Annotated in this window: 97 protein-coding genes and 3 pseudogenes (1 of these 100 running past the window's edge); 49 read left to right on the top strand and 51 right to left on the bottom strand. The window is 73.9% G+C overall.

From position 1 onward, the window contains the following. The 4 genes from ABD223_RS28290 to ABD223_RS28275 form a co-directional block, all read right to left on the bottom strand. Nucleotides 1–1,076 carry the 5' end (the start) of an ATP-binding cassette domain-containing protein gene (locus ABD223_RS28290; RefSeq protein ID WP_344039616.1) on the bottom strand. Its footprint begins 1,318 nt before the window's first position, so 1,076 of the gene's 2,394 nt are visible here — the first part of the coding sequence; the start codon lies at nt 1,074–1,076; its stop codon lies beyond the left edge, outside the window. A 102-nt stretch (nt 1,077–1,178) separates the two neighbouring features. Beyond that, entirely contained in the window at nt 1,179–2,003 is an 825-nt protein-coding gene (locus tag ABD223_RS28285) for a hypothetical protein (protein ID WP_344039615.1), read from the bottom strand. A gap of 5 nt (nt 2,004–2,008) precedes the next feature. After that, nucleotides 2,009–2,623 carry a hypothetical protein gene (locus ABD223_RS28280; protein ID WP_344039614.1) on the bottom strand — a complete coding sequence of 205 codons (615 nt, stop codon included), beginning with the start codon at nt 2,621–2,623 and terminating at the stop codon, nt 2,009–2,011. Between the two features lie 298 nt (nt 2,624–2,921). Next, on the bottom strand, nt 2,922–3,635 hold the full coding sequence (locus ABD223_RS28275; protein ID WP_344039613.1) for a GntR family transcriptional regulator: 714 nt from the start codon (nt 3,633–3,635) through the stop codon (nt 2,922–2,924). Nucleotides 3,636–3,719: 84 nt separating this feature from the next. On the opposite strand from ABD223_RS28275, the gene manD reads away from it, so the two are divergent. From manD to ABD223_RS28235, 8 genes are all read left to right on the top strand, one after another. Continuing rightward, entirely contained in the window at nt 3,720–4,928 is a 1,209-nt protein-coding gene (gene manD, locus ABD223_RS28270) for a D-mannonate dehydratase ManD (RefSeq protein ID WP_344039612.1), read from the top strand. Continuing rightward, entirely contained in the window at nt 4,925–6,364 is a 1,440-nt protein-coding gene (locus tag ABD223_RS28265; protein WP_344039611.1) for a mannitol dehydrogenase family protein, read from the top strand. Before manD ends, ABD223_RS28265 begins: the two co-directional genes overlap by 4 nt. 37 nt (nt 6,365–6,401) lie before the next feature. Continuing rightward, a complete protein-coding gene (locus ABD223_RS28260) occupies nt 6,402–7,763 on the top strand; it encodes an MFS transporter (RefSeq protein WP_344039610.1) in 1,362 nt (453 codons plus the stop codon). Further along, the gene (locus ABD223_RS28255) at nt 7,760–8,782 is read left to right on the top strand and encodes an L-idonate 5-dehydrogenase (RefSeq protein ID WP_344039609.1); all 1,023 of its coding nucleotides are present in this window, start codon (nt 7,760–7,762) and stop codon (nt 8,780–8,782) included. The genes ABD223_RS28260 and ABD223_RS28255 overlap by 4 nt, the downstream gene beginning before the upstream one ends. Nucleotides 8,783–8,808: 26 nt before the next feature. Next, the gene (locus tag ABD223_RS28250) at nt 8,809–9,144 is read left to right on the top strand and encodes a carbohydrate kinase family protein (protein ID WP_380647139.1); all 336 of its coding nucleotides are present in this window, start codon (nt 8,809–8,811) and stop codon (nt 9,142–9,144) included. 173 nt (nt 9,145–9,317) lie between these two features. Next, nucleotides 9,318–9,920: a DinB family protein gene (locus ABD223_RS28245; RefSeq protein ID WP_344039607.1), complete on the top strand. Its 603-nt coding sequence runs from the start codon at nt 9,318–9,320 to the stop codon at nt 9,918–9,920. A gap of 103 nt (nt 9,921–10,023) precedes the next feature. Continuing rightward, nucleotides 10,024–11,115, top strand: coding sequence for a winged helix DNA-binding domain-containing protein (locus ABD223_RS28240; RefSeq protein WP_344039606.1), 1,092 nt, complete (start codon nt 10,024–10,026; stop codon nt 11,113–11,115). A 113-nt stretch (nt 11,116–11,228) separates the two neighbouring features. Then, nucleotides 11,229–11,414 carry a hypothetical protein gene (locus ABD223_RS28235; protein WP_344039605.1) on the top strand — a complete coding sequence of 62 codons (186 nt, stop codon included), beginning with the start codon at nt 11,229–11,231 and terminating at the stop codon, nt 11,412–11,414. Between the two features lie 177 nt (nt 11,415–11,591). Here the strand turns inward: ABD223_RS28235 and ligA are convergent, their stop codons facing one another. The 3 genes from ligA to ABD223_RS28220 form a co-directional block, all read right to left on the bottom strand. Then, nucleotides 11,592–13,583: an NAD-dependent DNA ligase LigA gene (ligA, locus tag ABD223_RS28230; RefSeq protein ID WP_344039604.1), complete on the bottom strand. Its 1,992-nt coding sequence runs from the start codon at nt 13,581–13,583 to the stop codon at nt 11,592–11,594. Nucleotides 13,584–13,717: 134 nt separating this feature from the next. Further along, entirely contained in the window at nt 13,718–15,379 is a 1,662-nt protein-coding gene (locus ABD223_RS28225; RefSeq protein ID WP_344039603.1) for a peroxidase family protein, read from the bottom strand. Between the two features lie 201 nt (nt 15,380–15,580). Then, nucleotides 15,581–16,171, bottom strand: a complete 591-nt coding sequence (locus tag ABD223_RS28220; RefSeq protein ID WP_344039602.1) for a TetR/AcrR family transcriptional regulator — start codon at nt 16,169–16,171, stop codon at nt 15,581–15,583. Between the two features lie 67 nt (nt 16,172–16,238). Between ABD223_RS28220 and ABD223_RS28215 the strand changes: the two genes are divergently transcribed. The 3 genes from ABD223_RS28215 to ABD223_RS28205 all read left to right on the top strand — a co-directional run bounded on the left by ABD223_RS28215 (nt 16,239) and on the right by ABD223_RS28205 (nt 21,241). Beyond that, nucleotides 16,239–17,273, top strand: coding sequence for an aldo/keto reductase (locus tag ABD223_RS28215; RefSeq protein ID WP_344039601.1), 1,035 nt, complete (start codon nt 16,239–16,241; stop codon nt 17,271–17,273). Between the two features lie 208 nt (nt 17,274–17,481). Further along, complete coding sequence (locus tag ABD223_RS28210) at nt 17,482–19,854, top strand: N,N-dimethylformamidase beta subunit family domain-containing protein (RefSeq protein ID WP_344039600.1); 2,373 nt, start codon at nt 17,482–17,484, stop codon at nt 19,852–19,854. Between the two features lie 100 nt (nt 19,855–19,954). Continuing rightward, on the top strand, nt 19,955–21,241 hold the full coding sequence (locus tag ABD223_RS28205) for a M14 family zinc carboxypeptidase (RefSeq protein ID WP_344039599.1): 1,287 nt from the start codon (nt 19,955–19,957) through the stop codon (nt 21,239–21,241). 87 nt (nt 21,242–21,328) lie between these two features. On the opposite strand, the gene ABD223_RS28200 is transcribed toward ABD223_RS28205, so the two are convergent. Further along, nucleotides 21,329–21,916, bottom strand: a complete 588-nt coding sequence (locus ABD223_RS28200; protein WP_344039598.1) for an LURP-one-related family protein — start codon at nt 21,914–21,916, stop codon at nt 21,329–21,331. A 130-nt stretch (nt 21,917–22,046) separates the two neighbouring features. Between ABD223_RS28200 and ABD223_RS28195 the strand changes: the two genes are divergently transcribed. The 6 genes from ABD223_RS28195 (at nt 22,047) to ABD223_RS28170 (ending at nt 26,098) form a co-directional block, all read left to right on the top strand. Continuing rightward, nucleotides 22,047–22,526, top strand: coding sequence for a DUF2975 domain-containing protein (locus ABD223_RS28195; RefSeq protein ID WP_344039597.1), 480 nt, complete (start codon nt 22,047–22,049; stop codon nt 22,524–22,526). Next, a complete protein-coding gene (locus ABD223_RS28190) occupies nt 22,526–22,786 on the top strand; it encodes a helix-turn-helix domain-containing protein (RefSeq protein WP_344039596.1) in 261 nt (86 codons plus the stop codon). The genes ABD223_RS28195 and ABD223_RS28190 overlap by 1 nt, the downstream gene beginning before the upstream one ends. Beyond that, the gene (locus ABD223_RS28185) at nt 22,783–23,715 is read left to right on the top strand and encodes an ABC transporter ATP-binding protein (RefSeq protein WP_344039595.1); all 933 of its coding nucleotides are present in this window, start codon (nt 22,783–22,785) and stop codon (nt 23,713–23,715) included. Before ABD223_RS28190 ends, ABD223_RS28185 begins: the two co-directional genes overlap by 4 nt. Beyond that, a complete protein-coding gene (locus ABD223_RS28180; RefSeq protein WP_344039594.1) occupies nt 23,712–24,494 on the top strand; it encodes a hypothetical protein in 783 nt (260 codons plus the stop codon). The genes ABD223_RS28185 and ABD223_RS28180 overlap by 4 nt, the downstream gene beginning before the upstream one ends. Nucleotides 24,495–24,593: 99 nt before the next feature. Next, nucleotides 24,594–25,649, top strand: a complete 1,056-nt coding sequence (locus tag ABD223_RS28175; protein ID WP_344039593.1) for a hypothetical protein — start codon at nt 24,594–24,596, stop codon at nt 25,647–25,649. Between the two features lie 143 nt (nt 25,650–25,792). After that, on the top strand, nt 25,793–26,098 hold the full coding sequence (locus ABD223_RS28170) for a hypothetical protein (protein ID WP_344039592.1): 306 nt from the start codon (nt 25,793–25,795) through the stop codon (nt 26,096–26,098). Here the strand turns inward: ABD223_RS28170 and ABD223_RS28165 are convergent. Genes ABD223_RS28165 through ABD223_RS28120 form a run of 10 tightly spaced genes read right to left on the bottom strand, consistent with a single transcriptional unit; the run spans nt 26,095 to nt 36,329 of the window. Continuing rightward, complete coding sequence (locus ABD223_RS28165) at nt 26,095–27,900, bottom strand: carbamoyltransferase family protein (RefSeq protein WP_344039591.1); 1,806 nt, start codon at nt 27,898–27,900, stop codon at nt 26,095–26,097. The genes ABD223_RS28170 and ABD223_RS28165 overlap by 4 nt on opposite strands. Then, complete coding sequence (locus tag ABD223_RS28160; protein ID WP_344039590.1) at nt 27,897–28,175, bottom strand: hypothetical protein; 279 nt, start codon at nt 28,173–28,175, stop codon at nt 27,897–27,899. Before ABD223_RS28160 ends, ABD223_RS28165 begins: the two co-directional genes overlap by 4 nt. Beyond that, nucleotides 28,172–28,546, bottom strand: coding sequence for a holo-ACP synthase (locus ABD223_RS28155; RefSeq protein ID WP_344039589.1), 375 nt, complete (start codon nt 28,544–28,546; stop codon nt 28,172–28,174). The genes ABD223_RS28160 and ABD223_RS28155 overlap by 4 nt, the downstream gene beginning before the upstream one ends. Next, nucleotides 28,543–29,859 carry an MATE family efflux transporter gene (locus ABD223_RS28150; protein WP_344039588.1) on the bottom strand — a complete coding sequence of 439 codons (1,317 nt, stop codon included), beginning with the start codon at nt 29,857–29,859 and terminating at the stop codon, nt 28,543–28,545. The genes ABD223_RS28155 and ABD223_RS28150 overlap by 4 nt, the downstream gene beginning before the upstream one ends. Further along, nucleotides 29,856–31,016, bottom strand: a complete 1,161-nt coding sequence (locus ABD223_RS28145) for an acyl-CoA dehydrogenase family protein (protein WP_344039587.1) — start codon at nt 31,014–31,016, stop codon at nt 29,856–29,858. The genes ABD223_RS28150 and ABD223_RS28145 overlap by 4 nt, the downstream gene beginning before the upstream one ends. Further along, nucleotides 31,009–31,653: a hypothetical protein gene (locus ABD223_RS28140; RefSeq protein ID WP_344039586.1), complete on the bottom strand. Its 645-nt coding sequence runs from the start codon at nt 31,651–31,653 to the stop codon at nt 31,009–31,011. The genes ABD223_RS28145 and ABD223_RS28140 overlap by 8 nt, the downstream gene beginning before the upstream one ends. Beyond that, nucleotides 31,650–32,456 carry a hypothetical protein gene (locus tag ABD223_RS28135; protein WP_344039585.1) on the bottom strand — a complete coding sequence of 269 codons (807 nt, stop codon included), beginning with the start codon at nt 32,454–32,456 and terminating at the stop codon, nt 31,650–31,652. Before ABD223_RS28135 ends, ABD223_RS28140 begins: the two co-directional genes overlap by 4 nt. Nucleotides 32,457–32,480: 24 nt before the next feature. Next, nucleotides 32,481–34,034: a phosphopantetheine-binding protein gene (locus tag ABD223_RS28130; RefSeq protein WP_344039584.1), complete on the bottom strand. Its 1,554-nt coding sequence runs from the start codon at nt 34,032–34,034 to the stop codon at nt 32,481–32,483. Then, nucleotides 34,031–35,401, bottom strand: coding sequence for a preATP grasp domain-containing protein (locus ABD223_RS28125; RefSeq protein ID WP_344039583.1), 1,371 nt, complete (start codon nt 35,399–35,401; stop codon nt 34,031–34,033). Before ABD223_RS28125 ends, ABD223_RS28130 begins: the two co-directional genes overlap by 4 nt. 7 nt (nt 35,402–35,408) lie before the next feature. After that, on the bottom strand, nt 35,409–36,329 hold the full coding sequence (locus ABD223_RS28120) for a 3-oxoacyl-ACP synthase III family protein (RefSeq protein ID WP_344039582.1): 921 nt from the start codon (nt 36,327–36,329) through the stop codon (nt 35,409–35,411). Between the two features lie 529 nt (nt 36,330–36,858). Between ABD223_RS28120 and ABD223_RS28115 the strand changes: the two genes are divergently transcribed. The 6 genes from ABD223_RS28115 (at nt 36,859) to ABD223_RS28090 (ending at nt 45,448) form a co-directional block, all read left to right on the top strand. After that, on the top strand, nt 36,859–38,556 hold the full coding sequence (locus tag ABD223_RS28115; protein WP_344039581.1) for a hypothetical protein: 1,698 nt from the start codon (nt 36,859–36,861) through the stop codon (nt 38,554–38,556). Nucleotides 38,557–38,727: 171 nt separating this feature from the next. Then, a complete protein-coding gene (locus tag ABD223_RS28110) occupies nt 38,728–39,279 on the top strand; it encodes an EF-hand domain-containing protein (RefSeq protein WP_344039580.1) in 552 nt (183 codons plus the stop codon). Nucleotides 39,280–39,520: 241 nt separating this feature from the next. Next, nucleotides 39,521–40,411, top strand: a complete 891-nt coding sequence (locus tag ABD223_RS28105; protein ID WP_344039579.1) for a trypsin-like serine peptidase — start codon at nt 39,521–39,523, stop codon at nt 40,409–40,411. A gap of 230 nt (nt 40,412–40,641) precedes the next feature. Continuing rightward, nucleotides 40,642–42,186 carry a polyprenol phosphomannose-dependent alpha 1,6 mannosyltransferase MptB gene (gene mptB, locus ABD223_RS28100; protein ID WP_344039578.1) on the top strand — a complete coding sequence of 515 codons (1,545 nt, stop codon included), beginning with the start codon at nt 40,642–40,644 and terminating at the stop codon, nt 42,184–42,186. Continuing rightward, nucleotides 42,179–43,663 (top strand): apolipoprotein N-acyltransferase, encoded by a 1,485-nt coding sequence (lnt, locus tag ABD223_RS28095; protein WP_344039577.1) that lies wholly within the window; start codon nt 42,179–42,181, stop codon nt 43,661–43,663. Before mptB ends, lnt begins: the two co-directional genes overlap by 8 nt. Nucleotides 43,664–43,741: 78 nt before the next feature. Beyond that, nucleotides 43,742–45,448 (top strand): glycoside hydrolase family 13 protein, encoded by a 1,707-nt coding sequence (locus ABD223_RS28090; RefSeq protein WP_344039576.1) that lies wholly within the window; start codon nt 43,742–43,744, stop codon nt 45,446–45,448. 10 nt (nt 45,449–45,458) lie between these two features. Here ABD223_RS28090 and ABD223_RS28085 read toward each other — a convergent pair whose 3' ends face one another. Beyond that, nucleotides 45,459–46,487, bottom strand: coding sequence for a LacI family DNA-binding transcriptional regulator (locus ABD223_RS28085; RefSeq protein ID WP_344039575.1), 1,029 nt, complete (start codon nt 46,485–46,487; stop codon nt 45,459–45,461). A gap of 174 nt (nt 46,488–46,661) precedes the next feature. On the opposite strand from ABD223_RS28085, the gene ABD223_RS28080 reads away from it, so the two are divergent. From ABD223_RS28080 to ABD223_RS28060, 5 genes are read left to right on the top strand one after another with little or no spacing between them, the layout of a single operon-like run. Continuing rightward, nucleotides 46,662–48,290, top strand: a complete 1,629-nt coding sequence (locus ABD223_RS28080; RefSeq protein WP_344039670.1) for a glycoside hydrolase family 13 protein — start codon at nt 46,662–46,664, stop codon at nt 48,288–48,290. A gap of 20 nt (nt 48,291–48,310) precedes the next feature. After that, entirely contained in the window at nt 48,311–49,708 is a 1,398-nt protein-coding gene (locus ABD223_RS28075) for an ABC transporter substrate-binding protein (RefSeq protein ID WP_344039574.1), read from the top strand. A gap of 3 nt (nt 49,709–49,711) precedes the next feature. Continuing rightward, complete coding sequence (locus ABD223_RS28070) at nt 49,712–50,668, top strand: carbohydrate ABC transporter permease (protein WP_344039573.1); 957 nt, start codon at nt 49,712–49,714, stop codon at nt 50,666–50,668. After that, nucleotides 50,665–51,525, top strand: coding sequence for a carbohydrate ABC transporter permease (locus tag ABD223_RS28065; protein ID WP_344039572.1), 861 nt, complete (start codon nt 50,665–50,667; stop codon nt 51,523–51,525). Before ABD223_RS28070 ends, ABD223_RS28065 begins: the two co-directional genes overlap by 4 nt. A gap of 46 nt (nt 51,526–51,571) precedes the next feature. Further along, nucleotides 51,572–54,142 carry a CBM35 domain-containing protein gene (locus tag ABD223_RS28060; protein WP_344039571.1) on the top strand — a complete coding sequence of 857 codons (2,571 nt, stop codon included), beginning with the start codon at nt 51,572–51,574 and terminating at the stop codon, nt 54,140–54,142. A 48-nt stretch (nt 54,143–54,190) separates the two neighbouring features. Here the strand turns inward: ABD223_RS28060 and ABD223_RS28055 are convergent, their stop codons facing one another. Genes ABD223_RS28055 through ABD223_RS28045 form a run of 3 tightly spaced genes read right to left on the bottom strand, consistent with a single transcriptional unit; the run spans nt 54,191 to nt 57,749 of the window. Further along, nucleotides 54,191–56,308, bottom strand: a complete 2,118-nt coding sequence (locus ABD223_RS28055) for a CotH kinase family protein (protein ID WP_344039570.1) — start codon at nt 56,306–56,308, stop codon at nt 54,191–54,193. Then, nucleotides 56,299–57,150 (bottom strand): polyphosphate polymerase domain-containing protein, encoded by an 852-nt coding sequence (locus ABD223_RS28050; RefSeq protein WP_344039569.1) that lies wholly within the window; start codon nt 57,148–57,150, stop codon nt 56,299–56,301. The genes ABD223_RS28055 and ABD223_RS28050 overlap by 10 nt, the downstream gene beginning before the upstream one ends. After that, a complete protein-coding gene (locus ABD223_RS28045) occupies nt 57,147–57,749 on the bottom strand; it encodes a DUF4956 domain-containing protein (RefSeq protein WP_344039568.1) in 603 nt (200 codons plus the stop codon). Before ABD223_RS28045 ends, ABD223_RS28050 begins: the two co-directional genes overlap by 4 nt. 438 nt (nt 57,750–58,187) lie before the next feature. On the opposite strand from ABD223_RS28045, the gene ABD223_RS28040 reads away from it, so the two are divergent. After that, a complete protein-coding gene (locus ABD223_RS28040; RefSeq protein ID WP_344039567.1) occupies nt 58,188–59,819 on the top strand; it encodes a sensor histidine kinase in 1,632 nt (543 codons plus the stop codon). A 69-nt stretch (nt 59,820–59,888) separates the two neighbouring features. On the opposite strand, the gene ABD223_RS28035 is transcribed toward ABD223_RS28040, so the two are convergent. Further along, nucleotides 59,889–61,241, bottom strand: a complete 1,353-nt coding sequence (locus ABD223_RS28035; protein WP_344039566.1) for an MFS transporter — start codon at nt 61,239–61,241, stop codon at nt 59,889–59,891. Between the two features lie 44 nt (nt 61,242–61,285). Here ABD223_RS28035 and ABD223_RS28030 point away from each other — a divergent pair. Then, nucleotides 61,286–61,639: pseudogene (locus ABD223_RS28030) on the top strand (ArsR/SmtB family transcription factor); the annotation flags it as partial. Between the two features lie 54 nt (nt 61,640–61,693). Here the strand turns inward: ABD223_RS28030 and chrA are convergent. Beyond that, nucleotides 61,694–63,061, bottom strand: a complete 1,368-nt coding sequence (gene chrA, locus ABD223_RS28025; RefSeq protein ID WP_344039565.1) for a chromate efflux transporter — start codon at nt 63,059–63,061, stop codon at nt 61,694–61,696. A 320-nt stretch (nt 63,062–63,381) separates the two neighbouring features. Between chrA and ABD223_RS28020 the strand changes: the two are divergent. Together ABD223_RS28020 and ABD223_RS28015 are read left to right on the top strand one after the other, a co-directional pair. Next, a pseudogene (locus tag ABD223_RS28020) lies at nt 63,382–63,681 on the top strand (MFS transporter); the annotation flags it as partial. A 73-nt stretch (nt 63,682–63,754) separates the two neighbouring features. Then, complete coding sequence (locus ABD223_RS28015) at nt 63,755–64,813, top strand: pyridoxal phosphate-dependent aminotransferase (protein ID WP_344039564.1); 1,059 nt, start codon at nt 63,755–63,757, stop codon at nt 64,811–64,813. A gap of 6 nt (nt 64,814–64,819) precedes the next feature. On the opposite strand, the gene ABD223_RS28010 is transcribed toward ABD223_RS28015, so the two are convergent. From ABD223_RS28010 to ABD223_RS27995, 4 genes are all read right to left on the bottom strand, one after another. Further along, nucleotides 64,820–65,494 carry a hypothetical protein gene (locus ABD223_RS28010; protein ID WP_344039563.1) on the bottom strand — a complete coding sequence of 225 codons (675 nt, stop codon included), beginning with the start codon at nt 65,492–65,494 and terminating at the stop codon, nt 64,820–64,822. 173 nt (nt 65,495–65,667) lie between these two features. After that, entirely contained in the window at nt 65,668–66,516 is an 849-nt protein-coding gene (locus tag ABD223_RS28005) for a class I SAM-dependent methyltransferase (RefSeq protein ID WP_344039562.1), read from the bottom strand. Between the two features lie 73 nt (nt 66,517–66,589). Next, on the bottom strand, nt 66,590–68,071 hold the full coding sequence (locus tag ABD223_RS28000) for a carboxylesterase/lipase family protein (RefSeq protein WP_344039561.1): 1,482 nt from the start codon (nt 68,069–68,071) through the stop codon (nt 66,590–66,592). Nucleotides 68,072–68,194: 123 nt separating this feature from the next. Beyond that, nucleotides 68,195–68,809 (bottom strand): TetR/AcrR family transcriptional regulator, encoded by a 615-nt coding sequence (locus ABD223_RS27995; RefSeq protein WP_344039560.1) that lies wholly within the window; start codon nt 68,807–68,809, stop codon nt 68,195–68,197. A gap of 77 nt (nt 68,810–68,886) precedes the next feature. Between ABD223_RS27995 and ABD223_RS27990 the strand changes: the two genes are divergently transcribed. Beyond that, on the top strand, nt 68,887–69,246 hold the full coding sequence (locus tag ABD223_RS27990; protein ID WP_344039559.1) for a GatB/YqeY domain-containing protein: 360 nt from the start codon (nt 68,887–68,889) through the stop codon (nt 69,244–69,246). A gap of 19 nt (nt 69,247–69,265) precedes the next feature. On the opposite strand, the gene ABD223_RS27985 is transcribed toward ABD223_RS27990, so the two are convergent. After that, nucleotides 69,266–70,648: a serine hydrolase domain-containing protein gene (locus ABD223_RS27985; RefSeq protein ID WP_344039558.1), complete on the bottom strand. Its 1,383-nt coding sequence runs from the start codon at nt 70,646–70,648 to the stop codon at nt 69,266–69,268. A 110-nt stretch (nt 70,649–70,758) separates the two neighbouring features. Here ABD223_RS27985 and ABD223_RS27980 point away from each other — a divergent pair, with 110 nt between their 5' ends. Continuing rightward, nucleotides 70,759–71,451, top strand: a complete 693-nt coding sequence (locus ABD223_RS27980; RefSeq protein ID WP_344039557.1) for a TetR/AcrR family transcriptional regulator C-terminal domain-containing protein — start codon at nt 70,759–70,761, stop codon at nt 71,449–71,451. A gap of 71 nt (nt 71,452–71,522) precedes the next feature. On the opposite strand, the gene ABD223_RS27975 is transcribed toward ABD223_RS27980, so the two are convergent. Genes ABD223_RS27975 through rhaI form a run of 3 tightly spaced genes read right to left on the bottom strand, consistent with a single transcriptional unit; the run spans nt 71,523 to nt 76,190 of the window. Then, nucleotides 71,523–72,968: a rhamnulokinase gene (locus ABD223_RS27975; RefSeq protein ID WP_344039556.1), complete on the bottom strand. Its 1,446-nt coding sequence runs from the start codon at nt 72,966–72,968 to the stop codon at nt 71,523–71,525. Next, a complete protein-coding gene (locus ABD223_RS27970; RefSeq protein ID WP_344039555.1) occupies nt 72,965–75,004 on the bottom strand; it encodes a bifunctional aldolase/short-chain dehydrogenase in 2,040 nt (679 codons plus the stop codon). The genes ABD223_RS27975 and ABD223_RS27970 overlap by 4 nt, the downstream gene beginning before the upstream one ends. A gap of 25 nt (nt 75,005–75,029) precedes the next feature. Next, on the bottom strand, nt 75,030–76,190 hold the full coding sequence (rhaI, locus tag ABD223_RS27965; protein WP_344039554.1) for an L-rhamnose isomerase: 1,161 nt from the start codon (nt 76,188–76,190) through the stop codon (nt 75,030–75,032). A 209-nt stretch (nt 76,191–76,399) separates the two neighbouring features. Here rhaI and ABD223_RS27960 point away from each other — a divergent pair, with 209 nt between their 5' ends. Beyond that, nucleotides 76,400–77,410 (top strand): LacI family DNA-binding transcriptional regulator, encoded by a 1,011-nt coding sequence (locus tag ABD223_RS27960; protein ID WP_344039669.1) that lies wholly within the window; start codon nt 76,400–76,402, stop codon nt 77,408–77,410. Between the two features lie 67 nt (nt 77,411–77,477). Here the strand turns inward: ABD223_RS27960 and rhaS are convergent, their stop codons facing one another. From rhaS to ABD223_RS27940, 4 genes are read right to left on the bottom strand one after another with little or no spacing between them, the layout of a single operon-like run. Then, nucleotides 77,478–78,557, bottom strand: coding sequence for a rhamnose ABC transporter substrate-binding protein (gene rhaS / locus ABD223_RS27955; RefSeq protein ID WP_344039553.1), 1,080 nt, complete (start codon nt 78,555–78,557; stop codon nt 77,478–77,480). A 31-nt stretch (nt 78,558–78,588) separates the two neighbouring features. Then, nucleotides 78,589–79,590, bottom strand: a complete 1,002-nt coding sequence (locus ABD223_RS27950) for an ABC transporter permease (RefSeq protein ID WP_344039552.1) — start codon at nt 79,588–79,590, stop codon at nt 78,589–78,591. Further along, on the bottom strand, nt 79,580–80,587 hold the full coding sequence (locus ABD223_RS27945; RefSeq protein WP_344039668.1) for an ABC transporter permease: 1,008 nt from the start codon (nt 80,585–80,587) through the stop codon (nt 79,580–79,582). Before ABD223_RS27945 ends, ABD223_RS27950 begins: the two co-directional genes overlap by 11 nt. Nucleotides 80,588–80,646: 59 nt before the next feature. Beyond that, complete coding sequence (locus tag ABD223_RS27940; protein WP_344039551.1) at nt 80,647–82,161, bottom strand: sugar ABC transporter ATP-binding protein; 1,515 nt, start codon at nt 82,159–82,161, stop codon at nt 80,647–80,649. 374 nt (nt 82,162–82,535) lie between these two features. Between ABD223_RS27940 and ABD223_RS27935 the strand changes: the two genes are divergently transcribed. Beyond that, nucleotides 82,536–83,735, top strand: coding sequence for a GDSL-type esterase/lipase family protein (locus ABD223_RS27935; RefSeq protein WP_344039550.1), 1,200 nt, complete (start codon nt 82,536–82,538; stop codon nt 83,733–83,735). 67 nt (nt 83,736–83,802) lie between these two features. Beyond that, on the top strand, nt 83,803–84,705 hold the full coding sequence (locus ABD223_RS27930) for an SGNH/GDSL hydrolase family protein (protein WP_344039549.1): 903 nt from the start codon (nt 83,803–83,805) through the stop codon (nt 84,703–84,705). Nucleotides 84,706–84,730: 25 nt separating this feature from the next. On the opposite strand, the gene ABD223_RS27925 is transcribed toward ABD223_RS27930, so the two are convergent. Next, complete coding sequence (locus ABD223_RS27925) at nt 84,731–85,510, bottom strand: TetR/AcrR family transcriptional regulator C-terminal domain-containing protein (protein ID WP_344039548.1); 780 nt, start codon at nt 85,508–85,510, stop codon at nt 84,731–84,733. A gap of 138 nt (nt 85,511–85,648) precedes the next feature. Between ABD223_RS27925 and ABD223_RS27920 the strand changes: the two are divergent. Next, nucleotides 85,649–85,963: pseudogene (locus tag ABD223_RS27920) on the top strand (ATP-binding cassette domain-containing protein); the annotation flags it as partial. Between the two features lie 24 nt (nt 85,964–85,987). Here ABD223_RS27920 and ABD223_RS27915 read toward each other — a convergent pair. From ABD223_RS27915 to ABD223_RS27875, 9 genes are all read right to left on the bottom strand, one after another. Further along, a complete protein-coding gene (locus tag ABD223_RS27915; protein WP_344039547.1) occupies nt 85,988–86,416 on the bottom strand; it encodes an STAS domain-containing protein in 429 nt (142 codons plus the stop codon). 139 nt (nt 86,417–86,555) lie between these two features. Beyond that, complete coding sequence (locus tag ABD223_RS27910) at nt 86,556–87,500, bottom strand: anti-sigma factor RsbA family regulatory protein (RefSeq protein ID WP_344039546.1); 945 nt, start codon at nt 87,498–87,500, stop codon at nt 86,556–86,558. After that, entirely contained in the window at nt 87,497–88,336 is an 840-nt protein-coding gene (locus tag ABD223_RS27905) for an MEDS domain-containing protein (RefSeq protein WP_344039545.1), read from the bottom strand. The genes ABD223_RS27910 and ABD223_RS27905 overlap by 4 nt, the downstream gene beginning before the upstream one ends. 137 nt (nt 88,337–88,473) lie before the next feature. Continuing rightward, a complete protein-coding gene (locus ABD223_RS27900) occupies nt 88,474–89,409 on the bottom strand; it encodes a sulfite exporter TauE/SafE family protein (RefSeq protein ID WP_344039544.1) in 936 nt (311 codons plus the stop codon). 248 nt (nt 89,410–89,657) lie between these two features. After that, complete coding sequence (locus tag ABD223_RS27895; RefSeq protein WP_344039543.1) at nt 89,658–92,111, bottom strand: discoidin domain-containing protein; 2,454 nt, start codon at nt 92,109–92,111, stop codon at nt 89,658–89,660. A 148-nt stretch (nt 92,112–92,259) separates the two neighbouring features. After that, nucleotides 92,260–93,759, bottom strand: coding sequence for an arabinosylfuranosidase ArfA (arfA, locus tag ABD223_RS27890; RefSeq protein WP_344039542.1), 1,500 nt, complete (start codon nt 93,757–93,759; stop codon nt 92,260–92,262). A 32-nt stretch (nt 93,760–93,791) separates the two neighbouring features. Then, nucleotides 93,792–94,679, bottom strand: coding sequence for a carbohydrate ABC transporter permease (locus tag ABD223_RS27885; protein WP_344039541.1), 888 nt, complete (start codon nt 94,677–94,679; stop codon nt 93,792–93,794). Beyond that, entirely contained in the window at nt 94,676–95,626 is a 951-nt protein-coding gene (locus ABD223_RS27880) for a carbohydrate ABC transporter permease (protein WP_344039540.1), read from the bottom strand. The genes ABD223_RS27885 and ABD223_RS27880 overlap by 4 nt, the downstream gene beginning before the upstream one ends. 20 nt (nt 95,627–95,646) lie before the next feature. Continuing rightward, a complete protein-coding gene (locus ABD223_RS27875; protein WP_344039539.1) occupies nt 95,647–96,975 on the bottom strand; it encodes an ABC transporter substrate-binding protein in 1,329 nt (442 codons plus the stop codon). Nucleotides 96,976–97,346: 371 nt separating this feature from the next. On the opposite strand from ABD223_RS27875, the gene ABD223_RS27870 reads away from it, so the two are divergent. Beyond that, complete coding sequence (locus ABD223_RS27870; protein ID WP_344039538.1) at nt 97,347–98,378, top strand: LacI family DNA-binding transcriptional regulator; 1,032 nt, start codon at nt 97,347–97,349, stop codon at nt 98,376–98,378. Nucleotides 98,379–98,557: 179 nt separating this feature from the next. After that, nucleotides 98,558–99,544, top strand: a complete 987-nt coding sequence (locus tag ABD223_RS27865) for a cellulase family glycosylhydrolase (protein WP_344039537.1) — start codon at nt 98,558–98,560, stop codon at nt 99,542–99,544. Here the strand turns inward: ABD223_RS27865 and ABD223_RS27860 are convergent. Together ABD223_RS27860 and ABD223_RS27855 are read right to left on the bottom strand one after the other, a co-directional pair. Next, entirely contained in the window at nt 99,538–100,863 is a 1,326-nt protein-coding gene (locus ABD223_RS27860) for an acyltransferase family protein (RefSeq protein WP_344039536.1), read from the bottom strand. The two genes, ABD223_RS27865 and ABD223_RS27860, sit on opposite strands and share 7 nt — an antisense overlap. 126 nt (nt 100,864–100,989) lie before the next feature. Then, the gene (locus tag ABD223_RS27855; protein WP_344039535.1) at nt 100,990–102,447 is read right to left on the bottom strand and encodes a DHA2 family efflux MFS transporter permease subunit; all 1,458 of its coding nucleotides are present in this window, start codon (nt 102,445–102,447) and stop codon (nt 100,990–100,992) included. Nucleotides 102,448–102,713: 266 nt separating this feature from the next. Here ABD223_RS27855 and ABD223_RS27850 point away from each other — a divergent pair, with 266 nt between their 5' ends. Continuing rightward, nucleotides 102,714–102,944: a hypothetical protein gene (locus ABD223_RS27850; RefSeq protein WP_344039534.1), complete on the top strand. Its 231-nt coding sequence runs from the start codon at nt 102,714–102,716 to the stop codon at nt 102,942–102,944. A gap of 93 nt (nt 102,945–103,037) precedes the next feature. Then, nucleotides 103,038–104,198: a hypothetical protein gene (locus tag ABD223_RS27845; protein ID WP_344039533.1), complete on the top strand. Its 1,161-nt coding sequence runs from the start codon at nt 103,038–103,040 to the stop codon at nt 104,196–104,198. A gap of 55 nt (nt 104,199–104,253) precedes the next feature. Here ABD223_RS27845 and ABD223_RS27840 read toward each other — a convergent pair whose 3' ends face one another. After that, nucleotides 104,254–104,733 (bottom strand): Lrp/AsnC family transcriptional regulator, encoded by a 480-nt coding sequence (locus ABD223_RS27840; protein ID WP_344039532.1) that lies wholly within the window; start codon nt 104,731–104,733, stop codon nt 104,254–104,256. A gap of 241 nt (nt 104,734–104,974) precedes the next feature. Here ABD223_RS27840 and ABD223_RS27835 point away from each other — a divergent pair, with 241 nt between their 5' ends. The 6 genes from ABD223_RS27835 to ABD223_RS27810 are packed head-to-tail and all read left to right on the top strand — an operon-like array spanning nt 104,975 to nt 111,269. Further along, nucleotides 104,975–105,829 carry a TauD/TfdA family dioxygenase gene (locus ABD223_RS27835; protein WP_344039531.1) on the top strand — a complete coding sequence of 285 codons (855 nt, stop codon included), beginning with the start codon at nt 104,975–104,977 and terminating at the stop codon, nt 105,827–105,829. Beyond that, on the top strand, nt 105,826–106,914 hold the full coding sequence (locus ABD223_RS27830; protein WP_344039530.1) for an alpha-hydroxy acid oxidase: 1,089 nt from the start codon (nt 105,826–105,828) through the stop codon (nt 106,912–106,914). The genes ABD223_RS27835 and ABD223_RS27830 overlap by 4 nt, the downstream gene beginning before the upstream one ends. Before the next feature lie 23 nt (nt 106,915–106,937). Then, nucleotides 106,938–108,035: an aminotransferase-like domain-containing protein gene (locus tag ABD223_RS27825; protein WP_344039529.1), complete on the top strand. Its 1,098-nt coding sequence runs from the start codon at nt 106,938–106,940 to the stop codon at nt 108,033–108,035. After that, a complete protein-coding gene (locus ABD223_RS27820; RefSeq protein ID WP_344039528.1) occupies nt 108,032–109,222 on the top strand; it encodes a DMT family transporter in 1,191 nt (396 codons plus the stop codon). The genes ABD223_RS27825 and ABD223_RS27820 overlap by 4 nt, the downstream gene beginning before the upstream one ends. Continuing rightward, nucleotides 109,219–110,469 (top strand): ATP-grasp domain-containing protein, encoded by a 1,251-nt coding sequence (locus ABD223_RS27815; protein ID WP_344039527.1) that lies wholly within the window; start codon nt 109,219–109,221, stop codon nt 110,467–110,469. Before ABD223_RS27820 ends, ABD223_RS27815 begins: the two co-directional genes overlap by 4 nt. A gap of 32 nt (nt 110,470–110,501) precedes the next feature. Next, nucleotides 110,502–111,269, top strand: coding sequence for an AfsR/SARP family transcriptional regulator (locus ABD223_RS27810; protein ID WP_344039526.1), 768 nt, complete (start codon nt 110,502–110,504; stop codon nt 111,267–111,269). 221 nt (nt 111,270–111,490) lie between these two features. On the opposite strand, the gene ABD223_RS27805 is transcribed toward ABD223_RS27810, so the two are convergent. Together ABD223_RS27805 and ABD223_RS27800 are read right to left on the bottom strand one after the other, a co-directional pair. Continuing rightward, the gene (locus ABD223_RS27805) at nt 111,491–113,686 is read right to left on the bottom strand and encodes an MMPL family transporter (RefSeq protein ID WP_344039525.1); all 2,196 of its coding nucleotides are present in this window, start codon (nt 113,684–113,686) and stop codon (nt 111,491–111,493) included. Between the two features lie 6 nt (nt 113,687–113,692). Beyond that, the gene (locus ABD223_RS27800) at nt 113,693–114,307 is read right to left on the bottom strand and encodes a TetR/AcrR family transcriptional regulator (protein ID WP_344039524.1); all 615 of its coding nucleotides are present in this window, start codon (nt 114,305–114,307) and stop codon (nt 113,693–113,695) included. A gap of 158 nt (nt 114,308–114,465) precedes the next feature. On the opposite strand from ABD223_RS27800, the gene ABD223_RS27795 reads away from it, so the two are divergent. Beyond that, on the top strand, nt 114,466–115,343 hold an 878-nt coding region (locus ABD223_RS27795; RefSeq protein WP_344039523.1), incomplete at its 3' end, for a serine/threonine-protein kinase.

Raw genomic sequence — 115,343 nt, 5'->3', positions numbered from 1 at the left:
GAGTCGAGGGTGCGCCCCAGGGTGGCGAGCAGCGGCGCGACCGACGGCTCGTCCAGGCCGCGGATCCACCGGGCCAGGTCGCTGATCTGCATCCGGCAGGCGTCGGCGATGGAGATCTCGCCGATCCGCGAGGAGCGGGCCTGCTCGTTGAGCCGGGTGCCGTCGCACTCCGGGCAGGTGGCGAAGGTGACCGCCCGGTCGACGAACGCCCGGACGTGCGGCTGCATCGACTCGCGGTCCTTGGACAGGAACGACTTCTGGATCTTGGGGATCAGCCCCTCGTAGGTGAGGTTGACGCCCTCCACCTTCACCTTGACCGGCTCGTGGTGGAGGAAGTCCCGCATCTCCTTCTTCGTGAACTCGCGGATCGGCTTGTTCGGGTCCAGTAGGCCCGACTCGGCGTAGGTCCGCACCGTCCACCAGCTGTCCGACTTCCAGCCCGGGATGGTGAACGCGCCCTCGGCGATCGACTTGGAGTCGTCGTAGAGCTGGGCGAGGTCGATGTCGGAGACGGCGCCCCGGCCCTCGCAGCGCGTGCACATGCCGCCGAGCCGGTTGAAGGTCGCCTTCACGGCCTTGGTGCCCGCGCCGCGCTCGACGGTGATCGCGCCGCTGGCCCGGACCGTGGCCACGTTGAAGGAGAACGCGTTGGGCGAGCCGATGTGCGGCTGCCCGAGCCGGCTGAACAGGATGCGCAGCATCGCGTTGGCGTCGGTGGCGGTGCCCACGGTGGAGCGGGGGTCGCCGCCCAGCCGCTGCTGGTCGATGACGATCGCGGTCGTCAGCCCTTCGAGCACGTCGACGTCGGGCCGCGCCGGCGTCGGCATGAAGCCCTGCACGAAGGCGCTGTAGGTCTCGTTGATCATCCGCTGCGACTCCGCGGCGATCGTGCCGAACACCAGGGAGCTCTTGCCCGAGCCCGAGACGCCGGTGAACACCGTCAGCCTGCGCTTGGGGATCTCGACGCTGATGTCCTTGAGGTTGTTCACGCGCGCGCCGTGCACGCGGATCAGTTCGTGGCTGTCGGCGACGTGCGGCGCGGGCGACTGCGCGTTCGTCCTGGTGGCCGTGCTCATCGGTGTCTCCATCTGTCGGGCGGGGTCGCCTGCGGGCATCGCCCGGGTCGGGGTCTCAGCGTTGCTCCTGGGTGCGCGAGAGGGGAAGCCCGCCCGCGCGCGTCACGCTAGGCGCGGGTCGGGGCCGGTGCTTCTCGATTCCTGACCGATCCGCGGCGGGGCGCCGAGGCGGCCGTCCGCCACGGCGCGTTCCAGGACCGGCAAGGCGGTGGTGGCGCCGGAGACCTCCAACGCCAGCGCGAGCAGGCGCTCGGGGTCCTCGTCCGGGCGAGCGCCGGCCACGCCGGCCACGACGACGTCGAAGGACTCACCGTCGACCAGGCCGAGGTGGGGGGTGCGGACCGGGTTGCCCCGGGCGTCCACCTGCGCCGACGAGGTGACCGAGACCAGCGAGTCGTAGCGGAAGTACCCGCGCTGCTCGGTGGTCACCTCGCCGCTGACCAGGTCCAGGCCGGCCCGGACCATCCGCATCCCGTACCTGGTCAGCCTCAGCACGAGGACGGAGTACGCCGAGTAGCGCGGCGGGCCGTGGGGCACGCGGGCGGCTCGGGCGCCCTCCGCGGGGTGGAGGAGCACGACGGTCCCGCTCGCCTGGCCGCCCGGCTCGTCGCGCGCGGCGCGGTGGAACCGGGACAGCAGCTCCCGGGTCTCCGCCTCGCTCGTGGTGGGCACCGTCCGCGTCGCCGCCGGGTCCACCGCGGCCGAGGCGAACTCCCAGATCAGGTCGATCAACCCGACCGAGGAGCCCAGCGCCGGGTCGGGGAGGAAGGGGTGGAACCAGCGGTGCAGGCCCGGCGCTTCGAGGTCCCAGTCCACGACCAGCACGCGCAGGCCGTTGGCGGCCGGCACCCAGGCGGTGTTGGCCAGGCTCATCGAACGGCCGGTGCCGCCCTGGTAGGAGTAGGAGGTGACGATCCGGCCGGGCACCGCGCTCACCCCTCCGGGCCGGTCAGGACGGGGCGGGTGGCGCGACCGCCGTTGACGCGGCGGTTGACCGCGGCCCGGTTGACCAGGCGGGCCCGGATGTCGACCAGCAGCTGGACCAGGACGTCCTCGAACTCCTCGACGGTGTGCAGGTGCTGCCGGAAACCGCGCGCGTCGCCCTCCACCCGGTTGCCCGGGCAGGCTTCGCGCAGCAGCACCGGGTCCGGGCACCCGGGGCGGAACGGGCTCCAGTCCTCCCAGGTCGGGCCGTAGGCGTCCAGCACGTCCCGCACGGCGCCTTCGAGCAGGGGCGGCGTCGGGTCGCCCGCGGCGACCACCTCCCGCGCGAACCTGAGGAGGAAGTCCTGGTAGCGGCTCTCGTTGTCCTTCAGCTCCATGAAGTAGCGGAGGCCGTGGCGCCGGTAGTCGTCGTCGAACTCGTCCCGGGTGTCGTGCAGGTGCGCGGTCGTCGGCGGCTGGTGGGGCGGGATGCACCAGACGGGCAGGATGCGGGCCGGCGACTTCCCGGTCCGGCGGCGGTGCAGCTCCAGCCTGCGCTGGAAGAGGCGCCACTCCTGCCCGGACACCTCGCTCTTGGAGCAGGAGGGCGAGTAGAGCGGCACGAACACCCCGGCAGGCGCCGATGGCGTCCGCGATCGCCGCGGCCCACGCCGTCCCGGTGGGCTGGTCGACGTCGAGGAACCCCGCCGTCCCCTCCTCCTCGTGCCGCAGGCCGGCGGCGACCACGACCTCGTCGCCCAGGTCGTCGAAGAACCGTCGGACCAGCCGGTCACCGCTGTCCAGCCGGGCGTGGCCCAGGAAGAAGAAGTGCCCCACGCTCACCTTCGCAAGGAGGTCGCCGGCCCCGATGGTACGAGACGCGGCGCGCATCGCGGGCGCGATCCGGTGATCGGCCGGCGGTCACTCCCACACGACGACGTTGCGCCGGGTCGGCAGGGACGCGGAGTTGGACGAGAACAGCTCCGGCGACCGGGCGCGGATGCGCTCCACGTCCTCGAACACCGCCCGCAGGTGGGCCCGCATGGCCTGGCGGGCGAGGGCGGTGTCGCCCTCGCGCACCGCCCGCAGGATCTCCACGTGCTGGCCGGCGAACTCGACGGGCGACGGCGCGTCGTACAGGCCGAGCCGCCGGGCCCGGTCCAGGTGGCCCTTGGCGGCCACGACGGTGGTCCACGCGTCGGCGTGGCCGCTCAGGCGCAGCAGGCCGTGGTGGAACGCCTCGTCGAGCGCGAAGAACTCCTCGCGGTCGATGTCGGGTCGCCGCTGCCGCGCCAGGTTGTCCTCCAGCTCGGCCACCAGGTCCGGGTCCAGCTCGGCGGGCAGGTCCTCCAGCGAGGCCAGCTCGACCGCCTCGCGCAGGAACTGGGCGTCGGCGACCTTCTGCGGGTCCACCCGGGACACGAACGACCCCACCTGGGGGAAGACCTGCACCAGGCCCTCCTCGGACAGCAGGATGAGGCTCTCCCGCACCGGGGTGCGGCTCACGCCGAGCGCGGCGGCCAGCTCGTTCTCCGACAGCGCGGAGCCGGGCGGCAGCTCCATGGTCAGGACCTTGCGCCGGAGCGTCTCGTAGACCGCGCGGCGGTTGGACTTCTTCCCGTCAGCTCTGACCACGAGGCCCATCATAGAGTCCTTGACAGGCTGACCGACGAGTACTTGTATACAAGTACCGGTCCGCCAGTGTTGAGGAGTCCGCCAGTGAGCACGATCGAGCGCGCCGAGGTCCTCGTCGCCTCACCCGGCCGCAACTTCGTCACCCTCCGGATCACCACGTCCGACGGGGTGACCGGCCTGGGCGACGCCACGCTCAACGGCCGCGAGCTGGCCGTCGCGTCCTACCTGCGCGACCACGTCGTGCCGCTGCTCATCGGCCGCGACCCGGCCCGCGTCGAGGACACCTGGCAGTACCTCTACCGGGGCGCCTACTGGCGGCGCGGCCCCGTCACCATGACCGCCATCGCCGCCGTCGACACCGCCCTGTGGGACATCAAGGGCAAGGTCGCGGGCCTGCCCGTCTACCAGCTGCTCGGCGGGCGCTCCCGCGACGGCGTCATGGTGTACGCGCACGCCAGCGGCAACGACACCGCCGAGCTGCTCGACGACGTCGCCCGCTTCCTCGACGAGGGCTACCTGGCCGTGCGCGCCCAGGCGGCCGTGCCCGAGGTCGGCGGCACCTACGGCGTGCGCAAGGGCAAGGTCTACGAGCCCGCCGCGTCCGCGCTGCCCGACGAGCAGCCGTGGAGCACCGAGGCCTACCTGGACTTCGCGCCGACCTACCTCGCCGCGGTCCGCGAGCGGTTCGGGTTCGGCTTCCACCTGCTGCACGACGTGCACCACCGGCTGAGCCCGATCGAGGCCGCCAGGTTCGGCAAGGCCGTCGAGGACCTGCGGCTGTTCTGGATGGAGGACCCGACGCCGGCGGAGAACCAGGAGGCGTTCCGCCTCATCCGGCAGCACACCACCACGCCCATCGCCGTGGGGGAGAACCTCAGCTCCATCTGGGACGTGCAGCACCTGATCACCGAGCAGCTGATCGACTACGTGCGGACCACCGTCGTGCACGCGGGCGGCATCACGCACCTGCGCCGGATCTTCGACCTCGCCGCGCTCTACCAGGTGCGCACCGGGTCCCACGGCGCGGGCGACCTGTCACCGGTCAGCATGGCCGCCGCGGTCCACGTCGACCTGGCGGTGCCGAACTTCGGCATCCAGGAGCACATGGGCCACGTCGACGGCGTGGACGAGGTGTTCCGCACCGGCGTCCGGTTCGCCGACGGGATGCTGCACCCCTCCGAGGAACCGGGGCTCGGCGTCGAGTACGACGACGAGGCCGCGGCCGGGTTCCCCTACGAGCCCCGCTACCTGCCCGTGGCCCGCCGCCTCGACGGCTCGGTCCACGACTGGTGACCGCCGTGGACCGGCTCACCGGCGCCACCGCCGCGCGCCTGCCCGCGGCCCTGCGGCCCGCCGTGGACCCGCGCGACCTCGAAGCGAGGGTCGTGCACCTCGGGTTGGGCGCGTTCCACCGGGCCCACCAGGCCGTCTACACCGAGAACGCGGCCGCCCGGACCGGCGAGCCGTGGGGCATCGCCGCCGTCGCCTCGAACTCCCGGCACGTCGTGACCGCCCTGCGCGAGCAGGACCGGCTGTACTCGGTGACCGACCGCGAACCCGGCGGCCCGCGCGTGCGCGTCGTCGGCTCCCTCGTACGCGCCCTGCACGGCGGTGACGACGCCGACGAGGTGACCGCGCTGCTCGCGGCGCCCACGACGACGGTCGTGACCCTGACGGTCACCGAGAAGGCCTACCACCGCCGACCTGGCACGACCGGGCTGGACACCGCCGCGCCCGCCATCGCCGCCGACCTCGCCGCCGACCGGCCCGCCACCGCCGTCGGCCGCCTGGCGCACGGCCTCGCCGCCCGCGCCCGCGCCGGCGGCGCGCCGATCTCCGTGGTGTCGTGCGACAACACCGCGGGCAACGGCGACGTGCTGCGCGGCGTGGTCCGCGGTTACGTCGAGGCCTCGCCGTGGCCGGACCGGGACCGCGTGCTGCGCTGGCTGGACGAGTCGGCCGCGTTCCCGTCCACCGTGGTGGACCGCATCGTCCCGGCCACCTCGGACGCCGACGAGCGCGTCGCCGCCGACGCGCTGGGCCTGCGCGACGCGGCGGCCGTGGCCGGCGAGCCCTACCGCCAGTGGGTGCTCCAGGACCGCTTCGCCGCCGCCCGGCCGGCGTGGGAGCGCGACGGCGCGCTGCTGGTCGCCGACGTCGCCCCCTACCAGCTGACCAAGCTGCGGCTGCTCAACGGCTGCCACTCCGCCCTGGCCTACCTCGGCGCGGCGGCGGGCTGCGCCACCGTCCGCGAGGTCCTGCACACCCGGTGGGGCGAGCGGTTCGTGCGGGCGTTCGGCGCCGAGGTCGCGGCCACGCTGCCGCCCGGCGGCCCGGAGCCGACCGCCTACGTCGACGAGCTGGTGCGCCGCTTCGGCAACCCGGCCATGCGCCACGAGCTGCGGCAGATCGGCTCGGACGGCTCGCTGAAGGTCCCCGAGCGCTGGTTCGACCCGCTGCGCGCCCTCGACCGCGCCCCGCTGCTGGAACTGGCCCTCGCCGGCTGGGTCGCCTCGACCCGGCCCGGCGACGACGGACCGGCGACCGGCGCCACCGACCCCCTCGCGGACCGGCTGGCCGGCCCGTGGCACGACCGGCTCGCACCGGCCGACCTCGTCGGGGCGCTGCTGCGCCTGGTCGGCGCGCCCGACCTGGCCGACCGCGCGGACCTCACCTCCTCGGTCGCCGCCCACCTGCCCGCGCTGCGCGCCGGCCGCATCGAGTTCTGACCGCACCCCACCGCCCACCCCAGCAACGGAGCACAGGATGACGGGCACCCCCACCACGGCGCCACGCCCGGCGAACCGCACCACCCGCGACCTCACCCGGGCCGCCGTGTCCGGCTGGCTGGGCACGGCCATGGAGTTCATGGACTTCCAGCTCTACTCGCTGGCCGCCGCGATCGTCTTCAACAAGATCTTCTTCCCGGACGTCAGCCCCGCGATCGGCCTGATCGCCGCCATGGCCACCTACGGCGTCGGCTACGTGGCCCGCCTGGTGGGCGCGGTCTACTTCGGCCGGATGGGCGACCGCATCGGCCGCAAGAAGGTCCTGTTCATCACCATCGCCCTCATGGGCGCGTCCACCACGCTCATCGGCGCGCTGCCCACCTACCAGACCGTCGGCATCCTCGCGCCGATCATGCTGGTGGTGCTGCGCCTGGTCCAGGGCTTCGGCGCGGGCGCGGAGATCGCGGGCGCCACCGTCATGCTCGCCGAGTACGCGCCGGTCCGCCGCCGCGGCCTCGTCGCCTCGCTGGTGTCGCTGGGCACCAACTCCGGCACGCTCGCCGCGTCCGGCCTGTGGGCGGTGCTCATCGCGGTGCTGTCCGAGGAGCAGCTGGTCTCCTGGGGCTGGCGGCTGCCGTTCCTGCTCAGCTTCGTGCTGATGGTCTTCGCGGTGTGGATGCGCCGCAACCTCAAGGAGAGCCCCGTCTTCGAGGAGCGCGCGGACGTCGTGGACGGCGTGGCGCTGTCCCGCGAGGAGGTCGCGAAGAGCAACACCCTCGAAGCGGGCCTCAAGCAGCGCAAGGGCAAGGCTTTCTTCCTCGCCCTCGGCCTGCGGTTCGGGCAGGCGGGCAACTCCGGCCTGGTGCAGACGTTCCTCGTCGGCTACACCGCCGGCACGCTGCTGATCGACCGCACCGTGCCCACCTCGGCCATCGTCTACGGCTCGATCCTCGGCTTCGCCACCGTGCCGCTGGTGGGCCTGCTCGGCGACCGCTTCGGCCGCCGGCCCGTCTACCTCGCGCTGACCGCCGCCTCGATCGCCTTCGCCTTCCCCATGATGCTGATGATCACCAGCGGCAGCACCGTCGCCGTCGTGGTCGCCATGGTCCTCGGCCTCAACCTCTCCGTGCTGGGCCTGTTCTCCCTGGAGAGCGTCGCCATGGCCGAGCTGTTCGGCGCGCGCAACCGCTTCACCCAGCTCGCCCTGGCCAAGGAGGTCGGCGGCATCCTCGCCACCGCCATCGGCCCCGTGCTGGCAGCCACGCTGACCGCCGTGACCGGCCACTGGTGGCCCATCGCCGCGATGCTCATGGCCTACTCGCTCATCACGCTCGTCGCCACCCTGCTCTCGCCCGAGACGCGGGGCCGCGACCTGGTCCGGTTGGAGGACGCCGCATGAGGGCGCTCGTCGTGCACGGCCCGGGAGACGTGCGGGTGGACGAACGCCCGGACCCGGTCGCGGGACCCGGCCAGGTGCTCGTCGCCGTCGAGTGGGGCGGCGTCTGCGGGTCGGACCTCGCCTACTGGAGGCACGGCGCGTCCGGCACCGCCGTGCTGCGCCGGCCGCTGGTCCTCGGCCACGAGGTCGCCGGTCGCGTCGCCGCCCTCGGCCCCGGCGTCACCGGGGTCGAACCCGGAACCCCCGTGACCGTCCACCCCGCCACGCCGGAGGGCGACCTGCCCGAGCGCCTGGCCGGGCGGGACAACCTCAACACCCGCGTCCGCTACCTCGGTTCCGCCGCGTTCGACCCGCACACCGACGGCGGTTTCGCCGACCTCGTCGCGGTGCGCGCCGACCAGGTCCGCGTGCTGCCCGCCGGCGTCGGCACCCGCCTGGGCGCGCTCGCCGAACCCCTGGCGGTCGCGCTGCACGCCGTGCGCCGCGCGGGCGAGGTGGCCGGCCGCACCGTGCTGGTCAACGGCGCGGGCCCGATCGGCTGCCTCGTCGTCGCGGCGGCCAGGTCGGCGGGCGCGGCGCGGGTCGTGGTGGCCGACATCGCGCCCGAACCCCTCGCGGTGGCCCGCGCGCTGGGCGCGGACGAGGCGCGCGACCTCGGCTCGGGCGACGCGCTGCCCGAGGACGTCGAGGTGGTGTTCGAGGCCTCCGGCGTCCCCGCCGCGCTCGGACCGGTCCTGCGCGCCACCGCCCGCGGCGGCACGCTGGTGCAGGTGGGCAACCTGCCCGGCGGCTCGGCGCGGGCCGTGCTGGGCGACCTGGTCACCCGCGAGATCACCTGGGTCGGCTCCTACCGGTTCGTCGACGAGGTCACCGACGCCGTCCGCGCGCTGGGCGCCGGCCTCGACCTGGCGCCGCTCGTCAGCGGCGAGTTCGACCTGGCCGACGGCGTGGCCGCCCTCGAACGCGCGGCCGGCCCCGGCGGCGGCAAGGTGCTGATCAGGCTGGGTGGCGCGGCGTGAGCGGCGTGATCACCCCGGGCGAGACCATGGCGCTGCTGACCGTGCCCGCCTCCGGCCGGGGCGCGGCGCGGGCCGTGCCGGGCATCGGGGGAGCGGAGTCCAACGTCGCCATCGCCCTGGCCCGCCACGCGGGTCGCACCCGGCACGCGCCGACCAGGCCCGCGCGGGTGGTGGACGCGGTCGGGGCGGGTGACGCCTTCGCCGGCGGCTACCTGTCCGAGCTGGTCGCCGGCGCGGACGTCGAGCGGTGCCTGCGGACCGGCAACGCGCTGGGCGGCTTCGTGGTCGGGGCGACCGGCGACTGGGAGGGGCTGCCCACCCGGGCCGACCTCGCCGCGCCCGAGGCGGAGGTGGTCCGGTGAAGCCGCTGGTCGTGGGTGGTCCGACGAGGCCGCAGCTGTCGGGCGGTCCGGTGAAGCCGTTGCTCCCGGTGGTGGTCCTCGACCGCGCCGACGACGCCGGGCCGTCACCGCTCGGGCCGCCACGTTCCTCAAAGAGGACACGAACTGACCGCTTTACCTGCGACCGTGGTCCCGTGCCGAACACCGTGACCACCACGTCCACCACGTCCACCACGTCCACCGCGATCCCGGACGCCGAGCGCGCCGACCTGCTCTCCGCGCTCGCGGCCGCGCGATCCGCCTTGATCAAGACCACCGAAGGGCTCAGCGACGAGCAGGCCGGCGAACGGCCCACGGTCAGCGCGCTGTGCCTCGGCGGGCTGGTCAAGCACGTCACATCCGTGGAGGAGTCGTGGCTGCGGTTCGCGGCAGAGGGGCCGCGGGGGATGAACTTCGACCTGCCCGACGGAGTCACCTGGGACGACATCATGGCCGGCACCGCGCGCGAGGTCCCGCAATGGATGGTCGACCACCAGGCGGAGTTCCGGCTCCGGCCCGGCGAGGCGCTGTCCGGGATCCTCGCCCGCTACGAGCAGGTCGCCGCCCGCAGCGAGGAAATCATCGCCTCCCTGCCCGACCTGTCGACGACGTACCTCCTGCCGGACGCGCCCTGGCAGGAGCCGGGGACGTCGCACAGCGTGCGCTGGGCGCTGGTGCACGTCATCACCGAGACCGCGCACCACGCCGGGCACGCGAAGGCCCTGCGCGAGGCCCTCGACGGGCGGAGGTCGGGCTGAGCGGCGCGGAGAGCGGGAGGGAACGCCTCACCGTGAGGGCGAACGAACCGGGGTGGCCCGGGAACACCGACCACGGGAACACCGACCACGGGGGTGCGAACCGGTGACGGTCCTGGACAGCCGGGCGCTCAACCGCGCGACCCTCGCCCGGCAGCTGCTGCTCGACCGCGCCGACCTGCCGGTCGTCGACGCCGTCGCGCACCTGTGCGGACTCCAGGCGCAGGAACCGCAGGAGCCGTTCACCGGGCTCTGGTCGCGGCTCCGCGCCTTCGACCCGGCCGCGCTCGACGACCTGCTGACCGGCAGGCGCGTGGTGCGGACCCACCTCATGCGCCGCACCGTCCACCTCGTCACCGCCGAGGACGTCCTGGCGTGGCGGGCGCGCCACGACACCATGCTGCGCCAACGGGTGCTCGGCACCTACCGCGACGAGCTGGCCGGGGTGGACCTCGACGAGCTGGCGGCGGCGGGCCGGGCGGTGATGGCGGACGGCGAACCCCGCTCCGCGGCCGAACTCGTGCGCGCGGTCGCCGCGCGCCGGCCCGCGTCGGGACCGCGGGCGCTGGGGGAGATGCTGGTCGCCGCCCTCATCCCGGTGGTGCAGCTGCCGCCGCGCGGGCTGTGGCGGGCGAAGGCGGGTGTCCGCACCGTGCCGCTCTCCTCGTGGCTGGGGCGCGAGGTCGACCCGCCGGCCCCCGACGGCTCGGACCCGGTCGGCCGCGCGCTGGTGCGGCGCTACCTGGCCGCGTTCGGCCCCGCCGCGACGGCCGACCTGCGCGCGTGGAGCGGGCTGACCGGCCTGCCGGCGGCGGTGGCCGCGGTGCGGGAGGAGCTGGTCTCCTTCCGCGACGAGCGCGGCCGGGAACTGCTGGACCTGCCCGACGCCCCGCGCCCCGACCCCGACACGCCCGCGCCGGTGCGGTTCCTGCCCGCGTTCGACAACGCGATCCTCGGCTACCACGACCGCGGCCGGATCATCGACGACGCCGACCGGGGCCTGTCGGTCGCCGGCGCGCGCGTCGTCCTGGTCGACGGACGGGTCGCCGCGACCTGGACCACCGAGGCGGGCGCGGTGGTCGTCACGCCGCTGCGCGGCCTGTCGGGCGATGACCGCGACGCCGTCGTCGAGGAGGGCCGGGCACTCGCGCTGTTCCTGTCCGACAACGACAGCGACGGCGTCCGGGTCGCGCCGTGAGCCGGCGCCGGTGCATCGGGTCCCGATCGACCGCCGTTCCGGCGCCCCCGCTCTGCCAGACTGGACGGACTTCGCGCTCACCAGGCGATTCATCGGATCGAGGAGGAAGCGCCATGACAAGGATCCTGCGAACGCTGCCGGTTCTCGCGCTCGCGCTCGGCGCGGTCGCGCTCGCCGCGCCCGCCACCGCGACGGCGGCTCCGGCCGGGGCCGCGTCGACGGACGGCTTCACGTGGAGCAACGGGTTCACGTGGAGCAACGGCCACGTCGGGACGAACGGCTACACCTGGAGCAACTGACCCGGTGATCGGCCCGGCGGCCACGCGGATCCGCGTGGCCGCCGGGCCGGGCGGGGCCGACCACGACCGACCGGTGGGCGCACCCGCGCCCACCGACCCCCGATCGACCGGGGATCGTGAGGCCCGACTGGGATCGCGAAGCTCGACTGGCCAGGACCGCGAAGCCCGGCCGGAGCGCTAGGCGATCCCGGCCGCGATGAGCTGCTTCCAGATCTCGCCCTGGTCCACGACCTCGACCCCGAGCTTCTCGGCCTTCGCGGTCTTGTTCGCGCCCACGTCGGCCCCGGTGATCAGGTAGTCGGTGTTCGCGGAGACCGAGGACGCGGTGGTCGCGCCCGCCTTCTGGCACAGCCGCTGGAAGGTGGGGCGGGGCACCTTCTCGCCGGAGCGCGGGTCGCTGATCGAGCCCGTGACCACCACGGTCTTGCCGGCCAGCGGCGCGTCCGAGGCGACGACGGGCGGCAGGTCCTCCTCCCGCACGTCCAGGGAGACGCCGGCCCGCCGCAGCCGGTCCAGCTCGGGGCGCAGCCGGGTGAGGTGCTCGATCAGGGAGGCGGCGACCTTCGGGCCGATGTCCTCGACGGCCACGAGGCGTTCCTCGCCCGCGTCGGCGACCTCCTCCAGCGAGCCGAACCCGGCGCGGCACAGCCGGGCCGCCGTGCCCTCCGACGCCATCGGGATCGCGAACCCGATCAGCGCCCGGCGCAGGCCGACGGCGCGGCCGGCGGCGATCGAGTCGATCATGCGCGTGGCCGAGGTCTCGCCGATCCGCTCGAACTCCAGGAGTTGTTCCCGGGTCAGGGAGTAGAAGTCCGACGGGTTCTCCAGCAGCCCGGCTTCGGCGAGGCGTTCGATCCACACCGGACCGACGGCCTCGATGTCCGCCGCCGCCCGCGACGCCCAGTGCACCAGCCGGCGCACGGTCTGCGCCGGGCAGGCCACGTTGGTGCAGAACAGCTCGCGGCTGTTGCCCTGCTCGGTCAGCCCGTGCCCGCACGACGGGCACGCCGCCGGCGGCACGATCTCCCGCTCCTCGCCGGTGCGCTTGGACTCGTCCAGCACGCCCGCCACGAACGGGATCACGTCGCCGGCCCGGCGGACCAGCACGGTGTCGCCGATCCTGATGCCGCGCGCCCGGATCACCTCCTGGTTGGCCAGCGTCGCGCGGGTCACCGTGGTGCCGCCGACGAACACCGGCTCCAGGTGCGCGACCGGGGCGATCTTGCCCGTCTTGCCGACGTCCCAGACCACATCGGACAGCACGGTGGTCTTCTCCTCGGCGGCGAACTTGTAGGCCAGCGCGCCGCGCGGCGAGTTCGACCGCGTCCCGGCGGCCGCGTAGGCGTCCCGGTTGGCCAGCCGCAGCACCGCGCCGTCGAGGTCGTAGTCCAGGTCGTTGCGCCGCGCCTCGATCCCGCCGATCACCTCCTGCGCCGCCGCCGGGGTGTCGCAGTGCCGCATGTCGGCGACGTCGAACCCGAGCGCGCGCAGGCCCTGCTCCAGGTCGGCCGCCGCGCCGCCCTCGGAGGTGTCCAGGTCGAAGGCGAAGAACTGGAGCCGCCGACCGGCGACCGTGGCCGGGTCCTTGGCCCGCAACGTGCCCGCGGCCGCGTTGCGCGGGTTGATCAGCGGCTTGTCCGGGTGCGCGGTGTTGTAGGCGGCGAAGGTGGACCGCAGCATCACCGCCTCGCCGCGCACCTCCACCCGGCCCGGCGCGTCGACCCGGTCGGGCACGCCGTCCGCCAGCGCCCGCACCAGCGGCGTCACGTCGTCGCCCGTGGAACCGTCCCCGCGGGTGACCGCCCGCGCCAGCCGCCCGCCCTCGTAGACCAGCGACAGCGACAGCCCGTCCAGCTTCGGCATCACCACCACCGGCTGGCCGGGGAAGCGGCCGAAGAACGCCTCCACCTGCTCGGGCCTGGTCGCCTTCTCCAGCGACAGCATCGGGCGCGAGTGCCGGACCGGCGCGTGCAGCACCGCGGGCGCGCCCACCTGCTCCAGCGGGTTGGGGTCGGGAGCCAGCCCCGGGTTCGCCTCGATCAGCCCACGCAGCTCGTCCTCGATCGCGTCGTACTCGGCGTCCGCCACCAGTGGCGAACCCCGGTAGTACGCGTCGCGCAGCACCACGACCTGGTCGGCAAGTTCCCGGATCCGTTCCTCAACGTCCACGGCGCGCACGCTACCGGCAACCACCGACAAGGACGTGAGGCCGCCGGCGGACCGCACCCGTCCGGGTGCGCCGCCCTCCCGGGCCGCGCCGCGCCGGGGGTGCGCGGCACGTGCGCCGCGCACCCCCGGGACCGTCAGTCGCCCAACGGGTTGAGCAGGTCCGCCTTGCCCTCGAAGGCGAAGAGCAGGAGGTCCGTCATGCGGAACGTCCGCCGGTCGGGACCGAGCACGGGCCGCCACGACGGCTCGCGCACGATCGACGTCCGGCTGCCCTCCATCGCCCGGTGGAACACCTCGGCGACGACCCGGCCGCCGACCGGCCCGAGCCGGCCGCCGTTGAACTCCGCCTCCCGCAGGGCGTAGAACCACAGCGGGGTCGCGGCGGCGACCGCGGCCCTCTGCTCGTCGGTGAGCTGGTCCAGGGACGCGCCCCCGTTCCCGACCAGGACCTGCTCCTCGGTCAACGGGTCGACGCACAGCAGCTCCGCCATCTGCTGCCCGCTCGCCAGCCGGACCATGCCCGCCCGCGTGAGGTTGCGGAAGGCCAGGTTGCGCTGGACGTCGTCGACCGGCGCGCCGCGACCGCCGAAGGTGCCCGCCGGCAGCTGGTCCAGCGGGTCCACCAGCAGGGAGTCGATCCGCATGGCCGCGTTGCCGCCGCCCGCGGGCGGCGCCAGGTCCGGCCGGTCGACCTCGGCGAAGTCGTACAGCCTGCGGAAGTCGGCGATCCAGTTGGTGGGCAGCGCGTCGACGCTCTCGTGGTGCGGGTCGTCCAGGTCCGCCAGCGACGACCCGCCGTCGAAGTTGCCGGAGGTGCCGCTGAACGCGAACAGGAGGAACAGCGTCCCCGGGATGCCGGTGCCCGTGTTGAACACCCGGTTCCACTCGTACTCCGACCGGATCATGCTGTGGCCCAACCGGTACGCGGCCACCGCGAACTCCAGCGGCATCGTCGGGTGCGGCCCCACCGGCCTGCCGCGGCGGGGCGCCTCGAAGAACCGCCTGCCGTTGGTGAACACGTCGTCCACGATCGCGGGGTCCACGACGCGGGGCAGGAAGTCGTGGCGCAGCAACCACTGGTAGTGCCGCACCACCTGGCCGCGCGCCGCCTCGAACAGCCGCCTGCCGGTCAGGCCGCGCAGCGCCAGCTCGTCGACGACCTGGTTGTGGAACCTGATGAACGCCAGGTGCGTCTGCGCCACGGCCAGGTTCTCGTCGTTGCGCGGGTCCGGGATCAGCGGGCGCCTGCGCTCCTCCTCGGTCAGGCCGGTCTGCCCGAACCGCGGCAGGTCGAAGCCCTCCATCGGCAGGGTGACCTGCTGGTCGCCGGGCGGGCCGCTCGCGGGCGACGTCGTGCCGACCTTCAGCTTGACCCGGTCGGCGGCGTAGTACACCCGGTCCGCGTGGTCGTCCGGACCGCGCCCGTAGAGCGAGTCGAGGTCCAGGGCCGGCGAGCGGCCCTGCACCAGCTCGTCCAGGGTCACGTCCTCGCCCAGCTGCGTTTCGGTCCGGTCCATGGTCAGGTCGTGGTCGACGAACTGGCCGAGGTAGGTGAAACCCGCCGGGACCGGCGGGTCCGCGGACTCCGGCTGCGCGCCCGCCGCGGTCATCGCGTCGGCCAGCGCCACCCTGGTCCCCTCGTCGAGCTGCGCGCCCTCCGGCCCCAACCGGGAGAACCGGAACCGGCGCAGTTCCTCGACCGCGGCCGGTCGGCGCGTGAGCGCGTTGCCGTCGCGGTCGAATTCGATCACCCCTTCGCCGACGACGAAGAAGCTGTTGCGGCCGTGCTGTTTCATAGACCCCCCCGAGTCCGTGAGAAGTGCTCCCGTTCAAGGCGGGAGCAGGGCGGTCACGCCCCCTGCGGACGCCCTTGTCCCAACATGTACCAGCAAATGGCGGTTGCGCGCAGGGAGACGGGAATTTCGGCGCGCTTTCCAGTCCACGTCACGGGGTGTTCCCCGGCTTTTTTGTCCCGTGTTCTGTCCCTGGTGCGATTCTCACGGACGTACGTACACGCCCGCGCGGGCGGCGACCGCGGCAGCTTCGGCGGCCTGGTCGGCCAGTGCTCCGTCCAGGCCTCCCGTGGTGAGGAGGTGGTAGTAGAGCGGCGCGGAGACGGCCCGGATCACCGCGTGGGCGTCCGTGCCCGGCGGCGCCTCGCCCCGCGCGACGGCCTGCTCCACGCACGGCGCCCACTCGGCCACGCGGGTGGCGTAGAAGCCGTGCAGGGCGGTGGCGGCCTGGCCGTCGCAGGTGGCGGCGGCGATGACCGACTGGAACAGCGAGCCCTGCCGGGGGTCGGTGAGCGTGCGGTGGACGAGCCGGGCGTTGGCCCTCAGGTCCTCCAGCAGGTCGCCGGTGTCGGTGCGCGGCGAGGACTGCTCGGCCATGTCGAGCAGCAGGTCGGCCACGAGCGCGGTCGGGGTGCCCCAGCGCCGGTACACCGTGGTCTTGCCGACGTCCGCGCGGCGGGCGACGTCGGCCAGGTCGAGGTGGGCGAACCCCTGCTCGGCCAGGACGTCCCCGGTGGCCCGGAGCACCTGCGCCCGCACCCGGGCGGACCGCCCGCCCGGTCGTGCCTGGGTCATAACGGGACTCCAGTTCCTTTAGTGTGCTACGTTAACGGCACCACAGTACCTTTAATGAGGAGGCGTCATGGAACACCGACGGCTGGGGGCCTCCGGGCTCCAGGTGCCCGTGCTCAGTCTCGGCGCGGGCACCTTCGGCGGGCGCGGCCCGCTGTTCGGCGCGTGGGGCGACACCGACGTGGCGGAGGCGCGCGAGCTGGTCGACCTCTGCCTCGACGCGGGGGTGACCCTGTTCGACACCGCCGACGTGTACTCCGATGGCGCGTCGGAGGAGGTGCTCGGCGCGGCGATCAGGGGACGCCGGGACCGGGTGCTCCTGTCCACGAAGGCGACCCTGCCCACCGGCGACGGGCCCAACGACGCGGGCTCGTCGCGGTCCCGGCTGATCAAGGCGTGCGAGGACGCGTTGCGCCGCCTCGGCACCGACCACGTCGACCTGTTCCAGCTGCACGCGTTCGACGCGGGCACGCCCGTCGAGGAGGTCCTGGACGCGCTCCACGGCCTGGTCCGGGCGGGCAAGGTCCGCTACCTCGGCGTGTCCAACTTCTCCGGCTGGCAGCTGATGAAGTCGTTGGCGGTCGCGGAGCGGCGCCACCACCCGCGCTACGTCGCCCACCAGGTCTACTACTCCCTCGTCGGCCGCGACTACGAGTGGGAGCTGATGCCGCTCGGGCACGACCAGGGCGTCGGCGCCCTCGTGTGGAGCCCGCTCGGCTGGGGGCGGCTCACCGGCGAGGTGCGCCGCGGGCGACCGCTGCCCGCGCGGAGCCGCCTGCACGCCACCGCCGACCACGGCCCGCCCGTGGACCAGGAGCTGCTGTACGACGTGGTCGACGCGCTCGTCGAGATCGCGGCGGAGACCGGCCGGACCGTGCCGCAGGTCGCCCTCAACTGGCTGCTCACCCGGCCGACCGTCGCCTCGGTCATCATCGGCGCGCGCAACGGCGCGCAGCTGCGCGACAACCTCGGCGCGGTCGGCTGGGAACTCGGCCCGGACCAGCTCGCCACCCTCGACGCGGTGAGCGCGCGAACCGCTCCCTATCCCTATTTCCCCTATCAGCGCCAGGAGGGGTTCGCCCGGGTCAACCCGAGCCTGGTCTGACCGCCGAAATAGGGTCGATGCGCTGTTCGGCACAGCAACGACGTCCGGTCGCGGTGCGGTGGACGAGGCGAACGGGCGGAGCTGTTCAAGGCGGGTAACGGGCGATGTCCCCCGCTCGACTCCCGTGGTGGCGAATTCCCGCCGAAGACGACGGCGCTCGAATCGTGAACCACCGGTGGCGTCAGAGGGGTGGCCTGTCTTGGCGACGATGAAGTTGTTGCGCCTGTTCGTCGTGCTGGTGTCGACGGCGGGGTTGGTGGTGGCGGTCAACGGCGTCGTGCCGCGGTTCGCCGCGGCCGCGCCGTGCGACGCGCCGGTGGTGAACCGGGTGGCGTGCGAGAACACCAGACCGGGGACCGACGACTGGCAGGTGGTCTACCGGGACCCGTCGATCGTGGGGTACTCGACCGACATCAGCGCGGCGCCCGGCGGCCGGGTCGACTTCAAGGTGCTCACCGGCGCCTCCTCCTACCGCCTGGACGTCCACCGCCTGGGCTACTACGCGGGCAAGGGCGCGCGGCTCGTCGGGTCGGTGTCGCGGAACTCCGCGCAGCAGCAGCCCGCCTGCCTGCGCCAGGCCGTGACGGCGTTGATCGACTGCGGCAACTGGGACGTGTCGTTGAGCTGGGACGTGCCCGCGGACGCCGTGTCCGGCGTGTACTACGCGCGGATGCGCCGCGACGACACCGGCGCGGAGAACGAGATCGCGTTCGTGGTGCGCGACGACAGCAGCACCTCGAAGGTCCTGTTCCAGACCTCGGACGCCACGTGGGTGGCCTACAACCGCTACGGCGGCAACAGCCTCTACTTCGGCGACGGCCCCGGTGCGGGTGGCCAGGCGTACGAGGTGAGCTACAACCGGCCCTACACCGGCGGCGACGGCGAGGAGAACTTCATCTTCAACGCCGAGTACCCGATGCTGCGGTTCCTGGAGCGCAACGGCTACGACGTCAGCTACACCACCGACGTGGACTCGGCCCGCCGCGGTCACCTGATCAGGAACCACCGGGTGTTCATGGCGGTGGGACACGACGAGTACTGGTCCGACGAGCAGCGGGCGAACGTGGAGGCCGCCCGTGACGCCGGTGTGCACCTGGCGTTCCTGACCGCCAACGAGGTCTTCTGGAAGACCCGGTGGGAACCCTCCATCGACGGCTCCGGCACGAACTGGCGCACGGTGGCCTGCTTCAAGGAGACCAAGAACGGTCAGGACGACGGGTCGGACGACTGGACCGGCACCTGGCGCGACCCGCGCCACAGCCCGCCGCAGGACGGCGGCCGCCCGGAGAACGCGTTGCTGGGCAACATCTTCACCGTCAACGGCCGCCGCGAGGACTCCCTCCGGGTGCCCGCCGCCTACGGCAGGATGCGCCTCTGGCGGCACACCTCGTTGCAGTCCATGGCCGCCGGCGCCACCTACACCTTCCGGCCCGGCACCCTCGGCTACGAGTGGAACACGGTCCCGGACAACGGGCGCCAGCCGCCGGGCGTGGCGCGGATGTCGCGGACCACGGTCCAGCTCAACGGCCCCTACGTGCTGAAGAACTGGGGTGACGCGTACGGCTCCGGCACCGAGACGCACGCGATCACCTACTACCGGCACCCCAGCGGCTCGCTGGTGTTCGGCGCGGGCACCGTCCAGTGGTCCTGGGGCCTGGACGACGAGCACGCCTACCGGACCACCACCCCCACCTCGGACTCGCGGATGCAGCAGGCCACGGTCAACTTCCTGGCCGACATGGGTGTGTCCGCGACCACGCTCCAGCCCGACCTGGTCCAGGCGACCGCCACCGCCGACGCGCAGCCGCCGGTGGTCGCCTTCACCACCGCGCCCGCCCGGGCCGAGGTCGGCGCGCAGTACGCGTTCTCGGGCACCGTGTCCGACGCGGCCGGCCAGGTGAGCGGCGTCGAGGTGTCCACCGACGGCGGCGCCCGCTGGCGCCCGGCGAACTGGCAGGCGGGCCAGGGCACGTGGAGCCACGCCTACACGCCGACGGCCTCCGGGCAGGCGCAGTTGCGGGTGCGCGCGGTGGACGACTCGTTGAACCTGTCCACCCCGGTGGCCACCTCGGTCGCGGTGGAGCCGCGGTCGTGCCCGTGCGGCCTGTGGACGACGGCCGACACGCCGGCCAACCCCGACAACGCGGACGGCACGCCGCTGGAGCTGGGCGTGAAGTGGCGCGCGCCGAGCGCGGGCGAGGTGCGCGGCGTCCGGTTCTACAAGGGGGCCGGCAACACCGGCACGCACACCGGCTCGCTGTGGTCGGCCTCCGGGCAGCGGCTCGCCACCGGCACGTTCACCGGCGAGACCGCGAGCGGCTGGCAGTCGCTGACCTTCGCCGCGCCCGTGGCGGTCGCCGCCGACACCACCTACGTGGTCTCCTACTACTCGCCCGGCGGCCGGTACGCGATGAACGCGGAGTACTTCAGCCGTGAGTCCCGGCACCTGGAACCGCTGACCGGCCTCCGGTCCGGGGTGGACGGGCCCAACGGCACGTACCGCCTGGGCGCGGGCTTCCCCGACCGGAGCCACGCCGACAGCAACTACTGGGTCGACGTGCGGTGGTCGCCCGCGCCGTGACCCGCTCGGGCGAACCGGACGAGTTGCCCATTCCATTCGTTAACACAACTAATTAGTATCGACGCGCATGGTCCCTGTCACACACCGTGAGGAGCCGTCCGTGCCCGTACGCCGACGATCCGCCGCGCTGATCGCGTTCAGCACCCTGACCCTGCTCGGCTCCACCCTGTCCGCCCTGCCGGCCCACGCCGCGCAGGACCAGGTCATGCTCGCCACCACGTGCAGCGAGGCGCCCCGCGACCTGCCCGTCAACCAGTTCACCGACCACCGCGAGCTCGGCGTCGAGCTGGACCGCATCGAGCGCGCCGCCGACGGCCGGGTCGAGGTGGAGCAGCTCGGCCACAGCAACCGGGGCCGGGCGATCTGGTCGGCCAGGGTCGGGACCGGTCGCAAGGCCGTGCTGCTGACCAGCGAGATCCACGGCAACGAGAAGACCGGGACGGACGCGCTGCTCCAGCTGCTCGACTGGGTCGGCACCAGCGAGAGCGCGAAGGCCCGGCGCTGGCGCGACGAGCTGACCATCGTCGCCATCCCCAAGATGAACCCGGACGGCGCCGAGCTGGACCGCCGCGGCAACGACATGACCTGGCAGGAGGTGACCGCGCGGTTCCCGCAGCTGCGCGGCAGCCAACCCGCGTGGAACTACTACACCCGATCGCTCCAGGGTGACGACTACGCGGCGCGGCCCGGGTTCGACATCAACCGCGACTACCACCCGGACCTGGACTACGTGCCGCGCGCGCAGGACTTCCCGGGCACCTCCGCGCAGACCGGCTGGTACCTCTCGCCGGAGACGCGGGCCGTCCGGGACGTCTACCGCGGGCTCACCGCCGAGTTCGGCGAGGTGGACACCTACGTCGACCTGCACCACCAGGGCGCCTGCTACGTGATGCCCGACGAGCCGGACGAGTTCGTCACGCTGTCCATCTCGGGCAGGTTCGTCGACGACCCGGCGACCACGCCGGGCTTCGAGGAGTACGCCGACCGGTACGACCTGGACTACTCGAAGCGGCTCAACGTCGCGGTGAACAACGCCCTCCAGGCCGCGGCGGCCAACCGGCCGGCCTTCGGCAATGTCACGCTCTACCCGCAGGACACCAACCTGCCGGGCACCGGGCTCGGCTCGTTCGCGCTCAACGGCAGCGGCGCGGTGCTGTTCGAGGTCCGCGGCCAGACCCAGACGCTGGGCCAGCAGCACCGGGCCATGCTCACCCGCAGCGTCTACATCGGACTGGACGGGATGCTGTCGAGCATCGCCAGCGGCCAGGTGGACCGGCTCGACCCGGCCGACTACGACCGGATCCCGCCGCGGGGCCCGAACATCGGCACCTCCGCCGAGGACGCCGAGCGCGGTGCGGACCCGCGCCGCGACGTGCTGGAGAACTGACCGGCGTGAGCCGAACGGGCCCCGGGGGAGCACCCCCGGGGCCCGTTCGCCTGTCAGGGCGGGAGCGCCTACCGGGACCGGTGGCGCCTACCGGGACTGGAGCGCGTCCACCGCGACGGCCTGCGCGATCACCACGCGCCGGTCGACCTGCGGGTCCTCGATCCGGATCAGGTAGTGGTCGCGGACCCAGGTCTTCTTGTCCACGCTGAACACCGGTCGGCCGTCGCGGGCGAAGTCGAAGTGGTAGCGGAACGGGAACGGGATGCCGTTGACCAGCGGGAGCACGCCCCACAGGCGGCGCAGGATCGCCAGGCCCGCGTTGCGCTCGCTGCCCGTGGCCACCGGCGCGCCCGCCTGGTCCAGGTGCCAGGTGGAGTTGGTCAGGGACTTGCCGAAGTCCTTGCGGAACGCGCCGATGGGCCGGCCGTCGCCGTCGAGCACGTCGTAGCCGCTGCCGAGGTCGATCACCTTGCGCGCGCGGAAGCCCGCGAGCACCCGGCTCCGGCCCGAATCGGTGTAGATGGTCACCTGCTCCTTGAAGGCCAGCCGCTTCTGCTCGACGAACGCCACGAGCTGTCCGGGCTCGCCGTTGTCGTCGGCGAAGACCTCGTAGCGGTTCACCATCAGGGTGACCTTCTGGTGCATGTGCAGCACGTTCATCGCCTGCGTGAGCATCGATTCCCCCTAGACCTCGGTGGACAGCAGTCTCTCACTCGAACGGGTTAGGGTCTGACATCCGGTCACAGGTGCTGCGAGCCGATAGCTATCGATTGACATTCGATAGGTAGTACTCGATACTCGATGCATGTTCGCAGAGCATCGGGCTGTCGGCCCGTTGAGAATCTTCCTCGTCGTGCTGTTCGGGCTCCTGGTCGTGCTCCAGGTGATGTCGCTGCCCGGCCAGTTCGCGCACATGGCCGAGGAGTCGCCCGAGTTCGCCTACCTCAGGTGGCCGGCCACCGCCGTGTCGGTGTTCTGGGTGCTGTGCGTCCAGGTGGTGGTCGTGGCCACCTGGAAGCTGCTCACCCTGGTCAAGCACGACCGCATCTTCAGCGAGGGCGCCCTGAAGTGGGTGGACGCCATCGTGTGGGCCATCGCCGCCGGGTGGGCGACCCTCGTGGGCGTGCTGCTCTACGTCGGCTTCAACGCCACCGACCCCGGGCTGCCGCTGCTGCTGTTCCTGCTGTCGGTGGGCGTCGCCGTGCTGGGGCTGCTCATGGTCGTGATGCGGGCGCTGCTGCGGCAGGCCACCACGCTGCGCACCGACATGGAGTCGGTGATCTGATGCCGATCATCGTGCGCATCGACGTCGAGTTGGCCAAGCGCAAGATGAGCGTGGGCGAGTTCGCCGAGCGCGTGGGGCTCACGCCGGCGAACGTGGCGGTGCTGAAGAACGGCCGCGCCAAGGCCGTCCGCTTCAGCACCCTGGAGGCCATGTGCCGGGTGCTCGACTGCCAGCCGGGCGACCTGCTGGAGTGGGTCGACGACGAGGACGACCCCGGCGCCGATCCCGGCGCCGACGCCGCCGCCGAGGTGCGCCGGTGATCGCCGTTCGCGGGCTGACCAAGCGCTACGGCGACGTCCTGGCCGTCGACGACCTGAGCTTCGACGTCCAGCCGGGCAAGGTCACCGGTTTCCTCGGGCCGAACGGCGCGGGCAAGTCCACGACGATGCGGGTGGCGCTCGGCCTCGACCGGTCCACCTCGGGCGAGGTGCTGGTCAACGGGCGCCGCTGCGCGTCGTTCGCCGAACCGCTCCGGGAGGTCGGCGCGCTGCTCGACCCCGGCGCGGCGCACCCCGGCCGCACCGGGCGCGCCCACCTGCGCGTGGCCGCCCGGACCAACGGCCTCCCGGCGCGCCGGGTGGACGAGGTGGTCGAGCAGGTCGGGCTCGGCCGCGCGGCCGGCCGTCGGATCAAGGGCTACTCGCTCGGCATGCGCCAGCGCCTCGGGATCGCGGCGGCGCTGATCGGCGACCCCGGCGTGCTGCTGTTCGACGAGCCGGTCAACGGGCTGGACCTCGACGGCGTCCGGTGGATCCGCGGCCTGCTGCGGCAGCTCGCCGACGAGGGCCGCACCGTGCTGGTCTCCAGCCACCTGCTCAGCGAGATGGAGCAGATCGCCGACCGCCTCGTCGTCATCGGCCGAGGCCGGCTGATCGCCGACGCGACCACCGAGCACATCCTGAGCGGGCTGGGGCGCGTCCAGGTGCGGGTCCGCGGCGCGGAACCGGACCTGCTCCTCGCCGGGCTCCGGGAGCACGGCCTCGCGGTCGAGCGCGTCGACGCCCACGAGCTGCGGGTCGAGAACACCACCGCCGAGGAGGTCGGCAGGCTCGCCCACGCCGCGAACGTCCCGCTGCGGCACCTGTCCGAGGTCCGCCAATCCCTTGAGGACGCTTACGTGGAGTTGACCGGCGACAGCGTCGAGTACCACGGCGGCGGCGCCGGGCGCGTGGCGGAGGGCGCGCGGTGACGGCCCCGACGGCCCCGGTCCGCGTGGGGCGGGTGTTCGCCCGCGCCTGCGCCGCCGAGTGGACGCGGCTGTGGACGGTCAAGGCCACGTGGTGGTTCCTGGCCGGCTCCGCCGCGGTGATGCTGGGGATCGCGGCCATCGCCGGCGCCGAGACGGCGGCGAGCCCCGACCCGTCGCCGGGCGGTTCGGCGTGGACGGCGGCGAGCGTGCCCGTCCTGCCGGGTCAGTTCGGCCTCCTCGCGCTCGCCCTGGCCGCGGTGACGTCCGACTACGCCACCGGCGGGATCGTGCCGACCCTCCAGTGGACGCCGCGGCGCGGTGTCCTGTTCCTCGCCCGCACGGCCGTGCCGGTCGCGGTGGCCACCGTCCTCGGCGTGCTGCTGGCGCTGGCCGCCGCGGGCACGGCCTTCGCGACGGCCCGACCGGTGCTCGACCTGACCCTGGAGCGGGGCGCGGAGGTGCTGCCCGCGGTCGCGTTCGTCTTCGCGGCCGGTTCCGCCGTCGCGGTCGGGCTCGGCTTCCTGTTGCGCAACACCGCGGGCACGCTGGTGGCGGTGTTCCTGCTGATGCTCGTGCTCCCGCTGGTGCTCCAGAACTTCGGCCAGGAGTGGGCGTCCGCGATCGCCCGGGTCCTGCCCGGCTCCGGCGCGGCGTTCCTGCTGATCGGGGAGATGCCCGGGATGACCCGGACGTCCTCGGTGGTCACCCTGCTCGCCTGGGCGGGCGGCGCGCTGCTGCTCGGGTGGCTGCGCCTGGCGCGCGACGACGCCAACCGCTGAACCGCGCTCGGGAACCCGCGCTCGGGAACCCGCACCGGGACCGGCTCCCGGTGCGGGTTCCCGCTGTACATCGGGCCCGGATGACCCAATAGTGGCGGGGTGATCGATGATCAGGTCGACCAGGGGGGCTCGGCGGGTCCGGGCGGCGGAGGACCGGGACCGGCCGAAGGGCTGGAGCACGGGCTCTACGCCCTCGCCGTCCGCCTGGGCGCCGTCACCTCCCCGGAGGACGCGGCGGCGGAGCTGGGCGCGTCCCTCACCGAGGTGTGCCTCGCGGTCGCCAGGCTCGTCGAACTCCACCTGCTCCGCGCCGACGCCGACGGTCGCCTCCTGCCGATCGCGCCGCGGCTGGCGGTGAGCGCGCTGGTCGCACCGGTCGAGCGGTCGATCTACCAGTGGCAGGAGCTGGCCGACCGGTACCGGGAGCGGGTCGAGGCGATCACCCGGTCGCCGCGGCGGGCCGAGGAGCGGGTCGGCGTCGTCGACGGGGTCAGCGGCGCGGCGGAGATCCGGGGCCTGTTCGCGCTGGCGAGCCGGGCCTGCCGCGACGAGCTGGTGGTGCTGCGGCCGAGCCACCACGACGAGGACTTCCTCGACGAGCTGCTGGAGACCTGCTACGACGTGCTGGACCGCGGCGTCGCGATCCGCGTCGTCTGCCCGCACCACAGCCGGGCGAGGTTCACCGCCCGCGCCAAGGCCAGGCGGCTGCTCGAAGGCGGCGCGCAGATCCGCACCCGCAGCAGCCTCGCGCGGGCCGCCGTGGTGTTCGACGAGTCCCTGGCCGTCCTGCTCGACCTGCCGGCGTCCGACGGGCAGCAGCCGACCGCGCGGCGGGTCGACGACCGCGGCGTGGTGCGGTTCGTCATCGAGATGTTCAACCAGCACTGGGAGGACGCCACGCCGTTCAGCGCCGCCGAGCCCGGTTACGCCGGCGCGGTGGGCGACCTGCACCGGGCCATCGCCAGGCTCATGGCCAAGGGCCTCACCGACGACGGCGTGGCGCGGCACCTCGGCATGTCCGTGCGCACCTGCCGCCGCCACATCGCGGCGCTGCTCCAGAACCTGAACTCGGTCAGCCGGTTCCAGGCGGGCGTGCACGCGGCGGCGCTCCTCGAACCGCCCGCGCGCCCGCCGGTCAACCGGCAGCCGGGGTGACGGCGGGGGCCGCCCGCCGGCGCACCCGCGTGACCGCCCGCCCAACCCGCGTGACCGCCCGCCCCCGAACCCTCTCCGGTCCGGGGGCGGTTGGCGGATCGCGATTCCGGTTACTCCCCTCGCAGCGCGGAGAGGAGCAACTCATGGTCGCCGGTCGATTCGGGCGCGAGCTGGGCAGGAAGATCCGTTCCCCGGAGGCCGCCAGGCTGGACGCCGAGCGGTCGGCCAGGGCGGACAGGTGGGCCGCCGCGCACCCGGTGCCGGCCCTCCTCCTCGGAGCGGCGGTGTTCGCCCTGGTGGGGTGGGCCGTGGCGGGGCGGCTCGAGATCACGACGACCACGGGGGTGATCGTCTGCCAGGTGATCTGCGTCCCCGTGGGGTTGATCGCCACGTGGGTCCAGATCGTGCGCGCCCGACGCCGCGGCAGCCGGGATCGGCACGAGCCCTAGGCCGTGCCCACCGGCTCGGCCACCCGCGCCACCGCCTCCAGCACCTCGGGCACCGCCCACTCCTTGGCGTACAGCGACCTGCCGACGACCAGCACGTCCAGCCGCGAGCCGTCGAAGGTGCGGAACGCCTCGCTCGCGGACCGGGCGGTCGGCTGGCCCTTCACGTTCAGCGACGTGTTGATCAGCGCGCCGACGCCGGTGAGCCGCTCGAACTCGTCCAGGACCCGCCACAGGCGCGGCTGCTCGGAGGCGTGCACCACCTGCACCCGCGCGGTGCCGTCGTCGTGCACCACGGCGGCGATCTCGTGGGCGCGTTCCGCGCGCACCGGCACCGCGATGGTCATGTGCCGCATGTTCGTGCCCGCCGGCACGTGGAAGAACCGCGTGGCGCACTCGGACTTCACGATCGGCGCGAGCGGCCGGAAGCCCTCCCGGAACTTCACCGCGGCGTTCACCTGGTCCCGCGTCTCCCGCCGGCGCGGGTCGGCCAGGATGCTGCGGTTGCCCAGCGCCCGCGGCCCGAACTCCAGGCGCCCCTGCGCCCACCCGACCACCAGGCCCTTGGCCAGCAGGCGCGCGACCACCGCCTCCGGGTCCGCCGGCTCGACGCTGAAGTACGGGTGGTCGGCGGGCACGCGGTCGGAGTCCACGTCCGGCCCGAGGAAGGTGCTCACCGGGTAGCGCTCGGCCGCGTGGCGCAGGTCCGCGCCGAGCAGCGCCGCGCCGACCGCCGTGCCCTCGTCGCCGGCGGCGGGCTGCACGTAGACGCCGTCCACGAGGCCCGACGCGGCGAGCTTGCCGACGGCCACGCAGTTGAGCGCCACCCCGCCCGCGAACGCCACGCGCCGCAGCCCGGTCCGGTCGACCCAGTGCGACACCAGGTGCGTCAACGCCTCCTCCAGCCGGCGCTGACCCGCGGCGGCGAGGTCGAAGTGCACCTGGGAGCACTCGCCGCCCGCCGGCGGGCAGCCCCGCTCGGCCAGCCACCGCCTGCTCGCCGCGAACGTCTCCTTGCTCAGCTGGTCGCGGTTGTGCTGGAGCAGCGGGATGTCGAAGCGGCCGTCCGGGCCCAGCACGACCGCCTCGCCCATGGCCGCGGCGAACCGCCCGGCGTCGCCGGACGCGGCCATGGCCATCACCTTGTACTCGTCGCTGTTGGGCCAGAAGCCGAGGTGCATGGTCATCACCGTGTAGAACAGCCCCAGGCTGCTGCGGAAGTCCAGCGCGGCCAGCCGGGTCAGCACGCCGCCCGCCCACCGGTACACGCTCACCGCGTGCACCTCGCCCATGCCGTCGAGCACGACGACGAGCGCCTCGTCGAAACCGCTCGGCACGGCGGCGGTCAGCGCGTGGGCGTAGTGGTGGCGCACCGGGCGGACCGACAGGCCGGACAGCTCCGGCAGGTGCCGGTGCAGCAGCGAGGTCTGCCGCTCCGGGCGGTACACCTCGTCGTACCGGCGGCGGCTCAGCTCGTCGCCCAGCGAGAGCACCCTGGTCATGCCGTAGTCGAAACCGTGCCGCACCTCGTCGACGTCGGCGGCCGGCACGCCCGCGATCCCCAGGCACGCGCGGATCGCCTCGGCGGGGAAGGAGTGGTCGAACTTCACGCCCGAGTACCGCTCCTGCTGCACGGCGGCCACCAGTTCGCCGTCCACGACGAGCGCGGCGGCGGCGTCCAGCCCTTGGAACAGCCGGGCCTCGCTGTCGGGCAGGTCCGGGAAGTGCGCCCGCTTGAACTCGGCGGAGCCGTCGAACCCGCTGTAGCCCAGGACGACCGAGGGCCGCCCACCGGCTTCGCTCATGTTGGTCTCTCCCTGCTCGTTCGGACGGCGTCGGTCGCCGCGACCACGCTCGCGCGGGAGGCGGCGACCGCCTCCAACGCCGTTTCGGGGTTGGCATCGTGGTACGCCTGCAACAGCAGGGCGGAGGCGTCCAGGGCGCACCGGGCCGCCCAGAGCGTGGCGTCGTCGAGCGGGGTCAGGGCGTCCAGCCGCCGCCCCGCCCGGCGCACGTCGTCGAGCAGCCGGTCCAGCTCCTCGGTCGCCGCCGCGGGCCGGGCGCGGTGCGACGCGGTCACCGCGCCGCACCGATCGCCACGGCGACGACGTCCGCGCCCTTGTGCGCGATGGACACCGTCAGCGAGGTCACGCCGACGCGTTCGGCGGCGTCCCGCGCACCGCCGGACAGCCGGACGCCGGGCTCGCCCGAGTCCTGCCGGACCACCTCGATGTCCCTCGGCGAGACGCCCTCGAACAGCCCGCGACCCAGGACCTTGAGCACCGCCTCCTTCGCCGCGAACCTCCCGGTGAGGAACTCCGCCGCCCGCGGCGCGGCCAGGTCGCCCGCCTGCCGCAGCTCGTCCGCGGTGAAGAAGTACCGGCGGAACCACGGCCGGGGCAGCAACCCGTCCAGCTCGCCCACCCGGGCGAGGTCGACACCGATCCTCATGCCGGCACGCCCTTCCTCTTGCGCAGCAGTGAACGGGCGCTGAGCAGGACGCAGGCGCACCCGGCGACGTTGGCCAGCGCGAGGAGCACGACCAGCGACCGCGCGTGCAGCGGGTCCGGCAGGGCGGCGCCCAGCGCCAGGACCGCGGCGAAGAACGTCACGTTCAGCACCAGCGCGGCCACGGCGCGACCGGCCTGCTCCAGGTAGGTGAGCAGGGCCAGGGTGGTGCCCAGCGCGAGCAGGGACGGTCCGATCACGCCGAGGTAGTCGACCGCGACCTCGCGCACCGCCGGGTCGGTGGTCAGCAGGTCGACGAGCGGCCCGCGCAGCAGGAACACCGCCGCGGCGATGCCGGCGTAGGCGGGCACGGCGAGGCGCAACAGCATCCGCGAGGCGTCCGCGCGGGCCGCCTCGCCGTGCAGCGTCACGGTGATCGCGACCGCCGAGCCGATGGCGATCGCGGGCACGATCAGGAACATCTGGACCGTCTGCCCGAGCCCGAACCCGGTCACCCCGGCCACGCCGCCGTCGCGGATCAGCCACAGGTAGCCCAGCGAGGCGGCGGACAGCACCAGGAACGACCCGGCGACCGGCAGCGCCACCTCCCGGAGCAGGCGCAGCGCCGGGGCGGTGTCGTCCGCGGGCCACCCGAGCACCACACCGCCCCGGCGGACCGCCACCCAGGACAGGACCCCGAGCGGGACGGAGCCCACCGCGAACCCGACCGGGACGCTCATCGCGCCCAGGCCCCACAGCTGCTGCGCCGCGAGCACCGCGCCGGTGGTCAGCGCGGTCGAGACCACCGCGAGCCGAGCGGCCGCCGCGGCCCGGCCCACGCCGCGCAACACCGCGCCCGCGAGCATCGGCACCATGGTCAGCCCGTTGGCCGCGAGCAACGCCACCAGGAAGGCCCGGACGGCGTCGCGGCTGCCCTCCGGCACCGCCAACAGCGCCTCCAGCGGACCGGAGGCGGCCAGCACGAGCAGCGCGAGCGCGCCGAACCCGCCGACGCCGAGCACCGCCATCAGCACCAGCACGCCGCCGATCCGCGCGGTGTCGCCCCGCCGGTGCAGGGTCGACGCCGACACCTGCACGGCGACCGCGACCCCCTCGCTGATCGCCAGGCTGACGAACCCGAACGGCACGTACACCGACCGCAGGTACAGCGCGTCGCCGCCGAGGTGGCCGAGGAACGCCGTCACGACGAGCTGGAGCACGGTGCCCGCCGTGGTCATCGCGGTGAGGCTGACCGCCATGCGCCTCGCCACGCCGGTCAGCGACCGCTCCGGCGCCGCGACGCCCACCCCCGTCACGCGCCACCGCCGGGGTCGCGCAGGGCGCCCTGGAACACCAGCAGCCGGTGGACGTCGCCCGAGCCCTCCATGAACTCGAAGGCCCGCACGTCCCGGTAGGTCTTGTCCAGCCACGGGTGCTCCAGCAGCGCCGCCGGCCCGAGCAGGTCGACCGCGAGCAGGGTGGCCTCCTCGGCCAGCCGGGTCGCGGTCAGCTTGGCGGCCGAGGTCTTGTGCGCGTCCGGGCGGCCCGCGTCCAGCGCGGCGGCCACCTCGCGGACCCGCCGCCTGGCCACCCGGACCCGGCCCGCCAGGTCCGCCACCCGCAGCTCGTCCGCCGCGGGCAGGGCGGTCCGCTCGGCGCGCACGTAGTCCAGCACGGCGTCGCCGACGCCGACGGCCATCGCGGCCAACGACGGCCGGTAGGTCGTCAGGGTCTGCCGCGCGCCGAGGAAGCCGCGGCGGCTGGGCTTGCGGTCGCCGCCCAGGACGTCGGCCGGGTCGACCCGCTGCCCGTCGAAGACCAGCTCGCTGATCCGGACGCCGCGCAGCCCGACGATCGGCAGCAGCTCACCCCGGAAGCCGGGCGCGGGCGTGTCGACGAGGACGGCCTCGATGCCGAGCGGTCCGGGCGCGCGGCGGCAGAACACCACGCCGGTCTGCGCCCGCGCGCCGTTGCCGATGTACTTCTTGGCCCCGTGCAGGGACAGGCCCTCGTCCGAGGTGACCAGGCGCGTCTCCAGCTCGGCCGCCGCGGAGCCCTTGCCGTGCTCGGTGAGCGCGAAGAACGTCCAGGTCGGCCGGGCGGAGAACCGCTCGAAGAAGCGGCGCTGCTGCTCCTCGTCGCCCAGCGCCTGCACCGCCGCCCCGGCCAGGCTGGGGCCGGGCGAGGCGAGGAGCACGCCCGGGTCGCCGTGGGCGAGCCGGTCCATCACCACCACCCGGGCCAGGCACGACCCGCCGGGGAACGAGTGCCCGCCGACCCGGTAGGTCTCGGCGGCGAACCGCGGCGGGATCAGCATCGCCTCCTGCAACCGCACGGCGGGCAGGTCGAGGTACTTGGTGATCGCGTCGGGGTCCTCGTCCAGCACCAGGCCCGGTTCGCGCAGCTCGCGCGCGATCTCGACGCAGTGGTCCTCCAGCACGCGGAGGTGGTCGGGCAGCTCGGGGTCAGTCATGGCGCACCGCCAGGTAGAGGGTGCCGACCTGCTCCGCGGTGAGGACCGCGCCGCCGGGGCCGTCGGTGAGGAAGCTCGCCGCGCCGAGCAGCCGCAGCAGCGCGCGTCCGCCGCGCACCAGCCGGGCGAACGCGGCCGGGTGCGCGTCGTGGTCGACGCCCGCGTCGAGCAGGCCGCCGGTCTCCTCGACCAGCAGCACCGCGTCGGCGATGCCCGCCTGCACGAGCTGCCTGCCCAGCAGCGGGCTGCCCGCAGCGGTGCGCCCGCCGAGGTCGGCCACGGTCAGGTCGACGACGTGCGCGAGCAGCCGGGTGTGCGCCCGGAGCAGGTGGTGGCGCAGCCGCTCGGTCCGCGCGCCGACCACCCGGCCGGGTTCGGGGTCGGCGAGCCGGGCGCAGGCCACGCCGAACTCCGCGGCCACCCGGTTCGCGACCGGGAGCACGGCCGCGGGGCGCAGCGCGTGCCCGGTCGTGCCGGACAGCCACAGCGGGTCGGCCGCCAGCCGTTCCGGTGTGGCGAAGGCGTACCCGCCCGGCCCGACCACCACGGCGTTCGGCGCGGCGGCCTCGTGGGCGGCGTCGAGGTGGGCGGCGTAGTCGGTGGTCGTCGTGCCTCGGGGTGGTGCTGCTGCGGTCATGGTCGTGCCTCGCTCGCGGTCCGGGCGGGATCCAGCCGCACCGCGTGCGCCCGGCCCGTGCGCGGGTCGACGTCGCAGAGCAGGATCCCGGATCTGTTGTCCCGCCAGAGGTCCTGCTTCTCGGCGAGGGTGAGCCACACGCTCGTGCAGTAGGTGCCGCGGTCGCAGCGGACCACGCGGGACGTCCGCCCCGTCGCCACCCACGGCCCGGCGACCACCACGGTCCCCGGGTCGGCCGCGTCGAGCAGCGCGGTCAGCTCGTCCGGTGTGCCGGTCCAGGTCGGACCGGCCACCGGTCCGGGCCCGGACCGGAACACCAGGGCCGCGGCCGTCTCCGCCAGCGGCGTGCCGTGCACGAGCGGGTCGTGGTAGGGCAACGAGGTCTGCTCCAGCACCAGCAGGAGCGCGCTGTCGCAGCGCCCGGAGCGGTGGAACGCGCCCGCCACCTCCAGCGCGGTGTAGGGCGACCGCAGGCCCTGCTCGGACAGCGCCATGCTGTGCGCGCCGCCGCCCAGCTTGTCGTTGACGTAGGCGGAGACCACCCGCAGCGGGTGCAGGTCCGGCACGGCGTAGGTGAGCAGGACCAGGTCGGGCGCGCCGACCTCGAACCCCGGCGCGGCGAGCAGGGCGTCGGCCAGCTCGGTGTAGCTGACGTTCGGGCCGTCCCGCAGCCGGCCCTCCTCGTAGGGCACGTCGAACTGGGCCAGCAGGTCCCGGTAGTACTCCAGCATCTGCTCGTCGAACGGGCACGGGTTGGTGTCCGACTTCCGCACCCCGGCCGCACTCGCCAGCGCCAGCGCCACGGCTCGCTCCTCTCGACCGGTCGGCTAGCCGCGGATCGGCTCGCCGGCCTGGTCGAGCGCGTAGTCCGCCAGCGAGCCGATGGTCTTGAAGTGCTCCGGCTGGAGGGCCTCCGGGTCCACCTCGATGCCGACCGAGTCCTCCAGCGCCATCAGCAGCTCCAGCACGGAGGTGGAGTCCAGGTGCAGGTCCTCGAACAGCCGGGTGTTCTCGTCGGTGGCGGGCAGCTCGCGCTGGAGCACGTCCGCCAGGGCGGCCTGCACGGCCTCGATGGTCTCGTCGCGGTTCACGGTTTCTCCTTTTCGGTTGCGGCTCGGCGCCGGGAGCAGGATCTGCTTGCCGAGGAGGTCGTCGGCGGTGTCGCGGCGGCGCACCAGGTGCGCCGCGCCCTCGCGGACCACGACCTCCGCCGGGTAGCCGTGGCTGAGGAACTGCACGGGCGACGCGGTGGGCCCGTACGCGCCGGAGCGCTCGACGCCGAGCAGGTCGCCGACCGCCACCGGCGCCAGCGGCACCTTCTTGCCCACCACGTCGTTCGGCGTGCACAGCGGGCCGGTGACGGTGCACGGTTCGGTGGGGGGCTCGTCGAACCGGCTCAGCGAGCGGATCGGGAAGTTGCGCTTGACGAAGCTGCCGATGCCGACCGCGGCCATGTGGTGGTTGGTGCCGCCGTCCGCGATGACGAAGGTCTCGCCGCGCGACTGCTTGACGTCCAGGACCCGCACCACGTACCGGCCGGCGAACGCGACCAGGTAGCGGCCCAGCTCCATGATCAGCCGCGTGCCCGGGTGCCCGGCCCGGAACTCGTCGACGGCCTCGTTCACCCCCGCCGCGAGCGCGTCGAGGTCGAGGTCCGCCTCGTTGTCGAAGTAGGCGACGCCGAGGCCGCCGCCGATGTCGACCGTGCCCAGCTCCACGCCGCAGCCGGCGTGCAGCTCGGCGGCCATCCGCAGGATGCCGCGGGTGTTGTGCGCGACGTCGGCCGCGTCGAGGAAGCGGGTGCCCATGTAGGCGTGCAGCCCGGTGACCCGCAGCCCCGGGAGGGTCTCCGCCAGCGCCACCGCCGCGGGCACGTCCTCCTGGTCGATGCCGAACTGCCGGGGCTTGCCGCCCATCGACAGGCCGGAACCCTTGGTGGAGAAGGACGGGTTGACCCGCAGCAGCACGTCGACGGGCCCCGCGCCGAGCCCGGCCACGACCGCGTCCAGCCGGCGCAGCTCGTTGACCGACTCGACGACGATCGCCCGCAGGCCGGCGCGGACGCACGCCCGCAGCTCCTCGTCGCTCTTGCCGGGGCCGAGGAAGATGGTGTGCTCCGGTCGCGCGCCGGCCAGCGCCGCGGTGCTCAGCTCGATGCCGGACGACACCTCGGCGCCCGCGCCCAGTCGCACCAGCTCGGCGCAGACGCTGACGTTGGGGTTGGCCTTGAGCGAGAAGTAGACGTCCAGCGCGGGGTGCAGCCGCTCCCGCAGGTTCGCGTAGGTGGAGGCCAGCACCTCGGCGTCGTAGAGGTAGAGCGGGGTCCCGAACTCCTCGGCGATCGCCGACACGGGTAGGCCCTGCACGTGCAGCTCGGTCATCGCGCACCTCCGATGTGGGTGTCGAGCGCGGTCCTGGTGGCGTCGGCCAGCCCGGTCACCGCCGCGCGGTCGGGACCGAGGGCGATGAAGTAGAGGCGGCCCTCGAACGGCTCGCCGGGCCGCTCGTCCGCCATCGCGTTGACCGTGCCGAAGCAGGTGACGACGACGCCGCCCGCGACGGGGTCGACGGTGGCCAGCGGTCCCAGCGCGGCGAGCACGTCGGCGAAGGCGACCGGGGCGGTCAGCCGCACCGGGTGGTGCCCGGCGAGGGAGGCGGGCAGGTCGCCGGCCAGCGACTCCAGCACGCCGCCCTGGTAGGTGGACATGTTGAACCGGGCGTTGATCTCCAGCACCGGGTAGACCGTGCCGTCCGCGCCGACCACCGCGTCCACGCCGACCACGCCGGTGAAGCCGTCGGCGTGCAGCGCCTTGCCGATGACGGCGGCGGCGTGCCGGATCTCGGCGTGCTGCCGGTCGTCCAGCTCGGCGGGGCTGATGTGCCCGAGGTGGACGCCGCCGCGGGTCAGCGCCTCCTTGACGAAGTCGAGCCGCACGTCGCCGCCCGCGTCCACGGTGAGCTGGTAGTTCAGGTCCGCCCGCTTGGGCAGCCAGGTCTCGACGACCACGTGCAGCCGCTGGTCGTCGCGACGCCTGGCCCGCGCGGTGGCCGCCCGGACCACCCGGCGCGCCTTGGCCGGGTCGTCCAGCACCACCAGCCCCTTGCCGGAGACGCCGTAGGCGTCCTTGACGACCAGCGCCGAGGCCGGGGAGCAGCCGGGACCGACCTCGGCCATCAGCTCGGCGAACTCGTCCACCGTCTCGCAGCACCAGCCGGGGATCGCCCGCAGGCCGGTGTCCTCGACCAGGCGGCGGCTGTAGATCTTGCTGTTGACCGCGACGACGGTGTCCAGGTCCGGCGCCGCCACCGGCAGCCCGCTCAGCTCGGCCAGGGCCACCTCGTCCGCGGACAGGCCCATGGGCACGAGTTGCGCGCCCCGCCCGGCGAGGTCGCGCAGCGCGGCCAGGAGGTCCGGTGAACCGGCCGCCCGCGCGGCCGTCGAGTCGCGGGCGGGGCCGTCGGCCACGAGGACCGTCGGCAGCTCCAGCCCGAGCGACCGGGCGTAGTCGACGTAGCCGGGGTCCAGCGGGTGCTGGGTGACCAGGTGGTCGTCGGGGCCCGCCAGCAGCGCGCCCAGCTCCTCCATCCGCGTGACGAGCGGGCCGGTGAGGGAGAACGCGGGCGCGGGCAGGCCGGGGAAGCCGGTCGCCCACCGCTGCTCCACCTCGAAGTTGCAGAGGAGGACCAGCGGTGTCGCCGGGTCGCCGGTGACCGCCCGCTTCAGGGCGCGCAGGTATCCGGTAGGCATCGAGGAGTCACCCTTCGTGGCGGAGGACCATGGCGGCGTACGTCGCGCCGAGCCCCACGGCGGTGAACAGGTAGTGGCCGCCGGTCCTCAACCTGCCGAGGTCGCGGAGCCGGCAGTAGTTCAGGAACGGGTCGGAGCAGTAGCAGTGGCCGTACTCGGCCACGTTGTCGAGGAACACGGCGGCCGGGTCGACCCCGAGCAGCTCGATGACCTTCTTCCACGACGAGGTGTTCACGTTGTGGGGCACGACCAGCTCGACGTCGGCGAGGGTGATCCCGGCCGCGGCCAGCGCCGACCGGGCGGTGTCCGCCAGCCGGCCCGCGTACCCGGCGCCGAACTCCTGGACGCCCCGGGCGTCCAGCCGGATGCCGTCCGCGTACCGGCCGTCGGTGCGCGAGGAGTAGGACAGGACCCGGTCGCCCGCGCCGGAGAGGCCGACCAGGCAGGCCGCCGACGCCTCGCCCATGATCGTGGTGTTCTCGATCAGCTGCGCCATCGGCGAGAACGCCTTCTCCCCGGTGACCACGAGCGCGAGCGCGCCCGGGTCGCCGGTCGCGGCGAGCAGCTCGCCGCAGGTGTCCAGGGCGGCCAGGCCGCCGGCGCAGTTCTGCTGGGTGAGCGCGAACGCGTTGGCCCGGCGCAGGCCCAGCCTGGCGGCCAGCGCGCTCGCGACGTCGAACCCGGCGGGCGCGACGTCCTGGATGGTGTGCGCGTAGACCAGGTAGCGCACCCGGTCCGGGTCGGCGAGCCCCGCGACCAGGCGGGCCGCCGGCGTCGCGACGAGGTCCAGCACGGGCAGGTCCGGGTCGAGGCGCAGGCGGTCGAGCCCGTGCACGCGCCGGAACAGCTTGACCTTGGGGCGGCTCAGCCCCAGCCGGGGCGCGACCTCGTCGATCGAGGACACGGGTTCCGGCGTGAACGCCGTCATGGCCCCGATCGTGAGTCCTGCGGCCACCATGCCCGCACCCCTTCCGGCCGGCCGAAAAACGCGAATCACGACGTGAACGGTGAACCGACTCGTGCGGACAGCGTTTCCGCAAGTCGGTTGGTAGTGGGAATCGGTCCATTCGGGGTCTCGTTCTGGGAGCGCTCCCGAAACATTTCGGACCTGTTCGCCGGGGGTTTCCCGGAGGCGGCGACCGCCCTGCGAAGAGAATCACCGGGCAGTGGCGCTGACAACGGCCCGACGTTGGCATAAAATTACCAGCTCCAACTGGACACCTCCTCTGAGCTGCGGCGATGATCCCTGTTCCGGTATCGGCTTCGTACGGGGCGGTGAATGGGTCAACGCGGTTGGCCCGATCGGTGCCTGTGTGCGAACGCCGACGTGCCTATACCTTCTGCCGGAAATAACTGGTCCCAGGAACCGTCGGGCACGAGGAGGATCAGTGGCCGTCCCGAAGTTGGCGGAAACCGCGTCGGTTCGTTTTGGCGGGTTACGCGCGGTAGAGGGTCCGATGACCCTCGGTCAGCTCAACATCCACAAGTGGCTCAGCCGCTCGGGCGCCGTCGCCTACGGCATGCAGTTCCGGCGCGTGCGGCCCGGCCCCGGCGTCGGCGTGGCCGACTTCGCCGAGGCGCTGTCCGTGCTGCTGACCCGGCACGAGGGGCTGCGGACCCACTACCTCCCCGACCGCCGGCAGCGGGTCGTCGACTCGGGCGAGCTGCCCCTGCGCGTGCTGGAGGTCGACGACACCGACCCGGCGGACCTGGACCGGGTCCTGGACGACGCGGTGAACGCGCTGCCGTACGACCCGGCGACGGACCTCCCGGTGAGCGCCGCGGTCGCGGTCGCGGACGGCCGGGTGCTCGCGGGCGTCCTGAGGTGCTCGCACCTGGCGGCGGACCACAAGGCGATGGTGGTCCTCGGCGCCGAGGTCGAGGAGATGCTCGCCGACCCCGCGGCCCGCGTCGTCGGCCCGCCGCGGCACCAGCCGGTCGACCAGGCGGAGGCCGAGCAGCGCCCGTCGATGCGCAGGCGCGCCGAAGCTTCCCTGCGCTACTGGGGTGACCGGCTCCGCCGGATGCCGCCCAACCCGCTGGCGTGCCCGTCGAGTCGCGGCCCGGGCGAGTCGGGCTTGGGGGAGCCGGGCGCAGGGGGACCCGGCGCGGCGGCGCCCGGCCCGGGGGAGTCGTGCGCGGCGGAGATGGTGTCGCACGCCGGCGCGGCGGCCCTGGCGCGGATCGAGGCGCGCACGTCGCTCGACCGGTCCACCATCGTCCTGGCGGCGGTCCTGGCGGTGCTGTCGGAGCGGACCGGCTACTCGACCCACACCTTCTGCGCCCTGTCCAACAACCGGTTCTTCGACCGCAGGCTGACCGATTACGTCGGCACGCTCGCCATCTCCAACCTCGTCGAGGTCGACTGCCTGCGGGCGACGTTCGACGAGCTGGGCGAGCGGGTGCGGGCGGGCATGGTGCGGGCCTCGATGAACGCGCTCTACAACGCCTACGACCTCCACGCGATCGCGGAACGCGTGGAGCACGAGCGCGGGGTCGCGTTCAACTACTTCCCCCCGATCTTCAACAACGCCGCCAACTACTTCCGCTCCCGCCCGGCGGGCGACGGCGGTCCCGCCGCCACTCCGCCGACCGAGTTCACCTGGCGGCCGATGGAGTCCACGCCCGCCCCGCTGCGCTTCGACCTCTGGCGGATCGACGAGGTGCTCGTGCTGGACGGCTGGACCGGGGACGCCGACCGCATCGGGCGGGCCGAGGTCGAGGCGGTGCTGCTCGCGGTGGAACGCCTCCTGGTGGCCGCCGCCGACCACGACCTGGACGGGCCCCTGATGAGCGCCGCCATCGACCTGCCCCCGGTGCCGCGCGGCGAGGGCTGGCTGTTCGTCGACTCCTGCTGGGTTCGGCTCGCGGAAGCCCAGCAGCTGCTCGACGACGTCTTCGGCCCGGGGCGCGCCCGGCTCTTCGGCGAGGTCGGTGGCAGGCCGCTGGTCGCCTACGTCGAGGCCACCGAGGCGGTCGGCACGCCGGAGGAGGCGCACGCCCGGTGCCTGTCCCGCCTGTCCGCCCACCCGACCGCGATGGCGCCGCGCCACTACGTGCTGTGCGAGGGCGCCGCGACCGACCCCGACGAGCCGTCCTCGTGGCAGCGGCGACGCGTGGTCGGCCGGGGTTCCGGTCGCCTCGCCGGGGGATGACCACTCAAAAGTCCACAATGGATACCGGTCGAACAGGCGGGAATCGCTTTCCTGGCCCCTTATTCGCCTGGTCGGGGCATCGTAGGATCCGGAGCTGTGCGCGTCGCCCGCGACTCGCGCCACCAGCGTCGCCGACGTCGTGTCGGCTCCTCACGGATCGAGGTGGGCCCGATGGCGCAGGACACCACGGAGAACAAGTTCAGCATCCTCTTCGACTGGTTCGACCACACCGACGACGACCTGCTCACCCGCGAGGACTTCGAGCGGATGGCGGAGCTGTTCACCGCGTTGCCGCGCCCGGACGACGAGGAGAACAAGGCCGCCATGCGCGACGCGTTCACCGGGTGGTGGGAACTCCTGCTCGACGCGGGGGTCGCGGACGACGGCCGGGTGGGGCGGCAGGAGTTCATCGAGGTCATGCGGTCCAGCGTGACCTCGCCGGAGAACTTCGAGCGGGTGGTGCTGTCCATCATCGACGCGCTCATGCGGGCGCTGGACACCGACGGCAGCGGCGCCATCGAACTCGACGAGTACGTGCGGATGTACGACTCCCTGGGCATCAACCCGTCCACCTCCTCCGCCGCCTTCCGGCGGCTCGACCGCAACGGCAGCGGCAGCATCAGCCACGCCGAGTTCCGCACGGCCATCGAGGAGTTCTACCTGAGCACGGACGCGGACGCGCCCGGCAACTGGTTGCTCGGCTCGCCGCTGCGGGCCGACTGACCGGTCCGGGCGGCTGACCGGTCCGGGCTGCCGAACCGGGCCGGGCCGTTGAACCGCGCAAGGCCGTTGAACCGGGCTGCCGAACCGCGCCGGGCCGCCGGGCCACGCCGCGCCGCGCCGCCGAACCGCGCCGTCAACGCGAAAATTTCTCACCCGTTCGCCGGAGACGATCGGGCGTTGCGCTGAGTAACTTCCACAGCACGGTCCCTGCCTCTGATCGACCCACGAAAGGTGGAAGATCATGAACCGTGCCGGAAAACGACTGTCAACCCTGCTGAGCGCGCTGGCGCTGTCCCTGGTCGCCGTGCCCGCGGTGCAAGCCGCGACGCCCGGGACCTACTGGACCCCGGAGCGGATGCGCGCCGCCGTCCCGCTCGACGTGCGCACCGCGGACGCCTCGGCGCTGCGCGTCACCGTCCCGGCGGGCGAGCCGGCCTCCGTCGCGCCCACGGCCCTGCCCAACGGGGGCAGCGCGTGGACCGGCGGCGGCTCGGTCGTGTCGACCACGGGCCGCGTGTTCTTCACCTACCAGGGTCGCAACGCCTCGTGCAGCGGCGGCGCCGTCACCAGCGGCAACAAGAGCACGGTCATCACGGCCGGCCACTGCGTCAAGCTCGACGGCGCGTACCACACCAACGTCGCCTTCGTCCCGGCCTACGACAACGGGAACGCCCCGTACGGCACGTGGAACGCCCGGCGCACCCTGGCCACCCCGCAGTGGGACGCGACCGAGGACATCAACTACGACATCGGCGCGATCGTCGTCGGGCAGCTGAACGGCCAGTCCCTCACCGACGTGGTCGGTGCGCAGGGCATCGCGTTCAACCAGTCGCGCGCGGCCGACATGTACGCCTTCGGCTACCCCGCCGCCGCGCCCTACGACGGCACCAGGCTCGTCTACTGCAGCGGGCGGACGTTCAACGCCTTCCTCAGCAACGGCATCGGCATGACGTGCAACATGACCGGCGGCGCCAGCGGCGGTCCCTGGTTCCGGTCGTTCTCCGAGGCCACCGGCGCCGGCACGGTCAACTCCGTGAACAGCTACAAGATCAACATCATTCCGACCTGGATGTTCGGCCCGTACTTCGGCGCCGACGCCCAGAACCTCTACGACCAGGCTCAAGCGGCCTGATCGCCACAGCCGGCCCACTCGGGCGGGGCGCGCGGTGACGCGCCCCGCCCGGATCGGGGCCGGCGGCAGGTATCGGCAGCAGGTGACGACCCCGGGTCCTCCTCCGGTCGTACGCGACATCCGACCGCAGTGCGATCCGGGATGACGCGCGAGCGACCAAGATCGCACCGTCACCAGTTCACCGTGCGCACCACCTCCGGTTCACGCGCACCGCGTCGCCCGGAGGACGGATGTCGCTCTCGACGGCGGGCCGACCCGCGCCCGTCGCAGGTCCCCGGCCCCCCGACCGCCCGAGCGGGTCGCCCGGCGCCCGGTCGCACGACCGGCTCCGCTGGACCGGCTTCGGCGGCGTCCTCCTGCTCACCGGGGCCGCCTGGGCAGGGGTGTCGTCGTCGCCGTCGTCCGCCGCGGCCACGCTGTCGCTCGCGGCCGGGGTCACCGGGGTCGGGCTGCTGGTGCTGTCGTGGGCGCTGCTCGGTCGCGTCCTCGCCACCGGCCCCGCCCGGCCGTCCGCGCGCGGGCTGACGCGGACGCTGGCGCTCTGGTGCGCCCCGCTGCTGGTCGCGCCGCCCCTGTTCAGCGGCGACGTCTTCAGCTACCTCGCGCAGGGCGAGGTCGCGGCACGCGGGCTCGACCCCAACGCCGTCGGTCCGGCGCAGGGGCTGGGCGCGGCGTCGGAGGTCGTCGGGCGCGTGGGGGAGCACTGGCGGGACACGCCGTCGCCCTACGGCCCGGTGTTCGGCGCGGTCGAGCGGCTGGTCGCGCAGGTGTCGGCGGGCGACCCGGTGACGGGCGTCCTCCTGCACCGCCTGACCGGGGTCCTGGGGCTGGTCCTGGTCGTGTGGGCGGTTCCCCGGCTGGCCGCCGCCGCGGGCGCGTCGCGGCGCGGCGCGCTCTGGCTCGGCGTGCTCAACCCGCTGGTGCCCTGGCACCTGGTGGCCGGCGCGCACAACGACTCCCTGATGCTGGGGCTGATGCTCGCCGGCACGGCCATCGCGCTGGACGCGCTGGGGACGCCGGGAACGCGAGGCGCACGGGTCGAGTGGTGGCCCTTGGCGCTCGGCGTGGTGCTCATCGCCCTGGGCGCCCAGGTGAAGCTGCCCGCCCTGGTCGCCTTGGCGGTGGTCGGCACCGCGCTCGCGCGCCGGCGTGGCGGCCGGCCCGGGGACTTCCTCCTGGCGGGTCTCGGCATGGTCGCCGCCTTCGCGGTGGTGTCCGTCGCGGTCTCGTCCGCGACCGGCCTGGGGTTCGGCTGGGTGGGCGCGCTGGGCACGTCGGGGCGGGTGAGCAGCTGGCTGGCCCCGACGAACTGGTTCGGCTTCCTGGTCGGGGGAGCGGGTTCGGCGTTCGGCGCGCCCCTCGCGCCGGCGGCGATGGTGATCGGCAAGGTCGTCGGCGCCGCGCTGGTGGTGTGCGGGATCGGGGTGGTGCTGCGCCGGCAGCTCGGCGGGCGGGTCGACGGGGTCACGGCGCTGGGCCTGGCGCTGGGCCTGGTCGTCGCCTTCGGCCCGGTGGTGCAGCCCTGGTACCTGCTGTGGGCGGTGGCGCCCCTCGCCGCGACCCGGCTGCCGGCGCGGGCGCGGACCGGGCTGGGCGCGCTCGTCGCGGTCTTCGCCGTGCTCGTGCCCCCGTTGGCGGGCGACTTCACCGGTCGCGTCGGCCAGCTCGTCCTCGGCTACGCGGTCGCGGCGCTGCTGGTCGGGATGGCGTTCCCGCTGCTGCGCGAGGACCGCGCGCCGGCGTACGTCCGCCGGGCCGGCGCCGCGCGTGCCTGACCTCCGGCGCCACGCCGCCGCCGCGTCGGCCGGGGCGCTGCTCCACGTGGCGTTCCCGCCCCGCGAGTCCTGGTGGGCGGCGGTCGTCGCGTTCGCCGTGCTGTGGTTCGCGCTGGACGGCGCCCGCGCCCGCCGCGCGGCGCTGCTGGGCCTCCTGTTCGGCCTGGGGTTCTTCCTGCCCCACCTGGTGTGGGTCGACGACTTCCTGGGGCGCGACTTCGGGCCCGCGCCGTGGCTCGCGCTGTCCGCGCTGATGGCCCTGTTCACGGCCGCCGCGTGCGCGCTGGTGCCGCTCGTGGTGCGGCTGCCCGCCGCACCGGTGTGGGCGGCGCTGCTGTTCGTGCTCCAGGAGTCGGCGCGCAGCAGGGTGCCCTTCAACGGTTTCCCGTGGGGCCGCGTGGCGTTCGGGCAGGTCGAGGGGCCTTACCTGCCGCTCGCGGCGATCGGCGGCGCGCCGCTGGTGACGTTCGCGGTCGTGGCGACGGGGTTCGGCGCGGCGGCCTGGGCGGTCCGGCCGCGCGACCCCCGGCGGGCCTGGCCGGTGCTCCCGCTGGCGGCGGCGCTGGCCGTCGCGCCGCTCGTCGGCGTCGACGCGCGGGCCGGGTCGCTCACCGTCGCCGTGGTGCAGGGCAACGCGCCGGACGCGGGCCTGGGGCTGCTCGGCCGGCGCGAGGTGTTGCGCCGCAACCACCTGCGCGTCACGGCCGAGCTGGCGGACGCGGTCCGCGCGGGCGAGGTGCCCGCGCCCGACCTCGTGGTGTGGCCGGAGAGCGCGACCTCCACCGGCGACCGCGACCCGGTGCTGGACCGGGCCGTGGCGGACCTGGGCGTGCCCACCCTGGTGGGCGCGCTGCGCCGGGTCGGCGGCGAGGAGGAGAACGCGGTCGTCGCGTGGGACCCGCGCACCGGCGCGGGCGAGTCGTACGCGAAGCAGGAGCTGGTGCCGTTCGCCGAGCACATCCCGCTGCGTCCGCTGGCCCGCCTGGTCACCCCGTTCGCCGACGCGCCCGACCTGCGCGCCGGCGCCGAACCGGGCGTCCTGGACGTCGCGGGCGCGAGGGTGGGCGTGGGCATCTGCTACGAGGTGGCCTACGACGCGGTGCTGCGCGACAGCGCCGCCCGCGGCGCGGAGCTGCTCGTGGTGCCGACGAACAACGCCTGGTACGGACGCGGTGAGATGACCCACCAGCAGCTCGCCATGGTCAGGTTGCGCGCGGTCGAGCACGGCCGCGCCGCGGTCGTGGCGGCCCTCAGCGGCGTGAGCGCGGTGGTGCGGCCCGACGGCGGCGTGGCGCGCTCCTCGGAGCTGTTCACCGAGGACGTGCTCGTGGAGACCGTGCCGCTGCGGACGGGCGTCACCGTCGCGACCAGGTGGGGCGGCGCCCTGGAAGCCCTGTTCGCGCTCGCCGCGCTCACCGCGTGCGCGGTCGGCTTGGCGCGCCGGAAGTCCGAGCCCTCGTTCGCCCCCATCCGTTGACGCCGTCGAGGCGGGCGCACTACCGTCGCGACGGTATAGCGCTAAACCTGGCGTGGTCGGCGGTGGAGGGCGGGCACGGTGGCGGACGGGCAGTGGTGGCGGGACGCGGTGATCTACCAGGTCCACCCGCGCAGCTTCGCCGACTCGAACGGCGACGGGGTTGGCGACCTGAACGGCGTGCGGTCCCGCCTGCCCCACCTGCGCGACCTCGGGGTGGACGCGGTGTGGCTGTCCCCGTTCTACGTCAGCCCGCAGGCCGACGGGGGCTACGACGTGGCCGACTACCGCGCCGTCGACCCGCTCTTCGGCACGCCGGCCGACGCCGAGGCGCTGATCGCCGACGCGCACGCGCTGGGCCTGCGGGTCCTGGTGGACCTGGTGCCCAACCACTCCTCCGACCGGCACGACTGGTTCCGGCGGGCCCCGGCGGGAGGTCCGGGCTCGCCCGCCCGCGACCGCTACCACTTCCGCCCGGGTCGCGGCGCGCGCGGCGAGCTGCCGCCCAACGACTGGCACTCGCTGTTCGGCGGCCCCGCCTGGACGCGCGCGGCCGACCCGGACGGCTCGCCCGGCGACTGGTACCTGCACCTGTTCGCACCGGAGCAACCGGACTTCAACTGGGCGAACCCCGAGGTCGCGGAGGAGTTCCGCGCGATCCTGCGCTTCTGGCCGGTCCGCGGGGTGGACGGGTTCCGGGTCGACGTCGCCCACGGCCTGGTCAAGGCCGAGGGCCTGCCCGACCACGGCCGGTCGGCCCGGCTGCTGGACCTGACCAGCACCCCGTTCTGGGACCAGGACGGCGTGCACGAGGTCTACCGCGACTGGCGGCGGCTCCTCGACTCCTACCCCGGCGAGCGGATCGGCGTGGCCGAGGCGTGGGGCCGGACCCCGGTCCGCACCGCCAACTACGTCCGCCCCGACGAACTGCACCAGGCGTTCAACTTCCACCACCTCACCTGCTCCTGGGAACCGGCCGCCCTCCGCGCCGTGGTCGACGACTCGCTCGCGGCGATGCGCGCGGTCGGCGCGCCCGCCACGTGGTTGCTGTCCAACCACGACGTGGTCAGGCACGCCACCAGGCTCGCACCGGGGGCCGACCGCGCCAGGGCCGCGACCCTGCTGATGCTCGCCCTGCCCGGTTCGGCCTACCTCTACCAGGGGGAGGAGCTGGGCCTGCCCGAGGTGGTTGACCTGCCCGACGCGAGCAGGCGGGACCCGGCGTTCCGGCGCACCGGCGGCCGGGACGGCCACCGCGACGGCTGCCGGGTGCCCCTGCCGTGGCACGGCGACCGCCCGCCCTACGGCTTCGGCCCGGCGGGCGGCCCGAGCCGGCTGCCGCAACCGGACGACTGGGCCGAGCTGTCCGCCGCCGCCCAGGACGGCGTGCCCGGCTCGACCCTGGAGCTGTACCGGGCGGCCCTGGCGCCGCGCCGCGCCCACCCCGCCCTCGGCGGAGGTGACGACCTGGTCTGGCTGCCCGGGGACGACGCCGTGCTCGCCTTCGAGCGCGGGGCGGGTGACGAGGTGCTCCGGTGCGCGGCGAACGCGGGCGGCCACCCGGTGGAGGTGGAGGTGGGGCCGGCCGGGGAGCTGCTGCTGTCCAGCGCGCCCGTGGACCACGACGGCGCGCACGTGGTGCTGCCGCCGGACACCGCGATCTGGTGGATCCCGGCCCGTGCCCCGAGGGCAGCCCCGGCCTCTGCCCCGGCCCCGGCCTCTACCCCGATGGCCGCCCAGACCCCGACCCGGTCCTCGACCTCGGCCCTCGGTCCGCCCCCGCCCTGACCGGCCTCCCTCAACCCACCCCACCCGGCGGGGCCGTCGAATCGCGCTCCACCAGGTGCACGTCGAGCACGAGGGGCGAGCCGGGGCGCCGCCCGCCGCCCGCGACGTCCAGCAGCCGGTCGACGGCGCTGGTCGCCTTGCCCACGATGTCCTGCGCGACCGTGGTGAGCTTGGGCGTGACGTAGGCGCTGAGGTCGATGTCGTCGAAGCCCACCACGGACACCCCGGCCGGCACGGGCACGCCCGCCCCGGCCAGGCCCTCGATGATGCCGATCGCCAGTATGTCGGCCGTGGCGAACACCGCGGTCGCGCCCGGGTGGTCGGCGAGCAGGCGCCGGCCGAGGGCGACGCCCTCCTCGTGCGTGGTGTTGACCGCCTCGACCGCACCGTCCTCACAGGACATGTCGAAATCCTCGAACGCCCGGCGGAAACCCAGGAACCGCTCGTGGACGACGCCGACGTCGGTGAAACCGGGTCCGGCGAACACGATCCGCCGGTGCCCCAGCCCGAGGAGGTGGGCCGTCGCCAGGCGCGCGCCGGTGAAGTCGTCGGAACGCACGCCCGTGGTGAGGGGGTTGGTCGAGTAGCTGTCTATGGTCACCAGTGGGATCGAGCCGGCCACGGCGGGGCCCAGGCGGTCGACCTCCTCGTCGAGGAAGCCGAGCAGCACGGCGCCGTCGAGGCTCCAGGACCGCAGCGCCTCGGTGACCTCCGCGGTGTCGGAGATGCCGCGCAGCAGCAGGTGGTAGCCGCGCCTGCGCAGCCGGCGCTCGATCTGCCCGAAGATCGCGGTGTTGTGCGGGCTGATGGCGAGGCTGTCCTCGTCCGCGGCGGGCACCAGCAGGCCGATCAGGCGGGAGGTCCGCGCGGCGAGGCTGCGGGCCGACGCGCTGGGCACGTAGCCGCGCGCGGCGACGATGCGGCGCACCCGTTCGACGGTGTCGGCGGAGACCCGGGCGTGCCTGCCGTTGATCACGTTGGAGACGGTCATGATGCTGACGCCGGCTTCCTCGGCGATGTCCTTCAGGGTTACCCGCACCGGATCGTTCCCCTCTCTGGTCGTGCGCCAGCGTAGGAGGATTGGTCGTCCCCCTCGTTGACACGCCTGCGGCGACCGGGCTAGTGTCCCACACCACAGATATAGCGCTAAACCGCATCTGATCAGCGTAGATCGGTCTCTTCGTCGTGCGTTGATGCCGAAGTGAGGGGTGGGATCGTGAGTACGGGGCAGCCGGCGGCGGATGGGCAGTGGTGGCGGGGCGCGGTGATCTACCAGGTCTACCCGCGCAGCTTCGCCGACTCGAACGGCGACGGGACCGGCGACCTCAACGGCGTGCGCGACCGCCTGCCCCACCTGCGGGACCTCGGCGTGGACGCCATCTGGTTCACCCCCTGGTACGCCTCGCCGCTGGCGGACGGCGGCTACGACGTCGCCGACTACCGGGCCATCGACCCGGCGTTCGGCACGCTGGCCGACGCCGAGGCGCTGATCGCCGAGGCCGCCGCGCTGGGCATCCGCACCATCGTGGACGTGGTGCCCAACCACGTCTCCGACCAGCACTCCTGGTTCAAGGCCGCGCTCGCGGCCGGGCCCGGCTCGCCGGAGCGGGAGCGGTTCTGGTTCCGCGAGGGCCGCGGCGAGCACGGCGAATTGCCGCCGACGGACTGGGTGTCGAGCTTCGCGGGCGGCACGTGGACCCGCGTCCCGGACGGCCAGTGGTACCTGCACCTGTTCGCGCCCGAGCAGCCCGACCTGAACTGGAACCACCCCGACGTGCGGCGCGAGCACGAGGACGTGCTGCGGTTCTGGTTCGACCGCGGCGTGGCGGGCATCCGGGTCGACTCGGCGTCCATGCCGGTCAAGGACCCGGCGCTGCCCGAGGTCCCGGAGACCTACGAGGCGGGCGGGCACCCGTTCATCGACCGCGACGAGCTGCACGACATCTACCGCGCCTGGCGCGCGGTCGCCGACTCCTACGCCGAGCCCCGGGTGCTGGTCGGCGAGATCTGGCTGGACGACCGGCAGCGCTTCGCCCGCTACCTGCGCCCGGACGAGATGCACTCGGCGTTCAACTTCGACTTCATGGGCCGCCCGTGGGACGCCAAGGAGCTGCGCGAGTCCATCCAGTCCACGCTGGACGCCCACGCCCCGGTCGGCGCGCCGCCCACCTGGGTGCTGTCCAACCACGACGTGACCCGCCCGGTCACCCGGTACGGCCGCCAGGACAGCGCGTTCAGCTTCGCGGCCAAGCGGTTCGGCACGCCGACCGACCTGGCGCTGGGTGAGCGGCGGGCCCGCGCCGCGGCGCTGCTGACGGCCGCGCTGCCCGGCGCGCTGTACGTCTACCAGGGCGACGAGCTGGGCCTGCCCGAGGTGGAGGACCTGCCGCCGGAGGCGTTGCGGGACCCCATGCACTTCCGCTCCGGCGGCGTCGACCCGGGTCGCGACGGCTGCCGCGTGCCGCTGCCGTGGACCCGCTCCGGACCCACGTTCGGGTTCGGCCCGGACGAGGCGGGCGCCCCCGCCTGGCTGCCGCAGCCGGCCGCCGGGTGGGGCGAGCGCTCGGTCGAGGCGCAGGAGCGGGACCCGGGTTCCGTGCTCGCGCTCTACCGCGCCGCCCTGGCCCTGCGCCGGTCCGAACCCGGGCTGCGCGGCGAGTCCTTCGCCTGGCTCGACCGCACCGAGGACGTCATCGCGTTCACCCGCGGCGACGTGGTGTGCGCGGTCAACCTGGGCTCCGCGCCCGTGCCCCTGCCCGACCACCGCGAGGTGCTGCTCGCCAGCGCCGACCTCGACGGCGCCCACCTGCCCGCCGACGCCGCCGCCTGGCTGCGCCGCTGATCCACCACTGGAGCAGAACGATGAAGTTCACCGCCGCCACGCCGGCTCCCGCCGGGGGAGTCCGCCGCAGGGTCGCCGCCGCCGCGCTGGTCCTGCCGCTCGCGCTGTCCGCCTGCGGCTCCGATGGGCGGGACGAAGTGGGCGCCGACGGCAAGGTCCTCCTCCGGGTCGCCGTGGACGCCGGGCTGGAGAAGGGCGCGGTCGAGGCGTTCGACGCCCGCGTCGCGCAGTTCGAGGCCGCCAACCCGGACGTCGACGTGGAGAGCCAGGAGTACACCTGGACCGCCGCCTCGTTCACCGCCCAGCTCGCCGGCGGCACGATCCCCGACGTGTTCACCGTGCCGTTCACCGACGGCCGCGGCCTGATCGAGCGCCGGCAGGTCGCGGACATCGGCGACCAGATCTCGGAGCTGCCCTACGCCGGCGCGCTCAACCCGAACGTCGCCAAGGCGGGCCAGGCCGCGGACGGCAGGCAGTGGGCCGTGCCGATCGCCGCCTACGGGCAGGCGCTGCACTACAACCGCACCCTGTTCGCCCAGGCCGGGCTCGACCCCGACCGGCCGCCGACGACGTGGGCCGAGGTGCGGTCCGCGGCCAAGCGGATCGCCGAGCGCACCGGCCAGGCCGGCTACGCCCAGATGACCTCCGGCAACACCGGCGGCTGGGTCCTCACCACGCTCGACTACGCCTTCGGCGGCCGCATCGAGAAGATCGACGGCGACCGGGCCGAGGCCACCGTCGACACCCCGGAGCTGGCCGAGGTGCTGACCACCCTGCGCGCCATGCGCTGGGAGGACGACAGCATGGGCGCGAACTTCCTGTACGACTGGGCGGGCATCAACCAGGACTTCGCCGCGGGCCGCATCGGCATGTACGTCTCCGGCGGCGGCAACTACGGCAACCTGGTCACCCAGAACGGCCTCAAGCCCGAGGACTACGGCGTGGCCGCGCTGCCGCTGGCCGACACGCCCGAGGCCGGCGTGCTGGGCGGCGGCACCCTGGCCGTGGTCAGCCCGAAGGTCGGCGACCGCGGCAAGGACGCCGCGGTGGAGTGGATCGACTTCTACTACATGGGCAAGCTGACCGACCAGGGGGCCGCGGTCGCCGACGCCAAGACCCTGGCCGAGACCGGGCAACCGGTCGGCGCGCCCGCCCTGCCGGTGCTCGACCGCGCCACCTACGACCGGGCCCGGGAGTGGACCCGGGAGTACGTGAACGTGCCGCTGGCGCAGATGACCCCCTACACGTCGAAGATGTTCGACCAGCCGCTGCTCACCGAGCCCACCCGGTCGACGCAGGACGTCTACAAGATCCTCGACCGGACCGTGCAGGCCCTGCTGACCGACCCCGCCGTCGACGTGCCCGGTCTGCTGGCCGAGGCCGACGCCGAGGTCCAGGCCCGGATCGACCGGGGCTGAGCCGTGGCCGTGCAGTCCCCGACCCGCGCGGCGGCGGCCGGCCCGCCGCCCGCGCCGCGCCGCCGCCGCAACCCCGCCACGTGGGTCCGGCGTGGCGGCCTGAGCACCCTGGTGTTCCTGCTGCCGCTGCTGCTGGTGTTCGGCGCGTTCTCCTGGGCGCCGATCGCGCAGGCGGTGGTGATGAGCTTCCAGCGCACCAACCTCGTCGGCCCCGCCGAGTTCGTCGGCCTGGACAACTTCGCCCACGTGCTGTCGGACCCGCTGCTGTGGACGGCGTTGGAGAACACCCTGTGGTTCGCGTTGCCGGCACTGCTGTTCGGCTACCCGCTGCCGCTGGTCGCGGCCGTGCTGATCAGCGAGGTCCGCGAGCGCCGCGGCCTGTTCAGCGCGCTGGCCTACCTGCCGGTGGTGGTGCCGCCCGTGGTGGCGGTGCTGCTGTGGAAGTTCTTCTACGACGCGAGCCCGACCGGCGTGTTCAACACCGTCCTCGGCTGGGTCGGCCTCGGGCCGTGGCAGTGGTTGCAGGACCCCGGCTCGGCCATGCCCGCGCTGGTGCTGGAGGCCACCTGGGCGGCGGCGGGCGGCACGGTCATCATCTACCTGGCCGCCCTGGCCGGTGTGCCCGCCGACCTGTACGAGGCCGCCGAGATCGACGGCTCCGGCATCTGGCGCAAGGTGTGGCACGTGACGCTGCCCAGGCTGCGCGGCGTGCTGATCACCACCTTCATCCTCCAGGTCATCGGCACCGCCCAGGTCTTCCTGGAACCGTTCCTGTTCACCGGCGGCGGACCGGCGAACTCCACCACCACGCTGCTGCTGCTCATCTACGACTACGCCTTCGCCAACAGCCTCGGCGGCGACTACGGCGCGGCCACCGCGTTGAGCACCATGCTCGCCGCCGCGCTCGCCCTGTTCTCCGTCGCCTACTTCCGGCTGACCAAGTCCTGGAGCACCTCGTGAGCCGCGGCCTGATCTCGCCCTCGGAGTGGGCCACCCCCACCACCCGCCGGGTGCTGCGCGGCGCGCAGGCGCTGCTGCTGGGCGGCCTGCTGCTGGCCGGTCTCGGACCGGTGCTGTGGCTGGCCAAGGCCGCGGTCACGCCCACCCAGGACACGTTGCGCACGCCGCTGTCGGTGTTCCCGAACGGCCTCGACCTGGCGAACCTCGCCACCGCGTGGACCAGGGTCGAGATCGACGAGCACTTCTCCAACACCGTGGCCCTGGCCGCCGGCTCGTGGCTGGTGCAGCTCGTCGTGGCGACCACGGCCGGGTACGCGCTGGCGGTGCTGCGGCCCCGCTACGGCGGCCTGGTCACCGGCGTGGTGCTGGGGACGCTGTTCGTGCCCTCGATCGTGCTGCTCGTGCCGCTGTACCTGACCGTGGTCGACACCGGCATGATCAACACCTTCTGGGCGGTGTGGCTGCCGTCCGGGGCCGGCGCGTTCAACGTCGTGCTCGTGCAGCGGTTCTTCGCGGGCCTGCCGCGCGAGGTGTTCGAGGCGGCCCGGGTCGACGGCGCGGGCCCGTTCCGGATCTTCTGGTCGGTGGTGCTGCCGCTGTCGCGGCCGATCATCGGCGTGGTGTCGGTGTTCGCCGTGGTGGCCGGCTGGAAGGACTTCCTCTGGCCCCTGCTGGTGCTGCCCGACCCGGCGGTGCAGCCGCTGTCCGTGCGCCTGCCCGCGCTCCAGCGCTACGTGGAACTGGACGTGTTCCTCGCCGCGCTGGCCATCTCGACGGTCATCCCCGTCGCCCTGTTCCTGGTGTTCCAACGCCTGTTCCTGCGAGGCGGCGCGCTGGAGGGCGCGGTCAAGGGGTGAACCCCGGCCCGACGGCGGGCCTTCCCTGCGAGGAGAGACAACAACGATGTTGAGCCGAAGCACGCCCAAAACCGGCCTGGCGGTGCTCGCCACGGTCCTGATGACCGCGGGGTTGATCACCCTGTGGAGTTCCGCAGCACCGGCGGCGCCGGTCACCCTGGAAGCGGAGTCGGCCGCGTTGGCCGGTGGCGCGCGGGTGGAGACCGAGCACGCGGGCCACACCGGCTCCGGCTACGTCGGTGGCTTCACCGACGCCAACCGGGGCACGGCCGGGGTCACCTTCACCACCAGCGGCACGACCGCCGGCCAGAACGACCTCACCCTGCGCTACGCCAACGGGACGGGTTCCGCGCGGACCCTCACGTTGTCGGTGAACGGCAGTGCGCGTCAGCTGTCCTTGCCTGTCACGGCGGGGTGGGGGTCGTGGGGTGTGACGACCGCGTCGGTGGCGCTCAACGCGGGTGTGAACACGATCGCGGTGTCCTACGGCTCGGGTGACAACGGCAACGTCAACCTCGACCACCTCAAGCTCACCACGACAGCGACGACGACCACCACCGCCACCACCACCAACCCGCCGAACCCGTCGGGGACCTACGAGCTGGAGACCGGCTTCGTCGCGGGCGCCACCACCGGCTCCGGCGCGGTGGACCTGCCGACCACCGGGGCCCGCGTCATCCGCGCGGTCAACCAGACCGCCGCCGGCACCGCCACGGTGACGTTGCGCTACACCAACACCGCGCCCACGGCGCGCACCGTCACCGCGTACGCCAACGGCGTCAAGCGGCAGCGGCTGTCCCTCGCCGCGGGCAGCGGGCGGACGACGACCCACACCCTCGACCTCCGCACCGGCCTGAACCTGGTCGGCTACCAGGTCGACGCGGGCGACAGCGGCGGCGTGCGGCTGGACGCCATCGCCGTGACCGGCACCGCCGGGCTGGCCGCGCGCGGCGCCACCGTCCCCTACACCACCTACGAGGCGGAGAGCGGCGCCACCAACGGCACCAGGCTCGCGCCGAGCCGCAGGTACACGACCGAGGCGGCCGAGGCGTCCGGGCGCAGCGCCGTCCGGCTCACCGGCGCCGGCCAACACGTGGAGGTCACCCTCACCAGGCCGGCCAACGCGATCACCGTCCGCGCGAGCCTGCCCGACAGCCCGGACGGCGTCGGGACCTCGGCGACGCTGGCCGTCCACGCCAACGGGACCAAGGTCCGCGACCTGGCGCTGACCTCGAAGTACGCCTGGGTGTACGGCGACTACCCGTTCGCCGCCGGACCGGGTGGGAAGCGCCCGCACCGGTTCTTCGACGACGCCCGGGTCCTGTTGGACCGGACCTACCCGGCGGGCACCGCGCTGCGGCTGGCCAAGGACACCGACGCCACCGCCCACATCACCGTCGACCTCGTCGAGGCCGAGGTGGCCGACGCCCCGCTCGCGAAGCCCGCGGGGTACGTCGACATCACCGCGCACGGGGCCGGGCCGGGTGACGGACGGGACGACACCGCGGCCGTCCGGGCGGCGATCTCCGCCGCGAAGGCCGGTGCGGTCAAGGGCGTGTGGCTCCCGGCCGGCACGTTCGCGGTGACCTCGCTCATCACCTTCAACGGCGTGGACGTGCGCGGCGCGGGCATCTGGCACACGGTGCTCCAGGGCGCGAACCGGCGAGGCGGGTTCTACGTCGACGGCGGCGGCGCCACGTTGGCGGACTTCACCTTCGACGGTGACGTGACCACGCGCGACCCCGACGGCGCGCCCAACTCCGACGCCTTCCTGGAGGGCGAGTTCGGCAGCGGGTCGACGATCTTCAACGTCGCCGTCAACCACACCAAGGTGGGCCTGTGGATCAAGGGCGCCAACGGCCTCTACGCCTCGGGCCTGCGCATCCGCAACACCACGGCGGACGGCGTGAACGTCAACGGCGAGACCACCAACGTCCGGGTCGACCAGAGCGCCCTGCGCAACACGGGCGACGACGCGCTGGCGATCTGGTCGTGGGAGAACGCCGGCACCGTCCGCGGGAGCGTGTTCGCGTTCAACACCGTGGCGCTGCCGGTCCTGGCCAACGGCGCGGCGATCTACGGCGGCGACGACAACCGCGTCGAGGACAGCTTGATCAGCGACACCGTGTTCAACGGCAGCGGCGTCATGGTGTCCACGTGGCACGCGTCGAAGCCGTTCGGCGGCACCACGGTCGTCCAGCGCAACACCCTCACCCGCACCGGCTCCCACAACTGGGACTGGAACACCCACACCGGGGCGGTCTGGCTGTTCGCCGAGCGCGCCGACATCACCGGCGCGGTCGTGCTGCGCGACCTCCGGCTCGACGACAGCTCCTACCACGGGCTGCTGCTGAGCCGGCAGAAGGCGATCAGCGACCTGACCGTGGGCGACGTGCGGATCACCGGCACGGGCGGTGCGGCCGACGCCTTCACCGACGACAACGGCAACCAGGTCTCCAACGCCGGCTCGAACGGCATGCACTTCGACCGGGTGACCGGCTCCGGGCGGTTCGACGGCGTGGCCGTCTCCGGGGTGAAGGGCTCGGGCAGCCAGGCGGTGGTCGACGTCGGCAACGCGTTCACCGTCCACCGGGGCACGGGGAACTCGGGCTGGTGAGCACCGGTGCGCGGCCCCGAGCACCCGCGGGGCCGCGCACCGGGCCGGTCAGCTCGCCGTGCAGGTGAGCGCCGACACCCCCGGCGACCCGGAGGCCGTCCCGAGGAACCCGAAGGTGGTGCTGCCGCCCGCCGCGACCGAGCCGTTGTGGGAGGCGTTGCGCGCGGTGACCGCCGTGCCCTGGCTCGTGACGGCGGCGTTCCACGCCTGGCTGATCGTGCCGCCGTTGGTGAACGTCCAGGACACGGTCCAGTTGGTGATCGCCGAGGTGCCCGCGGTGACCCGGACCTCGCCCTGGTAGCCGCCCGGCCACTGGTTGGTGACCGCGTACGCGGCGGTGCACCCGGACGGCAACGGCGGCGACGAGGTGGTCGTGGTGGTCGTGGTCGTCGTTGTGGTGGTCGACGTGGGCGTCGTGGAGGTGGTCGTGCCGCCCCACGCGGCCGTCGTGTCCAGCCAGGCCGCGCGGCGCACCGCCCAGTCCCGGACGGCCTGCACCTGGCCCTGCCACGTGGGCGCGGTCGGCGTGATGAAGGGACCGACCATCCGCGTCGAGAGGTTCGGCCAGCGCTGGAAGTTGCGCTGCGCGGCGTTGGTCAGCGGCCTGGACAGGGCGTCGACCCGGCCCTGGATCGAGGCGTCGGAGAGGACGCCGCGGCGCAGCGACTGCCAGCGGGCCTTGACCTCGTTGACGAAGGCCGGGTCGCGCAGCAGCTGGGTGAACCAGTCGTTGGCCTGCGGCTGCCTGGTCTGCTGGTGCTGCCAGCCCGCGGCCTGGTCGTTCTGGAAGTACCCGCCCACGCCGAACGTGAGGTCGAAGTCCCACAGCGGACCGGCGAAGATCTTGCCGTCCCGGTCCTTGTGGAAGTGGGCGCTGCGGAGGTAGGCGTCCATGTTCCGGCTCAGCTCGTTGACGATCAGGTGGTTGATGAAGGACCCGACGTCGATGTACTTGCGGTACCCGGTGTCGGGGTCGGCGAAGTTCGGCGCCCGCAGCACGTCGTGGAACTCCTGGAGGTGCCCGCGCAACCACTCGCGCTGCGAGGGCTGCAACGGGTCGGGGTCCACCACTTCGAGGTAGTTCCAGCAGGTGGCCGCGGGACCGGTGCACGGCAGCGTCGGCTCCTCGGCGGCCATCCACTCGAACTTCCAGATGTACCCGCCCGAGATCTTGGGCAGGGTGGTGTCGTTCTCGTCCAGCTGCTTGAGGTCGAGCCGGTTGGTGGAGTTCTTGATCGTCTCGACGATCATGTAGACGCCCATGTAGTCGTTCGCGCCCACGCCGGTGGAGTCGGTGTTCAGGTAGAACTCCGCGAACGAGTACCGCGGCGCGTGGAGGCCCATCTGCCTGCCGAGGTCGTAGACGAGGGCCTCGCGGATCAGCGACTTGTCGGGGAACGGCCCGCGCAGCACCCAGTCGGAGTCGGCGGGCATGCCGAGCACCGGGTAGTCGGCGTCGTCGTCCTCGTTGTCCCAGAACTCCAGGCGGTACGGCGTCTTCTCGAACGAGGACGACGACTGGCCCCGCAGCCGGAACCCGGCGCGGGTGGCCACCGTCGGCGCCGCGGCCAGCGACGTCGTCCCGCCGCTGCCCGGCTGGAAGATCATGGTGGCGGCGTGGAAGTCCTCCCGGGCCGGCTTGCCCGCGCCATAGGAGTCGATCAGGACCACCGGCAGGTCGTGCGCCGTGGTCGCGGTGGCCTCGCGGGCGACGTACACGGCCGTCCCGGGCGCACCGGACGCCGCTTGGCCGACGAAGGCCTGCGCCCGCAACTGGGTGGTGCGGGTGAACTGGAGCGGCGAGCCCTGGTAGGGCGCCGACTGCGCGGTCGGCAGCTGCCCGTTGGTGGTGTAGCGGATCTGGGCGCCGCTGATCGCGGTGCCCAGCGACACCGACACCTGTCCCTGGAAGGTGCCGCTGGGCACGGAGAAGGTGATGTCCCCGACCAGGTCCTCCGCCGCGGCGGAGGCCGCGACGGCATCGGCGGCCGAGGTGTCGGCCGGTGCGCTCGCGGCGGGGTCGGCCGCGCCGCTGCCGCGGTCCGGTTCGGCGCCGGCCGCCAGCGGCAACGGCAGGAGGAGTCCGGCGAGGAGCACGGCGGCGACCGCGATGCCCTTGTTCCTGGGTGTCGACGCGGCGCCGCTGCCGCGTGGGGTCAAGCGCACGATGCCTCCTGCTCGGATCGGTGGGAGAGGGTCGTCGCCGGGACGAGGGGCGACCCGGCGCCGCGGAGCGACGGCGCGGCGGCGCGGAAGTGCCTGCGCAGCGTCCGCCGCCACGGCGCGTCGGGCAGGTCCAGGCGGAGCGCGGCCAACCCGGTGGCGTACTTGGAGATGCGGGCGGGCCTGATCCCCGCCTGCCACAGCATCCGGTCGACGGGCGTGGCGGCCGAGGTGCTCTTGGTCTCGACCACGGCGACGCCGGGCAGCCGCAGCACGGAGCCGGGGTCGCGCCAGATGAGCCCGGTGTCGACGGTGACCCGGCTGTCGGTGTCCGGCAGCAGCAGCGTGGTGCGGTGGTAGTCGGTGACCAGCACGGGGTCGAGGTCGCTGCCCGCGGCGGGGCCCAGCGACTCGCGGCCGAGCGCCTCCTCGACGAAGTCGCGCCCCGGCCGCACCGTGCCGCAGTCCCGCGGGTGGTACGGCAGGCGGTGCTTGGTGATGTTGCCGCGCGCGCCGCTGATCTTGACCTCCAGCCAGCACTGCGCGGAGTCCACGTAGGTGCGGGTGCGCACCTTGAACCGCCTGCGCCTGCGGTAGGCCGCGCAGTGGTAGCTGACCAGCTCCGGCGTGTCGAAGTACACCGACTCGTAGCGGAAGGTGCGCTCGCCGTCGATGTCCAGCACCCGTGCGAGCGGGCGGAGCTGCTCCAGCAGGCGCGGCAGCGACTCGGTCGGGACGAGGTACTTGCGGTCCACCCTGGTCTGGAGCGCGGCGCGCTCGACCAGCTCGCCGAGGCCGACGGCGGCCATCCGGTCCAGGACCGGCGTGATGGGGATCGTGGTCATCGGTGTGCTCCGGAACGTGCGGGCGTGCCGGTCGCGGTGGCCAGTCCGCGCGCGGTCAACGCGTAGCGGACGTCGACGACGGTGGTCTCGTTGACCATGTCGACCCGCTGGACGGTGGCGGCGTGCACCCGGCCGTTGAGCAGCTGCTCCAGGTGGGCGATCAGCACGACGTGGTCGGTGATGGCCGAGTCGAGCACCAGGATCTGGTGCCGGTAGCTCCGGAACAGCCGCCGGTGGTCGCCGAGGAACATGGTGAGGAGGATGAGCGCCATCAGCCCGCCGTTGAGCCACGGCGAGGAGGTGCTCAGCGCGCCGAGGAGCCCCAGGGCGAGGGCGGAGAAGTAGTACGCGACCTCGTGCTGGTCGAGCTCCGTCGAGCGCAGGCGGATGATGGACAGCACGCCGAACAGCGCCATGCCCAGGCCGAGCCCGGCCCCGACGTTGCTGGTGCTCAGCGCGCTCGCCACCGCCAGGACGCCGATGTTGACGCCGAGGTAGGCGACGACCAGGTCGCGCCGGCGGTGCCGCGGGAAGTAGAGCCCGAAGACGAGCAGCACGACCGCGCAGATGTCGATCGCGAACAGGACGAGTTGTGGCATCTCGTGCGTCCTCCTGAGCCGGTGCGGGGTCGGCCGGGCACCGCCCGCTTCTTGGCGGGGGTCTGCAGGACGGTCGCCGAAACTTTCGAAGCTGTAGGTAAACTTTCGGGAACTCCCAGCAAACGATAGGTGCATCCGAGGTGTCGCGTCAATGACCTCCCGGTGCGTCTCAGTGCGTGCCAGTGCACCAAAAGGAGCAAACTTTCCTTGTTCGGTCTTGTTTCGGGCTGTGCGCTACCGCTGTCTGGCGGGTGCAAGAGTCCTGTGCGGAGCGTGGCCGTCCGCCGGTGTTCAACTCGAAAGTTTCGGCCTGAGCTGCTGAAAAGCGATACCGCGCGGTGGCGGTCACCGGGCTCCGCCCGCCCGCCGGCTATCCTTCGCTGCTGTCGACCACGGTCGTGGCGCGCGACGTCGCGGCCGGTCCGGAGAGGTGGTGCGGTGTCCTCCCCAGTCGCCGGCGCGCGTGGTCGGCCACGCGGCCTGACGGTGCAGACGTGGTTCTTCCTGCTGCTCGCGGTCATGTGCCTGCTGGTGCTGGTCGGCGCGGTGGTGGGCGCGCGGGTGCTCCAGCACACCGCGCGGGTGTCGGACCAGCAGCTGGAGGGCGTCCAGCCGGCGCGCGCCGAGGCGTACCGGTTGCAGAACGCGCTGGTGGACCAGGAGAACGGGGCCCGCGGCTACGCCGTCACCGCCGAACCGCAGTTCCTGGCCCCCTACACCGAGGGCGTGGAGGTCGAGCGGCAGGCCGTCGGGCGGTTGCGGGAGCTGCTGGCCGGCCGCGAGCGGCTGCTGGCGGACGTGGCGGCGATCGAGGAGGCGGCGCGGGCCTGGCGCCGCGACTACGCGGACCCGCTGGTCGACGGCGTGTCGCCGGGGGACCCGAGGCAGGTCGACACCGAGACCGCCGAACGGGGCAAGGTCGCCTTCGACCGCCTGCGCGGGCTGTTCGAGACCCAGAACGACGACCTGCTGCTGGCCCAGGCGCAGGCGCGGGAGGAACTGCTGCGCGCCCGCTCGGCGCGCAACTGGATCTTCGGCACGGTGGTCGCCGGCCTGCTGCTGACCGCGGGCGCGATCGCCCTCGTGGTGCGGCTGATGGTGGTCGGGCCGCTGAACAAGCTGCGCGCCGCCTCGCGCCGCGTCGCGCGGGGCGAGTTCGACCTGGGGATCGTGCCCCACGGGCCGGCCGACCTGCGCTCGGTCGCCGAGGACGTGGAGGACATGCGCGGGCGCATCGTCGAGGCGTTGGAAGCCGCGCGCGCCAAGCAGGAGCGCCTGGTCGAGCAGGCCGCCGCGCTGGACGCGCGGGCGGAGGAGCTGCGCCGGTCCAACGCCGAGCTGGAGCAGTTCGCCTACGTGGCCTCCCACGACCTCCAGGAGCCGCTGCGCAAGGTGGCGTCGTTCTGCCGGCTGCTGGAGAAGCGCTACCGCCACGTGCTCGACGACCGCGGCGTCCAGTACGTCGACTTCGCGGTCGACGGCGCCAAGCGGATGCAGGTGCTGATCAACGACCTGCTGTCCTTCTCCCGCGTCGGCAGGCTCAACACCGACCGCGCCAAGGTCTCCCTGGACCGCGGCCTCGACCGGGCGCTGGAGAACCTGTCCGTCGCGATCGAGGAGAGCGGCGCCATGGTCGAGCGGCCCGAGCGCCTGCCGGAGGTCGTCGCCGACCCCACCCTGGTGACCGTGCTGTGGCAGAACCTGGTCGGCAACGCGATCAAGTTCCGCCACCCCGACCGCCCACCGGTGGTCCGGATCGACTGCGCGGCGGGGACCTCGGCCGACGGCGCGCCGGTCTGGGACCTGGCCGTGGCCGACAACGGCATCGGCATCCCGGCCGAGTTCGCGGAGAAGGTGTTCGTCATCTTCCAGCGCCTGCACGCCCGCGACGCCTACTCCGGCACCGGCATCGGCCTGGCCATCTGCAAGAAGATCGTCGAGCACCACGGCGGCGCGATCGACCTGGACGCCGGGTACGCGCCGGGCGCGAGGCTGCGGTTCACCCTGCCGGCCCCGGTGGACGCCCCGGTGGACGCCCCGGTCGAGGGCCGGGAGGCGGCGCCCGCCTGACGGCGGCTCTCGGGAGCCCGCCCGGCAAGCCCGCCCCGGGAGTCCGGCGCGCGGTCGGGCCGGCCGGTGTCAGGGCTTCCGGCCGGCGTGCGCGGGCCAGCGGGTGTGGAGGTCGTCGATCCGGTAGGCGTGGGTGTGGCGGAGCCGCCCGTCGACCGGGGTGGCGCCCTCCAGGTGCGCGCGGTCGTGGTCCGGGTCGTGGTCGTGCTCCAGCGCCTCGGGGTCGTCGGCGGGCCACGAGCGGTGCGCCGCGGCGGTGGCGGCGAGGGCGACCGCGCCGAGGCAGACGAGGGTGACCGGCATGGTGGTGGCCGCGCCCAGCGCGCCCGCGAGCGGGTAGCAGAGCAGCCAGCACGCGTGGGAGAGCGAGAAGTCCGCGGCGAACACGGCGGGCAGGTGGTCGGGGTGGGCGGAGCGGCGCAGCAGGCGGCCCCCCGGGGTGAGGACGAGGGAGCAACCCGCGCCCAGCAGGGCCCACAGCGACAGCAGGACGGGCCACCGGGCGGGGTCGGGCAGGGCGGTGGCCGGCACGGCGAGGGCGAGCACGGCGGTGAGGCCGGCGCAGGCGCGGAGCACGACGGAGCGGTCGCGGTGGCGGTCGAGGACGCGGGGCAGCGCCAGGGCCGCGACGAGCGAGCCGAGGCCGTAGGCGGCCAAGGCGACGGCGACGGCCGTGTCACCCAGGCCGAGCGCGCCGCGCACGTGCGGCACGGTGTTCACCAGGACCACCGATCCCGCGGCGGCGGCGGCCAGGTGGACGGCGAGCAGGCCGCGCAGCCTGGGGGTGGCCAGGTAGGTGCGGAGGCCGCGGGTGGTGGCGGCGAGGGTGCGGTCGGCGACGCGCGCGGCGCGGGTGGCGGGCAGGGCGGCGGCGAGGACCAGCAGCGCCGAGGCGGTGAAGCCGAGCGTGGTGCCGGCGAACAGCGCGTCGTGGGTGACGACGGCCAGCGCGGCGGCGGCGAGCACGGGGCTGAGCAGGCTCTCCAGGTCGTAGGCCAGGCGTGACAGGCTCAGGGCGCGGGTGTAGTCGCGCTCGTCGACCAGGACCTCCGGGATCGTGGCCTGGAAGGTCGGGGTGAAGGCGGCGGAGGCCGCCTGGAGCAGGAACACCAGCGCGTGCACCTGCCAGACCTGGTCCACCCAGGGCAGGCAGGCGGCGATGCCGGCGCGGACCGCGTCGAGGCCGATCAGCAGGGGCTTGCGCGGCAGCCGGGCGGCCAGCGCTCCGGCGAGGGGCGCGACGCCGACGTAGGCCACCATCTTGATCGCCAGCGCGGTGCCGAGGACCGCGCCCGCGTCGGGACCGGCGAGGTCGTAGGCGAGCAGGCCCAGCGCCACGGTGGACAGGCCGGTGCCCACCAGGGCGATCACCTGCGCGGTGAACAGCCTGCGGTAGGTGGGGTTGGCGAGCACGGTGAGCACGCTGACCTCCCGTCGGTCGCGGACGCGTGGCACTATACGTGCTCATGTACGCACGCGACGATGTTGCAACAACGCCTGATTGGCAACAGCTACCTCCTGGCGGGCACGTCGAGGCGGCCGTCGACGGGTTCCGGATGCTGGCCGACCCGACCCGGTTGCGGATGATGTGGCTGCTGAGCGGCGCGGAGCACGACGTGACGACGCTGGCGGCGGCGGTGGGCGCCGCCCGCCCGGCCGTCTCCCAGCACCTGGCGAAGCTGAGGCTGGCGGGCCTGGTGTCGGTCCGCCGCGACGGGCGGCGCGCGGTGTACCGGGTGCGCGGCGGCCACGTGCGGCGGCTGCTGGCCGAGGCGGTCGAGGCCGCCGACCACCACCTGACCGGCAGGCCCGACCACGACTGGCCGACCGGGCCGGGCGACGGGCGAGCCTGGTCGGGCGACGGGCGGGTCCGGTCAGGCGACGGGCAGGCCGAGCAGCGCGGCGACCGCGCCGAGGCCGGCGCAGGTCGCCAGCACCCGCAGCACCGACTGGCGCAGCGCGAAGACCAGCACGAGGGCGACGGCGGTGATCGCGGCGGCGACCGGGCGGAAGCTGACGAGCTCGGGCAGGTCCAGTCGCAGCGGTCCGAGCCGGTGCACCCGGCTGTCGGCGAAGAGGGTGTGCACGGTGAAGTAGAGCGCGAGGTTGGCGATCACCCCGACCACGGCGGCGGTGATGCCGGTCAGCGCGGCGGAGATCGCGCGGTTGTGCCGCAGGCGTTCCACGTGAGGCGCGCCGAGCAGGATGAACAGGAAGCAGGGCACGAAGGTCACCCAGGTCGTCAGCAGCGCACCGAGCACCCCGGCGACCCACGGGTCCAGGTCACCGGGGTGGTGGTAGGCGCCCAGGAACGCCACGAACTGCACCACCATGATCAGCGGGCCCGGCGTGGACTCGGCCAGCGCGAGGCCGCGGACCATGTCCCGGGCCGACAGCCAGCCGTAGACCTCGACCGCGCGCTGGGCGACGAAGGCCAGCACGGCGTAGGCGCCGCCGAAGGTGATCACGGCGGTGCCGGAGAAGAACAGGCCCTGGTCGGTGAGCGTGCTGCCGGCGCCGGTGAGCAGCGCCACCGCCGCGACCGGCGCGGCCCACAGGAGCAGGCCGACGCCGAGCACGACCAGGCCGCGCCGCGCCGAAGGGGCTTCCCGGTGCAGCGCGTCGTCGGGGATCAGCGGCGCCGGGCCGTCGTCCGCGCCGTGGCCGCTCCGCGTCGCGGCGGTGGCCGGCGCGAAGCGGCCCAGCGCCCACCCGGCCGCCGCCGCGGCGGCGATGACGAGGGGGAACGGGACCGCGAACAGCGCCAGGGCGGCGAACGCGGCGGCGGCGAGGGCGACGAGCGCGGGGTGGTGCAGGGCGCGCGCGCCGACGCGGACGACGGCCTGGGCGACGATGGCGACCACGGCGGGCGCGAGCCCGGCCAGGACGGCGAGCACGGCGGTGGTGTCGCCGAAGGCGACGTAGATCGCGGAGAGGGCGAGCAGGGCGACCACGCCGGGCAGGACGAACAGGGTGCCCGCGATCAGGCCGCCGCGTCGGCCGTTGAGCAGCCAGCCGACGTAGATGGCGAGCTGCTGGGCCTCGGGGCCGGGCAGCAACATGCAGTAGTTGAGCGCGTGGAGGAACCGCTGCTGGCCGATCCAGCGCTTCTCCTCGACCAGGGTCCGCTGCATGACCGCGATCTGCCCCGCCGGGCCGCCGAAGGTCTGCAACGAGATCAGGAACCACGCCCGGGTGGCGGTGCGCAGCGGGACCACGTCGCGGTCCGGGATCGCGGTCATCGAAGGGCTCTCCTCCTGCGGACACCTTGCCTGGCAGGAGCACGGTAACCCGTTGGCACGGGCCGTCCACATGCTGGACCCACCGGGTGAACACCGGTCGTCCTCGACCGCTGCGCGTCGGGGAGGGAACGAACCGGCGAAACCTTCCTGATCGATCTAGTCCGAACCGGTTGTCCTGGCGTGCGCCGCTGGGCCGGCGGAGGCCGTTTGGCTGCTGTCCCCACCGCCGGGAGGGTCGCTGGGGAGCGCCTGGGTGGGGCGGGCTGCCCCGGCCGTTCTGGGTGGTGTGGGCGGGCACGCCGGCCAACCGGCTCGGCACGATGGTGCTGCCGTTCCTGTCGCTGTACCCGACCTCCGACCGCGGCCTGTCGGTCACCGAGGCGGGCGCGGTGCCGGCCCTCGTCGGCATCGGGCAGGTGTTCTCCCCGCTCATCGGCGGCGTCCTGGCCGGCCGGGTCGGCCGCCGCGCCACCCTCGCCGGCGGCCTGCCGGCGACCGGGGCCGCCATGGTCGCGGTCGGCTACGCGACCGACGTGGTGGCGCTGCTGGGGCTGGCGCTGCTGCTCGGCCTGGTGCTCGACCTGTTCCGGCCCGCGGTGCAGGCCGTCGTGGCCGACCTGCCGACGCCCTCCCGCCCGCCGACGCCGCCCTGCCTGCCGACACCGCCCTGCCCGCCGTCCGAGGGGATTCCCGTTGAGGCTCAACGAAGCCGCCGCCCGCCTGCCCGGGTCGGGCATCCGCGAGATCATGGAGCTGGCCCTGCGCCGCCCGGACGCGATCCGCCTGGAGATCGGCGACCCGGACTTCGACACGCCGCCGCACGTCGCCGAGGCCGCCGCCCGCGCCGCCGCCGACGGCGCCACCCACTACGCCTCCACGGTGGGCATCCCGCCGCTGCGGGTCGCCCTGGCCGAGAAGGTGTTGGCGCGCAACGGGTTCGCGGTCGCGCCCGAGCAGGTCGTCGTCACCCAGGGCGCGACCCAGGGCATCTTCACCGCCCTGGCGGCCCTGGCCAACCGGGGCGACGAGGTGCTGGTGCCCGACCCGGCGTGGCCCAACTACCTGATGATGACCGGGCTCCTGGGCCTGGACGCGGTCCGCTACCCCCTCACCGCGGACACCGGGTTCCTGCCCGACGTCGACCGGCTGGCCGAGCTGGTCACACCCCGCACCAGGGTGCTGCTGGTCAACTCGCCGTCCAACCCCGTCGGCACCGTGGCCGACCGGGACCGCATCGCGGCCCTGGCCGAGTTCGCCCCCGAGCGCGTGGTGTCCGCGTACAGCTTCTCCAAGACCTACGCCATGACCGGCTGGCGCATCGGCTACCTGGCCGTGCCCGCCGGGATCGCCGGCGTCGTGGCCAAGTGCCAGGAAACGGTGGTGGCCTGCGTCAGCACCCCCACCCGGCACGCCGCCCTGGCCGCCCTCACCGGTCCCCAGGACCGCGTGGCGGAGATGCGCGCGGCGTACCGGTCGCGCCGCGACCTGGTGGTGGCGCTGGCGGAGGAGGGCGGGCTGGAGCTGCCCACGCCGACGGGCGCGTTCTACGGCTGGGTCGACATCGGCCGCTCCCACCCGGGCGCGGCCCACGAGTTCGCCGTCGACCTGCTGGCCCGGCACGGCGTCGCGGTGGCGCCGGGCACGGCGTTCGGCCCGGCGGGGGAGGGGTACGTCCGGCTCTCCCCGGCCGCGGCCGGGGAGGACCTCGCCGAGGGCGTGCGCCGGCTGGCCCTGGCGGTCACCGGGGCGTAGCGGGCGTCAGGACAGCAGCCAGTCGCCGGGGAACGCCTCCAGGACGGCCCCCAGGGCCCCCGGCGTCCGGCCGCGCACCATCAGCAACCCGCCGTCGACGACGCGGACCACCGCGTCGTCGTTCGCGTACCAGCGCGAGCCGCCGACACCGGGCGCGGGCAGCGGTGCGAACGCGCGCTCGACCCGCGTCAACTCACCGTCGTCCTCCAGCTCGCGCCAGTCGGTGAGCCCGTCCTCCAGGAACAGCGACTCGGACAGCACCATCTCCACGCACGCCAGCGAGAACCGGTCGAGGAAGGGTTCCCACCGCTCCTCGCGCTTGTCGGCGAGGTCGGGCCGCACCAGGACCGGCGGGTCGTCACCGGACAGCGCCACGCCCCAGTGCGCGCACCCCTGGTTCTCCACCCGGTGCACCAGGACGTCGTCCCACAGCCCCAACCGGTCGGGCGGCAGCAGCTCGTCCTGGTTGGAGGTCAGGTCGGTCCGCCGGCCGAACAGCGCGTACGCCTCCCGCACCGCGGCGGGCAGCCGCACGCCGAGGCGTTCCTCCGCCTCGTCGACCGCGCACCCGTCGCCGTCGCCGAGCGGCGTCGCGAAGTGCTCGGCGTACTCCCGCACGAACCGCCAGGCGCCGTCCCGGTCGACCGCCCGCTCCACCGCCGCCACGACGTCGAAACCCATGGGGAGGAACCTTATCCGGTTGGCGAGGTCCCGGGGGCCTCACCACGTTGCCGGGGTGGACCTCTTCTCGCGCTCCTGGGCGGCGGGCGCCGACCGGCGCGGAGAGGGCCGAGCTGGGCGACCTGGTCGCGAGGCTCCCGTTCGTCCTGGGGTGATCGCCGCCCCGCGGCGGCTCAGCGCCGCCGCGCCTCGATGAGCCAGGCCGCCGAGCCGTACCGCACGCCGCCGTCGGTCAGGTGCTCGGCCATGCTCGCCCGCAGGTCGTCCGCGGCACGCGCCCGGCCGTCGTCGTCCAGGCCGTCCATCAGCCACCCGAACTGGCCGACCACGAACCGGAAGGCGTCGTCGACGTCCCGGCCGAAGCACATCGGTTCGGTGAGGCCGTGCAGCCGCACGTCGGCGAACCCGGCCGCGGTCAGCAGCTCCCGAACCTGGTCGGGGTCCCTGAGCGAACCCGGCGACGGCGGCGGGGCGGGCAGCTCGCGACCGGCGGACAGGATCGCGCGGAAGGTGCTGACCCACTCGTTGCGCTGCCACGGCTGCCACGACAGCAGCGCGAGGCGGCCGCCGGCGCGCACCGCCCGCGCGACGTTGGCGAACGCGGCGGGCGGGTCGCCGAAGAACATCGCGCCGTGCCTGCTGACGGCGACGTCGAAAGCCCCGTCCGGGAAGGGGTGGACCTGGGCGTCGGCCTGGAGGAAGCGCGCGTTGCCCAGCCCTTCCCGCGCCGCCAGCTCCCGCGCCAGGTCGACCATGCGCGAGGACAGGTCCACGCCGAGCGCCGTGCCGGGACCGGCGAGCCTCGCGGCGTCGCGGGTGGTCCGGCCGGCGCCGCAGCCGATGTCCAGGACGGCCGAGCCCGGTTCGATCGCCGCCGCGGCCAGGAACCGGTCCTGGTAGCGCGCGACGCCCTCGTCGAAGCGCTCGGCCCGGGTCGCCCAGTACGCGCCCTGGTCGCCGTCCCACGCGCGCAGCTGCTCGGCGTTGGACGGGTCGACCACCGGTGCGGTCCGCTCGCTCATCCTCGATCCCCTCGTTCCACGGTCGGGCCAACCTACGGGTCGCGCCCGGCCGCGGCGATCGGGTTACCGGGCGTCAGGGCATCCGCGCCCAGAGGTCGAGGTGGTGTTCGGCCGCGTAGTCGACGCCGCCGATCCGCTCGGGCGCCAGGGACTGGACGTGCTCGAAGCGCGGCCAGGCGGGCAGGTCGTCGCCGGTGGGTTCGCCGCGGGTGGCGAAGGCCGCCCAGCACCGGTTCACCCGCGCGGCCAGCTCGCGCTGCGCGGGCCCCGGCGGCGGACCGCCGGGCACGTCGAACTGGTAGGCCAGCTCGGCGGCGTGCTGCGCGCCGCCGGGGAAACCGGGCACGGGCGGCGGGGCGCCCTGGTCGGCGAACTCGTAGCACCAGGTGGCGGTGTGCTCGGCGAGGGCCCGGCCCAGCTCCCACGTCGGTCGCGCCCAGGCCCGGTCGGTGGAGACCCGCGCCCAGGCGAGGTTCGGGGTGGGGAAGAGGTCGAGCGGGTAGCGCGCGGCGACCTCGTCCGCCGCGTCGCCGAAGGCCTCGGCGAGCAGCCGCGGGTAGCTCTCGGCCGTGACCGGGTCGCCGGCGAGCGCGACGAAGAACCTGGCCTCGTCGCGCGTGGCGCCCAGCAGCAGCGGCACCCGGTGGAAGCGGCCCGCGGGCAGGGCGTCCCCGGGCGACTCGGGCAGGGTCGGGCCGCCGAAGGCCGGTCTGGTGAAGGCGTCCGAGGCCTGGAGCAGGTCCGCCACCGGCACCCGCCGCAGCCGCGCGAGGGCCGATCCCGGGTCGGCGCCCGGCGCGACCCACCCGTGCTCGACGGCGGTGGCGACGCCGAGCCGTTCCAGCTCCGCCAACGGGGTCCACCTCGGCGGCAGCGCGGGCACACCGGGCATGAGCACGTGCGCCGGCGTCGCGCCGAGCACGGAGAACGGGCTCTGGAGGACCGCGCGGTGGAACAGCCCGGCCGACCCGGGCGACACCAGGTGCGCCGCGACCATGAGCGCCCCGTACGACGAGCCGGCCAGGGTCACGTTCGCCGGGTCGCCGCCGAACCGGGTGATCTCCCGGCGCACCCAGCGCAGCGCGGCCCGCTGGTCCAGCAGGCCGAAGGCGCCGCTGTCGGGCAGACCCGGGTAGCCGAAGCAGCCCAGCACGCCGAGCCGGGAGTTCGGCGCGACCACCACGACGTCGTTGTCCACGACGAGCCGGCGCGGGTCGTGGTCGGAGCCGCTGCCGTTCGTCCCGCCGCCGCCGTGCAGCCACACCACCACCGGCCGCCCGGTCGCCGGGGTGTCCGGGGCGGTGACGTCCAGCGTGAGGCAGTCCTCGTCGAGGGAGGTCGTGCCGGTGAACGACCGGGCCGCCTGCGGCGCGGGGCTGCCGGGCTCGGTCGCGTCCCGGACCCGGTCCCACGGCTCGACCGGCGCGGGGGAGAGCCACCTCCGCTCCCCGACCGGGGCCGCGGCGTAGGGGACGCCCCGGAACGAGAGGCGTCCGTCGAGCCGGCGTCCGCGCACGGCGCCGGTGCCGAGCCGCACGGTGACGTGCCGGGTCACCGGGCACGCCCCGGAGGGGGTGGCAATATGGTCATATTGCTACGATAGCCGCACGGGCCCCCGCTGTCGCGGAGGTTCCCCACCGAGGTGTTGCCGCGGAGGTCTTTCCGCGAAGGGGGGTGATCAGCGATCGGCGGAACCGGTGAACACCGAGGCGATGGCCCGGCGCAGCGCCTCCCGGGCCGGGAACGAGCCCGCGCCCGACAGCGACACCTGGTCGGCCAGCCCCTGCGTGGCCGCCAGGACCACGCGGGCGGCGAGCGCCGCGTCGACCCCGGGCTCCACCTCGCCGCGCGCCACGCCGTCCTCGACCGCCGCCGTCACGTGGGCGAGGATCTCGCCGCCCGCCCGCCGGGCGACCTCGGCGAGGCCGGCGTGGTGCAGCGCCTGGGCCTGGAGCCCCTGCCGGACGCGGTACTCGACGTCCCGCTCCGCGTCGAGCGGCAGCAGTTCGACCAGGGTGTCGAGCAGCACCTCCGCGACCGGGAGGTCGGCCGTCCCGCCGTCGTGGACGTTCACCCGCACCCGCTCGGACATCCGGGCCACGGCGTCCTCGTAGGCGAAGTGGAGCAGCACGTCCTTGCCGCTGAAGTAGTGCTGGATGAGCCCGACCGACACCCCGGCCTCCGCGGCCACGCGCGAGAACGAGGCGGCGGCGAACCCCTCCGCGGCGAGCAGGCGCTGGAACGCCCGCGCGACCTGGGCTCGGCGCTGATCGTGATCGGCAACCCGCGGCACCCGGATAGCGTACAACCGCACTGCCACCGGCGGACGGCTCCGACGCCCCGCCGCCCAACCGGATCGGGAACCAACCCATGCGCGACACCCTGAGCGACGGCCTGAAGACGGCACTGAAGAACCGGGACCGCGTCGCGGTCTCCGCACTCCGCTCCGCCCTGTCGGCGATCGGCAACGCCGAGGCCGTCCCGGTCGACGACCAGGTGGGTCCCGCGGCGGTCGGCGAGCACGTCGCGGGCGCGGCGGCGGGCCCGGGCGCGGCGGAAGCGGAGCGCCGCGCGCTGACCGGCGCGGACGTGCGGTCGATCGTGGAGGGCGAGGTGCGCGAGCGCTCGACCGCCGCGGCGGAGTACGAGCGCCTGGGTCGCGACGACGTGGCGGAGCGGCTGCGCGCGGAGGCCGAGGTGCTGAACCGGTACCTGGGGCCGGGCGCCTGATCCGCCCTGACCGCGCGGGTCAGCCGCTGACCGCGCGGTCGCCGCCCCGCCGCCCGAACAGCCTGCCCGCGAGGTCGACGCCCGTGATCGCCCCGCCGGTGCGGGTGAAGTACCCGCGCTGCCCCTTCAGGCCGCCCTCGGTGATGATGTACTCGTCGCCGTCGCCGGGCAGGAAGCCGATGGCGGCGGGTGGGTGGTCCGGCGGCATCTCGTTCTCCGACGCGCCGCGGATCTCCGGCTTGATCCCGACCGCGAGGGTGAGCCGGGACCCGTCGGCGGCGATGTCGAGGTCCATGGCGTCGATCTCGTAGCGGCCGGCGACCTCCCGCGCCCGCGCCTCGTCGTGCGGCACCGGCTCCGGGTCGCGGTCGACCACGCCGAGGTGGTGCTCCAGCGCCCAGCGGACCACGGCCTGGTTGAAGGAGTAGCCGTCCGGGCCGGCGTTGGCCAGGGAGACGACGGCGAAGTCCCGCTCGGGCACGATGAGCAGTTCGGCGAACTGGCCGTTGCCCGACCCGCCGTGCCCGATGGTGCGGACGCCGTCCACGTCGCGCAGGAACCAGCCGGTGCCGAAGGCGTCGCCGAGCGTGCTGGCGCGCAGCTCGACGGTCTTCTCCCTCATGCGGTGCAGCGCGCCGGCGGGCAGCACGCCGTCGCCCGTCCCGAGGTGGAACCGCGCCCAGCGGAGCAGGTCGCTCACCGAGGACGCGATGCCGCCGCCGGGGTTGTCGCCGCGCGAGCCCGCCCGCCACGCCGCCCACGGCCGGGCGAACCGCATCACGCCGTCCGCGTCGCGGTTGTGGCCCACGGCGAAGCGCCGCACCACGACGTCGTCCAGTTCGAAGAAGGTGTTGGCCAACCCGACCGGTTCCAGCACCAGCGAGGCGATCGCCTTCTCGAAGGGCAGGCCGGTCACCTGCTCGACCACCCGCCCGGCCAGGTTGAAGCCGGCCTGGCTGTAGGAGGCGCGGGCGCCGGGCGGCGCGATCACCGCCAGGTCGGCCAGGCGGGCCACGAACCCGGCCAGCGTGGCCTCGTCGGTGTCGATCAGGTTCCAGTCCAGGCCCGAGGTGTGGTTGAGCAGGTTCAGCACGGTGATCCGCGCCGCCGCGCCCTCGTCGGAGAGCACCAGCTCGGGGACGTACCGCCGCACCGGCGCGTCGAGGTCGACCCTGCCCTCCGCCGCGAGGCGCACCAGCGCGGTCGCGGTGAAGGTCTTGGTCACCGAAGCCAGGTGGAACAGCGTCTTCCCGTCCACCGGCAGGGGATTGCCCAGGCTGGTCACACCGTGGGACGCGAGGATCTCCCGCCCCTCGACCAGCACCCCGACGGACACGCCGGGGATGCCGAACCCCTCGGCCGTCTCCCGCACGAACCCGGCGAGTTCCTCTTGCGCGTGCATCGCCACCTCCACCCCTCGAAGACTTGAACTAAGTACAAGAGCGACCCTAGCCGCCCTCTTGAACAAAGTGCAAGTACTGGCCTGAACTAAGTTCAACTAGGGTGTCGGCCATGCCTCGCGACACGTTGACCGCGGACCAGATCGTCCGCGCCGCCATCCGGCTGCTGGACGAGGAAGGGCTGGACGGCCTCAACATGCGCAGCCTGGGTCAACGGCTCAACTCGGCGGCCACGGCGATCTACTGGCACATCAAGACCAAGGACGACCTCGTGCGGCTCGCCGGCGACGCGATCTGGGACGAGGTCGAGCTGCCCGACCCCGACGCCACCGACTGGCGCGCCGCCGCCGCCTCGCTGGCCACCGGTATGCACGCGATGCTCACCCGGCACCCGTGGCTGGGGCAGGCGTTCGGCAGCCACCTGCTCTACGGGCCCGCCAAATCCCGTTACGACGAGCACGGCCTCACCGTCTACGAGCGGGCCGGGTTCACGCCCGACGAGGCCGACCGCGCGGCCGCCACGGTGTTCGTCTTCGTGCTCGGCAGCACCCTCGGGACCGCCGCGCAGGTCTCCCTGACCCGCAGGCTGAACAAGGACGGCGACGCGGAGCGGGCGCTGGCCGAGACCATGGCCGAGGCCACCGCGATCGCCCAGCGGTTCCCCCGGCTGCGCGAGCGCTTGACCACCGTCCCGCCCGCCGCCGACTACGCCGCGGCTCCCGGTGGCACCTTCGAGTTCGGCCTGAACTCCATCCTGGACGGCTTCGAGGCCCTGCTGGCGGCCGGCCGTCGCGGGTGCGGGTGACCACCGCGCCCGCGTGACCACCGCGCCCGCGTGGCCGCCGCACCCGCGTGGCCGCCGCACGGCCTGCCCGGTCAGGCCAGGCGCTCCTCCGCCTCGTCCCAGTCCCCGCCACCCGCGCGCGGCTCGTACCGGACCAGCCCGGTCGAGGCCCGCACCACCGCGCGCAGCTCCGCCAACCCGCCCGCCACCACGCCGAGCGCCCGCGCCTGGACCAGCGCGTTGCCGTACGCCGCGGCCTCCACCGGCCCGGCCACGACGGGCAGCCCGCAGGCGTCCGCGGTGAGCCGGCAGAGCAGGGTGTTGCGCGCGCCCCCGCCGACGACGTGCACCACGTCCACGACCCGACCCGACAGCTCGGCCGCCTCGCGCACGGCCCGGCGGTGGGCCAGCGCGAGGCTGTCCAGCACGCAGCGGACGATCGCGGCGCGCGTCGTGGGCGGCGGCTGCCCGGTGCGGGCGCAGGCGGCGGCGATGCGGGCGGGCATGTCACCCGGTGGGATGAAGGCCGGGTCGCCCGCGTCGACCACGGCGGCCAGGGCGGGTTCGTCGGCGGCGGCGGCCAGCAGGGGGCCCAGGGCGGGGTCGCCCCACTCGCGCAGGCACTCCTGGAGCAGCCACAGGCCCATCACGTTGCGCAGGTAGCGCACCGTGCCGTCGACGCCCAGCTCGTTGGAGAAGTTGGCCCGGCGGCCGGCTCCGGTGAGCACCGGCGCGTCCAGCTCGACGCCGACCAGCGACCACGTGCCGGTGGCGACGTAGGCGAAGTCCCGGCCCGCGGCGGGCACCCCGACCACGGCCGACGCCGTGTCGTGCGACCCGACCGCCACCACCGGCGCCCGCCCGGTCAGGCCGGTCTCGGCCAGCACGTGCGGCAGCAGTTCGCCGACCACCGCGCCCGCCTCCACCAGGGGCGGGAACAGGGTCGCGTCGATGCCCAGGCGGTCCATCAGCCCCGTCGACCAGGCGCGGGTCCGCGCGTCCAGCAGGCCCGTGGTGGAGGCGTTGGTGACCTCGGCGGCGCGTGCGCCGGTCAGCCAGTGGTTCAGCAGGTCCGGGACCAGCAGCAGCTGCCGCGCGGCGGCCAGCTGCGGCGTGCCCGCGGCGGCGGCCAGCTGGTAGACGGTGTTGAACGGCAGCACCTGCAACCCGGTCACGTCGTACAGCTCGGTGGCGGGCACGCGGGCGTGCACGGCGTCGGCCGCGCCGTCGGTGCGCGCGTCCCGGTAGTGGACCGGGTTGCCGAGCAGCGCGCCGGTGGCGTCGAGCAGGCCGTAGTCCACCGCCCACGAGTCGACGCCGACGGCGTCCAGCCGCGGCCCGGCCGCCCGCAGGCCGTCGAGCACGCCCCGGTAGAGCGCGAGCACGTCCCAGTGCAGCGTGCCGCCGAGCCGCACCGGACCGTTGGGGAACCGGTGCGCCTCGGTGAAGTCCACCCGGTCGGGCGTGACGTCGAAGGCCATGACGCGTCCGCTGGACGCGCCCAGGTCCACCGCCGCGACCCGCGCGCCCGCCGTCACCGCAGGAACGCGGCTGCGACGCCGGAGTCGACCGGGACGTGCAGCCCGGTGGTCTGGGACAGGTCGCCGCCGGCGAGCGCGAACACCGCGGCGGCGACGTGCTCGGGCAGCACCTCGCGGCCGAGCAGGGTGCGCTTGGCGTAGTAGGCGCCCAGCTCCTCCTCCTTGACGCCGTAGACGGCGGCGCGCTGCGCGCCCCAGCCCCCGGCGAAGATGCCCGAGCCGCGGACCACGCCGTCGGGGTTGACGCCGTTGACGCGGATGCCGTGCGCGCCCAGCTCGGCGGCCAGCAGTCGCACCTGGTGCGCCTGGTCGGCCTTGACCGCGCTGTAGGCGATGTTGTTCGGGCCGGCGAAGACCGAGTTCTTGGACGAGATGTAGACGATGTCGCCGCCCATGCCCTGCTCGACCATGACGCGCGCGGCGGCCCGCGAGACCAGGAACGAGCCCTTCGCCATCACGTCGTGCTGGAGGTCCCAGTCGCGCGCGGTCGTCTCCAGCAGCGGCTTGGAGATCGACAGCCCGGCGTTGTTCACCACCAGGTCGACACCGCCGAAGGCGAGCACGGCCTCGGCGAACGCCCGCTCCACGGCCGCCTCGTCGGAGACGTCCGCGGCCACGCCGATCGCCACGTCGGCCGACCCGATGCCGGCGGCGACCGAGGCGGCCTTGGCCGCGTCCAGGTCGGCGACCACGACGCACGCGCCCTCGGCGGCCAGCCGCTCGGCGATGGCCTTGCCGATGCCCGACGCCGCGCCGGTCACCAGCGCCACGCGCGTGGCCAGCGGCTTGGGCTTCGGCATCCGCCGGAGCTTGGCCTCCTCCAGCGCCCAGTACTCGATGCGGAACTTCTCCGACTCCGGGATCGGCCGGTAGGTCGACACCGACTCCGCGCCGCGCATGACGTTGATCGCGTTGACGTAGAACTCGCCCGCGACGCGCGCGGTCTGCTTGTCGCGGCCGAAGGAGAACATGCCCACGCCGGGCACCAGCACGATGGCCGGGTCGGCGCCGCGCAGGGGCGGGGAGTCCGGTGTGGCGTGCCGCTCGTAGTAGGCGCGGTAGTCCTCGCGGTAGGCGGCGTGCAGCTCCTTGAGCCGCGCGGTGACCTCCTCGACGGTCGCGGCGCCGGGCAGGTCGACCACCAGCGGCTTGACCTTGGTGCGCAGGAAGTGGTCCGGGCACGAGGTGCCCAGCTCGGCCAGCGGCGCGAGCTTCTCCCGGGCCAGGAAGTCCAGCACGGCGTCGCTGCCGGTGTAGTGGCCGACCTGCGGGTGGTCGGTCGAGGCGAGGCCCCTGACCACGGGGAAGAGCGCGGCGGCCCGGGCGCGGCGCTCGGCCTCGGGCAGCGGCTCGCGGCCCGGCACGACCGCCCCGAACGGCTCGGCGACCCCGTGCTCGACGAGGAACGCCTCCGCCGTGCGGATGATCTCCAGCGAGTTCGCCTCGCACTCCTCGGACGTCTCGCCCCACGCGGTGATGCCGTGCCCGCCGAGGACGCAGCCGATGGCCCGCGGGTTGGCGTCCTTCACCGCGGCGATGTCCAGCCCCAGCTGGAAGCCGGGGCGGCGCCAGTCGACCCACACCACCCGGTCGCCGAAGCACCGCCCGGTCAGCTCCTCGCCGTCGGCCGCGGTGGCCAGCGCGATGCCGGAGTCGGGGTGCAGGTGGTCCACGTGCGGGGCGTCGACGAGGCCGTGCATGGCGGTGTCGATCGACGGGGCCGCCCCGCCCCGGCCGTGCAGGCAGTAGTCGAAGGCGGCGACCATCTCGTCCTCGCGGTCCACACCGGGGTAGGTGTCGGCCAGGGCGCGCAGCCGGTCCAGCCGCAGCACGGCCAGCCCGGCGGGGGAGAGCGTGCCCAGGTCGCCGCCCGAGCCCTTGACCCAGAGCAGGTCCACCCGCTGCCCGGTGACCGGGTCGGTGTCGCCGCCCTTGGCGGAGGTGTTGCCCCCGGCGTAGTTGGTGTTGCGCGGGTCGGCGCCCAGCCGGTTCGAGCGCGCGACCAGCTGCGCGACGGTCGTGTTGTCGGTCATGCGGGGAGGCTCCTCGTGGGGGTGGTCAGGACCAGCCGGCCTGGGTGCCGCCGACGCGCTCGGCGGCGATCTTCGCGGCGTAGCCGGAGGCGCGGTAGGCGGCCATCGGGTCGCGGGGCAGGCCCCTGGCCTCGCGGCGGTCGGCGAGCGCGCCGCGCACGTCGGTGTGGAAGGCGTCCATCAGCACGTCGTGCGCGCCGATCACGTCGCCCGCCTCCTGCGCCGCGGTCAGCGCCGCGGTGTCGACCAGCAGCGCCTTGGCCAGGGCCTGCTCGACGTTGAGGACGGAGCGGACCTGCCCGGCGACCTTGTCCTCGATGTTGTGGCACTGGTCGAGCATGAAGTTGACGCCCGACTCGGGGCGGTGCGCGCCGACCGCGACGATCTCGACCATGATCCGGAACAGCTGGAACGGGTCCGCGGACCCCACCATCAGGTCGTCGTCGGCGTAGAAGCGGGAGTTGAAGTCGAACGCGCCCAGCCGACCGGCGCGCAGCAGCTGCACCACGATGAACTCGATGTTGGTGCCCGGCGCGTGGTGGCCGGTGTCGAGCACCACCTGCGCGCGCTCGCCCAGGGCCTGGCAGTGCAGGAGCGCGGTGCCCCAGTCGGGGATGTCCATCGTGTAGAAGTACGGCTCGAAGAACTTGTACTCCACCAGCAGGCGGTGCCCGGGGTCGAGCGCGGCGTAGATCTCCCGGAGCGAGTCGGCCAGCCGGTCCTGCCTGCCGCGCAGCGAGTCCTGGCCCGCGTAGTTCGTGCCGTCGGGCAGCCACAGCTTGAGGTCGGTGGAGCCGGTCGCGCGCATGACGTCGACGCAGTCGAGGTGGTGGGCGACGGCCTTGGCCCGCACGCGCGGGTCGACGTGGGTCAGCGAGCCGAGCTTGTAGTCGTCGTCCTGGAACAGGTTCGAGTTGATGCCGCCGATGCGCACGCCCAGCTCCTCGGCGTGCGCGCGGAGCCCGTCGAAGTCCTCGACCCGGTCCCACGGGATGTGCAGCGAGACCCTGGGTGAGAGCCCGGTCAGCGCGTGCACCTGCGCGGCGTCGGCGATCTTCTCGAACGGGTCGCGCGGGGTGCCCGGTGTGGTGAACACCTTGAAGCGGGTGCCGGAGTTCCCGTACGCCCAGCTCGGCACCTCGACGGTGAACCCGTCGAGGTCGGACAGTGCCTCCTGTGGGGACATCACGTCGTTCCTCTCGACAGCGCGAACACCGGCGAGACGGACGATAGTGGGCCTTGGAACGTTTCACAACAGTGTCCGGCGAGGACGCTTGAGTTGGGCTGCACCGTTTTCCGCTCCTGCTAGGCTCCTGCGAACGCCGGGTGCCTTGACGTTTCAGTCGGTGCCCGGTCGGTAGCGGAGGGAGAGGTGCCGCAGTGGCCGCGCCGAGCATGAAAGACGTAGCCGCGCACGCGGGCGTGGCGCTGGGCACGGTGTCGAACGTGCTCAACCACCCGGAGATGGTGACCGAGCGCACCCGCAAGCGGGTGCTGGACGCCATCGCCGAACTGGGTTTCGTGCGCAACGAGTCGGCCAGGCAGCTGCGCGGCGGCACCAGCCGCACCCTCGCCTACGTGGTGCTCGACACCCGCAACCCGTTCTTCACCGACGTGGCCGCCGGCGCCCAGCAGGTGGCGGACGAGGCGGGCCGCGCCCTGTTCCTGTGCGACGGCGGTGAGGACGCCGTGCGCCAGGCCAACTACCTGGACCTGCTCGAACAGCAGCGCGTGGAGGGCATCCTCATCACGCCGGTCGAGGCGGACGACCCGCGCATCGCCGCCGTGGTGGCCCGCGGCACGCCGGTCGTGGTCGTCGACCGGGGCGCGGGCCCGGACCGCTGCTCGGTGTCGGTCGACGACGTGCTCGGCGGCGACCTCGCCTTGTCCCACCTGCTCGACGCCGGGCACCGCCGGATCGCCTTCATCGGCGGCCCGCGCGCGATCGGCCAGGTCGCCGACCGCATCACGGGCGCGGAACGGGCCCTGGCCCGCGCCGACGCCGAACCCCTGACCGTCCTGGAGACCGCCCGGCTCGACGTGGCCGAGGGCAGGCGGGCCGGGGAGCGCCTGGCGGGCCTGCCCGCCGCCCGCCGCCCGACCGCGGCCTTCTGCGCCAACGACATGCTCGCGCTGGGGCTGTTGCAGCAGGCGGTCCGCCTCGGCCTGCGGGTGCCGGAGGACCTGGCGATCGTGGGCTACGACGACATCGAGTTCGCCGCGGCCGCCGCGGTGCCGCTCACGTCCGTGTCGCAGCCCCGGCAGCTGCTGGGGCGCACCGCGGCGGAGCTGCTGCTGGCCGAGGCGCGGGACCCGGACGGGCACCGGCACGAGAACCGGGTGTTCGAGCCCGAGCTGGTGGTGCGGGAGTCCACGCGCATCCGGCCGCTGGGCGGGGTGGCCTGAGCCGGGGCCGCCAACCGGGTGGCCTGAGCCCGGGGGGCGTGGGCCCGGTCCACGCCCCCCTCATCCGTCAGAAGTCGAACTGGTCGATGTTCTCCGCGTCGAACACCGAGGGCGGCCCGAGCACGACCACCCCGCCGGCCCCGATCGTGAACTCGCCGAGCCTGCCCGCCTCGAACTCCTCGCCCTCCGCGCCGGTGATCCGCCCCGACGCCAGCGCCGCGCCCGCGAAGGCCGCGAGGTAACCCAGGTCGGCGGGCTTCCACAGCGCGAACGACCGCACCGTGCCGTCCTTGACGAACTCCCGCATCTGGTTCGGCGTGCCCAGGCCGGTCAGCGCCACCTTCCCCTTGTACTGCGACCCCGACAGGTAGCGGGCCGCCGCGGCGACGCCGACCGTGGTGGGGGAGACGATCCCCTCCAGGTCCGGGTACGAGCGCAGCAGGCCCTGCGTCTCCTGGAACGACTTCTGGTCCTCGTCGTTGCCGTAGGCGACGGTGACCAGCTCGACCTTCGCGAACTCCGGCTTGGCCAGCTCCGCGCGCATCAGCTCGATCCACGCGTTCTGGTTGGTCGCGTTCGGCGTCGCCGACAGGATCGCGATCTTGCCCTCGCCGCCGATCTGCTCGGAGATCAGCTCGACCTGGTTGCGCGCGATGCCCTCGGCCGTCGCCTGGTTGACGAACACGTCGCGGCACTCGGGCTTGGTGTCGGAGTCGAACGTGACGACCTTGGCGCCCGCCTGGCGCGCGCTGTTGAGGGCGCCGCAGATCGCGTTCGGGTCGTTGGCCGACGTCACGATCACGTCGGTGCCCTGCTGCGACAGCGTGTTGATGTAGCTGACCTGGGACGAGGCGCTGGCCTCGGACGGGCCGACCTCCTTGAAGGAGCCCTTGAACTCCTCCACGGCGGTCTTGCCGCCACCGTCGGCGACGGTGAAGTACGGGTTGTTCACCTGCTTGGGCAGGAACGCCACGTCCAGGCCCTCGGCCAGCGGTGCGTCCGGGTTCGCCTGGCCGGTGGCCCGGCCGGCGGCGGGGTCGTCCTGCTCGGAACCCCGGGTGGTGCCGCCGCAGGCGGCGGTGACCAGCACGGCCGCCATCGCGATGGCGATCAGACCGGGGCGCGGGTCGCGCTTGAGCTGGGGCATGGCTGTTCCTCTCACGGCGGGGACTTCGTCGTCACCGGGGTCCTCGGTCCGATCTCCTGCGCCGCCACCGGTCGCGGCCCAGGACGATCGCGTTGGGCACCACGACCGAGGCGATGAGCAGCCCGCCGGTGACGACGTTGAGCGTGTCGGCGGCGACGTCGGCGAGCTGGAGGGCGTTGCGGACGGCGCCGAGCAGCAGCACGCCGGCCAGCACGCCGAGCAGGGTGCCGCGACCGCCGAAGATGGAGACGCCGCCGAGCAGGACGGCGGCGACCACGGCCAGCTCCAGGCCCGCCGCGTTGTCCGCCCGCGCGCTGGCGAACCGCAGCGTCCAGTACACGCCGGCCAGGCCGGACACCGCGCCGGACACGACGAACAGCCAGAACTTGGCGCGGGCGACCAGGAGGCCGGCGAACGCGGCCGCCTCGGCGTTGTTGCCCATCGCGTAGAGGGAGCGGCCGAACGGCGTGGCGTGCAGCACGACGCCGAACACCACCGCGAGGGCCGGCACGACCACCAGCGCCCACGGCACGGGGCGGCCCGAGGAGGCGGCGTCGGTCCAGCCGGCCGGGAAGTCGGCCACCGCCTGGTCGCCCAGCACCACGAACGCCAGGCCGCGGTAGGCGGCGAGCGTGCCGATGGTCACCGCGAGCGACGGCAGCGCGAACCGGGTCACGAACACCGCGTTCACCGCGCCCAGCACCGCGCCGAGCAGCACGACCAGGACCACGATCAGCTCCAGCGACAACCCGGCCACCCACAGGCGCCCCATCACCGCGCTGCACAGGCCGAGCGTGCTGGCCACCGACAGGTCGATCTCCCCGGTGATGACGACCAGCGTCAGCGGCAGCGCGATCAACGCGATCGCGACCACGTCGAGCAGCAGGAACTGGGCGTTGCGGGCACTGGCGAAACCGTCCACGGTCACCCCGGCGACCACCACGACCGCGGCGAGCGCCGCCAGCAGCGAGGTGTCCCACCGGGTCAGCGCGGAACGCGACACCGACCCCGCCGACCGCGTGTCACGCCCCATGGGACGACCTCCCCCGCAGGCGGTTCGCCGCGCGGACCACCAGCAGGCGGTCGATGCCGATGGCGGCGAGGATCAGGGCGCCGACGACCGCCTGCTGCCAGAACGGGTTGATCCGCAGCACCGCGAGGGAGCTGCCGATGGTGGTCAGCAGCAGCGCGCCGAGCGCGGCGCCGTGGGCGCTGCCGCTGCCGCCGAAGATCGCCACCCCGCCGACCACGGCCGCGGCGACGACCTGGAGCTCGACGCCGGTGCCCGCGGTGGCGTCGACGGTGCCGAAGCGGGCGGTGTGCAGCACGCCCGCGAGACCGGCCGACGCGCCGCAGACCACGAACGCGGTGAACACGCGGCGGCCGACCGGGAGGCCCGACAGCCGCGCGGCGGCCGGTTCCGAGCCGATCGCGTACAGCTCCCGCCCGCTGCGGTAGGAGCGCAGGTGGAACCCGACCACCAGCACCACGGCCGCCGCGACCAGCGCCGGCACCGGGACGCCCAGCACGGTCGACGTGCCCAGGCCCAGGAAGTCGCGCGGCATGTCGGAGGCGTTGACCTGCTGCCCCTTCGCCCACGCGTGGTCGAGGCCGCGGAAGATGTAGAGGGTGCCCAGCGTGATCACCAGCGCGGGCACCCGGGCGACGGCGACCAGCGCCCCGTTCACCGCGCCGCACAGCGCGCCGATCCCCACCCCGAGCAGGACGACGAGCGCGATCGGCGTGCCCGGCGCGGAGCTGAGCAGCTTGCCGGTCGCGAAGGCCGCCAGCCCCAGCACCGACCCGACCGACAGGTCGATGTTGCGGGAGACGATCACCACGGTCTGCCCGACCGCGAGCACGACCAGGACCGCCGCGCCCAGCACGAGGTCCCGCAGGCTCTGCGGTGACAGGAAAGCGGGGTTGCCCACCACCGTCACCAGCACCAGCAGCGCGAGCGCCACGACGATGCCCAGCTCGCGCGCCGCCCACAGCCGCCGGGCGAACCGCGCCGCGCCGGGGTCCGCCACCCGCTCCGGCGCGCCCGCGTCGGGGTCGCTCACATCTGGGGTGCTTGCATCCGGGATGCTCACGCCGCAGGCACCCCCTGTCCCGTGGCCGCGAACATGACCGACTCCTCGGTCGCCTCGGCGCGCGGCAGCTCGGCCGCGATGCGGCCCTCGTGCACGACCAGCACCCGGTCGGACACCCCGAGGACCTCGGGCAGCTCGGAGGACACCACCACCACCGCGACGCCCTCCGCGGCCAGGCGCGACAGCAACCGGTGCACCTCGGCCTTGGTGCCGACGTCGATGCCCCGGGTCGGCTCGTCGACGATCAGCACCCTCGGCCCGGTGGCCAGCCACTTGGCCAGCACCACCTTCTGCTGGTTGCCGCCGGACAGCGTGCCGACCGCGTCGGACAGCCGCCCGTGCCTCACCCGCAGCCGCTCCGCCCACTCGCGGGCGGCGCGGCGCTCGGCCCGGCCGGTGAGCAGGCCCAGCCGCGCCAGCCGCTTGAGCCGGGTGAGCGTCGCGTTGCGCTCGATCGACAGCTCCATGACCAGGCCCTGCCGGCGGCGGTCCTCCGGGACCAGCGCGACCCCGGCCGCCACGGCGGCGGCGGGGGAGCCCGGCGGGAGCGCGGTCCCGGCCACCAGCACCCGGCCCGCGTCGTAGCGGTCCACCCCGAACACCGCGCGCACCACCTCGCTGCGGCCCGCGCCCACCAGCCCCGCGAGCGCCACCACCTCGCCCGCGCGCACCGAGAAGGACACGTCGGCGAACACGCCGTGCCGGGTCAGCCCCTCGACCTCCAGCACGACGTCGCCCGGCTCGACCTCCTCCTTCGGGAACGGCGCCGAGACGTCGCGGCCGACCATGCGGCGCACCACCTGGTCGACGGTCAGCTCGGCGACGGCGTCGGTCGACACCCACGCGCCGTCCCGCATCACGGTCAGCCGTTGGCACAGCGCGAACACCTCGTCGAAGCGGTGCGAGATGAACAGCACGGCGGCGCCCCGCGCGCACAGCGCGCGGACCACGGTGAACAGGCGCCCCGCCTCGACGCCGGACAGCGCGGCGGTCGGCTCGTCCATGACCAGCACCCGCGCGTCCAGCGACAGCGCCTTGGCGATCTCCACCAGCTGCTGGTCGGCGATCGACAGGCCGCGGGCGGGGCGGTCGGGGTCCAGGCGCACGCCGAGCCGGTCGAACAGCCGGACCGCCCCGGCCCTCATGGCGGTCCGGTCGACCCGGCGGAACCGGCCCAGCGGCTGCCTGCCGATGAAGATGTTCTCCGCCACCGACAGGTCCGGGAACAGCGTCGGCTCCTGGTGGATGACCGCGATGCCCGCCGCGCGGGCGGCCGCGGGGCTCGTCAGCCGCGTCTCCTCGCCGTCCACCACGACCGCGCCGGAGTCCGGCTCGTGCACCCCGGCGAGCACCTTGACGACGGTCGACTTGCCCGCGCCGTTCTCGCCGACCAGGGCGTGCGCCTCGCCGCCGAACAGCGGGAACGACACGCCGCGGACCGCGGTGACGGCGCCGAACGACTTGGTGACGTCGCGGACCTCCACCAGGGGAGCCGCGCGCTTCGGGTCCATTCGGCACCTCCGGCACTGAAATGTTTCAAAGCGGTGATGCAGCGCGACGTTAGGGGTCATCCGAGGGGGCGTCAACGGTTCGCCCGCAACGTTCCAACCGGATCGGCGGCCGGGGTGCCGCGTCGTCGCCGTGCCCGTCGGGCTTCGCCCCTGCTCGGTGCCGGCCCTGCTCGGTGCCACCCTGTGCGGTGCGTCGCCGAGCGGTCCCGGTGTTCACACTTCCCGGTCATCCGACGGCGCTTCCGGGTCATCCGGGTCCCGAGCCGTTCTCCCGGCCACGGCCCCTTGCTACGGTCGGTCGGCGCGCACCCTCCTCGCCGACGAGGTCCGGACCTCCCGGCCCACCACCGCGACCACCCCGAGGAGTTGCGCCGATGTTCGCTGCCACCAGACGAGTTCTCGCACTTCCCGCCGCGCTCGCCGCGGCGGCGGCCCTGGTCACCGCGCCCGCCGCGCACGCGTCCGAAGAACCCGCCGCGCCCGCGGCCGACAAACCCGCCGCGGTCATCTCGCTCGGCGACAGCTACATCTCCGGCGAGGCGGGCCGCTGGCGCGGCAACGCGCTCAACGACGACGGCACCAAGTGGGGCACCGACCTCGCCACCACGTGCGAGGGCGGCAGCTGCACCACCGACCCGCGGCGGGTCTACGGCGACACCCACACCTCCACCGACATGTGCCACCGCTCGACCTCGGCCGAGGTCGTCAGCGCCGCCATCCCGGGCCTCACCGCGATCAACCTGGCCTGCTCCGGCGCCACCACGCGCGACGTGCGGCAGGGCGACGCCTCGCGCAACCAGCCCAACCAGCTGGACCTGCTGCGCGCCGCCGTGCGCGACCACCGCGTCGCCCTGGTCGTGCTGTCCATCGGGGGCAACGACCTGTGGTTCGGCGACATCATCGCCGACTGCGTCAAGGGCTACCTGACGCCCTTCGGGGCCTACCGGTGCGCGCCGAACTGGAACGCCAAGATCACCGGGTACTTCGGCCGGCTCCGCGCGGACGTCGGCGCCACCGTCAAGGCGATCAAGGAGGTCGTGAACGCCGCCCAGGGCACGGGCACCTACCGGTTCGTCCTCCAGTCCTACCCGTCGCCGCTGCCCGCGGCCGACGGCTTCCGCATCCCCGAGAGCGGGCCGCGGTTCGCCCAAGGCGGCTGCCCGCTGTGGGACTCCGACGCCGACTGGGCGCGCCGCGAGCTGGTGCCGGCGGTCGCCGCCCAGCTCAGGGCCGTCGCCGACGACCGCGACGTGCGGTTCCTCGACCTCCAGGACGCCCTGGACGGCCGCGAGGTGTGCGCGAAGGGCGCCCGCCAGGCCACGAGCGCTGACACGGCGGCCAACCCGGTCCCCGGCGCGGAGTCGGAGTGGGTGCGCTGGGTCGTCACCGGTTACACGGCCCAGGGCGACCTCCAGGAGAGCATGCACCCGAACTACTACGGCCAACGCGCCCTGGGCGCCTGCCTGCGCCTCGTGCACGAAAGGGGCGTCGGGAACTTCGCGTGCCGCAACACCCCGGGCGCGGGTCCTGGCCGCATGGTGCTGTCGCCGCTGCTGCCGTCCACTGTGGATTGAGGTTGGCGGCCCGGCCGCGAGGTACCCTCGGACCAGGACGATTCCGTTCCGGGTGAGAGGGGCAGACGTGCCGGGAGTTCGGCGGGCCGCGTTGGCGGGAGCGCTGCTGGTGGTGCTGGGCGCGTGCTCGGCGGGGCCTTCGGGCGACCCCGGGCCGGTCTCGACGTCCGGCGGCGCCCCGCCCGCCGAGCGCGTGCACGTGTCGCTGGGCGACTCGTACGCGACCGGCTACCGCCCGGCCGACGCCGGTGAGCCGGCGGGTTCCGCCCCCGGTTTCGCCGACCTCGTCGCCGAGCGCTCCGACCTGCGCCTGATCAACTTCGCGTGCAGCGGCGCCACGTCCGCCCAGTTGCGCTCCGAGGCGGGCTGCGACCCCGACGCCCGCGCCGTCGGCGCGCCGGACCCGGCCGGGCGGACCCAGCTCGACGCGGCCGTCGAGGCGCTGCGCGAGCACCAGGGGCGGGTGGGCCTGGTGACCGTCGTGATCGGCGGCAACGACCTGACGCCCTGCGCGCGGGAAGCGGACCCGCTGACGTGCGCGACCCGGGCCGTGGCCGACGTCCGGGCCAACCTGGCCGCCACCCTGCCGGTCCTGCGCGAGGCCGCCGGTGACGCCCCGATCGTGGGCCTGACCTACCCGGACGTGTTCCTCGGCGCGTGGGTGAGCACCGAGTTCCCGAACGGCCGGGACCTGGCGCAGCTGTCGGTGTCGTTGTTCCGCGACTTCTTCAACAACGCGCTCAAGGCGGAGTACGAGCAGGTCGGGGCGAAGTTCGTCGACGTCACCGAGGCGACCGGCGGCTACGGGCCGCTGAGCGAGGTGACCGACGACCCGACCTACGGCCGCATCCCGGCCTCCGTGGCGAAGATCTGCGCGCTGACGTACTTCTGCCGCTACACCGACGTGCACCCGACGCCCGAGGGCCACGAGGAGATCGCCGACGCCGTCCTGGCCGCCACGGGCCGCTGACCCCGTTGCCGTCCTCTGTGGACGGTCAGGCGCCCGCGCGTTCCGAGATCAGCGCCTCCACGCCCTGGATGAGCCGGTCGAGGCCGAACGCGTAGGCGTGCTCCGGGTTGTGCGCCGACCGGTGCGCCTGCCCGGCGGCCTGGCCGACGCGGGCCGAGATCGGGAACCGCGAGGGGTCGAAGACCGCCTCGATCGCGGGCTGGACCTGCCGCCACCACTGCTCGTCGTCGATGCCCGTGCGGCGGACTACCCGGTCGGCCTCGACCCGGCGGCGGGCGACGCCCTCGACGTGGGTGTGCACGAGGGTGACGGCCGCGTCCATCTCCACGTCGGTGAGGCCGATGCCCTCGATCACGGCCAGTTCGCGCTCGTACTTGGCGATCGTGTGCGGCCCCAGCGGTGGGCGGCCGGTGAACACCTGGAGCACCCACGGGTGGCGGGTGCAGAGCTCCCAGTTCACCCGCGCGACCCGGCGCAGGCCGTCCTGCCACGGCGCGTCGCCCAGCGGTCCGAGCAGCTGGACGGCTTCGCCGTAGACCGTGTCGAGCATGGCCTCGACCAGCTCTTCCCGGGACGAGACGTAGGTGTAGAGGGACATCGTGCCCACGCCGAGCGCCTCGGCGACCCGGCGCATGGACAGGGTGGACAGGTCCTGGTCGCCGTCGGCGATGCCGATCGCGGCGGCGGTCACCTGCGCGGTGGTCAGGGTGTGCTTGGGGCCGCGCCGCGGCAGCCGCCGCGTGCCCCACAGCGTGGCGACCGTGCGTGCCGGGTCGCCGCTGCCGCTGATCTCCGTCCGGTCCATGGGCCCATTGTAGGAAGCTGACTTCGTATGCCGTACGTAGTTCAGTGCTATGCTTCTTCGTATGGCACACGAAGATGTGGGGCCGTCCCCGGCGCTCCCGGGCGACCTGGCGATACAGGCCGTCGGCCTGGTCCTGACCCGCCGGTGCTGTTCCTCGACGAGCCGACCACCGGCCTGGACCCGCGGGCGCGCACGGACGTCTGGGACCCGGTCAGGTCGCTCGTCGGTTCCGGCACGACGGTCCTGCTCACGACCCAGCACCTGGAGGAGGCCGACCGGCTGGCCGACCGGATCGCCGTCGTCGACGCCGGTCGGGTCGTCGCCGAGGGCACCCCCGACGAGCTGAAGGCGCGGGTGGGACCGGACCGGGTCGAGACCGTCACCCTCAAGCCGACCCTCGACGAGGTCTTCCTGCCCCTGGCCACGCGGCAGCACCGGGCGCCGGGGCGTTGACGCGAACCGGTCCGCGTCAGCGGACTAGGAGGACCACCACGAGAACCCGTGGTCCTCCTCCTCGGACTCGTCGCCGGTCGACCCGGACCGGGCCATCACCGCGGCCAGCGCCTCGTCCACGGTCGGGCGCAGCGTCAGCAGGACGTCGACCTCGGTCACCCGCATGGGCTCCACCACGGTGCGCTGCCGGGCGACCACGGCGAACCCGACCCCGGTCTCGTGAGCGCGCTCGTGGACCTCCATCAGGACCGCGATGCCCAGCGAGCCGAACAGCCCCACGCCGCCGAGGTCGACCACGAGCGCGGTGGGGTTGTCCTCCAGGCACGCGAACAGCTCCTGGCGCACCTCGCGGTAGCTGTCGGTGTCGATCTCGCCGTGCACCCCGGCGAACACCACGCCGCGACGCCGGGCGACCCTGACGGACACGGGCGCCCCGTCGAGGTCCCCGTCCACGCCGTGACCTCGTCGGGCCGGTGCGCGTACCTCGGTCGGATGTCCGATCGAACTGGAAGTCACCCGGAACGTTTACCCCGCCACCGCCCGGTCGACACCCCCGCGTGCGGTCCGGGGTGGCGCTGCGTGACGAAACCGGTCAGGGCGCCACGCGCAGGAAGGCGCACACGGTGGTGCCGCGCGCGGTGGTGTGCGTGCGGACCAGGTCGGACAGGTGGTTGACCATCAGCAGGCCCCGGCCGCCCTCCTGGCTCCGGGTGGCCGGTCGGCGGCCGGCGAGCGGGTCGGTCAGCCGGCCGCCGTCCTGGACCGCGCAGACGAGGTGGTCCCCGTCCCGCCAGAGGCTCAGCCGGCAGTCCGCGCCGGCGTGGCGGAGGCTGTTGGTCACCAGCTCGGTGGTGACGAGCGCGAGGTCGGCCGACCGCTCGGCGGGCAGCCCCAGGCGGTCCGCCTCCGCCACGGCGAACCGGCGGGCCTCGCCGATGCCGGCGGTGGTGGCGACCGCGAGGCCGACGGCGCCCGGGACGGCGTCGAGCGGCCGGTTGTAGCGGTCGACGACGGCGTCCGGCGCGTAGTGGTCGCTGTCGTAGCGCCGGGCGGTCTCCCACACCACGGGGTGGGTGGCCAGCGCGTCGGTGACGACGTGCTCGTCGAGCGCCGAGGTGTCGTAGGGGCAGGCGATGGTGACGTCCCGCCCGGCGAAGGCCAGGTTGATCAGCGCCTCGTGCTGGGCGCAGGCCGGGTACTCCGCGTCGGTGCGCCCGGCCCAGATCGGCTCGCCGATGATGCGCACGTGCCCCTCCCGGTGGCGGTCGGCGAACCGGCGCAGCACACCGGGGATGATCCGGCCCGGGTTGCGGCCCTCGACCTCCATGTCCAGCAGCAGCACCTCGGCCGCGGCGTCGGCGAGGGCGTCGCGCAGCAACCGCAGCCGCGCGCCGGGCACCGACGCGGCGACCGGGTGACCGAGCTCCAGGCCCTCGGTGACGAAGGGCACGAGCAGGTCCAGGTACTCCTCGTCCGAGGCGTAGAACACCGCGGGGTGCACGAAGTTCCCTGCGGGAGGGACGGCTGTGGTGTTCATGTGCCTGGCTCCACACGGACGTCGAGGTCGAGCAGGTCCACCATGGAGGCCACGCCCGGCCACGACGTGCGCAGCACGACGGAGGCGCCGTGCCGGTCGGCGTGGTCCACCAGGCGCAGCAGGCCTCGGTGGTCGAGGAAGGAGAGGTCGGTGGCGTCGATGACCAGCCGGCCGTCGCGGGGGCGCGGGTCGGCGCGCTCCAGCGCGAGCGCGAACAGGTCACCGTTGGCCGGGTCGACCTCGCCGCCCAGCGCCGTGGTCAGGTCGCCCGCCGCGTGCAGCCGGAAACCGGGGTAGGCCGTGTTGGTGGTCGGGTGCATGCAGGCGACCTGGGCGAAGGCGTGCTCGTCCACCTCCTCGCCGGAGTAGGCGCACATCGCCGAGAACGGGCGGCCGGCCATGTGGTGGTCGACCCGGTGCTCGTACCGGGCGAACGCCGCCAGCTGCTCCGGGGCGCGCACCAGCGGGGTGCAGTCGGCGGCGACGCGCAGCCCGGTGAACCCGGCGGCCAGCGCCGCCTCGGTCGCCTCGGCGTAGGCCCGGACCTGCGCGTCGGGCTCGACCACCGCGTCGGTCGGGTAGGTCGCGTCCAGCGACGCGACCTCGGCGGCGCCGGTCCGCAGCGCCTCGTCGACGCCCTCGACCCCGTTGAGGTCCGCTTCCAGGGCGTCCACGTCGCCGGGGCCGAGGTAGCGGACCCGGTGCCCGAGGGCGAGGCCCTCGGCCAGGAATTCCCGGACGCGGGCGAGGAAGTCGTCCCGGTCGTCGTACCGCCAGCACACGTGGTCGTGGGCCCCGAGACCTCGCACGTGCGCTACCAGTCCGGTTCTGCGCATGTCAACACCTAACCACGTCTGCTGGGTGAACGGCCACGAGGCCTGTGGGGTGGTGCCGGGCTGTCCACCGGGCGTGAAAGGGCCCGCCCGCCGCGCGGTCGTCAACCACGCGGCGGGCGGGCCCTTTCACGCCCGGTTCAGGAGGCGGCCGACCTGCTCTCGTCGGCCTTGTCCGCCTCGGCTCCCGCGACGGCCTCCCGCTCCTCCCGGCGATCGGCGCGGTAAGCCCGGATGGAGTACGCCAGCGAGGCGGCCCACACCAGGTAGATCGCCACGTAGACCGGCCACTTGACGCTGTCGCTCGCGTCGACCCAGTCGCTGCGCAGCAGCGTGCGGGTGTTGGTGAGGATGATGAGGCCGCCGACCGCCGAGCCGAGCACGCGCGGCGGGATGTGGCGGACGAGCCAGGCCGCGATCGGCGCCGCGATCACACCGCCGATCAGCAGGGCGAGCACCCAGGCGAAGTCGACGCCCTGCGAGCCGAGCCCGAACAGGAAGCCGAGGCTGGCGGCGACGGCCACCAGGAACTCGCTGGTGTCGATCGACCCGATCGTCTTGCGCGGCTCCAGGCGACCGCTGGCGAGGATGGCCGGGGTGCCGACCGGACCCCAGCCGCCGCCGCCCGTCGAGTCCACGAAACCCGCGACCAGGCCCAGCGGTCCGAGGAACCGCTTGCGCAGCGGCTTGCCCAGGTTGTGCTTGGGCAGGCCGAACGTGGTGAACCGGACCAGGATGTAGATGCCCAGCGCCAGCAGGATCAGCGACATCACCGGTGCGGCGGTCTCGGTCGACAGGCTCGACAGGAACGTGGCTCCCGCGAAGGCGCCGACCGCGCCGGGCACGCCGATCTTCGCGACGACCTTCCAGTCCACGTTGCCGAAGCGCCAGTGGGCGAACCCGGAGACCAGGGTGGTGCCGATCTCGGCCAGGTGCACGGTCGCGGAAGCGGCCGCCGGGCTCGTGCCGATCGCCAGCAGCAGGGTGGTCGACGTGACGCCGTAGGCCATGCCCAGGCTGCCGTCGACGAGTTGGGCGCCCAGGCCCACTAACGCGAGTAGCACCAGTTGTCGCATGTCGGCATCCATTCAGTCGGTGCGGATTGCCAGAATCATCCGGACTGGACGGTCATGGGCCAACAGCGTCCACATTTCGGAACACCGGGCCGCGAGAAGGCTGTTCTCGGGTGCCCATTTGCCGTGAGTGTGTCCCGAAAGCACGATTGCAAAACATGTCGTTGTCAGACATTACGGAATTCGCCGCACCGCGCGGGCGCCATGACGCCGGTGGTGGGACCGCGCCGGGCGGTCCCACCACCGCGCGGTCAGCCGATGAGGACGGGTGCGCCGACGCTGGGGACGCCGTGGTGGTCCAGGGCGAACAGCAGGTACGAGCCGGGCGGGGCGACGCCGGGGTCGGTGGGCACGGTGATCCGGTAGGAGGTGGCGCCGAGGGCCTGCGGGGTCAGCGGGATGCGGCGCTGGTCGTTGTCGACCGAGTGGGTCACCGAGCCGGTGCGCATGAGCGCGAAGCCGGTGACCTGGCGGTCGGTGCCGATGGTGGCGGTGGCGCCGTGGCCGGCGCGGGCGGGGCTGGTGGTGATGGCCGGGCGCGGTCGGGGCGTGCCGTCGGGGTTGAGCAGGTAGGGCGGGGTGAGGACCTGCCCGTCGGCGTGGTTGGTGGCGCAGTTGCCGCAGAGCCCGCCGCCGCCGGAGAACACGCGGCCGTCGGGGAGCAGGTTGGCGACGCTGTGGTAGGTGCGGGGCACGGCCATGGGCGCGAGCGGGGTGAAGCGGCCGGTGGCCGGGTTCCACAGCTCGGGGGTGAGGACGGCGGTGCGGTCGCTGAAGGGCACGGGCCGGCCCTGGCCGCCGATGACGACCACGGCGCCGTCGGGCAGGACCACGCTGTTGGCGAAGGCGCGGGCGTGGGCCAGGTCGGCGGTGCGGGTGACGACCGCCGCGCCGCCGGTGATGTCGATGCTGTGGGCGCGGGTGGTGGCGTCGACGTCCTGGTAGGCGGTGGCGCCACCGAGGGTGAGGATCTTGCCGACGTCGTACATGACGGCGTTGCCGTTCATGGCGTCGGCGCTGTCGCCCCGGACGCCCGCGTCGGTGACGGAGCCCGCGCCGGTGGTGCTGATCCAGTTCATGCGCCTGCTGGGCCCGGCGTGGAAGACGCGTCCGCCGCCGACGGCGAACAGCCAGGTGTGGTTGTCGGCGCGGTAGGCGCCCCGGGGGTCGGCGGTCAGGAACGGCTCGGGCGGCACGCCGGTCAGGGTGCGCCACTTGTTCGTGGTCGGTGAGTACACCTCGGCGGTCTTGTTGCCCTCACCGCCGCTCCAGGAGCCGCCGACGGTGAACGCCTCGCCGGTGGACAGCGTGGTCTGCCCCTGGTAGCCGCGGGCGACCGCCATGTCGGGCGCGTCGGTCCAGGCGTCGGTGGCGGGGTCGTAGATGCTGGCCTCGCCCGCATCGCTGCCGCCGGTGACCAGGACCCGCCCGTCGGCCAGCACGGAGGTGCCGGGGCAGAACATGTCGTGGCCGGTGTTGTCGACGCGGCGCTGGGTGACCTGCCCGGTGGCGAGGTCGAGGATCGCGGTCTGGGTGTAGCCGCTGCTGCCGCCGAAGTTGTCGGCGGCGTAGGCGGACCAGGTGAGCAGCTTGTTGTTCGGCAGCAGCGCGGAGGCCACGGGCACGATGGGGAACCCGGTGACCGGCCCCCACGCGCCGAGCACGCCGGCGTCGACCGGCCCGAGCAGGTCGATCTCGGCGGCGGAGGTCCACGGTCCGCGCCCGCCCGCCTCGGTGAGCGCGGTCAGCCGCACGTACCGGGCCTGCGCGGTGAAGGTGGCGGTGTGGACGCCCGAGGTGTCGGGCCAGGAGCCCTGGGCGACCGGCGCGCCGAACGTCGTGCCGTCGGTGCTGGTCTGCACGCGGTAGTCGCCGATGCGGCCGTTGGCGCCGTCGCCGCGGGTGCGCACGGAGATGCCCCGGATGGCCTGGGCGCGGCCGGTGTCCAGGGTGATCCAGTGGGGCAGCGGGCTGACCGGCGAGGTCCAGTGGGAGTGCCACAGGGTGTCGGGGGAGCCGTCGAGCACGTTGGCGGCCCGGCCGTCCTCGCCGGAGGTCTCCTGGTCGGAGGCGGTGGCGACCCAGCCGGTGCGGTCGAGCGGGCCGACGGGCGCGGCCGGCGCGCCCAGCAGCCTGATCTCGGCGGCGGAGGTCCACGGTCCGCGTCCGCCGGCCTCGGTGAGCGCGGTCAGCCGCACGTACCGGGCGGTGGAGGTGGCGAAGTCGAAGGTCTTGGCGGTGGCGTCGTCGGCGGCGGTGCCGGTGGCCACCGGGTCGCCCCAGGTCGCGCCGTCGGTGCTCACGTGGATCTCGTAGCGCCCGACGGCGCCGTTCCCGCCGCCGGGGCGCGGGGTGTGGACCAGGCCCGAGAGCTGCTGCGCCTGCCGCGTGTCGAGGGTGATCCACTGCGGCAGCGAGGCCGCCGTCGTCCACGGGCTGTGCCAGATGGTGGCCGGGTCGCCGTCGAGCACGTTGGCGGCCCGGCCGTCCTCGCCGGAGGTCTCCTCGCCGGAGGCGGTGGCCACCCACCCCGCGTGGGGCAGCACGACCGCGGTCGACACCATCGCCTCGGCGCTGACCGCGACGTGCCGGTGCCGGGCGTGCGCCGCGTGGTCGGGTTCGGCGGGCCGCACCACGTGCGGCACCGCCACCACCCCCGCCACCAGCACCAGCGCCGATAACCTCGAACGCGCGCGTCCGACCATGTCGCCCCCTCCGCAGCCACACGGCGACCCCTGCCGTGTGCCTGTCTTCTCGCGGGCTCGGCGACGGGCATTACCGGAACCGCGTCGAATGAGGCCCTACGGGGGTGTCGAATGCGTCGAACGCCGCACGTGGCTGCGCCTGCCGGTCCTACGGCGCGGTCGAACCGCCTAGAGTGACCGCGCACCACGACACGGGCGGCAGCACCACCCGCAGGACGCCGTCGGCGACCTCGGTCCGGTGCGGGCGCGGCACGACGCGGTCGGGGTCCTGCTCGGTGTTGGCGGCCGAGGGGTCCGGGTCGTGCAGCAGCCACGCCTCGGCGGTCCGGGCGTCGCCCGCGGGCACGCGCAGCTCGACGGGCTCGGTCCGGTGCCGGTTGACCGCGAACACGGTCGTGCCGCCGTCGTCGTCGCGGGTGGCGACCGCGTCGACCACCGGCACGTCGCCGAACCGGGCGGTGGGCAGGGTGGGCGCGTCGACCGCGGTCCGCAGCACCTGCCCGCGGGCCAGCCGCGAGGTCAGGGCGAACGGGTGGAAGGTGGTCTGCCGCCACGCCGGGCCGCCGGGTTCGGCGCGGATCGGGGCGATGACGTTGACCAACTGCGCCTGGCAGGCCACGGCCACCCGGTCGGCGTGGCGCAGCAGCGAGATCAGCAGGCTGCCCACCACGACGGCGTCGGTCACGTCGTAGGTGTCCTCGATCAGCCGGGGCGCGACCAGCCACTCGGTGGGCGGGTCGGCCTGGAACCGGCTCAGGTACCAGACGTTCCACTCGTCGAAGGACAGGGTGATGCGCTTGTCGCTCTTGAGCCGGGCGCCGACGGCGTCGGCGGTGGCCACGACGCGGTCGATGAAGCGGTCCATGTCCACCGCGGAGGCCAGGAAGCTGTCCACGTCGCCGTCGAGCGGCTCGTAGTAGGCGTGCAGCGAGATGTGGTCGACCAGGTCGTAGCACAGCTCCAGGACGGTGGACTCCCACTGCCCGAAGGTCGGCATCTGCGAGTTCGAGCTGCCGCAGGCGACCAGCTCCAGCCCCGGTTCGGCCTGGCGCAGCGCCCGCGCCGTCTCCGCGGCCAGCCGCCCGTACTCGTGGGCGGTCTTGTGGCCGGTCTGCCACGGGCCGTCCAGCTCGTTGCCCAGGCACCACAGCCGCACCCCGTGCGGCTCCTCGGTCCCGTTGGCGCGCCGCAGGTCCGACAGCTGCGTGCCGCGCTCGTGGTTGAGGTACTCGTGCACGTCGAGCGCCTCGGCCACGCCGCGGGTGCCGAGGTTGACCGCGTACATGACCTCCGCGCCGGCCTTGCGGGCCCACCGGGCGAACTCGTCGACGCCGACCTCGTTGGTCTCGATGCTGCGCCAGGCCAGGTCGCGGCGCACCGGCCGGTCGGCGACCGGGCCGACCCCGTCCTCCCAGCGGTAGCCGGAGACGAAGTTGCCGCCGGGGTAGCGCACCACCTCGACGCCCATCTCACGGGTCAGGTCCAGCACGTCGCCGCGGAACCCGTCCTCGTCGGCGGTCGGGTGGCCCGGTTCGTGGATGCCGGTGTAGACGCAGCGGCCCAGGTGCTCGACGAACGAGCCGAACAGCCTGCGCCGCACCGGGGCGAGGACGTGGTCGGGGCTGAAGGCGAGCGAAGCGGTCAGCACGGTTCTCCTGCGGTGGTTCGGGAAGAGGGGGACTACTTGAGGGCTCCGGTCGCGGCGCCGCCGCGCCAGAAGCGCTGGAGCAGGACGAACGCCACGACCAGCGGGACGATCGCCAGCAGGGATCCGGTGACCACGAGGTTGAACAGCACCCGGGTGCCCGCTTCCTGCTGCGCGGTGTTGAACCAGGTGGTCAACCCCACCGTCAGCGGGTAGAGGTCGGCGTCGCTGAGCATCACCAGCGGCAGGAAGTAGTTGTTCCACGTCGCCACCAGCGTGAACAGGAACACCGTGACCAGCGCCGGGCGCAGCAGCGGCACCACCACCTGCCAGAAGATCCGCAGCTCGCCCGCCCGGTCGACGCGCGCGGCGTCGAGCAGCTCGACGGGCACGCTCTCGGCCACGTACACGCGCACCAGGTAGGTGCCGAACGGGCTGAGCAGCGAGGGCAGCACCACCGCCCACATGGTGTCCACCACGTCCACTTCGGACAGGATCAGGTAGGTCGGCAGGACCAGGGCGGTGGCCGGCACCATGATCATGCCCAGCAGCGCGGTCTCGAACAACCGCTTGCCCGGGAAGGAGAACCGGGCCAGGCCGTACCCGGCGAGCGCGGCCAGCGCCGTGGCGCCCGCCGCGCTGAGCCCGGAGTACACGGCGGTGTTGAGCAGCCAGCGGCCGTACACGCCGTCGTCCTCGCGGAACAGCTGCCGCACGTTGTCGACCAGGCTGAACTCCTCGCCGAACCACAGCGCCGGGCTGGACAGCAGGTCCGCCTGGCTCTTGGTCGCCGCGACCACCACCCACAGCAGCGGCACCAGGAAGTACAGCATCCCGGCCGCCATGAGCACGTGCGGCAGCCGGTGCCCGGTCCGCTGCCCGGCCCGGTTCGCCGAGGTCCGGTTCCCCGCGGTCCGGTTCACGACGTCCCCCCTCGGCGCCGGCGCACCAGCACCACGGCGTAGGCCACCACGAACACCACGAACCCGAGCGCGAAGGAGATCGCCGCGGAGTAGTGGAAGTCGGAGTAGGCGAAGGCCTGGTTGTAGGCGTACAGGTTCGGCGTGTACCCGGCGGACACCGCGGGCGCGAACCTGGCCATGATCTGCGGCTCGGTGAAGAACTGCATGGTGCCGATGACGGTGAACACCGCGGCCAGGGCGATGGCCTGCCTGATCGCGGGCACCTTCACCCGCAGCGCCACCTGCACCGGGCTCGCGCCGTCGATCACGGCCGCCTCGTGCAGCTCGCGCGGCACCCCTTGCAGCGCCGAGTACAGCACGATCATGTTGTAGCCGGTCCACGCCCAGGTGACGATGTTGCCCAGCGACGCCAGCAGGAGCGAGCCGCCGAAGAAGTCGATCGGCTCGCCGCCCACCAGCTCGGGCAGCTCGGCGAACGGGCCGAACGTCCGGCTGTAGAGGAAACCCCACATCAGCGCGCCGATGACGGCGGGCACGGCGTAGGGCATGAACGCGATCAGGCGGAACGCGACCGCGAACCTCGTGGCGACCGCGTCCAGCGCCAGCGCCGCCACGAGCGCCACGCCCAGCATGACCGGGATCTGCACCGCGCCGAACACCACCACCCGCAGCAGCCCGTCGAGCAGCACCGGGTCGGTGAAGGCGCGGGCGTAGTTGTCCAGGCCGGTGAAGCGGGTGCCCAGGGCCAGGCTGCGGCTGGACAGGCTCAGCCAGAACGCGTAGCCCAGCGGCACCACCAGGAACGCGACGACGACGAGGAAGAACGGCAGGACGAACAGCGCGCCGGCCACCGGGTGGGCGGTCGACCGGCGCGACGGCCGGCGCGGTGGCGGTGCGGGTGCCGGTGCGCCGGTCGTGGGCGCCTCGGCCGTGCGTGCGCGGGTCACGGGGCCTCCTGACCTGGTCGCTACCTGGTGACCTCGAAGCCCTGCTGCCGGGCGTAGTCGATGACGTTGCGCTCGGTCTCCTCCAGCACCTCGCTCCACGGCCTGCTGCCCTCCATCGCCTCGGCGGCGCGGTCGGTCAGCTGGCCGAACACGAAGTCCTGGAACGGCGTGTACTGGAACTCGCCCAGCTTCTGCGACACCGGCACGAAGATCTCGTTGACCTTCTGGCCGTTGAAGAACTCGTAGGCCTTGCCGGTGAACGCGGGGTCCGCGGCGACTTCCTCAACCAGCGGGTACAGGAACGCCTTGTTCAACCCCACGTCCCAGGCCGCCTTCGAGCGGCCGAACAGCTCGCGCGCCACCTTCGTGGCCGCCTCGGGGTTCTTCGCCTGCTTGGTGACGGTGAACGTCGAACCGCCCCAGTCGCCGTGCTCGTCGGCGCCCGCCGTCCACTGCGGCATGGGCGCCACGGCCCACTTGCCCGAGGTGTTCTTCAACGAGCCTGCGACGTAGCCGGGCGTCCAGCCGGCCGCCGCCCAGGTCCAGTACCTGCCCGAGTCCAGCGCGGCGGTGGCGTCCGCGGTGAAGAACGGGTCCTTGGCCATCAGCCCGCGGTCGACCAGGTCGCCGAGCAGGTCGAGCACCTTCCGGCACTCCGGCGCGGTCAGGTCGATCCGCACCCGGTCGGGCGCCTGCGCCCGCGAGTAGCCGTAGGGGCGGCAACCCGCCTGCCACATCAGGCCGTTGAGCCAGCCGCCGTCGCTGCCGAAGCTGGCGATGAACGCGTCCGGGTCGACCGCCTTGACCCGGGCTGCGGCGTCCGCGTACTCGGCCCACGTCGTCGGCACCGGGATGCCGTGCCGGTCGAACAGGTCCTTGCGGTACATCAAGGCCATCGGGCCGCCGTCCACGGGGATGGCGTAGACCTTGTCGCCGTCGGTGGCCTGGCTCCAGGCCCACTCGGCGTAGAGGTCCTCGTCGTCGTTCGCGCCGTGCAGGCCCATGTCCACCAGCGCGTCGAGGATGACGAACGTCGGGATCTGCTGGAACTCGACCATCGCCACGTCCGGCGCGCCCTTGCCCGCGGTGAACGCCGTCTTGAGCTTGGCGTACTGGTCCGGGCCGGTGCCGACGTTGGTCCACTCGACCTGCACGTCGCTGTGGGCGGCGTTGAAGGCGTCGACCACGCCCTTGAACTCCGGGTACCACGCCCACACCGACACCCGGACCGGGCCGTCGCCACCGCCGTCGTCGTCGGCGCCGCAGGCCGCGGAGGCGAGCAGGCAGCCCGCGACCAGCACCGACCCGACGGCCCGCCACACCTTGCGCGACCGGTTGACACGAAGCACGAGGCAGCACCTTTCCGTCGCGGCACACCAGTGGGCACGCGCGACTGCCATCACGGAGCGTCATCGGCACGCCGGGAGGGACGACGTGCCGAGCGGTGATCCCGCAGGGCGGACGCCGTGGGCCGCCAGGATCGGTCGGGTGTCGCACCACGTCGCGGATCCGGTCGCGCCGGACCGGTGAACCGCCGTGGTACCGGGCTTTGCTGCGCTGCAAAGCACTATGGCCCGCCTCTTGCCGCGCTGCAAGACCCAATCCGCTCGCACTTCGGCCGAGGCCCACCGGACCGGCTTGTCCCGGCGCACGTCGCCGGGCACACTCCTCGCAGCGCTGCAACGGCGAACGGGCCGCGCAGGGGACACGCGGGAGAGACATGCGCGATGCCACGCTGCGTGACGTAGCCCTTCTCGCCGGGGTGTCCCCGCGCACGGTCTCCAACGTGGTCAACGGCTACGCCAAGGTCACCGAGCGCACCCGGCAGAAGGTCGAGCTCGCCATCGCCGAACTCGGCTACCGGCCCAACGTGCTGGCCCGCAACCTGGCCAACGGCCGTTCCGGGCAGATCGCCGTGGTCGTGCCCTACCTGGACACGCCGTACTTCGCCGAGCTGCTCCAGGCGGTCATCCCCGGGGCCCGCGAGCGCGGCTACAACGTCCTGGTCGACCAGACCGACGGCGACCCGCGCCACGAACGGGACCTGCTCCGCCGCAGCGGGCGCGCGTTCCCGTTCGACGGCATGATCTTCAGCCCGCTGGGCCTGGCCCAGGAAGACCTGCCCGACGACCCGTCACTGCCCCTGGTCGTGCTGGGCGAACGGGTCTCCAACGGCGTCTTCGACCACGTGGGCATCGACGACGTCGCCGCCTCCCGCACCGCGACCGCCCACCTGATCGGCCTGGGCAGGCGGCGCGTGGCGGCCATCGGCGACCAGCCCTACCCCACCGGCGAAGCCGCCCAACTGCGCACCCGGGGTTACCGGCGGGCCCACGCGGACGCCGGCCTGCCGGTGGACGAGTCGCTCGTCATCGGCACCCCGCGCTTCAACCGCGCCGACGGGGCCGGGGCCATGAGCCGGCTCCTGGACCGGGACGACCCGCCGGACGCCGTCTTCTGCTACAGCGACCTGGTGGCCCTGGGCGCGCTCCACGTCGCCCTGGCGCGAGGGCTGCGCGTGCCCGAGGACATCGCCCTGATCGGCTACGACGACATCGAGGACGGCCGCTACTCCAACCCCCCGATCAGCACCATCTCGCCCGACAAGGTCGCCATCGCCACCACCGCCGTCGACCGGCTCCTGGAGCGCATCAACAGCGACCGGCCGCTGCCAGGGGTGGAGGTGCGCGCCGGGCACCGGCTGGTCGTCCGGCACAGCACCGCCGGGCGCGCCGCGCCGGTGACCAACTGAGACCGGTAAGCGCTTAACCGATTCACTTTGTCCGATACCGGCCAGATTCGGCCTCTGCTCATACGCGCCCCTTGACGCTTAACCGGTTAACCGATTGCATCGGGTCTCGAACCGGTTGCCCCCGCCACCCAGCGGTTCCGGGATGTCAACGATGTCAACGACGACACGGTGAGGAAACCATGACCACACGATGGTCCCTGCTCGCGGCAACGGTCCTGCTCGCGACCGCCGCGCCCCTGCTCGGCGCGCCCGCCGCCTCGGCCGCCAACGGCTTCTACGTCGGCAACGGCCGCCTCTACGACGCGAACGGCAGCGAGTTCGTCATGCGCGGGGTCAACCACGCCCACGCCTGGTACCCCGACCGGACCGGCCAGGCGCTCAAGGACGTCAAGGCGCTGGGCGCCAACTCGGTGCGGGTGGTGCTGGGCAGCGGTCAGCGGTGGACGCGGACCAGCGCCTCGGAAGTGTCCTCGATCGTGTCGCAGTGCCGGTCGAACAAGCTGGTCTGCGTGCTGGAGGCGCATGACACCACCGGTTACGGCGAGCAGTCCGGCGCGGCGACGTTGAGCCAGGCCGTGGACTTCTGGGTCGGCGTGAAGGGCGCGCTGGTGGGCCAGGAGCGCTACGTCATCATCAACATCGGCAACGAGCCCTACGGCAACAACAACTACGGCAACTGGACCAACGACACCCGCAACGCCATCTCGCGGCTGCGGTCCAACGGCTTCACCCACACGCTCATGGTGGACGCCCCGAACTGGGGCCAGGACTGGTCGTCCACCATGCGCGACAACGCCTCCTCGGTGTTCAACGCCGACTCCCAGCGCAACACCGTCTTCTCCATCCACATGTACGGCGTCTACGACACCGCGTCCGAGGTCACGTCCTACCTCAACGCCTTCGTCAACGCCCGGCTGCCGATCGTGGTCGGCGAGTTCGGCGACAACCACTCCGACGGCAACCCGGACGAGAACACCATCATGGCCACGGCCCAGTCCCAGCGCATCGGCTACCTCGGCTGGTCCTGGAGCGGCAACGGCGGCGGTGTCGAGTACCTCGACATGGTCACCGGCTTCAACCGCGGCAGCCTGACGAGCTGGGGCAACCGCATCTTCAACGGCTCCAACGGGATCAAGGCGACCTCGCGGCAGGCGAGCGTCTACTGAGGACTGGCGGGGACCGGCGCCAACGACGACCGCCGGTCCCCGCCGACCAGCGCCGGCCCGCCGGCGCACACGAACGCCGCGCACACCAGGAACACCCAGGGGAGCGGTCCGTCCAGCGGGTTGCCGCTCGGCGGCAGGGCGAAGCCGGTGGCCGCCAGGCCCAGCAGGCCGGTGGCGCCCAGCACCGCGGCCACCACGGGCCGGGCCACCCCGCCCGGCGCGCCGCCGGAGCCGCGCGACTCGAAGCGGCCGAAGACCCGCAGCAGGCCCACCAGCACCAGCGCGGTGACCGCCACCCAGACCGGCGCGCTCGCGAGCCAGAGCACCGTCCCGGGCTCCGGGGTGCGGTAGCCGAAGCCGATCACCGCGATCCCGGCGACCACCACCAGCGCCGGCATGTGCCACAGGTAGACGCTCATGAAGCGCGGGCCGAGCAGGCGCAGCGCGGCGGCGACGGGTGGGCGCCTGCCGAGCGCGTCCAGCACCGGGCGCAGCGCCAGCAGCAGGCCCACCTGGCCGATGCCCAGCGCGACCAGCAGCACGCTCGGCGGGCTCATGTTCGACATGGGCGCGCCGGGCATCCCGATCATGCTCGCCGGGTACGGCCCGAAGAAGACCATCAGCGCGGTGACGCCGTACCCCGCGGCCGACATCGCCAACGCGCCCCGGCGGCGCAGCGCGCCCAGCCTGCCCTCGGTGTAGTGGAAGCCGACCTGGTGCACCGCCAGCCACACGAACACCGCGTTCGCGTAGCCGATCAGCCACACGTCGTTGAACCGGGCGAGGTCGACCAGCACCCCGGCGACGCCCAGGGCCACGGGCACGGCCAGGCCCCACCGGCTGTGCGCGGCCACGGCCAGCGGCGTGACCAGCACGGTGAGCAGGTAGACCGCCAGGAACCACAGCAGCTGGGCGGCGACCGCGCCCGCGACCTCGACGGGCTGCTCGGCGACACCGGCGATGCGCAGCAGGCCGGGCACGACCAGCCACACCGCCAGCAGCGGCAGCGCGGGCAGCAGCAGGCGCCGCACGCGCGCGGCCAGCCAGTCGCGGCCGGTGCCGCCCGCCGCCTGCACCCGGCGCAGGGACAGCAGGTTGGCCGCGCCGCCCGCGAAGAACACCAGCGGCATGACCTGGGACAGCCAGGTGAACAACCACCAACCGGGCGTGGTCAGCGCGTTGCCCGTGCTCAGGCGACCGGCGGAGTAGCCGAGCACCGGCATCAGCCAGTGCTGCGCCACGACACCGACGATGGCCAAGGCGCGGACCACGTCGAGGAACAGATCACGTACCCCGGTGTGCGACGGGCTCGAAGACATGATCCCCAGCATGGTCGGGACGACGGCCCGGCACAGCGGTGCCAGCCTCCGTTCCCGGGTCGACTTTTCCCCACCCCAGGGGTGGGGGAAAGCCCACCCCAGGGGTTGGTTCAGGCAACCCGCCGATCAGGCCGGCGACTCGGCCTTGCCGCCCTTGACCAGGAAGGACCCGGCCACCGCGGCCAGCGAGGCGATCGCCGCGAACAGCAGCGCCAGGTGCAGGCCGCCCATCTCGGCGCCCACCGCGGGCTGACCGGACGCCAGCAGGTCCGCGGCCCGCCCGCTCATCACGCTCACCAGCAGCGCCACCCCGGCCGCGGCGGCCAGCTGCTGCGTCGTGCTGAAGATCGCGCTGCCGTGGGAGTAGAGCCTGGACGGCAGGGCGCCCAGGCCCGCGGAGAACAGCGGCGTGAACGAGAACGCCAGCCCCAGGCTCAGCACCAGGTGGAACACCAGCACCAGCGCGGGGGGCGTCGAGGCGTCGAACGTGGCCGCGAACCACAGGGACGCGCTGGTCGCGATCGTGCCGATGACCAGCAGCGGCCGCGGGCCCACCCGGTCGTAGAGCCGGCCGACGAACGGCGACAGCAGACCCATCAGCAGGCCGCCGGGCAGCAGCAGCAGGCCCGTGGCCAGCGGGTCGAGCCCCAGCACGTTCTGGGCGTAGATCGGCAGGATCGTGACGACGCCGAGCAGCAGGCCCATCATCACCATCATCAGGGCGCTGGCCAGGGTGAACGTGCGGAAGGCGAACGTCCTGAGGTCCAGCAGGGCGCGTTCGCGGCGCTGGAGCGACACCTGCCGCAGCACGAACGCCGCGATGCCGGCCACGCCCACCGCCAGTGACGACCACAGCACCGCGGAGGAGGACCCGGAGGTGTGCCCGATGCTGGACAGGCCGTAGACCAGCCCGCCGAAGCCGAACACCGACAGCACCACCGACGGCACGTCCAGCGGGGCCCGGCTCGACTCGCCGATGCTCGTCACCAGGCGCAGCCCCAGCACCAGGGTCGCCAGCGAGATCGGCAGCACCGCCCAGAACATGGCGCGCCAGCCGAACAGGTCCAGCACCACGCCCGACACCGTCGGGCCGATCGCCGGCGCCACGGAGATGACGATGGAGATGTTGCCCATCAGCGCGCCGCGGCGGGCCGGCGGCACGAGCGTCATGACCGTGGTCATCAGCAGCGGGAGCATGATCGCGGTGCCGCACGCCTGCACCACGCGCGCCACCATCAGCACCGTGAAGCCCGGCGCCAGCGCCGCGATCAGGGTGCCCGCGCTGAACAGGCCCATCGCCACGCCGAACAGCACGCGCGTGCGCACCCGCTGGATCAGGTAGCCGGTGACCGGGATGACCACCGACATGGTCAGCAGGAAGCCGGCCGTGAGCCACTGGCCCACCGAGGCGGTCACGCCCAGCTCGGTCAGCAGCACCGGCAGCGCCACGCCCATGATCGTCTCGTTCAGGATGACGACGAACGTGGCGACGAGCAGCACCCCGATCACGGTGCGGTCGCCGCGGCTGAGCGCGGGTGACGAGGCGGCGCCCGGCACGGCGCCGGGCACGTCGGTAGTGATCATGCGGGATCCCCCCGGGGAACAACGGGCGCGAAGACGGGCGACAGCGCCCGGAACACCCTCGACAATACCGGGGCCGATCGCGCCGCGAGCGCCCATTTCCGCCGCCGGCGAACGACGTGCGGACGGTCACAACACCCCGCGCGCCACCGGTTCCGCCCGGTTCGGACCCGCCTCCCGGCCGCGATGCCCGAACCGGGGGACCCGCGGCGCGCGGCGCGGCGGACCGGGTTCCCGCGTAGGCTCGGCAGGGCCGGGAGGGAGCGCGCATGACGGACGAGGAGCTGGTCGTCGAGTTCGCCCTGACCCGCCTCGACCACCCCGACCTCGACCTGGAGGAGGTCGCCGCGCTCGTGGTGCGGCGGGTGGGCCCGGAGCACATGCTGGAGTTCGCCTCCCGCACCCTCGCGGTCCGCGACGAGCTGCGCGGCGCGCTGTTCCCCTCCGCCGTCGAGCACGTGCTGCGGGTGGTGCTGACCCTCCGCGGGCCCGCGGACTGAACCGCCGAACCGCGTCGGGATGGCGGTTGATCCACGTGGCGGGTGTCGCCATGATGACCCTTGTGGGCGTTCCACCAACAAGGGGGTAGTCCGGTGAAGAAGTGCCGAGCAGTGGTCGTCGGGCTGGTGGCGGTGCTCGTCGCGGCGGTGGCGCCCGCGGTGCCCGCGCAGGCGGCGACGACGCTGCCCGCGGCCGACTTCCGGCTCAAGGCCACCGGCTACTCCGGGCTGATCGACGACCTGGACGCCGCGCTGCCCAACGTGAGCGTCCCGACCGTGGTCGGCGACGGCAACCGGGCCGCCACCTCCTGCGCGCCGGCGGCGGCCAACCGCGTCGCCGCGTTCTGCTGGAACAGCGGTGACGACGGCGTCGCGTACTGGATGCCCCAGGGCATCACCACGACCGCCGACGCTTACGGCGAGGCGACCTACGAGGGCGTCACCGCGATCCTGGTCAGCTGGTACGACAACGGCTCCGACGGGATCGAGCGCGGCGTCCGGGTCTCGTTCGTCGACTACTCCACGCCCTCCGCGCCCACCTACCGCCACGTGCTGCTCGTCGAGCCTTACACCAACGGCTCGGGCCAGGCCTCGTTCCGGCCCGTCACCCTGCACGCCGGCGGCATGTTCTGGTACGGCCACCACCTGTACGTCGCGGCCACGGGCAGCGGTTTCCGGGTCTTCGACCTGCGCCACCTGTGGCAGACCAGCACCACGGACAGCTCCGCGATCGGCCGCCAGGCCGACGGCAGCCACCAGGCCTTCGGCTACAAGTACGTGCTGCCGCAGGCCTTCGCCTACAACCAGTCGACCGCCAACGGGCGCGCGAACATCCGCTTCTCGTTCGCCGCGCTGGACCGCACCAGCACCCCGGACAGCGTCGTGGTCGGCGAGTACGCCAACCCCGGAGCGGGCAGCCGCCTGTTCCGCTTCCCGATCGACTACACCGACCGGATGCTGACCGAGTCCGCCGACGGCTACGCCCGCGCGAGCGAGGCCTACGAGGTGTCGGTGCAGAGCATGCAGGGCGCGACCGCGATCAACGGCAAGTTCTACCTGTCGACCAGCGACGGCAGCGGCAACAAGGGCGACCTGGCCACGTTCACGCCCGGCGGTCCGGTCGTCATGCGCGCCGACGTGCTGCCGATCGGGCCCGAGGACCTCTCCTACTGGCCGGCCAAGGGTCAGCTCTGGTCGCTCACCGAGTACGCGGGCAACCGCTCGGTCTTCGCCGTGCGCGCCTCCGCGTACTGACGCCGCCGAAGCTCCCCGGGAGCCGGGGAGCTTCGGCGGCGCGCACCCCCGTCCCTCACCGCGGCTCGACCGTCGGCAGCGTCAGCGTGGTCCGGACGGGGTCCAGCACGAACATCGTCGTGTAGCGGCGGATGTTGGGCGCGCTCTTCAGCACCTCGTCGGCGACCTCGCGGTGGTGGGCCATGCCCGTCGTCGCGAGGATCACCACGTAATCGCAGTCGCCCGACACGTTGTAGACCTGCTGCACGTGCGGGTTCGCCAGCACGCGCGCCCGGAACTCCTCGTGCGCCTCGACCGATTCCCGGTCCAGCGTGACCGTGCAGACGGCCAGCAGCACGTCGACCGCCTTGCGGGGGTCCAGCACGGCCACCGTGCGGTCTATCAGCCCGGCGTCCCGGTAGCGGCCGATGCGCCGCTGCACGGCGCTGGGCGACAGCCCCGCCAGCTCGCCCAGGGCGGCCAGGGTGCGTGCGCTGTCCTGCTGGAGCAGGGCTAACAGGGCGTGGTCGATGTCGTCCAAGGCGATCCGCGGCACGCAACGATTTTGCGCGGCTCCGGCACAACTTTCAATCGCGGCCCGCCCGAACTCGGCTAGCCTCACCACCCGGGCGCGCGCGTCGCGGTCGAAATCGAGCCGAAAGCCGGGGGGAATCCACGGTCGTTAGCGTTGGTCATCGGTAGCGTTCACATTCCGGATGTAAGGGGACGGACACACGATGTCCAGCGTTGTCGCAATACCCGCGCACACCGTTTCCGAAACCGAATTGGTCGATCTGGTGAACGGCGGGAAACCGCCCGTCGCGCTCGCCGAATTCGCCCGTGATTCCGGGCGGGAGGGGTTTTTGCTGCTGCGCGGCCTGCCGATCGGGGAAATCCCGCCGACGCACGTCGACGGCAGGCCCGCCACGCTCGCCGGGCACCCCACCGACGACCTGCTGCGCGGCTTCGCCGACGCCCTCGGCACGATGGTCGGCTACGCCGAGGAGAAGGGCGGCGCCCTCGTCCACGAGGTGCAGCCGGTGCCCGGCGACGAGGCCCGGATCGAGAACTCCGGCTCGGTCGCCTTCGACTTCCACACCGAGAACGTCCACCACCCGCTGCGCCCGGACTACCTGGGCCTGATCTGCCTGCGCCAGGACCACCTCGGCGTGGCCGCCACCCGGGTGGCCTCCGGCCGGAACGCCCTGGAGCTGCTGGACCCCGCCACCGCGGCGACCCTGCGGCAGCCGGTGTTCCACAGCAACCACCCGACGTCGTTCACCCGCGGCGGCGCGGAGGTCGCGCCCGCCGGGCCGCACCCGGTGTTCTACGGCGACCCGGCCCGCCCGTTCCTGCGGTTCAACTCGCACAACACCTTCGCCGTCACCCCGGCGGGCCGCGCCGCGCTGGTCCGGCTCGCCGAGGCGCTGGAGGAGGTGTGCCACGACGTGCTGCTCGAACCCGGCGACTGCGTGATCGTGGACAACACCGTCGCCGCGCACGGACGCACCGCGTTCGTCCCCCGCTACGACGGGCGGGACCGCTGGCTGCGCCGCTTCTACTCGGTCCGCTCGTTCCCGCGGGTCGTGCAGGACATGATGGCCGGGTCCCGCGTCATCCCCGCCCTGGGCGACATCCGGGGCGTCTGGTGACCGCCGTCGAACCCCGCGTCGACCACACCGCCGCCGACGTCGAGGCCGCGTGGCGCGAGCGGACACCGGCGCCGGTCCGCGCCTACGTCGCGGGCGGCGCGGGCGCGGACGGCACGGTCGAGGGCAACGAGGCCGCGTTCCGGTCGGTCTGGCTGACCCCGCGCGGCATCCGCGCCTCCGACGGGGGTCCGGACACCGGCACCACCCTGCTCGGCCACGAGCTGACCAGCCCGGTGGTGCTGGCGCCGACCAGCCCCCAGCGCCTGCTGCACCCGGACGCCGAGCTGGCCACCGCCCGCGCCGCCGCGCGCCGGGGCGTGCTGTCGATCGTCAGCACCGACACCCACCACCCGTTCCCCGACATCGCGGCCGCGTCACCCGGCCTGACCTGGTTCCAGCTCTACGGCTACCGGGACCGCGCGCACGTCGCCGAGACCGTCGCCTACGCCGAGCGGGGCGGCGCGACGGCCCTCGTGGTCACCGTCGACGCCTCGGACAGCGCCCGCCGCGTCGGCACCTGGCGCGCCGGGTTCCGGCTGCCCGACGACGTCGACTACGGCACGCTGCGCGCGGTGGGCGTGCTCGACGGCGCCGCGCCCGCCTCGGGCCGGCTCGACCGGCTGCCGGTCACCTGGGCGGACCTGGCCTGGCTGCGCGAGCTGACCCCGCTGCCGCTGCTGGTCAAGGGCGTGCTGCGGGCCGAGGACGCGCGCCGCTGCGTGGCCGAGGGCGCGGACGGCGTCATCGTCTCCAACCACGGCGGGCGCCAGCTCGACGGCGTCGTGCCCAGCCTCGTCGCGCTCTCCCGCATCGCGCCCGAGCTGCCCGCGGGCACCGCGCTCCTCGTCGACGGCGGCGTCCGGTCCGGCGTGGACGTCGCCAAGGCGCTGGCGCTGGGCGCCCACGCCGTGTGCCTGGGCAGGCCCTACCTGTGGGGTCTCGGCCTGGACGGCGAGGCCGGCGTCGGCCGGGTGCTCGACCTCGTCGACGCCGAGCTGCGCGACGCGCTGCGCCAGCTCGGCGCGTCCTCGGTGGCCGAGCTGGACCGGTCCTTCGTCGCCCTCCCCGGCGCGCACCCCCTGTGAAACCCCTCCCGATTGGCGGTCCCATGTCACCCAGCCCCGTCCAGTTCACCCGCGGCGTCCCGCCGGAGGAGGTGCTGCTCGTGGACGAACTGGCCAAGATCACCACCGAGGTGCTCGCCGAGCGGCCCACCGAGGTGTTCCAGTACCCGCGCATCGGCGGCAACCTCGGTGACGAGCGGCTGCGCGCGGCGCTGGCCGCCCGCCACGGCGTCGACCCCCGGCAGGTGTTCGTCGGCAACGGCTCGCTCCAGGTGCTCGACCTGCTGTCGCAGCTGCTGCTGGGCCCCGGCGGCGGCGACGTCGTGGTGGAGTCCCCGACCTACGACCGCGCCGGCCTGATCTTCCAGCGCCACGGCGGCCGCGTGCTGGGCGTGCCGCTGAACGGCGACGGCCTCGACGTCGAGCGGCTCGAAGCGCTCGTCGCCCGGCGGCGGCCGGCGTTCCTCTACACCATCCCCGACTTCCAGAACCCCAGCGGCGCGTGCGCGTCGGAGGGCAACCGGCGGGCCCTGGTCGACCTCGCGGAGCGGCACGACTTCCCGATCGTCGAGGACACCCCGTACCGCAGGCTCCGGTTCCGCGGCGTCGAGCAGCCCGCGCTCTCCGAGCTGGCGCCGCACCGGGTGATCACGGTCGGGTCGTTGAGCAAGGTGCTCAGCCCCGGCCTGCGCGTCGGCTACGCCATCGGCGACCCGGGACTGGTCGCCGGGCTGGCCGAGCTGGGCGAGGGCACCTACCTCACACCGACCCCGCTGTCCCAGGCGGTGGCGGCGCGGTGCCTGGAGCTGGGGGTCGTGGACAGCGCGGTCGCCACCGCGGTGTCGTTCCTCAAGCCGCGGCACGACGCGGCCGTGGCGGCGGCCCGCGAGGCGTTCGGGGACCAGGTGGTGGCCGAGCCCGGCGGCGGCTACTTCCTCAGCGTGCTCGCGCGGTCCGCGCTGCCGGAGCCGGAGTTCCTGGCGGCGGCGGCCGACGCGGGCGTGCGCCTGGCCCGCGGGTCGGCGTTCTTCCCGGGCGGCCTGCCGGACGGGAGGCTGTTCCTGCGGCTGCCGTTCCAGGCGCTGCCCGAGGCCGAGTTCGCCCGCGGCGTGCGGCTGCTGGCCGACGTGCTGACCCGATGACCAGGTCGAACCTGCTGACCGGCCTGGTCATGGGCACGCTGGGCGCGATCGCGATGGGCAGCGCCGCGCCCGCGCTGAAGATGCTCGCGTCCACCGAGCTGTCCCCGGTCAACGTGATCCAGGTGCGGACGGTGATCGGCGCGGTCGCGCTGCTCACCGCCGCCCTGCTCCTGCGGCGCGGCCGGTTGCTCATCCCGCGCCGCGACTGGTGGCTGGTGGCGGTGTACGGCGTGGTGACCATCGCGGTCAACCAGGTCCTCTACACCGTCGCCCTGGCCAGGCTGCCGGTGGGCGTCGCGCTCCTGCTGGAGTACCTGTCGCCCGTGCTGGTCGCGCTGTGGGTGCGGTTCGTGCAGCGCAAGCAGGTGCCCAACCTGCTGTGGGTGGGCATCGCCGTCCTGCTGGCGGGGCTCGCGCTGGTCAGCAAGGTCGGCACGGCCTCGGGCCTGGACGGCGTCGGCGTGCTCTTCGGCCTGCTGGCGGCGCTGACCCTGGCGGGCCGGTTCCTGCTGGCCGAACGCGGCCTGCGCACGCACGACCCGCTGGTCATGGCCACCTGGGGCGGCTGCCTCGGCGCGCTCGCGCTGGTCGCGGCGGGCGCGGTCGCCCCGTTCCCGGTGTCGGCGCTCGCCGGGACGGCCACCCTCGGCGAGGCCTCCGCCCCGGTGTGGGCGCTGGCCCTGTACGTGGGGCTGATCGGCATGGCGGGTGCGATCCTGCTCGCCGTCGTGGCCCAGCGCACCATCCCGTCGACCTCGGCGAGCCTGGTGGCCGCGCTGGAGATCATCGTGGGTGGCGTGCTGGCCGCGGTGGTGCTCGGCGAGCGGCTGACGCCGGCGCAGTGGGTCGGCTCGGCGGCGATGCTCGTGGGCATCGTGCTCGCCCAGGTCGCGGTGGCCCGGCGGGGCGCTGAACCCGTGCCCGTCACGGGGGCGGCGGCGGACGTGGTCGTGGTCGCGGTCCCGGGAGCGGCGCCGGGAGCGGGAGCGGCACCAGGGCCGGAGCCGGGTCCGGGCGTGGGTGCGGGTTCAGGTGCGGGCGTGGGTCCGGGTGCGGGCTCGGGGCCGGAGGTGGGAGTGGCCCCGGCGTCGAGCGCTGTCCCCGGCGCGGGCGCGCCCCCGGGACCCGGCCCGGGTGCGGGGTCCGGCGCGGGCGTGCCGCGGGCCGATTCGGGGGCGCCGCGGTGAGCACCGGGTCGCTCCTGTTCGTCAACGTCCGGCGGACGCACCTGGAGCGCGGCGCGGCGTTCGAGGCGGCGCACCGGCTCGGCCACCGGGTCGTGCTGCTCGCCGACCGCGTCCCGGACGGCCTGCCGGGCACGGTGACCGCGATCGAGGCGCCCACCGCGTCCGTGCCGGACGACCTGGTCGACGCCCTGGCCCGGGAGCACCGGGTCGAGGGCGTCCTGGCCTGGTCGGACGGCGACGTGCGCACGGTCAGCCGCATCGCCGCGCGCCTCGGCCTGCCCGGTCCGAGCCCCGGGGCCGCCCTGCGGGCCAAGGACAAGGCGCTGATGCGGGCGGCGGTCGCGGCGGCGCACCCGGACCTGGTGCCCCGCTTCGCGCGGGTCGCCTCGCGGGACGACCTCGTGGCCGCGCTCGACCGGGTGGGGCTGCCCGGCGTGCTCAAACCCGCGACGTCGTCCGGCAGCCGGGGCATCTTCCTCGTCGACGGCGAGGCCGGGCTGCGCGCCGCCTTCGAGCGGCTGCGCGGCTTCGGCGCGCTGATCTACGAGGAGTTCCTGCCCGGCACCGAGCACAGCGTCGAGGGCTTCGTGCACGCGGGCGCGGTGCACGTCGCCGGCGTCACGGACAAGCGCACCCTGGACCCGTTCCGCGTCGAACTGGCGCACCGGCACCCCAGCGTCCTGCCGCCCGCCGCGCTCGACCGCGTGCACGACGTCACCGCGCGGGTCGTGGCCGCGCTCGGCCTCGACGACTGCACCTTCCACCTGGAGTGCATGGTCGGGCCGGACGGGCGGGTGCGGCTGGTCGAGGTCGGCGCGCGCGGCGGCGGCGACTTCATCGCCTCGCACCTGGTCACCCTGGCCACCGGCCGGTCGTTCGCGGAGAACTCGGTGCGGGTGGCGACGGGTCGCCCGCCCCTCGCCGCGGACGGGCCGCCGATGGGCGCGTGCGTGCGCAAGCTCGTGACCGACCGGACCGGGACGGTGACCGGGTACGCCGGGCTGGACGACGCGGCGCGCACGACCGGGGTGCGCCACCTGGTCGTGGAGCGGCCGGTCGGCGCCGAGGTCGACCAGCCGCCCGTCGACTACAAGTCCTGCGTCCTGGGCGCGGTCATCGCGGTCGGGGCCACGCCGGAGGAGGCGGGCGCCGCGGCCGAAGCCGCCGCCGAAGCGGTGACGGCTACTGTGAAGACACGGACGAACACCTACCGTGAAGAACCGGTAAGCTCGATGACGCTGAGTTAAGGCCTGGTAAATCCTGGGGGAGGCTGTCCACCTTGTTCGGCTTCAGTGTGCTCGGATCGCTGCGCGTCCATTCCGGTGACCACGTGGTCCCGATCCCGTCAAGACGCCAGCGCGTCGTCCTGGCGGTGTTGCTGCTCAATTCCGGGCAGACCCAGTCGGTCGACCGGATAGCGGCCGCCGTGTGGCCCTCCGAGGGGCCGAAGAACCCGGAGAACCAAATTGCCATCTGCGTGCACGGCATTCGCCGCAAGTTCGCCGGGCGCGGTATGCCGGAAAGCCTCGTCCGGACGGACCCGGGCGGCTATTCGGCGGACGTCGCGCCCGACCTCGTCGACACCGGCCGCATCCTCGCCCTGACCGCGACCGCCGCCGAGCTGGACCGGGCGGGCTTGGTGGAGGAGGCCGCCCACCGCTACCGCCAGGCCCTGGCGCTGTGGCGCGGCCCGCTGCTCCAGGGCCTCGACGTGCCGGCGCTCGCGCCGGAGTCCCGCTGGTGGGCCGAGAAGCGCGTCGACGTGGTCGAGCAGCTCGCCCGCCTGGAGCTGGCCCTGGGCCGGTCGCGGGAGGTCCTGTCCGACCTGACCGCCCTCGTCGCCGAGCACCCGCTCCGCGAGAACCTCCAGCGCCTGCTGATCACCGCGCTCTACCACAGCGGCCGCCGCGCCGACGCCCTGCACGCCTACTTCGTCGCGCAGCGGGACCTGCGGGCGGGCGCGGGCATCGACCCGTCGTCCGAGCTGCGGCGGCTGCACAGCGACATCCTCAACGACGTCACCCCGAGCGTCCTCGCCGTCGCCTGACGCCGCCCGCGCCGCGACCCGGCTGCCCGCCACCGGTCCGGCCGCGCCGGGGCGTCGCGCACCCCGCGCCGGACCTGCCCGCCCACGTGGGCCGGCACCCGTCGACGACCGCGCGATCGACCGGTCCGACGTGTGGGGCGCCTGCCCGAACGCGACCGCCGGGGCTGAACGCGGGAACCCCGGCGCCCCCTCGTCGGGGATCGCCGGGGTTCCGCGCGCGATCAACGGTTGGCGTCGACCAGTGCCTCGTCCCGCGACCGGGACCCGGCGTCCTCCAGGCCCGCGCCCTCGACGTCGAGGGCGGGCAGCCGGCGCAGCCACTTGGGCAGCCACCAGGCCTTCTCGCCCAGCAGCGCCAGGGCGGCCGGCACGAGGACCATGCGGACCACGAAGGCGTCCACCAGGATGCCGATCGCGAGGGCGAAGGCGATGGACTTGATCGGGCCCTCGCCCGCCGGGACGAAGCCCGCGAACACCGAGAACATGATCAGCGCGGCGGCCACGACCACGGGCGCGGCCTGGCGGAAGCCGGTGGTGATGGAGTCGCGCGGCGACCGGCCGCGGTGGTGCGCCTCGTGCATCCGGGACACCAGGAAGATCTGGTAGTCCATGGCCAGGCCGAACAGGATGCCGACCATCAGGATCGGCGTCAGGCTCAGCAGCGGGCCGGTGCCGTCGAGGTTGACCGCGCCGGCCAGCCAGCCCCACTGGAACACCGCCACCGTCGCGCCGAGCGAGGCGCCGATGGTGAGCAGGAAGCCCAGCACGCCCACCAGCGGGACCAGGATCGACCGGAACACCAGGACCAGCAGGACGAGGGCCAGGCCGACGACCAGGGCCAGGTAGATCGGCATGGCCTCGTCGAGGGCCACCGCGACGTCGACGCTGACCGCGGTGGTGCCGGTGACGTACGTGGTCGCGCCCTCGACGCCGGCCAGGTGGTCGCGCAGGTCGTCCACCAGGCGCTCGGTGGCCTCGGTGGCGGGCCCGGACTCGGGGATGACGGTGAGCATCGCGGCGGAGCCGTCGGCGTTGGGCGTCGGCGGCGTGACCAGGGCGACGTCGTCGATGCCCTGGATCCCCTGGACGGTCCCGGCGGCGGTCCCGGCCGCGTTCGCGCCCTCGAACAGCACCACCAGCGGGCCGTTGAAGCCCTCGCCGAAGCCGTCGGCCAGCAGCTGGTCCGCGCGTTCCTGGGAGGAGCCCGCGGGCGGCGCCATGACCAGGGTGGTCTGCATGGAGGTGACGGGCACCGCGATGACGCCCAGGCCGATGACCGCGAGCAGCAGCGTGGCCACCCGGTTGCGGGTCACCACGCCGATCCAGCCGCGGAAGAAGCCGCGGTCCCGGGCGTCCTCGGCGGTCTCGTCGCCGCCGGCGGCCCGCACGGGCTCGGTGCGCTGCTTGCGGGGCAGCGCGCGCTTGCCGATGTAGCTCAGCACCGCCGGCACGAGGGTGATGGCGACCAGGACGGCGACGATGATCGTCAGCGCGGCGGCCACGCCCATCTGGGTCAGGAACGGGATGCCGACCACGGTCAGGCCGGCCAGGGCGATGACCACGGTCAGGCCGGCGGTGACGACCGCGGAGCCCGCCGTGCCCACGGCGGCGCCGATGGCGTCGCCGACGTCCTTGCCCTCGCGCAGCTCCTGCCGGTAGCGGTTGATGATGAACAGCGCGTAGTCGATGCCCACCGCCAGGCCCAGCATCGCGGCCAGGATCGGGGTGGTGGACTGGAGGTCCATGAAGCCGGTGGCGATGGTGATGCCCAGCGCGCCGATGCCCACGCCGACCGCGGCGGTGAGCAGGTTCATCCCGGCCACCACCAGCGACCCGTAGGTCAGGGCCAGGATCAGCAGGGCGATCACGACGCCGATGACCTCGGCCGCGCCGCCGATGTGCGGCGGCGCCTGGACGGCCTCACCGCTGACCTCGGCGGTCAGCCCGCCGGCGCGGGCGCCCTCGACGGCGTCGGTCAGCGCGGTGCGCTGCTCCTCGGTGACCTCGCCGACCTTGGCCTCGTAGGTGACCGTGCTGTAGGCGGTGTCCTGATCGGCGTTCACGGCGGGCGCCCGGGGGTCGAGCGGGTTGCTCGCCGAGGTCACACCGGGCAGCGTGCCCAGCTCCTGCACCAGCCCGGCGACGCGCTGGGCGTTCTCCGGGGTGGTCAGCTGCTGCCCCTCCGGCGCCTTGACCACCACGCGGGCGGTCGCGCCGCCCTGGGAGCCGAACTCCTCCTTGATCTTGTCAAGGGCGGTGGTGGACTCCTGGCCGGGGATGGAGAAGGAGTTGGCCGTCGCCCCGGAGAGGGTCACCGCGCCGACGGCGGTGCCGGCGAGCACCAGCAGCCACAACAGGACGACGACCAGTCGGCGCCGGTGCGCGCCGAAGCCGAGTCGGTAGAGCAGACGTGCCATGGGGGATCAAGCCTCCGCCTGGGCGAGGTCGAACGGGGATGGGGAAGGGGAAGCACGACGGTGACCGAGCGCGTCGAGGCAGGTCGTGACGATGTGGGGCCGCCAACCGGTCTTGTCGCCGGCGCGGTTGGCGGACAGGCTGAGCACGGCCAGCGCGGAGAGCATCCCGACGACCCGGACCAGCCGCTCGGTGTCGCCGGAGTCGGGGGTGACCCCGAACACGTCGAAGACGAGGCGGTCGACGCCCGCCAACCCGTTGTCCCCGTCGTCGGTCTCGTCGCTGCCGAGCGTGTTGATCGCCCGGGACGCCAGCGCCACCAGGCCGGGCCGTTCGAGGGCGAAGTCGACCAGCAGCTCCACCGCGCGCCGGTCGCGCGCCGGGCCGTCGGGCAGCGGCGACACCTGGTCCAGCACGTGCTGGCTCTGCGTGCGGCCCATCTCCATCGCGGCCTCGAACAGGGCTTCCTTGCTGGGGAAGTGGTGCAGCAGCCCGGCCTTGGACAGGCCGACGGCGTCGGCGAGGTCCTTCAGCGACGTGTGGGCGAACCCGTGCCGCGCGAACAGCCCTGCCGCGCGGTCGAGGATCTGCTCGTCGACGTACTGGCGGGTCAGTCGTGCCATGCGTCCGACGGTACCCATCCACCTACCGTTTCGGTCGGTCAACCGACCGAAACGGTAGGTGTGCTTGATCACTCCGGCACGACCTCGGCCGGTCCCGGAACCGCGGCGGCCCGCCCCGCGTCGATCGCAGCGTACGGAGCACGGAGAACGCGGGGGACATGGCTGACGAGGTGTTCGGCCCCTACCGGATCGGGCAGCTGCTCGGGCGCGGGGGCATGGGAGAGGTGCACCGCGCGCACGACACGGTGCACGACCGGGTCGTGGCGCTCAAGCGGCTCGCGCCCGCCCTCAACGACGACGCCGCGTTCCGGGCCCGCTTCCGGCGCGAGGCGCAGGTGGTGGCCAGGCTGCGGGAGCCGCACGTCATCCCGATCCACGCCTATGGAGAGATCGACGGGCGGCTCTACCTGGACATGCGCCTGGTCGAGGGCGCGGACCTGACCGACGTGATCGCGCGGGGGCCGCTGGAGCCCGAGCGGGCGGTGCGGATCGTCGAGCAGGTGGCGGGCGCGCTCGACGCCGCGCACGCCGACGGGCTCGTGCACCGCGACGTGAAGCCGTCCAACGTGCTCGTCGCGCCGGGCGACTTCGTGTACCTGGTGGACTTCGGCATCGCGCGCAGCGCCTCACCTGCCGCGACGCACATCACGGCCTCGGGCGACGTGATCGGCACGCTCGACTACATGGCCCCCGAGCGGTTCGAGAACGGGCCGGTGGACGCGCGGGCCGACGTCTACGCGCTGGCCTGCGTGCTGTTCGCCTGCCTGACCGGTCGGCGGCCCTTCGACGCCGACGGCACCGCGGCCCAGATCTGGGCGCACCTGAAGGAGGCCCCGCCCCGGGCCGGCGCGCTCAACCCCGCCGTGCCGGCCGCGCTGGACCACGTGATCGCCCGCGGCATGGCCAAGGACCCGGCCGGCCGGCACGAGAGCGCGGGCGCCCTGGCCGTCGCCGCCCGCGCCGCGCTCGCCGCCGTGCCACCGCCCGGTCCGGTCGCGCCCCCGGCCACGCCGCCGGCCCGCACCCCGACCGCGAC

This window comes from Saccharothrix xinjiangensis (assembly GCF_039527585.1).
Classification (GTDB): Bacteria; Actinomycetota; Actinomycetes; order Mycobacteriales; family Pseudonocardiaceae; genus Actinosynnema; species Actinosynnema xinjiangensis.
This window is presented reverse-complemented; position numbering and strand designations above follow the sequence as displayed.

Coding starts and splice junctions, on each gene's coding strand:
- ABD223_RS28165 (WP_344039591.1), bottom strand. CDS start 27,900: ATGAGCGAAGCCGGTGGGCGGCCCTCGGTCGTCCTGGGCTACAGCGGG.
- ABD223_RS27985 (WP_344039558.1), bottom strand. CDS start 70,648: ATGCACGCGCAAGAGGAACTCGCCGGGTTCGTGCGGGAGACGGCCGAG.
- ABD223_RS28105 (WP_344039579.1), top strand. CDS start 39,521: ATGAACCGTGCCGGAAAACGACTGTCAACCCTGCTGAGCGCGCTGGCG.
- ABD223_RS27990 (WP_344039559.1), top strand. CDS start 68,887: ATGCGCGACACCCTGAGCGACGGCCTGAAGACGGCACTGAAGAACCGG.
- ABD223_RS27895 (WP_344039543.1), bottom strand. CDS start 92,111: ATGGTCGGACGCGCGCGTTCGAGGTTATCGGCGCTGGTGCTGGTGGCG.
- ABD223_RS28115 (WP_344039581.1), top strand. CDS start 36,859: ATGACCCTCGGTCAGCTCAACATCCACAAGTGGCTCAGCCGCTCGGGC.
- ABD223_RS28220 (WP_344039602.1), bottom strand. CDS start 16,171: ATGACCCAGGCACGACCGGGCGGGCGGTCCGCCCGGGTGCGGGCGCAG.
- ABD223_RS28060 (WP_344039571.1), top strand. CDS start 51,572: ATGTTGAGCCGAAGCACGCCCAAAACCGGCCTGGCGGTGCTCGCCACG.
- ABD223_RS28045 (WP_344039568.1), bottom strand. CDS start 57,749: ATGCCACAACTCGTCCTGTTCGCGATCGACATCTGCGCGGTCGTGCTG.
- ABD223_RS28125 (WP_344039583.1), bottom strand. CDS start 35,401: ATGCCTACCGGATACCTGCGCGCCCTGAAGCGGGCGGTCACCGGCGAC.
- chrA (WP_344039565.1), bottom strand. CDS start 63,061: ATGACCGCGATCCCGGACCGCGACGTGGTCCCGCTGCGCACCGCCACC.
- ABD223_RS28170 (WP_344039592.1), top strand. CDS start 25,793: ATGGTCGCCGGTCGATTCGGGCGCGAGCTGGGCAGGAAGATCCGTTCC.
- ABD223_RS27870 (WP_344039538.1), top strand. CDS start 97,347: ATGCGCGATGCCACGCTGCGTGACGTAGCCCTTCTCGCCGGGGTGTCC.
- ABD223_RS27950 (WP_344039552.1), bottom strand. CDS start 79,590: ATGGGGCGTGACACGCGGTCGGCGGGGTCGGTGTCGCGTTCCGCGCTG.
- ABD223_RS27910 (WP_344039546.1), bottom strand. CDS start 87,500: ATGAACACCACAGCCGTCCCTCCCGCAGGGAACTTCGTGCACCCCGCG.
- ABD223_RS27800 (WP_344039524.1), bottom strand. CDS start 114,307: ATGGCACGACTGACCCGCCAGTACGTCGACGAGCAGATCCTCGACCGC.
- ABD223_RS28235 (WP_344039605.1), top strand. CDS start 11,229: ATGACAAGGATCCTGCGAACGCTGCCGGTTCTCGCGCTCGCGCTCGGC.
- rhaI (WP_344039554.1), bottom strand. CDS start 76,190: ATGTCCCCACAGGAGGCACTGTCCGACCTCGACGGGTTCACCGTCGAG.
- ABD223_RS28155 (WP_344039589.1), bottom strand. CDS start 28,546: ATGAGGATCGGTGTCGACCTCGCCCGGGTGGGCGAGCTGGACGGGTTG.
- ABD223_RS28140 (WP_344039586.1), bottom strand. CDS start 31,653: ATGACCGCAGCAGCACCACCCCGAGGCACGACGACCACCGACTACGCC.
- ABD223_RS28200 (WP_344039598.1), bottom strand. CDS start 21,916: ATGCTCACGCAGGCGATGAACGTGCTGCACATGCACCAGAAGGTCACC.
- ABD223_RS27855 (WP_344039535.1), bottom strand. CDS start 102,447: ATGATCACTACCGACGTGCCCGGCGCCGTGCCGGGCGCCGCCTCGTCA.
- ABD223_RS27805 (WP_344039525.1), bottom strand. CDS start 113,686: ATGGCACGTCTGCTCTACCGACTCGGCTTCGGCGCGCACCGGCGCCGA.
- ABD223_RS27850 (WP_344039534.1), top strand. CDS start 102,714: ATGACGGACGAGGAGCTGGTCGTCGAGTTCGCCCTGACCCGCCTCGAC.
- ABD223_RS27860 (WP_344039536.1), bottom strand. CDS start 100,863: ATGTCTTCGAGCCCGTCGCACACCGGGGTACGTGATCTGTTCCTCGAC.
- ABD223_RS28120 (WP_344039582.1), bottom strand. CDS start 36,329: ATGACGGCGTTCACGCCGGAACCCGTGTCCTCGATCGACGAGGTCGCG.
- ABD223_RS28255 (WP_344039609.1), top strand. CDS start 7,760: ATGAGGGCGCTCGTCGTGCACGGCCCGGGAGACGTGCGGGTGGACGAA.
- ABD223_RS28075 (WP_344039574.1), top strand. CDS start 48,311: ATGAAGTTCACCGCCGCCACGCCGGCTCCCGCCGGGGGAGTCCGCCGC.
- ABD223_RS28005 (WP_344039562.1), bottom strand. CDS start 66,516: ATGAGCGAGCGGACCGCACCGGTGGTCGACCCGTCCAACGCCGAGCAG.
- ABD223_RS27900 (WP_344039544.1), bottom strand. CDS start 89,409: ATGCGACAACTGGTGCTACTCGCGTTAGTGGGCCTGGGCGCCCAACTC.
- ABD223_RS28110 (WP_344039580.1), top strand. CDS start 38,728: ATGGCGCAGGACACCACGGAGAACAAGTTCAGCATCCTCTTCGACTGG.
- ABD223_RS27970 (WP_344039555.1), bottom strand. CDS start 75,004: ATGACCGACAACACGACCGTCGCGCAGCTGGTCGCGCGCTCGAACCGG.
- ABD223_RS28210 (WP_344039600.1), top strand. CDS start 17,482: ATGAAGTTGTTGCGCCTGTTCGTCGTGCTGGTGTCGACGGCGGGGTTG.
- ABD223_RS27905 (WP_344039545.1), bottom strand. CDS start 88,336: ATGCGCAGAACCGGACTGGTAGCGCACGTGCGAGGTCTCGGGGCCCAC.
- ABD223_RS27865 (WP_344039537.1), top strand. CDS start 98,558: ATGACCACACGATGGTCCCTGCTCGCGGCAACGGTCCTGCTCGCGACC.
- ABD223_RS27825 (WP_344039529.1), top strand. CDS start 106,938: ATGTCACCCAGCCCCGTCCAGTTCACCCGCGGCGTCCCGCCGGAGGAG.
- ABD223_RS27940 (WP_344039551.1), bottom strand. CDS start 82,161: ATGGACCCGAAGCGCGCGGCTCCCCTGGTGGAGGTCCGCGACGTCACC.
- ABD223_RS28050 (WP_344039569.1), bottom strand. CDS start 57,150: ATGACCACGATCCCCATCACGCCGGTCCTGGACCGGATGGCCGCCGTC.
- ABD223_RS28130 (WP_344039584.1), bottom strand. CDS start 34,034: ATGACCGAGCTGCACGTGCAGGGCCTACCCGTGTCGGCGATCGCCGAG.
- ABD223_RS28010 (WP_344039563.1), bottom strand. CDS start 65,494: ATGGGTTTCGACGTCGTGGCGGCGGTGGAGCGGGCGGTCGACCGGGAC.
- ABD223_RS28250 (WP_380647139.1), top strand. CDS start 8,809: ATGGCGCTGCTGACCGTGCCCGCCTCCGGCCGGGGCGCGGCGCGGGCC.
- rhaS (WP_344039553.1), bottom strand. CDS start 78,557: ATGCCCCAGCTCAAGCGCGACCCGCGCCCCGGTCTGATCGCCATCGCG.
- ABD223_RS28195 (WP_344039597.1), top strand. CDS start 22,047: ATGTTCGCAGAGCATCGGGCTGTCGGCCCGTTGAGAATCTTCCTCGTC.
- ABD223_RS28190 (WP_344039596.1), top strand. CDS start 22,526: ATGCCGATCATCGTGCGCATCGACGTCGAGTTGGCCAAGCGCAAGATG.
- ABD223_RS27960 (WP_344039669.1), top strand. CDS start 76,400: ATGAAAGACGTAGCCGCGCACGCGGGCGTGGCGCTGGGCACGGTGTCG.
- ABD223_RS27935 (WP_344039550.1), top strand. CDS start 82,536: ATGTTCGCTGCCACCAGACGAGTTCTCGCACTTCCCGCCGCGCTCGCC.
- ABD223_RS27980 (WP_344039557.1), top strand. CDS start 70,759: ATGCCTCGCGACACGTTGACCGCGGACCAGATCGTCCGCGCCGCCATC.
- ABD223_RS27925 (WP_344039548.1), bottom strand. CDS start 85,510: ATGGACCGGACGGAGATCAGCGGCAGCGGCGACCCGGCACGCACGGTC.
- mptB (WP_344039578.1), top strand. CDS start 40,642: ATGTCGCTCTCGACGGCGGGCCGACCCGCGCCCGTCGCAGGTCCCCGG.
- ABD223_RS28145 (WP_344039587.1), bottom strand. CDS start 31,016: ATGACTGACCCCGAGCTGCCCGACCACCTCCGCGTGCTGGAGGACCAC.
- ABD223_RS27820 (WP_344039528.1), top strand. CDS start 108,032: ATGACCAGGTCGAACCTGCTGACCGGCCTGGTCATGGGCACGCTGGGC.
- ABD223_RS28260 (WP_344039610.1), top strand. CDS start 6,402: ATGACGGGCACCCCCACCACGGCGCCACGCCCGGCGAACCGCACCACC.
- ABD223_RS28225 (WP_344039603.1), bottom strand. CDS start 15,379: ATGAAACAGCACGGCCGCAACAGCTTCTTCGTCGTCGGCGAAGGGGTG.
- ABD223_RS28215 (WP_344039601.1), top strand. CDS start 16,239: ATGGAACACCGACGGCTGGGGGCCTCCGGGCTCCAGGTGCCCGTGCTC.